The sequence below is a fragment of the Gardnerella swidsinskii genome (assembly GCF_023277705.1).
GTDB classification, from domain to species: domain Bacteria; phylum Actinomycetota; class Actinomycetes; order Actinomycetales; family Bifidobacteriaceae; genus Bifidobacterium; species Bifidobacterium swidsinskii.
Genome location: NZ_CP083176.1, coordinates 519,043 through 634,385 on the forward strand (window position 1 = coordinate 519,043; position 115,343 = coordinate 634,385).

At 44.0% G+C, this 115,343-nt stretch carries 58 protein-coding genes, 2 tRNA genes, 3 pseudogenes and 1 riboswitch (2 of these 64 only partly in view); of the genes and pseudogenes, 11 read left to right on the forward strand and 52 right to left on the reverse strand.

The genetic code is table 11. From position 1 onward, the window contains the following. The 8 genes and pseudogenes from ftsH to K9E37_RS02135 all read right to left on the reverse strand — a co-directional run. Positions 1 to 2,250, reverse strand: partial view of an ATP-dependent zinc metalloprotease FtsH gene (gene ftsH / locus K9E37_RS02100; RefSeq protein ID WP_004108568.1) — the 5' portion only. The gene continues 60 nt to the left of window position 1, outside the view; only the first 2,250 of its 2,310 coding nucleotides appear in the window; it begins with the start codon at positions 2,248 to 2,250; the stop codon falls past the left edge of the window. A gap of 61 nt (positions 2,251 to 2,311) precedes the next feature. Further along, positions 2,312 to 2,866 carry a hypoxanthine phosphoribosyltransferase gene (gene hpt, locus K9E37_RS02105; protein WP_101886119.1) on the reverse strand — a complete coding sequence of 185 codons (555 nt, stop codon included), beginning with the start codon at positions 2,864 to 2,866 and terminating at the stop codon, positions 2,312 to 2,314. Next, complete coding sequence (gene tilS / locus K9E37_RS02110) at positions 2,841 to 3,959, reverse strand: tRNA lysidine(34) synthetase TilS (protein ID WP_102703222.1); 1,119 nt, start codon at positions 3,957 to 3,959, stop codon at positions 2,841 to 2,843. The genes hpt and tilS overlap by 26 nt, the downstream gene beginning before the upstream one ends. Positions 3,960 to 4,005: 46 nt before the next feature. Next, positions 4,006 to 5,798, reverse strand: a pseudogene (locus K9E37_RS02115) (D-alanyl-D-alanine carboxypeptidase). Between the two features lie 74 nt (positions 5,799 to 5,872). Continuing rightward, positions 5,873 to 7,525 carry a hypothetical protein gene (locus K9E37_RS02120; protein WP_174182525.1) on the reverse strand — a complete coding sequence of 551 codons (1,653 nt, stop codon included), beginning with the start codon at positions 7,523 to 7,525 and terminating at the stop codon, positions 5,873 to 5,875. Positions 7,526 to 7,539: 14 nt separating this feature from the next. Continuing rightward, positions 7,540 to 8,445 carry an ABC transporter ATP-binding protein gene (locus K9E37_RS02125; protein ID WP_116994628.1) on the reverse strand — a complete coding sequence of 302 codons (906 nt, stop codon included), beginning with the start codon at positions 8,443 to 8,445 and terminating at the stop codon, positions 7,540 to 7,542. Positions 8,446 to 8,746: 301 nt separating this feature from the next. After that, positions 8,747 to 9,973: a glycosyltransferase family 2 protein gene (locus tag K9E37_RS02130; RefSeq protein ID WP_033888470.1), complete on the reverse strand. Its 1,227-nt coding sequence runs from the start codon at positions 9,971 to 9,973 to the stop codon at positions 8,747 to 8,749. After that, positions 9,970 to 11,550, reverse strand: coding sequence for an AI-2E family transporter (locus K9E37_RS02135; protein ID WP_102703225.1), 1,581 nt, complete (start codon positions 11,548 to 11,550; stop codon positions 9,970 to 9,972). Before K9E37_RS02135 ends, K9E37_RS02130 begins: the two co-directional genes overlap by 4 nt. Before the next feature lie 271 nt (positions 11,551 to 11,821). Here K9E37_RS02135 and glnA point away from each other — a divergent pair, with 271 nt between their 5' ends. Then, a complete protein-coding gene (gene glnA / locus K9E37_RS02140) occupies positions 11,822 to 13,258 on the forward strand; it encodes a type I glutamate--ammonia ligase (protein ID WP_004109385.1) in 1,437 nt (478 codons plus the stop codon). 500 nt (positions 13,259 to 13,758) lie between these two features. Here the strand turns inward: glnA and K9E37_RS02145 are convergent, their stop codons facing one another. The 16 genes from K9E37_RS02145 to K9E37_RS02220 all read right to left on the reverse strand — a co-directional run bounded on the left by K9E37_RS02145 (position 13,759) and on the right by K9E37_RS02220 (position 39,332). Continuing rightward, positions 13,759 to 14,400, reverse strand: coding sequence for an ABC transporter ATP-binding protein (locus K9E37_RS02145; protein ID WP_116994626.1), 642 nt, complete (start codon positions 14,398 to 14,400; stop codon positions 13,759 to 13,761). Between the two features lie 120 nt (positions 14,401 to 14,520). Beyond that, positions 14,521 to 15,840, reverse strand: coding sequence for an ABC transporter permease (locus tag K9E37_RS02150; protein WP_119504512.1), 1,320 nt, complete (start codon positions 15,838 to 15,840; stop codon positions 14,521 to 14,523). A 74-nt stretch (positions 15,841 to 15,914) separates the two neighbouring features. Then, positions 15,915 to 17,285, reverse strand: a complete 1,371-nt coding sequence (locus K9E37_RS02155; protein ID WP_248893480.1) for an ABC transporter permease — start codon at positions 17,283 to 17,285, stop codon at positions 15,915 to 15,917. 301 nt (positions 17,286 to 17,586) lie between these two features. Then, positions 17,587 to 17,784 carry a hypothetical protein gene (locus tag K9E37_RS02160; protein WP_248893482.1) on the reverse strand — a complete coding sequence of 66 codons (198 nt, stop codon included), beginning with the start codon at positions 17,782 to 17,784 and terminating at the stop codon, positions 17,587 to 17,589. Positions 17,785 to 17,895: 111 nt separating this feature from the next. Beyond that, a complete protein-coding gene (locus K9E37_RS02165) occupies positions 17,896 to 18,303 on the reverse strand; it encodes a zinc ribbon domain-containing protein (RefSeq protein WP_004109345.1) in 408 nt (135 codons plus the stop codon). 29 nt (positions 18,304 to 18,332) lie between these two features. Continuing rightward, on the reverse strand, positions 18,333 to 18,593 hold the full coding sequence (locus tag K9E37_RS02170; protein ID WP_004109342.1) for a zinc-ribbon domain-containing protein: 261 nt from the start codon (positions 18,591 to 18,593) through the stop codon (positions 18,333 to 18,335). Between the two features lie 183 nt (positions 18,594 to 18,776). After that, positions 18,777 to 19,754, reverse strand: a complete 978-nt coding sequence (locus K9E37_RS02175; RefSeq protein ID WP_004109339.1) for a zinc ribbon domain-containing protein — start codon at positions 19,752 to 19,754, stop codon at positions 18,777 to 18,779. A 130-nt stretch (positions 19,755 to 19,884) separates the two neighbouring features. After that, the gene (locus tag K9E37_RS02180; RefSeq protein WP_004107289.1) at positions 19,885 to 20,538 is read right to left on the reverse strand and encodes a peptide deformylase; all 654 of its coding nucleotides are present in this window, start codon (positions 20,536 to 20,538) and stop codon (positions 19,885 to 19,887) included. A 177-nt stretch (positions 20,539 to 20,715) separates the two neighbouring features. Beyond that, positions 20,716 to 22,128, reverse strand: coding sequence for a phosphoglucosamine mutase (gene glmM, locus K9E37_RS02185; protein ID WP_012914425.1), 1,413 nt, complete (start codon positions 22,126 to 22,128; stop codon positions 20,716 to 20,718). 341 nt (positions 22,129 to 22,469) lie between these two features. Then, positions 22,470 to 25,085 carry an aminopeptidase N gene (gene pepN / locus K9E37_RS02190; protein WP_004109333.1) on the reverse strand — a complete coding sequence of 872 codons (2,616 nt, stop codon included), beginning with the start codon at positions 25,083 to 25,085 and terminating at the stop codon, positions 22,470 to 22,472. Between the two features lie 96 nt (positions 25,086 to 25,181). Further along, on the reverse strand, positions 25,182 to 27,209 hold the full coding sequence (locus K9E37_RS02195) for a ribonuclease J (protein WP_248893484.1): 2,028 nt from the start codon (positions 27,207 to 27,209) through the stop codon (positions 25,182 to 25,184). A 154-nt stretch (positions 27,210 to 27,363) separates the two neighbouring features. After that, the gene (locus K9E37_RS02200) at positions 27,364 to 28,758 is read right to left on the reverse strand and encodes an MFS transporter (RefSeq protein ID WP_012914427.1); all 1,395 of its coding nucleotides are present in this window, start codon (positions 28,756 to 28,758) and stop codon (positions 27,364 to 27,366) included. A 61-nt stretch (positions 28,759 to 28,819) separates the two neighbouring features. Beyond that, on the reverse strand, positions 28,820 to 29,506 hold the full coding sequence (locus K9E37_RS02205) for a GNAT family N-acetyltransferase (protein WP_076003038.1): 687 nt from the start codon (positions 29,504 to 29,506) through the stop codon (positions 28,820 to 28,822). Between the two features lie 181 nt (positions 29,507 to 29,687). After that, positions 29,688 to 33,881, reverse strand: coding sequence for an ATP-dependent DNA helicase (locus K9E37_RS02210; RefSeq protein ID WP_248893486.1), 4,194 nt, complete (start codon positions 33,879 to 33,881; stop codon positions 29,688 to 29,690). A 2-nt stretch (positions 33,882 to 33,883) separates the two neighbouring features. Beyond that, entirely contained in the window at positions 33,884 to 38,491 is a 4,608-nt protein-coding gene (locus K9E37_RS02215) for a PD-(D/E)XK nuclease family protein (protein WP_248893488.1), read from the reverse strand. Between the two features lie 43 nt (positions 38,492 to 38,534). Continuing rightward, positions 38,535 to 39,332, reverse strand: coding sequence for a hypothetical protein (locus tag K9E37_RS02220; RefSeq protein ID WP_012914431.1), 798 nt, complete (start codon positions 39,330 to 39,332; stop codon positions 38,535 to 38,537). 296 nt (positions 39,333 to 39,628) lie between these two features. Further along, positions 39,629 to 39,738, forward strand: a riboswitch (TPP riboswitch). On the opposite strand from K9E37_RS02220, the gene thiM reads away from it, so the two are divergent. After that, a complete protein-coding gene (gene thiM / locus K9E37_RS02225) occupies positions 39,728 to 41,305 on the forward strand; it encodes a hydroxyethylthiazole kinase (RefSeq protein ID WP_102155653.1) in 1,578 nt (525 codons plus the stop codon). (Overlaps the previous riboswitch by 11 nt.) Positions 41,306 to 41,399: 94 nt before the next feature. On the opposite strand, the gene thiD is transcribed toward thiM, so the two are convergent. The 3 genes and pseudogenes from thiD to K9E37_RS02240 form a co-directional block, all read right to left on the reverse strand. Continuing rightward, a complete protein-coding gene (thiD, locus tag K9E37_RS02230) occupies positions 41,400 to 42,353 on the reverse strand; it encodes a bifunctional hydroxymethylpyrimidine kinase/phosphomethylpyrimidine kinase (protein WP_102703236.1) in 954 nt (317 codons plus the stop codon). 486 nt (positions 42,354 to 42,839) lie between these two features. After that, positions 42,840 to 52,451: pseudogene (locus K9E37_RS02235) on the reverse strand (hypothetical protein). A gap of 111 nt (positions 52,452 to 52,562) precedes the next feature. Beyond that, positions 52,563 to 53,696, reverse strand: coding sequence for a class C sortase (locus K9E37_RS02240; RefSeq protein WP_012914436.1), 1,134 nt, complete (start codon positions 53,694 to 53,696; stop codon positions 52,563 to 52,565). Here K9E37_RS02240 and K9E37_RS02245 point away from each other — a divergent pair. Then, positions 53,629 to 53,769 (forward strand): hypothetical protein, encoded by a 141-nt coding sequence (locus K9E37_RS02245; RefSeq protein ID WP_012914437.1) that lies wholly within the window; start codon positions 53,629 to 53,631, stop codon positions 53,767 to 53,769. The two genes, K9E37_RS02240 and K9E37_RS02245, sit on opposite strands and share 68 nt — an antisense overlap. 605 nt (positions 53,770 to 54,374) lie before the next feature. On the opposite strand, the gene K9E37_RS02250 is transcribed toward K9E37_RS02245, so the two are convergent. Next, positions 54,375 to 56,135 (reverse strand): SpaH/EbpB family LPXTG-anchored major pilin, encoded by a 1,761-nt coding sequence (locus K9E37_RS02250; RefSeq protein ID WP_248893490.1) that lies wholly within the window; start codon positions 56,133 to 56,135, stop codon positions 54,375 to 54,377. Between the two features lie 357 nt (positions 56,136 to 56,492). Here K9E37_RS02250 and K9E37_RS02255 point away from each other — a divergent pair, with 357 nt between their 5' ends. Continuing rightward, entirely contained in the window at positions 56,493 to 56,636 is a 144-nt protein-coding gene (locus K9E37_RS02255; RefSeq protein ID WP_248893492.1) for a hypothetical protein, read from the forward strand. 231 nt (positions 56,637 to 56,867) lie between these two features. Here K9E37_RS02255 and K9E37_RS02260 read toward each other — a convergent pair whose 3' ends face one another. The 5 genes from K9E37_RS02260 to rpoB form a co-directional block, all read right to left on the reverse strand. After that, positions 56,868 to 57,221, reverse strand: coding sequence for a helix-turn-helix domain-containing protein (locus K9E37_RS02260; protein WP_248893494.1), 354 nt, complete (start codon positions 57,219 to 57,221; stop codon positions 56,868 to 56,870). A gap of 158 nt (positions 57,222 to 57,379) precedes the next feature. Next, on the reverse strand, positions 57,380 to 57,736 hold the full coding sequence (locus K9E37_RS02265; protein ID WP_004109288.1) for a type II toxin-antitoxin system RelE/ParE family toxin: 357 nt from the start codon (positions 57,734 to 57,736) through the stop codon (positions 57,380 to 57,382). A gap of 232 nt (positions 57,737 to 57,968) precedes the next feature. Continuing rightward, entirely contained in the window at positions 57,969 to 59,003 is a 1,035-nt protein-coding gene (locus K9E37_RS02270; RefSeq protein WP_248893496.1) for an ORF6N domain-containing protein, read from the reverse strand. Between the two features lie 618 nt (positions 59,004 to 59,621). Continuing rightward, on the reverse strand, positions 59,622 to 63,641 hold the full coding sequence (locus K9E37_RS02275) for a DNA-directed RNA polymerase subunit beta' (RefSeq protein ID WP_248893498.1): 4,020 nt from the start codon (positions 63,639 to 63,641) through the stop codon (positions 59,622 to 59,624). Between the two features lie 70 nt (positions 63,642 to 63,711). Beyond that, complete coding sequence (rpoB, locus tag K9E37_RS02280; RefSeq protein ID WP_033888523.1) at positions 63,712 to 67,260, reverse strand: DNA-directed RNA polymerase subunit beta; 3,549 nt, start codon at positions 67,258 to 67,260, stop codon at positions 63,712 to 63,714. A 902-nt stretch (positions 67,261 to 68,162) separates the two neighbouring features. On the opposite strand from rpoB, the gene K9E37_RS02285 reads away from it, so the two are divergent. The 3 genes from K9E37_RS02285 to K9E37_RS02295 all read left to right on the forward strand — a co-directional run bounded on the left by K9E37_RS02285 (position 68,163) and on the right by K9E37_RS02295 (position 70,817). Beyond that, a complete protein-coding gene (locus K9E37_RS02285) occupies positions 68,163 to 68,864 on the forward strand; it encodes a tRNA (cytidine(34)-2'-O)-methyltransferase (RefSeq protein ID WP_004109264.1) in 702 nt (233 codons plus the stop codon). Between the two features lie 33 nt (positions 68,865 to 68,897). Further along, the gene (locus tag K9E37_RS02290) at positions 68,898 to 69,893 is read left to right on the forward strand and encodes an HhH-GPD family protein (RefSeq protein WP_248893500.1); all 996 of its coding nucleotides are present in this window, start codon (positions 68,898 to 68,900) and stop codon (positions 69,891 to 69,893) included. A 114-nt stretch (positions 69,894 to 70,007) separates the two neighbouring features. After that, the gene (locus K9E37_RS02295) at positions 70,008 to 70,817 is read left to right on the forward strand and encodes a peptide ABC transporter permease (protein WP_231130951.1); all 810 of its coding nucleotides are present in this window, start codon (positions 70,008 to 70,010) and stop codon (positions 70,815 to 70,817) included. 260 nt (positions 70,818 to 71,077) lie between these two features. On the opposite strand, the gene K9E37_RS02300 is transcribed toward K9E37_RS02295, so the two are convergent. The 4 genes from K9E37_RS02300 to K9E37_RS02315 form a co-directional block, all read right to left on the reverse strand. Beyond that, positions 71,078 to 72,442 carry a PFL family protein gene (locus K9E37_RS02300; RefSeq protein WP_248893502.1) on the reverse strand — a complete coding sequence of 455 codons (1,365 nt, stop codon included), beginning with the start codon at positions 72,440 to 72,442 and terminating at the stop codon, positions 71,078 to 71,080. A gap of 38 nt (positions 72,443 to 72,480) precedes the next feature. Then, the gene (locus tag K9E37_RS02305; RefSeq protein ID WP_102155642.1) at positions 72,481 to 72,819 is read right to left on the reverse strand and encodes an ACT domain-containing protein; all 339 of its coding nucleotides are present in this window, start codon (positions 72,817 to 72,819) and stop codon (positions 72,481 to 72,483) included. 131 nt (positions 72,820 to 72,950) lie between these two features. Beyond that, a complete protein-coding gene (locus tag K9E37_RS02310) occupies positions 72,951 to 73,964 on the reverse strand; it encodes a ribose-phosphate diphosphokinase (RefSeq protein WP_012914450.1) in 1,014 nt (337 codons plus the stop codon). A 117-nt stretch (positions 73,965 to 74,081) separates the two neighbouring features. Further along, entirely contained in the window at positions 74,082 to 75,158 is a 1,077-nt protein-coding gene (locus K9E37_RS02315) for a DMT family transporter (RefSeq protein ID WP_217430568.1), read from the reverse strand. 248 nt (positions 75,159 to 75,406) lie between these two features. On the opposite strand from K9E37_RS02315, the gene rfbB reads away from it, so the two are divergent. Beyond that, positions 75,407 to 76,498: a dTDP-glucose 4,6-dehydratase gene (gene rfbB / locus K9E37_RS02320; protein ID WP_248893504.1), complete on the forward strand. Its 1,092-nt coding sequence runs from the start codon at positions 75,407 to 75,409 to the stop codon at positions 76,496 to 76,498. A gap of 133 nt (positions 76,499 to 76,631) precedes the next feature. Here rfbB and K9E37_RS02325 read toward each other — a convergent pair. The 11 genes from K9E37_RS02325 to K9E37_RS02375 all read right to left on the reverse strand — a co-directional run bounded on the left by K9E37_RS02325 (position 76,632) and on the right by K9E37_RS02375 (position 91,007). Further along, positions 76,632 to 76,716: transfer RNA gene (locus tag K9E37_RS02325), tRNA-Ser, on the reverse strand. Between the two features lie 278 nt (positions 76,717 to 76,994). Next, positions 76,995 to 78,224, reverse strand: coding sequence for a UDP-galactopyranose mutase (gene glf / locus K9E37_RS02330; protein ID WP_248893506.1), 1,230 nt, complete (start codon positions 78,222 to 78,224; stop codon positions 76,995 to 76,997). 115 nt (positions 78,225 to 78,339) lie between these two features. Then, the gene (locus tag K9E37_RS02335) at positions 78,340 to 79,308 is read right to left on the reverse strand and encodes a glycosyltransferase family 2 protein (RefSeq protein WP_248893508.1); all 969 of its coding nucleotides are present in this window, start codon (positions 79,306 to 79,308) and stop codon (positions 78,340 to 78,342) included. Next, entirely contained in the window at positions 79,308 to 81,047 is a 1,740-nt protein-coding gene (locus K9E37_RS02340; protein ID WP_248893510.1) for a glycosyltransferase, read from the reverse strand. The genes K9E37_RS02335 and K9E37_RS02340 overlap by 1 nt, the downstream gene beginning before the upstream one ends. Positions 81,048 to 81,104: 57 nt before the next feature. Further along, entirely contained in the window at positions 81,105 to 82,361 is a 1,257-nt protein-coding gene (locus K9E37_RS02345) for an ABC transporter ATP-binding protein (protein ID WP_033888481.1), read from the reverse strand. Further along, on the reverse strand, positions 82,361 to 83,206 hold the full coding sequence (locus tag K9E37_RS02350; RefSeq protein ID WP_004109231.1) for an ABC transporter permease: 846 nt from the start codon (positions 83,204 to 83,206) through the stop codon (positions 82,361 to 82,363). The genes K9E37_RS02345 and K9E37_RS02350 overlap by 1 nt, the downstream gene beginning before the upstream one ends. A gap of 23 nt (positions 83,207 to 83,229) precedes the next feature. Then, positions 83,230 to 84,480, reverse strand: coding sequence for an acyltransferase family protein (locus K9E37_RS02355; RefSeq protein ID WP_004109228.1), 1,251 nt, complete (start codon positions 84,478 to 84,480; stop codon positions 83,230 to 83,232). Positions 84,481 to 84,562: 82 nt separating this feature from the next. Then, positions 84,563 to 86,866: a hypothetical protein gene (locus tag K9E37_RS02360; protein WP_248893512.1), complete on the reverse strand. Its 2,304-nt coding sequence runs from the start codon at positions 86,864 to 86,866 to the stop codon at positions 84,563 to 84,565. Positions 86,867 to 86,950: 84 nt separating this feature from the next. Next, positions 86,951 to 88,105 carry a LicD family protein gene (locus tag K9E37_RS02365; RefSeq protein WP_248893513.1) on the reverse strand — a complete coding sequence of 385 codons (1,155 nt, stop codon included), beginning with the start codon at positions 88,103 to 88,105 and terminating at the stop codon, positions 86,951 to 86,953. Between the two features lie 100 nt (positions 88,106 to 88,205). Further along, positions 88,206 to 89,144 carry a DMT family transporter gene (locus K9E37_RS02370; RefSeq protein WP_004109220.1) on the reverse strand — a complete coding sequence of 313 codons (939 nt, stop codon included), beginning with the start codon at positions 89,142 to 89,144 and terminating at the stop codon, positions 88,206 to 88,208. 3 nt (positions 89,145 to 89,147) lie between these two features. Then, positions 89,148 to 91,007: a phosphotransferase gene (locus K9E37_RS02375; protein WP_012914460.1), complete on the reverse strand. Its 1,860-nt coding sequence runs from the start codon at positions 91,005 to 91,007 to the stop codon at positions 89,148 to 89,150. A gap of 406 nt (positions 91,008 to 91,413) precedes the next feature. On the opposite strand from K9E37_RS02375, the gene K9E37_RS02380 reads away from it, so the two are divergent. Both K9E37_RS02380 and K9E37_RS02385 read left to right on the forward strand, forming a co-directional pair. Then, complete coding sequence (locus K9E37_RS02380; RefSeq protein ID WP_012914461.1) at positions 91,414 to 92,346, forward strand: glycosyltransferase family 2 protein; 933 nt, start codon at positions 91,414 to 91,416, stop codon at positions 92,344 to 92,346. A gap of 93 nt (positions 92,347 to 92,439) precedes the next feature. Continuing rightward, positions 92,440 to 94,536 carry a hypothetical protein gene (locus tag K9E37_RS02385; RefSeq protein ID WP_231130953.1) on the forward strand — a complete coding sequence of 699 codons (2,097 nt, stop codon included), beginning with the start codon at positions 92,440 to 92,442 and terminating at the stop codon, positions 94,534 to 94,536. Here the strand turns inward: K9E37_RS02385 and K9E37_RS02390 are convergent. The 3 genes from K9E37_RS02390 to K9E37_RS02400 form a co-directional block, all read right to left on the reverse strand. Continuing rightward, a complete protein-coding gene (locus K9E37_RS02390) occupies positions 94,522 to 96,510 on the reverse strand; it encodes a GH25 family lysozyme (protein ID WP_410311092.1) in 1,989 nt (662 codons plus the stop codon). The two genes, K9E37_RS02385 and K9E37_RS02390, sit on opposite strands and share 15 nt — an antisense overlap. A 168-nt stretch (positions 96,511 to 96,678) precedes the next feature. After that, positions 96,679 to 96,752 (reverse strand) — tRNA-Gly (locus K9E37_RS02395). Positions 96,753 to 96,872: 120 nt separating this feature from the next. After that, on the reverse strand, positions 96,873 to 97,355 hold the full coding sequence (locus K9E37_RS02400) for a holo-ACP synthase (protein ID WP_076003061.1): 483 nt from the start codon (positions 97,353 to 97,355) through the stop codon (positions 96,873 to 96,875). Positions 97,356 to 97,927: 572 nt separating this feature from the next. Here K9E37_RS02400 and K9E37_RS02405 point away from each other — a divergent pair. Then, a pseudogene (locus tag K9E37_RS02405) lies at positions 97,928 to 107,091 on the forward strand (Rib/alpha-like domain-containing protein). Between the two features lie 490 nt (positions 107,092 to 107,581). On the opposite strand, the gene K9E37_RS02410 reads toward K9E37_RS02405, so the two are convergent. Next, on the reverse strand, positions 107,582 to 115,343 hold the 3' portion of the coding sequence (locus K9E37_RS02410) for a type I polyketide synthase (RefSeq protein WP_248893518.1). Its footprint extends 1,805 nt past the window's final position; the window shows 7,762 of its 9,567 coding nt (coding positions 1,806-9,567); its start codon lies beyond the right edge, outside the window; its stop codon occupies positions 107,582 to 107,584.

Here is a 115,343-nt window from a genome sequence, read left to right on the forward strand (position 1 = left end):
AGTTCCAATAACAGTTCGAGGAGCAGGTGCAGTAGTCTGAATAGACGTATCAACAGACATCTGATCAGACTGCTGGTTTTGTGAAGTTGCGTTATTGGAAGATTCAGAAAGTTCAGAAGCTTCACTCTGCTCATTCTTACCTTCAACGTTGCGCTTTAAACTTTCTGGAATTTCAACAGGAGGAAGATCAGAATCTGGTCTTCTATCGTCCGAAAGCCAAAGAGTACGCTCAGGAGCCTTACGAATCTTACTGAAGATTTCCTTAAGTTCCTTCTCGTTAAGAGTTTCCTTAGCGAGCAACTGACGAACCAGCTCATCTAATACGTCACGATTATTGTTAATAATCTCCCACGCTTCAGTATGAGCAGTTTCGATAAGCTTATGAACTTCTTCATCGATTACTTCAGCAGTACGATTCGAGAACTTACGAGGTTGCAAAGAATCGAGTGAACCGGAAGAATCTTCGTCAGTATCCATCCACTTAACAGCTCCAAGCTTCGCTGAGAAACCATATTCAACAACCATCTTACGAGCAATAGCAGTAGCTTTCTCAATGTCGTTAGAAGCACCAGTTGTTGGATCATGGAACACAACTTCCTCTGCTGTGCGTCCGCCCATAGCATATGCCATTTGATCCAGCAATTCGTTGCGAGACTGCGAGTAACGGTCGCTTGTTGGCATCACAGCAGTGTAGCCAAGTGCGTGACCTCGCGGCAAAATCGTTACTTTAGTAACAGGATCCGTGTGGTGCAACGCAGCAGCAACAAGCGCATGACCACCCTCATGGTAAGCAGTGTTACGCAATTCATCCAAAGCCATACCCTTAGACTTACGTCGAGGTCCTGCTTGAACACGATCAATTGCCTCATCAATAGCGCGATTATCGATATATTGAGCACCAGAGCGAGCGCAAAGCAACGCAGCTTCGTTAAGCACGTTAGCTAAGTCTGCACCAGTAAAACCAGGAGTGCGCACAGCAACCATATGAAGATCAACATCCGGCACAAAAGGCTTACCCTTAGCGTGAACCTTCAAAATTGCCTCGCGACCTTCCAAATCAGGAGCCTCAACAGCCACCTGACGGTCAAAACGACCAGGACGAAGAAGTGCGGAATCAAGCACATCTGGACGGTTTGTTGCGGCAATAATAATCAAATTAGTGTCGTTGTCGAAGCCGTCCATCTCAACAAGCAGCTGATTAAGTGTCTGCTCGCGCTCATCATGACCGCCAGTCATGCCACTTCCGCGGCGACGACCAACAGCATCAATCTCATCGATAAAGATGATGGCAGGAGCATTCTTCTTAGCTTCGTCAAAAAGTTCACGAACACGAGACGCGCCCAAGCCTACGAACATTTCCACGAAGTCAGAGCCAGCCATTGCATAGAACGGCACACCAGCTTCGCCTGCAATAGCACGAGCCAACAAAGTCTTACCAGTTCCTGGAGGACCATAAAGCAGCACACCGCGCGGAATGCGAGCACCCAAAGCCTTGTAGCGCGAAGGATCCTTCAAGAAGTCTTTAATCTCTTCAACTTCTTCAACAGCAGCTTGTTCGCCAGCAACGTCAGCAAACTTAGTTTTAGGAGTCTGACCTTCAAGCAGCTTGCCACGGCCACGTCCGCCACCCATGCCAAGCATACTTCCACCGGCACCGCCTATTCTGCTAAACATGAACCAAATCATGCCAAGGAAGAACAATATCGGAGCAAGCGAAGTAATCAAATACGAAATAATGCTAGATGACTGTAAGCTAGCAGTCCAGCCGTTAGAAGGCTTCGCCTTTTCGACTTCTTGTACAATTGACCTACCTTGTGCATACGCGTAGTAGAATTGCACATCCTTGCCAAAGTCACGCTTTTGCTTACTTCGTTTATCGAACTTCTTAAACGGACTATCAAGCGTAAGCTTAACTAACTGTTTATTGTCAATAATTTCCACATAACTTGCTTTATGAGATCGCACTAACTCAATACCATCCTGAGTATCGATAGTTTGCGATCCGTTATGAACAAACATTTGGAATCCGACAACTGAAAGCAACACAAGAAGCACAATCCACGTCCATGGCGACTGCCAGAAGGAACGACGATTGTTATGGTTGTTCTCGTTATTTTTATTATTCTTGCCCTGTTGACCGTTGTTTCGCTGATTCCTAGGGTTGCGTGGATTTAAAAACGGATTATTCCCGTTATTTCCACGCCCAGGACCGCCCATTGGGCCTTGCGGTGTCATAGGAGAAGCGCCCATGTAATAAGGCTCCTTTCAAACTCCTCAATTTATATAAAAATTCTGAATAGAATCTATAAAATCAAGCACCATACACTGATGGCTTTAATACCGCAATACTATTGAGATTGCGGTAGCGTTCGTCGTAGTCCATTCCGAAACCAACGACAAATGCATCAGGAATTTCAAAGCCCGAGTAGTCGATTTGTACGTCTACTTCGCGACGTGCAGGCTTACTGAGCAATGCAAAAACTTTTACACTTGCAGCACCACGACCTTTTAGCTCATCTACAAGCCAAGCTAGCGTGCGACCGGAATCAACAATGTCTTCTACAATAAGCACATCTCGACCACGCACATCAGTACTTAAATCTTCGCGAACAGTGATTTGTCCGCTAGTTTGAGTGCCACTGCCGTAACTAGACAAGCTCATAAAGTCCATTGATGCGTTAATGCTTAATTCTTGCGAAAATACAGCAAGAGTATTTACAGCACCTTTGAGAACTGCAACAAGCAAAACATTACGGTTTTTGTAATCTTCACTTACTTGTTTAGCAACTTCACGAATACGCTTCATAAGGTCTTCGTGGCTAATTAATTCATAGTCGATGTCATCTCGTATATCTGCAATTTGCATGTTCACTATCTTTGCATAAGCGAATGACGATATTGCGCGAGAGCCGAGTCGCTTCGTAATAATTTGGCAGCGAAAAAGGCTTCTGACCATGCCATTTTGTACATAGTTCGTCCACTGCCGATATGTGACTTGACGAGAAACGCAGACCAAGCTCACTTAACGCACGCACTATAATCCGTCTACGAATTGATGGATGATATTGCGCTAACTTCTCAGCTTTTAACCTAACAGTTTTCGCATTTTTATCAAATTCCATCACTTGTGAACTAGCTTCGTCAACTTGAGAATTAATATAGTCAAGATCGTCTCTAGCTATTTCAGCTCCACGAGAAAGCAAAGTAACCATATTTGCATTAAAAAATCGCGAAATATAAGGCATTAACGTGTGTCTAACTCGAGATCTCAATGGATAATTTTCTGAAAGTTCCTCATTTTGCGAAATATCGTCACCATTTGTAGGATCATCCCACCATGAAATGCCTAAATCCTCGCAAATACCAGTAGTATCTTCTCTACTAAGCTTAATAAGAGGCCTCGCAAAAAGCACGTTTTGACGCAATGTCACTGCTTTCATGCCAGCAACTGCTTCTAAACCTGCAGAATCTTTTAGCCCCATCATTACAGTTTCTGCTTGATCATTTGCAGTATGAGCTAGAAGCACGGCTGCAGCTTGCTGCTTTTTAGCGACCTCAATAATTGCTTGATACCTAGCATTTCTAGCAGCAGATTCTTCGCCTTCTCCCGAATCTTCAACGTTCACAGATTGAATATACACGTACTTTTCATCTATTCCAGATTGCAAACAATGTTTAGCAGCAGTATTGGCAATTTCAGTTGAGTGTGGCTGCAAATGGTGATCTACTATTACGACACCGCAACGAATACCCCTACTTGCGCACACAATCACGCTCAATGCTGTAAGTGCAAGAGAATCTCTACCTCCAGAGCACGCAATAAGAACCAAAGGAGCATCAACATCTGTCGCGTGATTGCCATGTTCGGAAAAACGCGCGTCTTGTGCACATAATGAAAGTTCGTCAAAACAATGCTTGATTGCGCCAATTCCTGCGCGTATGCGAGAAGAATACACCATAGCTTCTAGTGTAGCGCGCCAATAACGCTAAATTGCAACTCATAAATCATAGTTTTGGCAATTCTGCCATAAACTTATTAATCGCTACGAACGCTCCCCAAATATCAGCTGGCTGGTTCGCAACAACAGCGAAAGTTAGCACTCCACCACTTTTCCTAGATACATTACCAACCATAGAAGTAACTTCACTTAAAGAACCAGTCTTTACGCGAAGCATGCCGGCAGAAGATTCATCCGCTAAACGCTTTTCTTTGCTGTTCCAACTAAACCAGGAAGAGACAATCCTTCAGCAGCTGCAGCACCTCCAGAATCGGCTTTAATATTAAGCACTTGTACTTGAGCTAGCGTTGTTGCGCGCAACCTTGATTTTGGAGACAAGCCTGAGCAATCAGACATGTGCAAACCACGTATATCGATATTGAGCTTGCGCAATCCCTCTTTTACTGCCTGAACTGCACCCTCCGGAGAGTTGGATTTGTGAGTTGCAAGCGCAGTCAAACGACCAAACTCTTCCGCCAATGTGTTGTCTGAAATACGAAGCGTATATGCCATTATTTCGTTTAATGGTGCAGAAGAAACTTGTGCAATTAAACGCGAATTAGATGATATTAACGATTGAGTTTCGCTTACTGGTATGACAAGATTTTCAGACTGTGCAGATTTATCTTCATTTTCAGAATCTTTATTGTTTTCAGAAGAATCATCTGCAGACGAGCCTGAACCGGAATTTTTTTCATCAGAAGCGGTTTTATTAGAATAATTACTTATAACTATTCCTTGTTTGCTTAATAATTTAGCAAAAACATGACCGACACTTAAAGCAGGATGAGGATCAGAAAGCGGAAAATCTGTCATAGCGTCAGCGTCAACACCTTGCACTGAAAGGTCACGCTGACGAGCATCATCTATAGCCAAAGATGACGTTTGAGCATAAAAGCGGCGTTCAACATCTGTTTCATAAATCAAATCAGGAGCACGTTTTGCGCCAAACAATGAGTCATCAACAGCTAAAGAAACTGTGTGAATATTTTCAAGCTTCAACGCGTTGGCTGTTCTTCTCGCTAATGTCGTTAAACCTGCTCTGCCATTGACATGGTGCCAATCGTTTTCTCCAACGCCAAGAAGCATGTCACCATTGCCGCGAAGCACAAGCTTTCTAGCATTCGTACTAGAAGCTCGTTCTGGTTCACCGCCTGTTTTAGGCAACAAAAATACTTGAGTATCAAGAGTTGAACCCATGTCAAGAGTGCGAGAAGCTACGCTAGCAGTTAAAGTTTTAAGCGTTGACGCTGGCTCTCTTAAAGCATTTGGCTCATGCGAAGCAACTACTCGCCCATTAGCATCCATAATTACTGCTGAAGTGCTGCTACTCATAGAAGCATCGGAAACCAACTCGTTAATAAGTTTTTGAGCTTGCGAATGATTTATTTCTTTACCATAAGTCACGCCTTTAGCTAGTGATTTAACTCGCAAAAGTGATTTAGGAGAAGAAACAGTTACAGCATAATGTTGTTTTCGCAACGTCAAAGGACCAGGAAGAATATCGTATACGTCAAGCAAAAAATAAGTAAAAATAATTGCTGCACTAACTATAACTGCTATAAATGCAATAAGCAATCGCCAACGAGAAGGATATTGGCTTCTTAAAACCATAGCAGCGTATTTACTTTTCTTCTGTGCGCTACTTGGTTTAATCTCACTGCTTGATTTAGATTCACTACTTAGTTTTTGTTCACTGCTTGGTTTAGGCTCGATACTTTTGTTGGGTTCGCCGCTTTGCGCTGGCGTGCTCGCATTAGGAATATTTAAGGCATCGTTTAAGCCTTTATTACTTTCCATGCGAGCACACCTTTAAATCGATTGCAAATACCGCGCTTAACTATACATTGCGCTTGCAACAAAGCGTGCGTAAGTTACGCAGTAATAGACGCGAATCTGCGCAAGTTTTCTACAATGCGAATCATGCGCTTATCCATTACTTTGCCACCAAGAATCACGCCAACAACCAGCACAATCAAGCCGTTTACTATGAACAGAATGCTTGCAATCCACAAAAGATTCGGGTTAAGAATCATAAACGCAATCGCAGCCGCAAACGAAGGAATCATGCAAACTACAGAAAGAAGCATAAAGCCTATAGCTGCAAAACTTCGCCCGCCAGCACTTCCTTGCGGCCTAGAAAATGGCTTTTCGATTGATGCCACAGGGTACATTGCAATGCACGAAGAAATTAAGCCAATGCCTATGGAAGCAAAAGCTATTCCAATTGGCGAAAGAATCTGGAACATAACTGCATTCACATTTTGCTTAACATTTGCTACAAAGAAAAGGAAAACGTAAACCCCTACTCCAATAATCGCAAAATAAACAGCGCAAATCACTGACCAAACTATTGCGTTCGCTAAGCGATCGTGCAAACCTTTTACTCCAATAATCACATGCATAGTAAAAGCTGTGCCATCGTAAGCAATATTGTTTCCAACAACCATGCCCATAAGCAAAGCAGCATACATCATCCATCCAGAAACACCTAAGTTATCTGTTAGAGAATCAAATCCTTTAGCCTTAAAACTACTTCCTCCTGCAACTACCAGCATAAAAAGCGGCGCAATAAGCAAAAATAGCTGACGCATATCTCTTCTCATAACGCTAATAATTCGCGCAATAATCGCACCAACTGTGTTGTCTGGAACTGCTGCAAACAAGCCGATTCCCTTAGTTTTAACAACTGTTTTTTGCTCACCACGAAGCAACTTCGGCTCTAATTTTGCGCAAAATACAGAGATTGCAAAGCAAGCAGCAATCGTTACAACGCAAATAAGGAAGCGAATAGCAAGAGCAAGCCAATTGCCATTAATAGCATCGAGCGGCAAAGCCATAGCTGCACTTAATGGTGTAAAAGCGGACGCAGCACAGAAACTTGTGCCTAGCGCAATTCCATTTGGCGAAGGGCTATGCGTATTCATTGATGAAACAAAAATCATGTACGCTATAAAAATGGCAAAGTAAAAAATGTTTCTTGAACGCTTGTTTATTAAAATAGTATCCAAAAGCTCAATAAGCATTTTGCTTAAAGACACGATTGTTGCAACGTAAAGCGGAGCTGCAATTACGCTGACTAAAACCGGCACAATTCCAAAGCTTCTGTACGCTAAAGACCACAAAGCAAGCGCGATTGTGCAGCTTACTGAAAGCGCTCCAAAAAGAGAGCCAAGAAGCATGCCAGCTTGCTGCTTTACGTAAGGAATGCCGTAAAGCGCAAAACTACGCGATTTTAGTGTTGTGTCGCTGCCAAACATAAACACGTTTATAAACAGCGTAAAAATTGACGCAATCGACGCAACCATTATTGGAGCCAATTGGAATTCCTGCCAATTTTTAGTATCTGCAAGCATTCCTGGATTAATGTACTTGCCAGTTTCCCAGCCAGCAAAACCAAGAGCGCATATAAGCGCAAGTCCAAAAACAATTGCTATAGCAAAGCCAATTTTTTGCCAAATTGACTTTCGCATAACAGAAAAAGTAAGCGCCCAGCGAAGGCGAACCATGGTAAAAATCATAGACATTACGGTTTTCCCTTTTAAGCGTTGAGATTGGTGGAAGATGCAGGAGCGTTATCAGATTTGCCGCCGTTAAGCCAGTCGATGCGCGCAGCTGCGTGACGTCCGCCAACAAGCTCCATAAAGCGATCTTCAAGATCTTTGCCCTGAGCCACCTCTTCAAGAGTGCCAGCAGCCGCAACATGACCTTCGTTAATAATCGCCACGTGCGAGCACATTTTTTCAACCAATTCCATAACGTGCGAAGAAATAATCACCGTGCCGCCAGTAGAAACATACTCGGCAAGAATATCCTTCAAATTTGCGCTAGAAACAGGATCCACTGCCTCAAAAGGCTCGTCCAACACAAGTACGCGAGGGCTGTGAATCATAGCTGTTGCAAGGCAAATCTTCTTAGTCATACCAGTTGAATAGTCCGAAACCATAGTGTTTGCAGCTTCTGTTAAGTCGAATGCAGAAAGCAAATCGTTCGCGCGACGAACAGCCTCAGCGCGGCTCATCTCGCGAAGCATGCCAGCGTAAGTTAAAAGCTGAAGGCCAGTAATCGTCTTAAAAATCTCGTCGGCCTGAGGCATTAAACCGATTGCGCGCTTAGCGCGATTTACGTCACTCCAAACATCGTTGCCAAAAATCGAAGCCGAGCCAGCATCTGGCATAAGCAAGCCCGTAAGCATTTTAATCGTAGTAGTTTTGCCAGCACCATTCGGGCCGACTAATCCATAGAAAGAGCCTGCTGGAATGCTCAACGAAAGATTATCTACAGCAACTTTCTTGCCAAAAGTCTTAACAAATCCGCTAATAGAAACCGCTGGAACATCTTCGTTAGTAGCGTCGTAAGTGTTTGCGCCAAAAACTGGAACGCTGCTAGCAAAAGTATTTCCGGACGGATACTCGGACGGATATTCAGACGGAATAGAATCTACCATAGAAACCTCGCAGTATACAGATAAACGCACGCATTGCACTACATTAATTGCGCAATCACACGCTTATATCAAGGCTTCTATTATCTCATACCCGCAATTTTTGCGCAATCGCAACGCCAGCAGCAGCCGCACACACCGCCCCAAACGCGAGACAACCATCCCACATTCGGAGCAAAAACCCACCAAAACCCTCCAAACACGAGAAACCTACCCCACATTTGGAGCAAAATGACACAGACAACACTCCAAACGCGAAACAAGTTACCCATACTTGGAGCAATGCACCATATTAAACGAGAGCTTAACGACCGGTATGCTGAATCGGCTTCCACTCGCTCTTTGAGAAAATAGCTTGGAACGCAATAGGCACGTACGAAAGCATAAAAATCGGGAAGCTAAGAGCGTACGCAAATAGTTCCTTATTCGTTGCACCAAGCTTATCGTGTTCAACTAAAATAGTGAGCGACACAAATATCATCATGCCTAAAACACTTGTAACAGTAGTTGTAATGAAGTTAATCATTGAATAGATTTGACTCATCCATGTTACAAATCCAAATGCAGCAAAAATAAACCCAAGTATTATTCTTGCAACAGCCAAAACCATAAATGGGAAAAGCATAAGCGTAAAATCAACCGACGAAAAATCTCTTTCGCGAATACCATGTCGAATAAGAGCTGCTCCATAGTAACGAAATACCTGCAAGAATCCCTTGCTCCAACGAAGACGCTGCCTCCAGCTCTGCCTAAACGACACAGGTTGTTCATCATACAACACTGCAGAACCGCAATATCCAACTTTGTCTCCGTGAAGAATAGCATCCATAGTAAATTCAAGATCCTCAGTAAGAAGATGGAATTTCCATCCGCTATTTCTGTGCATAATCTCACGCGAGAACATGAATCCAGTTCCACCAGCATGGCAACTCGAACCGAATAGCATTCGAGAGTTGTTAGTAAATCGCGATTCTCGAATAAACCAAAGTGCAGAGCCAGACGAAACCCAATTATCTGAAAGATTCACGGAATTACGATAGCTGGTTAAAATTTGATATCCTGCGTGGAAACCTTTATTCATTTCCTCAAAATAATGCGGATCAAGTTTATTGTCTGCATCGAAAACAAAGTACGCGTCATAAACTTTATCCGCACCAATTTTCATAATATGATCGAGAAGATAGCTGAGCGCATAACCTTTACCAATATGCTCTTTATCAAAACGTTCAATTACGTTGCATCCGCAATTGCGGCCAACTTGCGCAGTAGAATCAGTGCAATTATCTGCAACAAGCCAAATATCAATAAAATCTTGTCTATATGTTTGAGTTTGAATGCAATGAATAAGATTACCTATAACAGCTTCCTCATTGCGCGCAGAAATAAGCACAGCATAATGCTTATCCATTGGTGCTTCAGGAAAAACAATAGGCTTAGCGAATAAAGATGCAACAGCACAAACACCTTGATACACAACACCGCTTATGCCAATAAGTATTACTAGTACATCAAATATTGATAGAAGAATCATCGCTTCCATCCGCTCCGTGGATTATTTTTTACGTTACTTTTATTATTTTTTGTATTTTTTACTATTTTAGACTCGCCTACTTGCAATTTTGCTTTAGAAGAATCCTTATTTTCAGAATCTACTTTACGCTTTGCAATATCTTTATTTACGGCATCTAATATTTCGCGCGAAATTGGCATTGTTGCCAATACGTCAGTTTGATCAGAATCGTTAGAAGAAACTTTGCTACCATTCGCATCGTCAGAGTCTGACACATAAGCTTGCTTATACCAATATAGAATATCCTCGTTCAGAGAAATGCGAGAGCTTGTGCCTTTCATTACACGATGAACACTTTCACTCATTGGATTCATGAACTTACGGCCAATCGCTTCAACGCAACGAACAATAATAGAAGTATGATCAGGGTGAGGATCGTTCATAAGCGGAGAAGAAACTAAACTATATTGCTTCGTGCATACTCTAAAAATTGCTTGCAAACTTGCAGTCACAGGCAAAGCCAAAAATGCTCCAAGAGCACCAAATACAGCGCCCATTACAAGAACTGAAATAAAAGCTACTGCAGGATTCAGATCCATAGTCTTCTCGGAAATCTTCGGCGAAATAACCATGTTCTCAATTTGCTGATAAATCGTAATAAAAATTAATGTTGCAACAGCCGCACCAAAACCATTGGAACCCCATGCAACCAAGATAGGCAAAGCTCCACCCAAATAGCCACCAATTGTAGGCACAAACTGCGAAACAATTCCGCAGAATAAGGATAGCGGAAGCCAATACGGTATATTCATTACAATAAGAAAAATTGCGGTACCCACTGCGTTAATCGCTGCCAAAATAATTCGCGAAAATAAGAAGCTCGAAATCTGCTCTTGAACAACTGACCAAATAAATAGGAAACGACGCTGAGATTGCGGATTCATCCAACGGCACATGCTACGACGCATAGCCGGACCTGCTGCAGAAATGTAATACGTAACCATAATAATGGTAAGTAAATCAAGCAGAACAGTCATCAATCCCCATGTTGTGTTAAGTGCTTGGCCAGCAAAATCAACAACCCAAGATGTTTGCACATGCTTCAAAATTTCCATGCCAAGCTGCTCAATATTAGGCATTTTAAAACCGGTATAGTGAAGCACAAAATTTGCAAATTGATTGTATAAATCAGGCAAGCCCATAACCATTGAAACAACCTGCTGAGCAAATAAATTACCAAACAAAGCAAGTAGCAAGCTAATTACAACAAGCAAGCCCGTTAGCGTAAAGCCAGAAGCAACTCCTCGCCTCCAACCATGCTTAATTAACCGAACAACAAGCGGTTCCATTGCGAGCGCAATAAAAATAGAAATCACAACATCGAAAACAATGAATGAAATGCTATTCCAAGCGAACCATAGGAAGATAGACACAAAAGTAATAATTGCAACGTAAATAAGTGCACGACCTAGCCAATCTGGCGGCCTTCTGTCATCGCCTTTAGCTGGGAAAAGTGAAGCTAAATCTAGCTTATTTTCACTTTCCTTAATATGCTCATGCATCTTATATTCATGCATTTCTTGCTCTTGGTAATTCATAGGTACTATTGTAACTGCGCGAACTGATGAATGCGAATTAGCGGCATGTAATGGTAACTATTTTTGTAATACTTAATAGTTACGCTATTTATTACTATTTATTACAATTTTCTACTATTTCCTACTAAACGATTGCAATTATGCGCATCTACGCAACTACACGTAACATTATGTAACACAAACGTAACGAGATATTCGAGTCGCTGAAATCCAAAATGGCATTCATAGTCATAAACTCATTACTGGGTTTTTTAAGAAAGGAATGGTGACCATGACCACTTTGCAAACTAAAGAAGATGCCGCAGCCCTTATTGAAAAGGAAGGCATTGAGTACGTATCCGTACGATTTACTGATTTAATTGGCGTTCAGCAGCACTTTACTGTTCCTGCTGACGAGTTCTTACACAGCGCTTTCACTGATGGAATGGCGTTCGATGGTTCTTCAATGCAAGGCTTCCAGGCTATTAACGAATCAGATATGAAGCTTATTCCAGATGTTGACACTGCTTATATTGACCCATTCCGTAAGCATAAGACTCTGAATGTTGCTTTCTCTATTGTTGACCCTGTAACAGATGAGCCATATTCTAGGGATCCTCGTCAGGTCGCTATTAAAGCAGAATCCTATTTGAAATCAACTGGCATTGCTGACACTGCAAGCTTTGCCCCTGAAGCTGAGTTCTTCATCTTTGACAAGGTGCGTTTTGCTAACGACATGCAGCGCTCCTTCTATGAGGTTGATTCTAACGAAGCTCCTTGGAATTCTGGCATCGACACTGAAGATGACGGTAGCAACAATATTGGTTTTAAGAATCGCGTAAAGCACGGCTACTTCCCTGTGCCACCAGTAGATCACAATCAGGATTTGCGCGATGACATGGTTTACAACTTGCAAAAAGTTGGTTTGATTCTTGAGCGTTCTCACCACGAAGTCGGCGGCGCAGGTCAGCAGGAAATCAACTACCGTTACAATACGCTTGTTCATGCTGGCGATGATTTGATGAAATACAAGTATGTGGTTCATGAAACTGCTGCTTTAGCTGGTAAGGCTGCAACATTTATGCCAAAGCCAATTGCTGGAGATAACGGCACTGGCATGCACTGCCATCAGTCGCTTTGGAAAGATGGCAAGCCATTGTTCTATGCGGAAACTGGCTACGCTCAACTTTCTGATATTGCACGTTGGTACATTGGCGGCTTGATTAAGCACGCTTCTTCTGTGCTTGCATTTACGAATCCTTCGCTTAACTCTTACCATCGCTTGGTTCCAGGATACGAAGCTCCAGTCAACTTGGTTTACTCTGCTCGTAACCGTTCTGCAGCTATTCGTATCCCTCTTGCTGGTACAGAACCTGCTGCTAAGCGTATTGAGTTCCGTGCACCGGATCCTTCATGCAACCCATTCTTAGCATTCTCCGCTCAGCTTATGGCAGGTTTGGATGGTGTTATTAACCATATTGAGCCTCCTGCCCCTGTTGATAAAGATTTGTACGAGCTTCCTCCAGAGGAGCATGACGGCATTAAGCAAGTTCCTTCTTCGCTTGGTGAAGCTTTGCAATCTTTGGAAGAGGATCACGACTTCCTTATGCAAGGCGACGTATTTACTAGCGACTTGATTGAAACTTGGCTGAATTTGAAGCATGAGGAAATGGATATGGCTCGCTTGGCTCCAACTCCACTCGAGTATGAGCTTTACTTCCACATCTGATTTGTAGTTAAGTTATTCTAGCAATAAGCCGGCTCTACGATTTCGCAGAGTCGGCTTTTTGTTTTGCGCGACGACCTGCTTGAGCGCTTATTCCTCACGGCATAGCCGTTCGGCTGATTTGGCATGTGAAGCACACCGTGCTTCACAATTGAGCCAAATCACGCTTTGAAGGAGCTTGAAATCCTGTTGAGTTCAAGCTCCTTCAAAGCGCGCGCGAAAGCAACTCGGAGCGGAAACTCGCTCGCGTTGGAAGTCCAGTGGACTTCCAACGCGAGTTTCGTAAGCGAGCGCTTATAGCGCGAGCGCAATCTGCACGAGTGTCCCATAACGACAGTTTTCAGACACTAACGCAGTAAGCGCGCTGCACGAGTGTCCCAAAACAAGCGAAATCGGACACGCGCGCAGTAACTCAACTGCACTAGTGTCCCAAAATCACCAAACAGAGACACTCGCGCAGTAAGCGTACTGCACTAGTGTCCCAAAATCGCCTGTTTTGGCGCTCAAGCAGATTGTCGCGTTAGCTGTTTATTTTTCAGCACGTATTTTACATCAGCTTGAGAGGCGACCTTCGAATCATGAGTAACAACAATCACACATTTGCCATGCTCTCTAGCAGCATTTTTTAATATTGCAATAACTTCTTTAGTAGTAGCAGGGTCAAGACTTCCAGTAGGCTCATCAGCTAAAATTACCGGAGCAGAAGATACTAAAGCTCGTCCAATTGCAACACGCTGCTGTTGACCACCAGAAAGTTTAGTGACGTTACGATTTGCTTCTTCTTCAGTTAATCCAAGATCTATTAGCACTTGAACATCAGCATGTGAATTTACTAATCGCAAATTTTCTAATGGCGTCAAATAGTCAATAAGATTAAAATTCTGGAAAACAAGTGAAATATGTTTTTTGCGATGCTCAACATATCCTGTTTTTGCAATATTTTCACCATTAAAAAGCACTTCGCCACTATACGGAGTATCTAATCCAGCTAAAAGTGAGAGCATAGTAGACTTTCCGGCTCCAGAAGCTCCCATGATACTGTACATAGTGCCAGCTTCAAACTCAGCATTCACGTCATTTAGTACCGCAATATTTGCAGGTCCGTAAGTGTACTTCACATTTTTTAATTGCAATAAAGCCGACATAATAAGCTCCTTATTTTTACATAATTTAAATATGATTTATAAGATTTGTTTCATTTATACGATTGCGCTGTTTGTGATTGTGTTTTTAGTAGAAAATTCACATACGCAACTACATTTCTGCTAACTCATAGCACTTAGTATTTGCCGAGGCTTCTTTATTAATATTGGCAGCACTGCAACAATCAACGCAACTATTGAAATAAGCAAACCAATAACAAAAGCAGCAAGAGTTTGCAACAATGGCAATACTGGCATACCATCCGCAATAAATGACGAATCAGCACTATGCAAAATCGCAGAACCAATAACGCCAGAAAAAGCAGCACCGAAGCCTAGCGAAATGACGAATGACACAATGTTGAGTATCGTTATTTCAACAAGCAATTGACTAACTATTATTGCTCTAGATAATCCAATAGACATAAGTACGCCAATCTCGTGCATACGTCCTCTAACCCAGAACACTAATACAAGTCCAAGCACTAAAATACCGACAAAACTTAGTGCCACAAAAATCATTCGCACAAGTTGTTGCACAGAGTTAACCGAGCTTATTACATCAGACAATTGCGAAGCATTCTGCTCTACATCCGCCCACTTGCCAGCAATAGTTTTAGCCTGCCGTATTGCATTAGCTAATAAATCAGAACGCTCAACAACACAACGCAAAACACCTCGCTTAGAAGAACCAGCCAAAGACAACGCCGAACTTAAGTCAGTAAATATGCGATTTTCTGACGCATCCGAAGGAAGTGCTCCTTTAGTTTGCAATTTGCCGGCAAAGATGCCAACAACACGAACTTTTACATTAAACCCCTGCTTAAGAATTATAGTAGAACCAATATTAAGATTATTCTTCTTAGCAAAATCACGATGCACTATTGCTCTACCAGAAGAACGATTAGTAATATGCTCACCCTGCTCTAAACGGTATAATCCCTCTTGAAAACCCTGAGACAATCGAGAATCTGTTGTGCCAGTAATTCCAGCAGCATGAGCCAAAACATCATCGTCTAGTCTTGGACCCTGCGCAGGAAGCACAAGTTGCTTTCCAACAGGCGTAGCTAAAACATCGCGCTCTTCCACTACAGTTTTTACGCCCGAAATCGCAGCAAATTTACGAATTTGACTAGAGTCAATTCCTTCATTCGCGGCCAAATCTTGTGGAATTGGAGAATTAGACGTAGCAACAGAATTAGAATTTGTATTACTTTGCTCTGGAAGAGTTTCACCTCGAGTTTTTGCTCGTACAGTAAAACCTAAACCAATACTGGATTGAATACGATCCCTAACACCCTCAACAGAAGCACTGATACCAGCTTGTGAAACTAGCGCACTTAAAACAAGAGTCATAATCAGCACAATTATTGCGTTACGTCGAGGTTTGCGCAATATTGCAAGTTTCGCTCGAGCACATAAAGAAATTACTTCACCATTCATAATGTTACTCACTAACTTTTCAAATAACTTTCATACGACGAATTATGAAAACTATGCCGCCAAACAGCATAGTTTTACTTTTGCAATCCGAGGAGCTCACGAGGAGATTTGCATATAACTGGCAAATAAGACAACACAACTGCAATAACGATTACTGCACCAACAATTGTAGAAACTCCGACAAAACACTGAGCGTCTACTTGTACGCTAAGTGTTTCCAAAGTTTTTGTTGCCAAAGTTGATTCAAGATTTCCACCAGCTTGACCCATATTACTCAATTCACGAGCGGCTGATGATTGCACAGAGCCAAGAGCAACATTAGCCATCAACGGAGCTATAACTTTTGCAAAAAGGTAACCCACAATTAACGAAGGTATTGCAATAAGCACAATCTCAGCAAGATATTGACCAACTATAGATAATTTGCCAGTGCCAATTGCAACAAACACACCAATTTCATTACGTCGCTCATTCATCCACAGCAAAAGCACTAATGCCAAAGCAATAATAGCAAATGATACAACAGCAATTGTTGTAACAGTCATTATTGAGCGCACTCCCTTTGCTGCTTTCAACAAACCAGAAACGAACTGATCGTCACGAGTTAGTTGATAGTTTTGCAAATCAATAGGCAATTTGGCAGCTTGCGCCATAATATTATCCGCATCCTCACCGCGCTTTATTCTAAAACTTGCATCCTGATATATTTCTTTTCCAGGCTCATATTTGTATAATTCGCGAGTAGTTTGCAAATCCGTATACACGGTATTAGCTGTCAATTCCGCCCTAGTTGCGACTTGACGCTTATTTGCTCCGGCATAAATTCCAACAATACGAGTTTTTACTGTTGCTGTTGATTGTTGAATATTGTCAGCATCGTAAGGATTAGCGCGAAGCGTAAGAGTATCTCCTACATGTAATCCGTTAGCTTTAGCGAGATCTTCATGAATCAGTGATGCATGAACGTTATTAGCAATAAGATGCTTGCCTTTAGACATAGTTATTGCTTTTGTTTTAAAAGTATTTAAACCAGTAGAGTCATTCGTCCCTTCAATATTAACGGCATTTCCAAACTGCTGCTCGCGCTTTTGATCATAATCCTGAACGCCTGGAATTCTTGCCGCTTTAGCATTAACTAAATCCGCTGTTACATTTTGTCGAACAACGTAGGAAGCAATTCCATTTAATTTTGCAATTGCCTGTACATCTTTAGGTTTTACAGTTCCAGCTCCTCTAGGAGTTCCAGGGTTTATTTGAGGGTTATTTGCGAGCACAAAACTAGACTCTGCTTGCGCTTCAACTTTTTCTCCTTCTCTACCTGCAGCACTTGAAACTGCAGAAGTAGAAAATAACAATGTCGAAATAAGAAATACAATAATGAAAACTATCGCTGTTTTTATTCGTTTCCTCAGAATGTAGCGTATTGCACGAGAGATAAACGTCATCGACTACCTTTCTTCATTGAAAAATAACTTTATATAGTATGCGAACATACGATATGCCAGTATAGCATATACGCACTTATAATCGACATACGAAAAGCCGACCCTACGATTTTGCGGGGTCGGCTTTTTGTTACTAACACAGCATTCAGGCAGGTCGGAGTGCTGCACGAGTGTCCAAAGCGGCAACGAGTTTTATTTAATACTTATCCTTAGTAATATTGTTCTTGATATGTATTGTTCTCAAACTTAATATTTACGTCGTTGCCTTTGATTTTAAATGATCTGTTGATGTAGAATCTGCTTACAGAATTACCATCATGCCATTCGTCTTCGTTACTGCCTGACGACGGAACTCTACAGTTTCTTCAAATCCTTCTGTAGAGAAACTTCCACTTTCTGGATCAATGGATGTAAGTTTAGGATATCCGTTAACACTTCTCTTAACATCTGAATATGAATAGTCGTAGGATGTAAAGAATCCTAAGTTCTTCTTACGCAAGGAGGTACCAAAAACACAAATCTTTGCAGGGACTGCTGATCCATTTGATGCACTAATGCACTGCTTAATTTGCTTTTAACAGCACTGGTAATTTTCTTCTCTAGCTTCTTGCTAGCACGTTAACTTTGATTTTTTAATCCTGTTTGGAATATCTAAATACATAATGTTTACACGAGGATACAGCTTATATGACTTAAATATAAGCCACTCAGTTTTAGGATAAGAGACTTGAAGCGACATTTTATTCTCTTTCCCATTAATTCTGTAGGAGACTACACTGGAATCAAAGCTAATGTTGGTAATTACTGGATTTTCAATACGATTTTTAGTTTTGCTGCTAACTTCATTAGTCAAAAGGATGCGAGAACCTTCTTGAATATCGCTAGGAGACCAGTCAACAAGTTTGCTTGCTTCTGTAAAGTTTCCGCTTTCCAAAGCGTTCACGTATTGTTTAATTGTAGCTTCTGGAGAATAAACATAGTTTTGAATTGCATAATATGCAGCACCAAGAGCTACCATTAAAAACTCCAATTATGATAAGGATGATTTTATTCTTTTTTGCTCATCTTTACTGAAGCTATATTAGAGTTATTTGAAAAATTCGCGTTATTTACGTTATTTACGTTATTTGGCAAAACGGTGTTATTAGTTTGCGTCTGATACGTATTTACAGCAAACTGCTGCGCTTGAGATTCATACTGATTAAACTGCGCCATTGGCTGCTGTGCATTATCCTCTACTTTTGCGCCACAATTTGAGCACCACGTTGAGCCACTATCTATAGGGCTTCCACATTGAGTGCAATTCATATTAACTCCTAATATTTCACAAAAGTGCTTAGCATATTATTCATACGCTAAGCACTTTTGAAATAAAATTTTTCCAAGTTATTTTTATTTTTAAGTTATTTTGCTAAACTGACGCAAATTTTACGAAAAACACTCTATTAAAAAGCTTTTATAGAATTATTTAATTAGATTAGCAAAATTCTTTTAGTGCAATAAAGCTCCGTATATTGCGGAAGAAATAGCACTTGTTACGATTCCCATAGTGACGCAGAATACGATAATAAGAATTATCGCAGCCACCAACACGTAAATAACCCACAACCATTCGCGATCTATCTTACGCGTGCATTCAGCGTGAGATACAAAGGAGAATGGAAGAAGCATTGTCAAGAATCCTGCAAAGATTTGCAAGAACACAGACGGAGTCGAAAGAGTAAGAATGCCAAGCAATGCTGCGCAAATCTGAATTGTTACAATCGGAACCATCTTCTGAGCGAACTGAACATGCAACTGGCTGGCAGACATTGGGTCACCAAACATCTTTGCACCAATCAAAGCCACAACGAATGTCATGTAAACGCTAATCATTGCTGCGAAGAAAGCGGCAATGAATACAGAAATAGGCACGGAAACTCGTGGAGCAGAAATAGAACGCTCCGACATTGACGAAAGTAAGTTAGTGCCAACTTTAGTAAAAGAGTTGAAAATGTTGGCACCAGATTGAACCGTGAAATAAGTTTGGATTGCAGATACAAGAGCGCTAATTACAAACACAAGCACAGCGTACAAGCTAGATACATGGTACTGCTGAGAAGGCTTCTTAATTGCGCTAATAAGCCAATGGAAGAAGTCCACCATCTGTTCAGAATTAATCTGATTCATTGGCTGAGTATAGTGAGGAGCACCTTGCATTGCTGGAGCCTGCTGCATCATCGGTTGAGCCGGTTGAGTTGGGTGAGTCATTTGCGGATTCTGCTGAACAAACATTGGCTGAGCTGGCTGCTGGGACACAGGTTGCATTGGCTGCATTGGTTGAGCCATTGGCTGAGCCTGAGACACAGGTTGTACAGGCTGAGCTACTGGTTGAGCTACTGGTTGAGCGGCTTCAACATTATTACCGCAACCCTTACAGAACTTTGCGGAATCGTTGTTTGCTGTACCACATTGAGAACAAACCTTCATTTTTCTCTCCTTTATTCAATGTAGTAAATACACGCGTTTAAGCAGTAAATTACAAAAACACACATGAGTATTCTATAACTACTATTGAAATGCACAAAACGACACTGCAATAATTTTTAAAACTTTAAAATCATATTGCAAAACCGAGCGTGCGAGCAGCAGCTACAGGAACTGCTTCATCTGCCCAGTAATCCTCAAGGTTCTCATCAGTGGAAAGCGAACGCATTTCTGCACGATCAATATAAAGTTCACCACGAAGATGATCCGTTTCGTGCTGGAAAATACGCGCAGGCCAACCATGCAAACGCTCGGAATGTTGTTTGCCGTCCTCATCCTGCCAAGTAGCCTGAATATCAAGCCAACGCTGACGTACAGCCTGATAGCCGGAAACACTTAAGCAACCTTCATAAAAACTACGAGTTTGCGTACCAATAGGCTCATAATGAGGATTAATAATAGCTCTAAACGGAAGCTCTGCAATGTCACGAGGATCATCCTCATCGTCACGAACATGATCTTCAATAACAGCAATCGCAAGACCTAAACCAATCTGTGGAGCAGCCAAACCTACGCCTGGAGCCTCCAGCATTGTGCTGTGCATAAGAGAAATAAGTTTTGTGAGAGTAGCACGTGTAAGCTGGCCGTCATATGCCACAGTGCGCTGGCGAAGAACAGGCTCACCTGCTTGCACAATCGGCAAAATGCCGTCTTCTGTAGCGGAATCAAGCAAGCGCTCAACAGCGCGACTGAGCTTAGTATCAACACTTGCGTGATGCGTAAACATAGGACTCCTTTTCACCGTTTTAAGTAACGCGCACAGTAACGCGAAAACATACAAAATCTACATGCTGCGAGCAGAATTTGAAAGCCGCACTAAAGATATAAGTGTATCAAAATTATTTGCGCACTGCTAGAGCCGACTGAAATGTAAGCAAATAGCAGGCGCAAAAAATAAGTAAGCTTATAGCTTCAGATTATCGACCACAACTTGAGCAAGACGAGCACAAACCTCATCTGCCTGAGTTTGAGTTGCAGCCTCGCACATAACGCGCACAAGCGGCTCTGTGCCACTAGGACGCAAAAGCACGCGACCTGTATCTCTAAGAAGCTTCGATTCTTTCTCAACAGCTGCAAGCACAGCTGCGTTAGTTTTCGAAGCCATTTTATCTACATTTGGCACATTTACAAGAGCTTGCGGAAGCTGCGGGAAGTCTGCAGCCATTTGCGAAAGTTTCTTGCCTGAACGAACAACTTCACGGCACAAAGTCAAAGCAGTAAGCGTACCGTCACCGGTTGTTGCAAATTCGCGATTAATAACGTGACCAGACTGCTCGCCGCCGAGTGAATAATCATGCTTAAGCATTTCTTCAAGAACGTAGCGATCGCCGACGTTTGTTTGCACTGTTGAAATGCCCATATCTTTGAGCGCAAGCTTTAAGCCAAGATTGCTCATTACAGTTACAACGAGCGTATCGTGATTCAGCTTACCTTCAGCCTGCTTTGCGCGAGCAAGAATACCCATAATTTGATCGCCATTAACCATATTGCCGTTCTCGTCAACAGCTAAGCAGCGGTCGGCGTCACCGTCAAAAGCCACGCCTAAATCAGCCTTAGAAGCTTTAACCATGGCTTGCAGCTGCTCAGGATGAGTCGAGCCTGCGTGATCGTTAATATTGTAGCCGTCAGGAGAAGCGTTAATTACGATTACTTCCGCACCAGCGCGACGAAGAGCTTCAGGAGCAACAACAGAAGTAGCACCATTCGCGCAATCTGCTACAACACGCAAGCCTGCAAGAGGCTTTGGACGCGTAGTAGAACCATTGCTTAAAGGCGCAACAGCAGAAACTAAATGATCAATATACAAGTTAGTAGCTGTAGTAGTATCATGGCTGACTCGACCTACACCAGCACCAGTTGGACGCTCCCAATCTTGACCAAGCACAGTCTCAATCTCATCTTCCTTGCTATCTGGAAGCTTAAAACCTCCGCGCGCAAAGAATTTAATACCGTTATCTGGCATAGGATTATGCGACGCAGAAATAACAGCACCCATTTCAACGTTAAGCACGGAAGTGAGGAAAGCAACGCCAGGAGTTGGGATAATTCCAGCATCAATAACATCAAAACCGCCAGCACTCATGCCAGCAGCGAGAGCAGAAGCTAGAAAATCACCAGAAACACGCGTATCTCTGCCAATAAGCGCGCGACGGCGAGCGTGAGAGGAAGTCTCGCTTTCATTAGAGCTAGATGCAACCGGCGCGTGCTTATCCCCTAAAACGCGCACTGCAGCATCACCCAAATCTAACGCAAGTTGCGCTGTTAAATCTCGGTTCGCCAATCCACGCACACCGTCAGTACCAAACATTCTTGGCATAATAAAGCCTCTTTCGCAAAAATCACTTCATCCTGCGCGCAAGCAAACAACATCGCATACTAGCGCGTCACACACTGTTTGCCATCTTACTCGTAACATTACATAACGCGCTATAAAAAATTTCTCCGCACATGGTTGTGGTACAAAAGCCGGAAAAACTCCGGAAAATGTTCCACAAATTGGCCAACGCTCGCGCGGTTAACGCTCTCGCTGCTGAGCTTGCGTGGAAAGTCCACTGGACTTTCCACCTGAGCAAGCTCACGCTCCGAGTTGCTTTCGCGCGCACAATGCTGCGCGAAAGCAGGTCGTCGCGCAAAACTCGCGCCACATTAATTAAGGCACTAGCACAAGGAAGCGTTGTAATGCTGTACCTTAAGCGTGCGGCGAGAAGAATCAAGGCTGCCGAGCACCATGCGACGCAAAGCCTGATCTGCATCAGCATGAGCCTCAAGCCACTTTTCACCGTGCTTAACCAGCTCCTCAACCGGCGCATACACAGGATACAAGCCTTCGATCAAAGCTTCAGCCATGTGGAAGGTGCGGTTCTTCCAAATCCACTCAACTTCAGCAAAGTAGCGATCAACGTAAGGCTTAACCAAATCGCCTTTAGCAGTGCTTGCAAAGCCAGCAACCACAGCGCCCATTTGCATATTCGTCAAATCGAGATTACGCAAAGCCTGTTCAAAAGCCCAATCCTTAGCTTCTGCAGTTGAGCGAGCTGCACGAGCCTGGTAAGCGTATTCGCGATTCTCAGTCGTGTCGCGCTTTTGAAGTTCCGCGTCAATTCCAGCTTCGTCCAAAGCGTTCACACCTGCGAGCGCAATAAGAATGCTCCAGCGTAAGTCGTTGTCGATTCCCAAGCCTTCCAGATTCACAGAACCGTCGAGCAAACCGTTAGCTACACGCACAAACTCAGCATCTCCAACTTCACCGTAGCCAAGATAAGCCTTAACAAGTTGGAATTGCTCGTCGGAACCTGCAGAAGCTGCCAAAGCCAACTGCCACAATTCGTGAGCAACATGCTTTGCGACTTCTGCTTGACGCTCTGGAACCACGTAGTGGCTTGCAGTTACTTTCACTTGACCAAGAGCATAGCGGAAAGTAGTTGATTCACGCTCGGTTGCCAAGGCCTTAAGGCTCAGTTCCACAAAGCGTTCTGCTGGGAATTCTGCGTCGCGAGTCATATCCCACAACGTGAGCCAAATAAGCGAGCGAGTCAAAGAATCCTTGAAACGATACAAGTTTTCTGCAGCAAACTCAAGCGACTTTTCGTCAAAACGTAGCTTTGTGTAAGTCAAGTCGTCGTCGTTTACAAGGATAAGTGCTGGCATTTTTTCGCCGCACGCTTCAACAACTTCCGTCACTTCGCCGTCAACGTCAAGTTCGATTCGCTTTGTGCGCTTAATTTCGCCAGTTGCTTCGTCTACATTGTAGAATCCGACAGCCAAGCGATGCGCGCGCAGAACAGGATGCTCAACTGGTGCGCTCTGACGCAAACGCAAGGAAGCAATAGTGCCGTCACCTGCTTCTTCTACTTCGGTAGAAATCGTGTTAATTCCAGCTTTTTCAAGCCACTGAGCACTCCACGCCTTCAAATCGCGGCCGCTTGTAAGCTCAAGTTCTTGAAGCAAATCAGCCAAAGTAGCGTTGCTGTAAGCATGCTTGCTCAAGTAGTTGTGGATTCCTTCAAAGAACTTTTCGCGACCAACGTAAGCTACGAGCTGCTTCAAAACGGAGGCGCCCTTCGCATAAGTGATGCCGTCGAAGTTGACGGAAGTGTCGTTCAAATCGTTGATTGGAGCCACGATTGGGTGCGTTGTTGGAAGCTGATCTTGATTAAGCGCCCAGCTTTTTTCGCCGGAATTGAAAGTGCTCCAAGCGTCGTGCCATTCAGTTGCTTCAGCGGTGGCAAGAGTAGAAGTGAATTCTGCGAAGGATTCGTTAAGCCACAAGTCGTTCCACCACTTCATAGTTACGTAGTCGCCGAACCACATGTGCGCAAGCTCGTGCAAAACTGTTACAACGCGGCGCTCAGCATAAGCGTCCGTAACTTTGGATTCAAACACGTACTGGTCTCGAATGGTAACCATACCAATGTTTTCCATAGCTCCAGCGTTGTATTCTGGAACGTAAATCTGATCGTACTTTGCGTACGGATATGGCACTCCCCAAGTCTTAGCGTAGAAGGCAAAGCCCTTCTTCGTAATATCGAACAAGTAGTCAACGTCTTTTGCAAAAGCGTCTTTAAGTGCCTGACGGCAGTACATTGTCATTGGCACTACGCGACCGTCTTCATTGTTGTAAGTTGTGTGCCATTCGGCGTAAGAACCTGCGCAAATAGCAGTTAAGTAGGAGCTCATTTTTGGCGTTGGCTCAAATACCCAGCGCTTCATGCCTTCTACAGTGCCATTTTCCAAAGTGCCGTCTTCCGTCTTGCGGCCTTCAAGCACGGTTTCGCTGGCGGCTGGCATGTTGGAAGTAACAATCCAGCTTTCTGGAGCGTCCACGCTAAAGTCAAAAACAGCCTTTAAATCTGGCTGATCAAACACAGCATAAACGCGGCGAGCATCCGGAACTTCGAACTGCGTGTAAAGATAAACGTTTCCGTCGGAAGGATCGACGCTTCTGTGCAAGCCTTCGCCCGTGTTGGAATATTGGCAATTTGCTACAACTTCTACGGTATTATGCTCCAGCAAATTTGCAAGCTCAATTCGGCTGTCTGCAAAAACTTTAGAAACGTCAAGATCGGCACCGTTTAACACCACGGATTCTACGCTGTTTGCAATTAAATCGAGGAAGCTTGCGCTACCAGCTTTAGCATCGAACTCAATCTTTGTGCGCGACTTAAAATCGCGGCCGCCCTTTCCTAAATCAAGCGCAACATCGTAATGAATTGGCATTTGGATAGCGTCGAAACGCTCTTGAGCTTCTACGCGAGTCAGATTTGCTCCTGGCATATTTTGTACCTTCCTTATATTTTTCTTATTTTTGATTATATTTACGATTATTTTTAGCTATTTACAAATAATTGCGAATATTTTCTTTATTTTTGATTATTCTTGATTATTTTCCGAAATATCCGCAACTACCGGTACAAGCATTGGCTTCCTGCGCAAAGCGCGAGCAACCCAACTACCCAAAGTTCGTCGCATAATCTGCTGCAACTTATGAGTATCGTGCTCTCCGCGCATCATGGCATCTTGCAACTGTTCAACAATTTGATGACGAACCTTCTCAAAATCAGCCTCGTCTTCAGCAACAGCATTCAAGAAAATCTTTGGGCCAGAAACAACGTCAGCGTGCTCTGTATCAACTACAACAAAACTTGAAACGAAACCTTCTGTGCCCAAAATCCTGCGCTTTTCAAGCTCTTCATCTGTAAGCTCACCAACAGAATCACCATCAACATACACGTAACCGCATGGCACAGAACCAACAACTGCAGCATTGCCATGATACAAATCCACAACATCGCCGTCTTCAGCAAGCACAACGTTATTTGGATCAACGCCAGTTTTTACTGCAATCAATCCGTTTGCAACCAAGTGACGATGCTCACCATGAATTGGCATAGCGCACTTTGGCTTCACAATGTTGTACAAGTACAGCAACTCGCCTTCATTGCAATGACCAGACACGTGAATAGCAGCATTATCTTTGTTAATTACGCGCGCACCCAACTGCACAAGCTTATTAATAACTTTGTAAACCTCATGCTCGTTGCCTGGAATAAGCGAACTTGCAAGAATAACAGTGTCGAACTCATTAACAGTAATATCTCGGTGATTGCCATCTGCAATACGCCCGAGTGCAGCCATAGGCTCGCCTTGTGAACCAGTGCACATGTATACGAGCTTGTCATCCTGAATATCCTTCGCCTGTTTTAAGTCAACAACAGTATTTTCAGGAATATGCAAGTAGCCTAAATCCGCAGCAATTGACATATTGCGAACCATCGAGCGTCCGACGAACACAACTTTGCGCCCAAACTTATGCGCAGCGTCAACCACTTGTTGCACGCGATGAACGTGACTTGAGAAGCTAGCAACAATAATTTTGCGCGTAGCTTCAGCAAAAGCGCGATCCAAAGCCGGACCAATCGAAGTTTCAGGCTTTACAAATCCTGGAACTTCAGCATTAGTGGAATCAGCCATAAGCAAATCTATGCCTTGCTCACCTAAACGCCCGAACTCAACTAAATCAGTAATGCGATGGTCAAGAGGAAGCTGGTCAAGTTTAATATCACCAGTATCAATAAGCGTTCCGGCTGGAGTTTTTACGCACACAGCGAGCGCATCCGGAATAGAATGCGTAACAGTAATAAATTCAAGGTTAAACGGACCGACTTTCATCTTATCGCGACCTTCTACACGAATAAGCTCCGGATCAATATGATGCTCCTGGCACTTAGCTTCCACAAAAGCAAGAGTTAGTTTTGAACCAATTAACGGAATGTCGGGACGCATCTTAAGAAGGTAAGGCACGCCACCAATATGATCTTCGTGACCGTGCGTTAAAACCAATGCCTCAACTTTGTCTAAACGATCCTGAATGTAGTGAAAATCTGGGAGAATCAAATCAACGCCTGGCTGCTCTTCTTCTGGGAATAGCACACCGCAATCGATAAGCAAAATATGACCGTTATATTCAATTACGTTCATATTGCGGCCGATTTCACCCAAACCGCCAAGCGGTACGATTCGCATTGATCCTTTACGATACTTTGGCGGCGCAATAAGAGCACCTTCTCTTTGATCGTTAACTACAGGAGGAAGAACATTTCCTGTTCTACGAGTTGATGACTTTGCATTTTCTGTTTTAGTTTCTTTGTTGAATTTAGCTTTTTTAGTTGATTTAGTTTTAGCAGTTTTTACATCTTTAGTAGATACTGATTTAGTTGAAGTATCAGCAGACATTTTTTTATTCACTTTTTCCACCGACTGTCGAATTTGCTTAGACGACGCAGAAGATTCTTGGTTATTAAGAGAACGCATATTATCAGCGTCAGATTGCAACGCATCGCGTACTACTTCAGCAAGAATTTCCTCAGTACATTCATCATATTCTATTTTCATATTCATCTCACTACATCTTGCGATATTGCGCACTTCTTTCTAGTGTACCGTTAGGACTCAACTCAGCTTTTGTCACTGAAGCGGCAGAAACTTTACGCAGCTGTAAAATTTCGGTCGGATTAAAGCGAGAAAACGGCATAAACTTTACACACGTGCGCAGTTAATGTCGCTTTTTAAGCACCATTACAATAAACCAGCCAAGCGTGGCGATAGGTATAGCTGCCATTGTTGAGATCCATGGAACCATCATTCCGGCATGCGAATTCCACGAGTCGATTGCAGCTCCAGCAGCCATCGAACCTAAAGAACAGCCGACAGCAGACGCAGTTGGTAGCCATGAAAGACCTTCCGTAAGCGATTCTTCAGGAACAGTTGCTTTCACAATAAGATTTCCAGTAGCAAAAATTGGCGAAACGCATAAGCCAGAAAGCACTTCAAAAACGCTCATAAACATAAGTCTGTCAATATTAAGACTCATAAGCATAAATCCGACAGTTAGAACAGTCAAAAATACAATCAGATGTGACCAATCAGAACCGCGGAATTTATGCGATCCAAAAATAATCGCTCCCACAAGCGAACCGCATGCAAACAATGCCAACTGCATACCAATGAAATGATCAAGCCCCTGAGCTTTCATTGCAGCTGTTACAGACACGTCAAATGCACTAAAACTCATATTAAACACAACAAACATGAGCACAAGCGGGATAATGCCGCGGTAAAGCAGCACGTTTTTGCCGCGCTTTTTTGAGCGATGATTATGCAATTGCTTAAGACTAAATTTGTCTACAAATGAGCGTTTCGCTTCTTGCTTTTGAGATGCCACATAATCTTTGGAAATTTCATCTTCTTTTTGAGAAGCGATTAATACATCAACATCTTCAGCTGCAGCAGTTGGAACTTCCACTACTTTGAGCACAGCAGGTTGAGTATTTTTTAGAGAAAAGAACCAAGCTCCGCCCAATCCACTTGCAAATACTGGCACGAATAATTGCGAAACAGGGTGCACAGAAGTTGCTAACCACGCGGCTAAAATAGGTCCTAATATAAACACAATTTCATCGATACCAGATTCCAACGCATAAGCAACGTTTAATAAAGAATCGTCATCTTCTGCACGCAATGTATAAGCCCAACGAGTACGCACCAACGCGCCAAAAGCAAACTGAGTTACGCCCATCACAATTGCTAACACAAAAAGCAAAACAAGAGGAACCTTAAATAAAGCTGCACATGCAAAAGAAATCATAGCGATTACTTGTGCACTTAGCGCAATAACTCCAACTTTACGCTGACCAAAACGGTCAAAAAGCTTAGCATACACAGGAGTTACCGCAGCTTGTGCAAGCACATACGACGCAGACATTGCTCCAGCAATAGTCCAGTTGTTATACAAATGGTTTAATGCAAGAACAATTCCCAACGCAATCATAGACATTGGCAAACGCGCAATCGCGCCTGCTACACAAAACGCTTTAGCTCCATTAAATGAAAATAATCTAGAATATTGAGAAAATACCGATGCTTTCTTAGTTGCCGTTTGGGACGACATATATTTCTTTGCTCCTTTTTGTCAAGCAAGTCACGCAACGTTATACATTTGCATATTTTTATTAACGCATTTTAGAACGAGCATTTGCTTGCTTTGAACGAACTCTCGGCTCACCTGAGTAAATATACAAGTCATCCACCAAAGATTTCACGTTCTTAGCTTCATAAGGATAATCCGAGCGCATAAAAGAAGCATCTCTTCTAAGCCCGTGATAATCATAAAAGCTTACGTCACACGCTGAATCAGTATGCAAATAGTAACGATTTACTCCGTTATTTCTTAGCATATGCATTGTTCGCTTCCACAAGCCTCCACCAACACCATGCCCACGAGCATCTGGAGAAACAAGGAAAAGCTCCAATTCCGCTTGAGTTAAATTATTGATATGAGATTTCGCTTCAAGTTTAGTTTCCAACGCGCGCATGCCGTACGCTTCTTCTAAAGCGAGAGCATAGTTTTTGTCACAATTTTCTTTCATTGCGGCTTCTTGCTCGCGAAGCATTCTCCCTACTTCTGGAAATAAAACAGGTGCGTCAAAAACTCGCGCCAAAAGCAGACCCATAAACTTACCGTCTATTTCAGCAATAGTACCATGCGTTGAAGGTTCTAAGTAATGCAACACACATCTTCGAGAAAGACTTAACGAAGCATCTTTCCCAACTTTTTGCGCAATACCCCAAGTACGTTCATATTCTTTAACCATTGCATCAATATCACTGAGTTTTACAGAACGAAATTCAACAGTCATGATTCTTCCTTACTTCATACTCAAATCGATGTTGTGCGTATGCCCGCCCACACACACTGCACGAGGAATCTGCACGTTTTCGAAGTGATGCACGATGCGTTTCAATCGCGGCGCAAAATACGTTACAGCAAACAAAAATTGCAGCAAATAAATTGCGACAAAATGATTGCAATAGCAACATTTATGCGTCATCATCATCGAGGGAGATTAACGTGTCAGAGTGTAACTCGGCAAGGATCTCATCTTTCGTTTTTTGCTCGGCATGAATTTCCCGTTCACATTCATCCGATATGTTCACATAATAAAGGGTGGCATCGATAGCATCAAGCGGAACCTTAGTCATAAGAGACAAAAGCAGACGATACCAGTCAAGCTGGCCAAGTTTAAGCGCAATATCTTGCGGCTTGGTCGGTTTTCTACCAGTTTTCCAATCAACAATCGTGTACAATTTGCTTGGATCTTCTGGATTTAAACCACCTGCAAATATTGCGTCGATTTTGCCATTAATAATTTGATCGCCTAATTCTGGAACATGAGCTACAATCGGCTGCTCTGCTGCTATAGGACGGCGATGCGCCCATTTTGATGTTATTAAACGCTGCTTCCATATCAACAATTTGCGCTCCGAAGATTTTGCATTTTGCGAAATATTCTCGCAAGTTTCAGCAACGTTTTCAACAGCAGTCTCATCAACGTCATACTGAATAGAATTTTTATTCACGCAACCAGCTTTTACAAACTGTTCAGCCCAAGCATGAAAACGCGTTCCCAAATCAGAAGCAGGCGAAGAAACGCTAGGAATAGGGCGAATAATTGCCATCCATTCCTTCCGCAAACGCTTAGCATCCGCATCATTAAAATCTTCATTCGCGCGCGAATAATCATTACGAAACATAGCGCGTCTTTGCACAGCAGTCACATTGACATTTTCAACATTAGAAAGCTGCTCTGCTCTGTTTTTCAACTCTTGAATGTTGTGATACCAATCAATTTTCGGCATTAAATCTGCATCTTGTAGCAAAGCTTGAGCTTTGTAAAGCAAAGAATTATCTTTTGAAATACCAGAAATTTGATTACTCATTTTTGAATTTACAACGTCTTGCGCAGATTTTTGCAATACACTACGTATAGCTTCACTAGATGCACTCGGCCAAGATAATTGTTTCTCATTATCTTCAGTTGGAATAGTGCTTTCCTCGCTAAATAATTGCGCAAGTTGCGAAGCTGACTCCCCTACAACATAACCTACTTGATTTGAAGAATCTGAAACCTTAGCTGTGACCTGAACCGGAGATTCTTCAGATCCGCGCATTGAATCATACATTTCCTGCCAAAAAACAGAAGGTTTTTTAACTCTAGAAGTTGAAATATTTGAAGATTCATCTACAGAAGAAGCTGCACTATTGGCAAAATTTTCTTTATTCTCAACAACGCTCATAGCATTAGACTGGCTGCAAGTGAGCAATGCTGCGAATTTAGCACGCGTCAAAGCAACATACATAAGGTGACGCTCGTCAATATGCAAAGCGCGCCCACGCTCTTCGACTTGTGAAAGAGGCAATGTGCCAGTTTTCATCACAGCGTCATACACTTTGCTAGCTTCTGAAGGAATCGCTTCTACTGGAGCCTGCTCATGCTCATGGAATTTTTCTGCCAAATCAAACATTTCTCTAGCTCTTGATCCATAAACTTCTGCGTCGATATCGTCTACAGTTAACATATTTTTCAAAGATTTTTGAGGTTCCATGCTAGTTTCAAGATCAACATCGTGAGGGAATCTTGGCAATATGTTTGCATCCACTCTCATAGAAACAGGCACTTTTGAAGCAACTTCGAGCGTTGCGTATGCCCTTTCCCTGTACACGCCACTTTGTTGCGTTGCTATTACGCGCAAATTATCGCCTTGATTACTTGGGAACGCGCCTTCATTAAGCCCAACTATCGCTACAGCAGGCCATTCCAAACCTTTCGATTGGTGAATAGTCATCAATACGACATCCGCAGCCTCATCCACTGAAGAAGGTTGATCGTTAATTTTGTCTATATTGAAAATCCAAGACATAAACCCATGCAAAGTAGGAGTTGTAAAATCGCTCATTTCTTGCAAATACGCGTCTGCTAGTAGACAAATAGAATCGACAGTAGAGTGCATATCGTCAAGAAGCGTTGCATTAGAGGAAGTATCATTCATAAGCGCACGAGATAGCGCAACATCAATATCAACGTTAAGCGTTTCTACAGCAACGCGCATAATATCTTGCAAAGAGCCAGATTGAGCACGTTGTATTGCATGAATCATTTGCCCTATTCTTAACACTGCTACATAAGCTTTAGAGCTTAAATTATTTTTTAGCTCAGAAAGCAAATTATTGTCGTTTTTGTCGTTATTTTTTGCTTCTTCGCTTAGTTGAGTTTCGTATGCTTCAAGCAAAACATCCGCCACAAAAACTCCACCATGAATACTATTGGTTTGCGAAGCTTGAGATTGCTGTTCTCGAACAACTTGTGACCACTTAGAGCGAGGAGTTTCAGCGTCTACTAAACCTGCTTGCACTAAAGCACGAAAAACATATTCGATATTCTTTGATGTTGCAATATTAGCTATAGCAGCCAAATCATCAGTATTAAGCGCAAAACGAGGAGTTGCAAGCAATCTCATCAAAGCTTGAGTATTTGTGTGATCTGCAACAACAGAAAGAAGAGCTAAAACATCTCGAATTTCTGGTTTTTCAAGCAATGCAGAATACCCAACAGTAAGAGTGCGCAAACCTGCTTTTTGTAATGCTTCTTCATATAACGAAATATTATTTTTGCTACGGAAAAGAACTGCAACTCTAGCAGATGCAGAATTAGTATCGTCGTTTTCAGACAGCGCATTATGTTTTACATATTTTACAAAACGCACAACGGCTTCTACTTCTTGATATTGCGTAGGCATATTTAACACACTAAAAGTACCTTTTGGTGCATTATCTAAGTATTGCAAGTTTTTCACTTCTACTTCTGTAGCAAGTGAACTACTATGGCGAAGCGCAGGCACTCGCAAAGGTTTCGTAATAGAATTTGCAGCTTTTAAAATAAGCTGCGAATTGCGTCGCGTTCTTGTAAGAGAAAACTCACTTGACTGGTCGATATTTAGTGCTTGCTCAAGCTTTCTGAAAGCTCCGGAACTAGCTCCTCTAAACGAGTAAATAGCTTGGAAGGGATCACCTACTGCAGCAATATGCGTTTGTTGAGTAGTTAAAAAGTCTTGATTTTCGCTAGTTTTCGCAGCAACGCTAGCTTCTTCCACACCGTTAGTTTTTTTATGAAACAGCGTTGCAATCAGCATTGCTTGAGTTGTAGAAGTATCTTGATATTCATCAAGCAAAACTTGGCTGTATTGGCGGCGATACTGCTCTGCAATAGAAGGAAAATGCGTCACCAAACGGTATGCAGCAATAGTAAAATCGCTAAATTGCGCCATATTTGCGCGCTGCTTTGCTGCGTCAAAAGCCAAAACTAATTCAAGTAATACATTGCGCTTCTCAGCAGCTTCAAGCAAGTTATTACAAGATTCATAACACTTATTTTTTAATGTAATATTCAGGTATTCTACGTATTCTTTTCCGTAATTTTCGCACTTTTCGAAATATTTTTCATCTGAATCGTTTTTTCCGCGACGCAATTTAATAGAGCTAGGCTTTTTTGCAATTATTTCAGTAGTTTCAGCACAATTAATTGCTTTTTGCAAATGCTCAATCCAAGCGTTATTCCACTTCTGAATTTCTAAAACAGCTTTAGACGTACTATCTATAGACTCTCCCCTGCTATTTATGCCAATCATCGAGCATGAAATATCTGCTGCGAGCGCAAGCACGTCGTCAATAAGCGCATCAAAACTATACCAAGACAGCACTTCCGCATGATTAGTAACATAATCGTTTACTAGCGGTTTTATTAATTCGCGCGCACCTGCATCGCTTAAAGGTTGCGTATTTTGATCAAATCCAACAAGCAAACCATATTGGCGCACAATTGACTGGAAAAAAGCATCGTATGTCATTACTTCTGGCTTCAAAAAGCCACTTGAAGATGCGGAATTTCCGTTATTGATAAGCTTATTTATTTCGCTACTATGCTGACTTACAGCTTGAGCAACTCTTGCAAGCAGCTCAGAAGCTGCTTTATTAGTAAAAGTCAAACCCAAAATACTTTCAGGAGCAACTCCGCGCTCAATAAGGTCGATAACTCGACGAGTCATCGTATACGTTTTGCCGCTTCCAGCTCCTGCAACAATAATCATGTTCTTATTTGTTGGTGCTTGAATTGCTGCAGCTTGCTCCGCGCTATCGGTGTTCTTGCGAGTAAATTGCTTATTTGTTTTATCAATCATAACTACAACACCTCATATACAGTGTCTATACAACCTGCGCATGCTGGGCATACTTGTTTTCCGTTGCAATACTTTAAGTGTTCAGAAGTTGGGTGCGCAATAATCTTATGCGAACGAACTGCCGCAGCAGCATAGCAAACGCGCGAAATCATAGTAAGAGACCATTTTGCACTTTGGTTTAATGATGTAAACGACTGCCAAGCGCTTTCGCTTACATTTTCTGGACAATTCTTCGCAATATCGTCAAGATGCGGACAATCTAACAATCTTGCCATATTTTTGAATCCAACTCGTAACTCAAGCGGATTATTATTTAAAGCATTTTTTACGCAAAGCGGCGGCTGATACACGTTTTCAGCAACGTTATGATCTTGAGCAGGATAATCGTTCTTAGCAACGTGAAATAGAATACTTCGCGAAATAATCGGCGCATTCGACGCATCAATAAGAGGTTTCTCATCAGAAAAAAGTAAAGCAAGCTGGTAGCAAACTAGCTGCAAATCGTTAAAAACTCCGCTTGCTGTTAAAGGCTTTCCTGTTTTATAGTCCAGTAAGCGAATATGCTCGGAACCATCTGAATTAATGCGCTTTTCCATGCGATCAATTCGACCGTGAATATGTACTTGCATATCTTCACTTGCGCCATCCGGCCATCCTCCAACTAAAGCACCCATCAATTCGTAGCAATCATGCGTAGTAACGGTTTGCAAATTTGCATTCTTAAAAGTATTGTTCAATACGCGAGCAATATCATTAAATCCAAAATGCGCGCTTGTTTGCAATTCGCAATACGCTTGTTGCAATCTACCTATGCTACTTTCTAAAGATTTTTCGCTTTTTGTAAGAGATTCTAATATGCCGTTTTCTGACTTTTTTGAGTTAAGCGCATATGTTGATTGATCGTAAGAAGTGACAAAATATTGCGCAATTGCATGTAACGCACGTTTAATATTCTTCTCACGCGCAAGAGCCGAATAATGCTCCTTACTATCTCGAATATCTGCAAGTTCAGGCGCAATACTTAGGTAATACTTTTCCATAAGATTTGCGATTGCGTTACTGCGGCGCACAAGCGGAGAGTAGGGAGAATAGTCGGCTGAATTATTCGCGACTTCGGCTGAATTATTCGCTGTTTCAGTTTCATCAACTTCAGTTTCTGGCATATCGTAATGCTGATTTTCGCTTGCCCATCTTGCAGTTTCGTGAATGAGCGTGCCAAAATACGTTGCTGCACTGCCGGGTTGAGGACCTAAAAGCTGACGATTTAGCAATCCGCACACAGGGCATGCCCACAAACTATCTACAGCTGAAGGAGACAAGCTTACAACAGAACTAGCTTTTTTAGCAGAGCCAGCTTTTTCATTGTTTTTTTCATTGTCTTTATCAACAGAAGATTTTTTATCAACATAGTCATCGACATCGCTCATAAAATCCCACTCAAAAGGATCAGCGCAAAATACTCCATTTTCTTTAAGTAATTGCAACGTTTGAGCAGCGTCAATAATCGCATTTCTAGACTTACTATTCTCACTATTGGAACTATTTGCAATATCGGAACTACTTGCACTATCTGCACTATCTGCATTACCTACACTATTTCCAAACTCTTCTTTCATAGAAGAAGCACGCAAAATTTGCGAACGAGCAGCACACACTAGTCCACGAGCATCCATATCTAAACCGGCAAAAGGTGTAGTAAATTCCGTAAAAGGCGTGCGCGAATTTTCATTATTGTAGTATCTTTCAGGCAAATAATAATAAAGAAAGTCGCTTGGCACAGCACTATCGCTATATTGCGCGCTTATATACAAACGCTCTGTTGCGCGCGTAATAGCTAACAAAAAACTGCGCTGTTCCGAAGCAAAAACTGCAGATTTATCATTATTCGAAAGAAGTGACGCATTCACAGTCAATTTAGAAGCAGAAATCTTAGAATGCAAAATAATATTCGCTAAACTTTCTGCGCCAAACATAGTGCTACGAGAAGCAAGATTTGGCCACACACGTTGTTGCAAAGTAGGCATCCACACAAGATTCCAATGTTTTCCAACAGAACCAGCAGGAGTAGTAAGCGTTACAGCATCTGGAACAGGTGCTACTTTAGCAAGAGAATCAGCTTCAATTTCCATGCCACGAACTTGAGCTATAAAATCTGCAATACTTACAACATTTTCTTGTCTAAAAGTATCGTCAAACGTATTCATTGAAGAAATATCAGAAGAAACATATGAAGAAACATAATCAAAAAGACGCATTGCAGCATCCAAGCGATCGTTGGCTCGATAACCTTCCGAATTATGCTGTAAAGACATACGCTGCCAACGCTCAGCAACATGACAAATATTCCAAGCCTCACCAAGAGCGTATTGAGCATTACTCAAATCAGGATTATTGCGCATACGAGAAGCGAGAATTTGCACGTTTTTCCACAGTTTTACAAAAGCTGCAACGTGCGGATTTCGAGGAGCCATATTCTGCAATATTTGCAACACTGTAGAATCATCATCTATAGAACGTGCAACATCTGCTACACAAAGCAAATAGCACGCATCGAGAGATAATGGCATAAGATCATTTGAACTGCCATCAATACGACTATTATCAACCAAAATTTGAGATTCAACGTATGCCTTGCTTTGCGCATCATGAAGCGAATTTTGCAACAAATCCCAGTTATGAACAAGATTTCGCAAAGGAGCATTAGATTCAAAGTTCTTGTTCTTTTCACCATTTTGCTCAATTAAAACAGCCGAAAGAGAAGAAAGAGAACGCATAAGCAAATCTACAGAATATAACTTCGCAGGTATTTCAACGTCTAAATCACCGTAAAATCCAGAATCACTTTTAGTAATCGCGGAAAGCGGACTATCCATAATATTCTGAACTCGCAAACGCACCCACGAAGCCAAATTTTGCAAACTTCTACCATGTTTTACTTGCTCAACAATTCCAGAAAAACCGTGCTGCGCAAATTGAGCAAGTTCAATAAGCGCAAATAAACCTTGCACAAACGGCTCATCTTTTAATGGGCGAGTCACTGACGAGTATCGCACAGGAACCCCAGAAGCGCGAAGCTGCTCGCCAAAAAGACGAACAGTAGAATTGTCGTGCGCAATTAACGCCATATCGCTCCACTTGCGCTTATTATTTACGTGAGATTGCTTCATTTGCCAAATAACAGCATCTAATTCCTCGCGCTGTGAACGATATAACGCTGTAAAAACAGTGTCGTCTGAGTTGAGATGAGAATTTTGGAGGGTTTCTATAGGCTCAATCGGTAAGGAGCCTACAAATTTTGGCATTTTCCAAGGGCGATTTGGGAGCGCAACATCTGTTTTATATTGCGAAGTAAGCGAAAGAGAAACGCGTGAAGCGAGCAATTCACGCATCGAAGGTGCTTGGGTATAATTTGCAAAAGTTGGATCTGCAGAATAATTTTTAGAAGAATCGGCAGAATCGTCGGAAGAATTTTCGCAAGAATCAGCAAAACCCGTATATTCTAAAGTTTGCTCAGCAGTATTCAACTCATCCAAAGCTGCAGAAATTGCATAATCCGGGTACGCTCCTCTAAACGATTGCACAGATTCATCCGGATTCGCAAGCAAAACTAAACGCGTGCCAATCTTCGACAAAGTCTCAATAAAACTCAAACCAGCCAAAGTAATATCTTGATAATCATCGACTACAAGAAGAGCTGGAATTTCAGAAGAATTTACTAAACCATGCTCTCCTAATTCGCGCGCAGATTTTGCACCCTCAACCAACAGTTGCGAAGCGTCAAGTCGGAAAGAAGACTTATAAGTGTCGGCAATTATTTTTCGATATTCAGCACGCAAAGCAAACGCCAAACGCCATTGAGTTAATCTACGTTTAATAAGCACAGACGTTTGTAAAATATCACTATTATTGGCGTAAGATTGCTCGTCACTAAGAGCGCGAAGAACTGAATTTTCGCTTTCAAAATCGCTAATACCAAGCTCATCTAAACGAGCGAGCATATCGCGCAATTGATGCATAAAAGCGTTGTTAATATCGAATCTATCTGCCAAAAATTCTGGAGAAGAAGAAGTTGATTGAGCAACCGGAGTCGCGGAAGGCGCAGAAGGCACTGAAGCGGCGGAAACTGCGCAAGTTAATGGAACAACCCATTGAGACGTTTCAAAATAATCCTTAAAAAGCGCGCATATATTGCAATCACCATTATCTCCACGCATAACATGCTCAATGTGTGCGCGCAAAACTTTACGAAGCAAAGAATCCTGCTCAGCACCATTTAGCAGCTTAGGCGAAGGATTATTCTTTAACTTACAGCAAGCAGAAATGATAGTAAAAGCCAAAGAAGCCAAAGTGCCAACTGGACGAGACTGCTTACTTACACCAATTTGGCGAATAATAATATTGTCAATTTTTGAAGCAAGAACACGATTTTGCACAGCCATTGCAGTAACATTATGCGACCAACGCTTATAGCCGGAAATTGCTGCGCGCACAGCAAACTGCGTTTTACCAGTATTCGGCGCACCATACACAAGCAACGCATTAGTCACATTGCCAGAAGAATTGCGTAACGTACCGTCAAATAATGCTTGTAATGCAGTATCCTCACTCATACGTTTAATTCTAGCAATTAGGCAATAGTGGCGCGCAACAATACTATTCTTTTAATATTGCACGAGCGCGAGCATCCTTAAGCGCAAGAAATACACTGCCGACACCAATAAAAATAAGAGTAAACACAATTAACAAATACGCAACTCCAACGCCCAAAGTAGTGGCATTAAAAGTTTGCGGTGCGAAGCCGAACCAGCCAGCAGGAGCGCCATAATTGAGGAAATTATAAGGCGCGCGCATTGCATGAACACCCCAACGAACACCAGCAAACTCGCTAAGCATAGCAGCATAAGCAACATAAGCAAGAGGCGGAACAGTAGAAACATACAAATGTGCGCGAGTAGAGTGGAAACGATAATCAAAAAGCACAAAATCAGCGATTGCAAGAAGCGGCGCAACTGCGTGAACGCAAAGGCTGCTGCATCCGTTATTCATGTAAGCGCCAACGAAACCAAGCTTATTGGTAGGTGCTAAGAAACACAGGTACAAAGTGAATGTGACAGCAATTGAGATAGTCATCATGAATTTGAAAATGTACCAAGCGTTGGATTTTGAGTCGAACCATGCGCAAGATGCTGCGGAATCTTGCTGCGATGCTGAATCTACAGAATTACGAGCACGCATAAACGCAGCTGTATCAAGCAAAAGCGATCCAGCAAGAGCTACGCAAATCATCAGGTTAGAAAGATTCGTAAAATAAGTGAAGGTCATTAAGCCTTCCCACGAAGCAGCCATACCATAAACAGATGCGATGATTGCAATCGCACGTATTGCTGTGCGCGTCGCGTATTCGCGCGCTGTGAGCGGAGTCTTTTGTTCTAGCATGGAATCGTTTGCCATGTTATCTCGCTTTCGTAACTTCTATAATCTACTTATTGTTTACTTATATTTATGTTTACCATACTTATGGTTACACAGTTGCAAGCGAAAATATGTAGAAGAAGTTGCAAAAATGCGGCGCGATTTTTGTAGATTCCTGCAAGTGCTGCGAAACGTCGGGAATTTTCCAGCAAATGCTCCACGAAACTACCAACCAGAGACACGAACGCAGAACACAAACTGCACCAGTGTCCCAAAACAAGCAAAATCAGACACTCACGCAGAAGAAAGTAAGTCACGAACAAAAGATATAGTCGAAGGATGGTTCGGAGTGCGCATTTGCCGCAAAATCGCGGGCGGCGCTGAGATTACATCCGTAAAACCTGATCTAGATAGTGCTAGCGAAGGGAAACATTATGACAACATGCAACACTGAAAAAACAACTAACTGCAACGAAGCAAACGAATACTGCACAAGCTCAACAACGCAAGTCGACACATGCTTCTCTGTACGCGCACGCCGCCGCATGTTTCTTAACGACGTGCGTCAATGCATCGAACGCGTGCGCACACAGCAGCCACTCACCCATTGCATCACGAACGTAATCGTGCAAGACATTACAGCCAACGCACTACTCGCTGCAGGAGCGTCGCCGATTATGGTAACCGACCCAGAAGAAGCGCATGCACTTGCGCAAATTGCCACAGGCGTGCTCATAAACGTTGGCACATTCCATCAGCCAGAAACTTCCGAATACATGCGCGCAGCTGTTGAAGGATGCGAAAAAGCCGATACTCCGTGGGTGCTTGACCCGGTTGGAATCGGCGTTCCAGCACTTGCTCCACGCGCGCGCTTTATACACGAAATTATTAAGCACCACCCTATCGTAATTCGCGCAAACGCTTCCGAAATAATGGCACTTGCAGGCAAAGAAAGCAACGGCAAAGGTGTGGATTCTCACGATAACGTGAACGATGCTCTTCAAGCCGCGCGCGAATTAGCAAAAAAGTACGGCTCAGTAGTGGCAATTTCTGGCGAAAAAGACGCGATTTACGCTCACGGTTGCTTAGCTCGCGTAACCGGCGGACATAAAACTATGACTAAAGTAGTTGGAACCGGTTGCGCTTTGGGAGCGTTGGTTGCAGCATACGTTGGCGCAAACCCAGAACGTCCGCTCGCAGCAACTGTTGCAGCACACGTGCACGCAGCAGCGGCTGGAACTTGGGCAGCTCGTCAAACCACAGCTCCCGGCACTTTCCGCACACTGTGGATGGATGCGCTTTCAACTCTTAGCGTAAACGACATGTTTAGTTTGACAAATATTGAGTTTACGGTGGAGCCTGTTGATTGGACACTGTATTTGGTAACGGATCCGCGCATGGGAAATCGCCCGGAAGAAGAAGTTGCAGTAGAGTCAGTTGAAGGCGGAGTTACAGTTGTGCAATTGCGCGATAAGTATTCTGATGACGCTGAAATTTCAGCAAAGGCGAAGAAGTTGCGTCATGCGCTTATTGATTCTGAGCACGGCGATGTGCCTGTGTTCGTAGACGATCATGTTGATTGCGCAGCTCAGCTTGGTTTCAACTTGCACGTTGGGCAAAAGGATACGCCGTTTGTTGAGGCGCGAAAGGCAATGCCGGCAGAGTGGATGGTTGGGCTTTCTTGCGCTCGACCGGATTTGATGGAGAAAGCTTACCGCGAGTGCAAGGAAAACGATGTTCCGCTGCCGGATGTGATTGGCATTGGTGCAGCTTTTGAAACGCATACGAAAGCGCACGACGTGCCGCCGTTGGGAGTTGACGGAGTGAACGAAGTGGCGAAAGTTGCGCACTCTATGGGCGTAAAAACGTTGGCAATTGGCGGAATTCACGAGAACACAGTGTTCCCTATTCGAGGTCTTGAGCTTGACGGAGTTTGCACAGTGTCGGCGCTTATGTGCGCTGAGGATGCTGGGAAAGTTGCGCGCGAGCTTAAAAGCGTGATTACTGAGTAAATCGGACGCTCCGAGTTGCTTTCGCGCGCACTGTGCTGCGCCCAAGCATGTCGTCGCGCCAACGAGAGACAACGCTCGCACTATAAGCGCGCGCTCACGCAGTTTGCCGCAAGATTCGTACGGAGTGGTTTACAGGTCCATGACCGCGCTCGCCGCCGCGCCCAACATGTAATTCACTTCCAGCCGCAATCGCCTCTCGAAGCCACGCCGTTGACCATTCAAGTGCGCAAAGTACAGTATCGTGATCGCTCAAATTCTTTTCCTCGCGCAAAGCAAGCCCAATTTTCGTAGCAAGCGCAGAAGAAAGCGAGCAACCAGTTCCGTGAGTTGTGCTTGTTTCAACTCGTTCGCTTGGTACGTGCCGCGCGTCACCATCCGGGAAAACCGCAGTATTTCCAACGTCTTCGCCAGTTAAGTGCCCACCTTTTACGATTACAACAACACTGTTTTTTGCAGCCAACTTGCGCGCCTGGTTGCAAGCTTCCTCAAAGTTTTCCGCAACGCGCGATTCGCACAAAGCCGCCAATTCCGGCACGTTTGGCGTCACTACATCAACGCAGCTTATAAAGTTTCGCATCGCATTTTCAGCACTCGCCTCAAGCAAGCGCTTCCCGGAAGTTGATATCATCACCGGGTCTAGAACACTTACAGGAACCGGGTTATCGCACATCCAGTCTCGCATTGCTTCAATATATTCTGTGCATCCAAGCATGCCGATTTTTAGTGCGTCAACTGTAACGTCGTCGTACACGCATGAAAGTTGAGTGCGGAAAAAGCTTACTGGCGGCGTGAATACTTCGCGCACTTCGCACGTGTTTTGCGCAACCAAATTAGTTGGTATGCACATGCCATAACCGCCTGCCGCCATAATTGACTTGAGATCTGCCTGTATTCCGGCTCCACCTGTTGGGTCTGTGCCAGCTATGCTTAGCACGCGCGGAATGATTGGGTCTGATTGCTGCATAGGCGATTGCGAAAGCTGTATAGGCGATTGCGCGGACGATTGCGCATGCTGCAAGTCATGCTGTTTGCTTGATACTAGCGTCATACTTTTATTATATTGCGTCGCAGGCGAATATAGTTTCATGAGAAAGTATAGTTTATATTACATTTTGTTTAACGTGGCGCGAGTTTCGGGGGATCTCTCTCCTCGCACGTCCCGTCCTTCGTGCGCTCTGGCTGCTAAAAGAGTTTAGTGTGTTCGCCTATCTTTAAAGAATGTAGCTTCTCAGTCCTCTTTTAGTGCTCGTAGAGAAATCCCCCAAACTCTGCGTGCTTAATGTTTAATAACCGTGCCTTATCGCAGAGATTTTTCGATTTTTCTTCTTCACTCGGTGAATCAGCAGCCTGCGGCTCTGACGTTCACCTCGTTCAGTGCGAAAAATCTCAAATCTCTACCACACTAATATCCACGCGACTGAATAACGCGCAATTAAGATGTATATAACCTATTGCGTCGCAGGCAAATATGTTTCGCGGGTGAGTTTGGACTTACGCAAACGCTATAAGTCCAAACTCATACGCATTTTACGCGTCAGCGTCGAAGCCACTTGAACTTGAACTTTGACTTGAGTTTGAAGAACGGCTTGCCGCTTCGAAGCACTTCTGCAGAAGCGTCGCAATGCTTGCTGTCAGTGAGTGCGCCGAATCCGTGACCACTAAGAACCGACCCAAGCCATCCGCGCCTACCGAACGCGCCGGATGCCAAGAACAACGCCAACAGCACGCCAAATATGAAGCTGAACCATATTGCAGCTTGACCGCCGCTGTAAGGCAGAGCAACCGGACGAACCAAGTAACCAAAGCTGAAGTATCCGACTAAGTGGCCTCTGTTACCGTTATCACCAAAGCCGTCGCTTTCATTGCTGGACTTATCTTTTGCACGTCCGTACAAAGCGTACTCAACTCCGTCACCGTCAGTCTTTAACTTCTTGAACGCCGCAGTATCCACGGAGCCATCTTTGCCCATTATTGACTTACAGCTGTCAAAATCAGTTGCGCCGCCAGCCTTCTTGACTTTGCATGCAACCAGGCTAAAGTTGCTGAGATCACCGAAACTGTCGTAATCGTCGTGGACATCCGCAAACAGAGTCTTTCCACTCTCCTTGCTTTGAGACTTCGAAACTTTTCCGTCCTTGTATTCTACAGGATTACCCTTAACCGTGAGCTTAGCGTAGTCCTTCTCCTCCATCGTTACAACGTAAGGATTATTAGCATCCGCGTGACCACTGAGAAGCGATCCTGCAGTTGCAGCAAAAGTTGGCTTAACGTTATCAACAGGCACCAGGTACACAGGCATTACGAATTCGTAGTTGGCATCGTTATTCCAGCCGCCTTCTTTGCCTCGCGTTTTATGAGTATCTCCAACCCAGCTATCGCCATATGTCATAATAACCGACAAACCATTATCTGGATTCTTAAGAACCTTATGACCAATTAAGTCAGATCCAATACTGCCAGACCTACCCCATGCGCCAATATTAGCGAAGTCGGTAAGCGAAAGACCAGTATTACTACTTTCAGACGTTACGCCAGAGCTATTAGGAATAGAATATCCACCGCCGGTACCACCCTTTGAAATCATATCTATGACGTTTACATACCAAGTTTCTTCAGTAGTACCACCATTGTCGTTATCAGCGCCGTTAGCAGCAGAAGCAGCACCAGACCTATGGTCTTCAGACGGATTATACGTATAGAAGTGCGTATTCCAATCAAAGCTGAAGCCGTTTCGACCTTTCTCACCATCAACCTTATCGCTACCTCTTACTTCTGGCAGCAAGGATGGCTGACAATCAGCAAACGCCCATTGACTTCCATCAACATAGTTTCCACACTCGTTTGCTGGGTGCAAAGTACTGTTACGCTTAAGCTTCAACGCATATTGCAAATCATTAAGCGTAAAGTTGCGCTTAGTTGAAGCATTATACAGATACAGAAGAGACTTCTTATCTTTCGAAAGAACGAATCCTGGATCATACGAACGCCCAGCTACGCGCAGAGCCTTACTATTATCTTTAGTTTCTTCGAAGCTGGTAGGCGCATCAGCTAAGTAGTCTGCAGCACCCTTACTATCGCCACCATGCTCACTATCTACGTTTTCAGGCGCGCGCAATCGCACAAATCGCGTAATCTTATTTTCTCGCGGATTTGGCACAAGCACGCGACTTCTCCAGCCTCGAGTCATAACAGCTACGTCTTGTATATTCCCTACTTGGCGGCCACTATAGGTAGGCGGATTCAAAGGCTTATGCTCATCGTCCATAGCACTATAGTCATACTTCCTAAAAGTCACCATAGTTTTACCAGGCTCAAGCCTTGGATCCTCATTCGTAACGATTTCGCTATCGTTTTGAAGCCAAATTCCCTTCTTTGGTTCGCCCGCAAAGTTGTTTTCACTGTGCAAATCCATTCGTATTGCGCGCTCCTCGTGACCGCTTAGCAGCATTGGGTGTATTTGCACTATTTGACGCTTCATAGTAACACCGAAGTACACACAGTCGGACGGCTTCTTCAAACCAGACCAGTTGTCTGCGCTCCAGTAATCCGGACGGCATACTTCGCTAGGCTTTTCTTTTGCGTAAGCCATTGGCAGCACGTCAAGAGTATCTTCTGAACTAGCGTCGTCTTTGTAAGAGTTTTTACCTTTTGCAGTGCGACCTTTTGCAGCACGCGTATTTCCGCTGTTTCTGCTATTTCCGCCGCTTCGATTACTTCCACCGCTTCTTGCAGTCTTATTTCCGTCTCTATTAAGCGAATCATCGGAAAGATCTTCAGGGCTTCTAACACCAGGCATATACGTCCATGGACCAACTTCAAGACGACTGCGTGCTCGAACCACGCTTCCTGGAGCTAAGAAACTACTAGGGAATGTTATAACAGCATTACCATCATTATCGTGATTAAGCGTTACTTCATTCGGCTTGAAAGTACCAGCGCATACACTCCACGATCCATTCCAGCATACGGAAATTGTTTTACCAATGCTGGTTTCCAAGTTAGTCTCATTTGAGTTTGCAGCAGAACCAAAAAGACCATTACTAGTAACAGGTTTCTCAAGCTCTGAAGCAGGGTGATAGTAAACTACCATTCTTTTAGCTCCATAGCCTGATTTAACGACAACTTTATAATCGCGGTTTTGTGAAGAACCATCTTTGCTGAGCCAGTCATCATACTTTGCAAATTCATTGCTTTTACCATCGTACGCAACAACAGATGGTTTCACCATGTCTGTCCACGTAGCCTTAAAGCATCCAACAACAGTTTTTGCACTTTGCTTTCCAGCACTATCCGTAGTTTCAGCATACATTGTAAATACAGTTTGCTTATTTACACTTGGATTTTCTAAATCTGTGCTTCTGTATTTTTCAACAAACCTTCTAAGCAAATGTTTATTTGTAACGCCGTTACTAACAAACTTCACCATCGGACTAGAAGTTTTACCACTAGAATCCTGAATATTATTCGCTTGAATATACACATTCAGATTATTAACCAGCACTTTACTGTTTATACTATTCGGGCACAAAGTGACGTATTGCTTATTAAATATACCGCCATGTTTCCACTCTCTTGTGCATTTGCCAGATTCGTAAGCATTGAAATCATCGTCTAGTTTTAATGCTGCAGGTAAATTAATCGTGGCATTATCAGCCTCATACCAAGCTTTATTACCTACATAAATTTTCTTATCAAGAGTAATAACATCATCATCAACTGTATTGCAGTTATTCACATCGCCGTTAAGCATGCATCTTCCGTGAATATCCCACGGCTTACCGTCCCACTCCTGATAACTCTTCGCACTAATCGTCGGCTTCTCATTATCAACCGGCATAAACCACACGTTTATCACGTTCGTTGTGTTATCTGGCGTCTTACCAGGCTCACGAAGCAGAAGATCGTTCGTAACCTGACCATTATTCACATAAAGTTGCGCATGCATAAACGGCCTGTTATTTGCGTATCCCTCAGGCTTCGAAGTACCCTCACCGTACGCGTCATAGTCGTTCATAGTGTCAACATCAATATTCTTAGTTATAATGTCGCCAATATTTTCGCCGTCTGCTTGACCGTTCAAATCTTCACCGCCAGGCATCAGGAAGTCCTTGTGAATAGCATATTCACTAACATACTTATCTTCGCCAGCATGCTGACTACCCTTATTTTCAATAAGCTTATCTGTAATATGTACTTCACTTCCGTTTTTCATATTTACAGAAGCATTGTAAGAGAATGAAGAAGAATCCATAATAAATTCTTTAGGCGTGTACTTCACTAAATTAAGCTTATTTCGCCACTGACACTTACCTTCTTGCGCAACACCGTTATGAGCAGCAATAGACGCAGCGCATGTATTGTCACGCACAGCGTAACCTAATCCACCAGCAACAGCCATAGGGTACGAACCATTCCATGCATCAAATTGCTTATTATCCGCCGCACTCATAGGAGTTAGCGAAGGCTGCGGCTTACTTTCTTCTTCTTGCTTATTGATATTCGGCGTACCTTTTACAAGCTTTAGCACATCCTGAAGGTTTAACGCCTTACCATTGCCGCCCTTACGGTATGAGTTTATGTTCCACTTGTACACAAAGTATTGCGTGCCAAACTTCTGATTTCCATGCAAGCCGTTTTGCAGCCCGTCAAATCCAGGATCGTTTCGCCCGTCAACACTCTTCTTGCTGTTATCTACTAATCCCCACGTATAGTCCTTACGCATATCAACGAAGCGCGTCACCTTATGCTCAATCGGGTTAAGCGTAGTCTCGTCATCAGCTTCCAACTTTTGGAAAGAAAGAGTCTTTATAGCGTACAGCATTTCGCTAAGTTTATGTTTCTCATCTAGCTTGCCAATACCAGTAACGCCATCTAAGCACAGCTTCCACTGCCAATCCGTCTTCGACTCGCATGAATATTGAGGCTTATCGTCACCATAAGCATACTTTGCTTGAGTAGTTTTCGGCTTAAAGCCACTGTCGTACTGGTCGTAAGTATCGTACTTCTTTTGCCCTTTAACGCCAATTTCTTCCTTGCGGTAACCGAAAATTCGCTCGTTACGCTTATCGTGTCTCATCCAAGAAAGCATTGCCACGATTTCGTTATTATTAAGCTCAAACGGGTTCACTTGCACTAAGCCGTTTGGCCACGCAATATCGAGCGGAAGCGGGTCAGATTCTTCGTAATCCTGAAGATTGCCTGGCTCCATAAGCTTCCAAAGTTTATCTTGACGCCAATCTGGATTATTTTCCGGCACAGAGTAAGTGTCTACGTAAATTCTCGAACCAATTTCTGCAAAGTATTCCGGAATCGTAATATTTCCAGTTACAGGATCAAAAGTAATTTCGCACCTGTCGCCGCCGTTAGCAGTGCAACCCTTGATATGATCTCCAAGCTTTGCTGTAAGAATGCGCTTACTAAATTCTTTACGCCAATCATCGTTACTTTTCGCAGTTTTTTTAGCAGAACGATCTTCTCCTTCAGCATCTCGATCCTGACCCTTAGATTCTTCTGACTTAGCATCTTCAGAATCCTTGACGTTCTTAGAGTCCTTGCTATCGTTACTGACTTTATTATCTTCGCTTGCGCTACCGTTTTCTGCAGTATTATCAGCATCACTCTGCTTGTTACCATTACTTACTTCAGATTTCTGAGTATTCGCATTCTTAGAAGAATCACCTTCGTTTAGCACAGCAAATCTTACTTTACTGCGCTTTCCAGGAGCATTGCGCTTTTTAGAATTCTTCTTAGAACTATTCTTAGCTGTCTTATTCTTAGAATTCTTCTTAGTATCCTTCTTGGTTGCTTTTGAAATCTTCAAAGAAGCAGGCTTGTTGCTAGTTTGAGGCTTATTAGCTTGCTCATCCCTGCTCATCCTGCTGATTTTGGGTAGAGTTCTCCCTTGGTTTGGCATTATCAGTTTTTCGCTATCAGCTTTAGCTTTATTGTCAACTTTCGCCTTACCGTCAGCCGACTTGCCGTCAGCCGACTTGCCGTCAGCTGCCTTGTCATCAACTGCATCTCTGTCCTCTAAAGCAGCTCTATCCTCAGCAGCTCTAGACCCATCCGGGCTTGCAGCATCATTATTGTGATTAAAAGTATTAACCTGATGCCAAAGATCAGTCTTCTTATTACCGTCTCGTTGAATAACAATGCCGTAGCAACTGCCATCATTTGGACACAGCTTATCGTAGTTATGATCCTTCCTAGGCTTTTCCTTAGCGCGCGCCCAAATTCTAACCATAATCGAGCGCACGCGCTTATCTTCATCCCAAGGATTCACTCGCCCAACATAATGCCCATTCGGCTTCTTATCCCACCAAACGTTTGGCAAACCATAGCCAGGAGATACAATAATCAGCTTAATTTTCTTTATTACGGAATTACCTGCAGCATCCCAACCATGGAATATCAAATCATGCACACCGTGATTTCTATTCTGATCGCCCACTAATACTGTAGGAGAACCATCATCTTTAGAATTTTTGCTGTTAGTAACCCAGCCAACTTGATCCGTCTTACTATCAGATTCACCATTTTTATGAATGAATTGATTGTAGCTTATTGTAGTAAAATCGCCGCAACCGCGAGTATCGCAATCATTCTTTTTGTCACGCGGAGTGGTAATCATATCGAAATCATTGCGCACAACAACTTTTTTACTATCAAAGAATCTCTTATTTTTATCGTTAGTAAAGTAGTCGGTAGCTTCCTGCGGCTTTACGCCAAGCAAAATCCTCTTATCGTCATGACCTTTAACCCAGAACTTAATTTTGCTATTAACAGGAATCTTCAAACCATCAGCTGGAGCATCAACAGGATTTCCATTATTCACGCTCACTTTTACATCCAACGTTGGCTTCTCGTAATCAACATACGGGAATACAACAGGTATAACAGTAGTCGAATTATCCCAGAACGTAATCTTTACGTACTTTACAAACACATAATTTGGCAAAACTTTAGGTTCCTTGCCATCTTGCAGCTGAGCACTATACTTGTTGCGCATCCAAGTTCTGTAAATACGCTTGATTTTAGCCAAGACTTTGTCTTGCAAGTCTTTCCTTACAGGATCTCCAGGCTTCAACTCCTTACCGTCATCGCCCGTCTTAGGAGCATCTTTTACAAACCAAACATTACGCTTAGTAGCATTTTGCGCTTTAGGCCAGCATTCAGGCATGCTGTCTTCACGATCCTCACCCATAGCTGCACGATCGTTGTTTGCAGCGGAATTATCGTCACTATCTATGGATCTAAATGAAATAGAAGACCTAGACTGACCGTTAATTTTATCCTTGTATTCGTCAAGAATCTTAGAATGACCGCAAGGATTTACAACGCTAACAATAGGCACTTTAGCAGCAACGCTTAAATCAGCATCCTGAAGAGTGTTCGAGCGAGACTCATCACCCCACTTATTCGTCCACTCAGCTTTATAAACAGCAAGATTCTTAAGCGGAGTATTAGAATCTCCATCCGGATTATTAGTCAAATAGTTAGCGTCAAGCGGATAATCGTTTGTCTTAGAGCCCTTCTTCTGCTTTATGGAACCATACCTATGCCTTGAACCATACTCATCTTTATTAACAGGCGGGAACAAGTTAGGATCAAAAGCCATTACCTGCCTATACAAATCAGAACGCTTGCCAACAAAATTCACAAACCCAGCATTATTATCACGATTATCAATAATAAGAGGATTAGGAAGCGGCTGATCGTAAGAATAATACTTAGGAGTCTTGTTATTTTCGTCATATTCCTCAGTTTGCAAAGGCTTAAACACGTCTGCTTGCGTAATAACCCTATACCACAAATCCTGAGTTTCACTCATATGATACGTTCTATCGTTATATCTAAGCTCAAGCTTATGCCTACCAGGCTCTGAATCCTTCGTATTATGGTCGTTCATACCAGGATTACGGAACCACTGATTACCTCGAGCATAGCCGTTATTCGGGGAATAATAATCAGGCAATAAGCGTATATCTTGGTTCTCGTTCATAAGATATGAAGTTCCCAAAGGCTGATTTACTATTCCAAGCAACACACTAGAGAATGAAATATGCCTGTGCTCAAGATAATTACCACTGTCACTGTTGTACGGACCCAAACCAGTACCCTTAAGGAAGTGGTATCTAGGAGCCTGAATATCCATAATTCGCGGCGCACCATACCACTGCTGATGCATTACAGTGTACATGTAGAAGTTAGCGTCACGACCAAAATTAGTCATGGAATATTTACTGGCTTTAGTAACACCAAACGGGTCAGTAGCACCATAAAAACCTTGGCTCTTTCTCTTACCATAGTAAGATCCTGCAGCGTAGAAGAATGAAAAGTTTTCGCAACCCGTGCCATCACCCACGTTATTAGAAGAGCAATATGAGTTGTTTTTAGTCGTAGAAGTTGTAGTAGTGAAGTGAATCTTATACGTATAAGCAATCTCGCCAGACTTAATATTGTTCACAAAACTAAATACGCGCTGCGTGTCATCTTTTATAGATCTATAAAGATTTTGCACGAGAGCAACATAAGCAGGACTATAGCCTCTGTTATAGCTTCCTTCAACTTTAGGAACAACTTTAAGATCGCCTTCATCCAAAGCACCATAGCTACTGGATCTAATGCAGTCCAAACCTTGACCATCACGGCACCAACCAATAGCGTCAGAACTACCCAAATCCTCAGTTGTTACAGCATCCGGAAGGATCCTAGAATAATTGCCATTCTTACTGTCGTCAGTGCCGCGCATCTTATTCCAAGCTGCGACTAAGTCATCTCCAGAATCAAAATCGTTACCGTCAGTTTTAATGCTGCATAAACCGTTAGGATTATCCCACGAGAATGAGCAGGTTTCGCGAGGAGGATTATTATTGCCTTGATTCTTCTTATACAAAGCAGTAGCTTCCCTGCCACTGTAAAGAACACGCTGAATATACTGCCTTCCGCCTTCGCTACCCTTGTCTAGAATCTGACCTTTTGGAATCGTAAAGTAATCAAGAGCAGCACCAGCGCCTTGAGTACGGCCGCCAGCGTTAAAAATAATATCCCACACGAAGCCACCACCGGAAAGCTTAGGGGTGCGCTTTACAAACACGAAATCTGCAGTATCATCTATAGGCAAGTTAATTCTGTCGACGCCGGAACCCTTATGGTTAAAGGCCATGTTGCGTAAACGGCCCATAATAAAAGTGCCCTTAGGATACGGAGTAAAGTAAGTTGCGCCGTAATGATCCGTGCCAGAAGGATCTTCAGGTACAGAACCGTTTTCGTAGTGGCCGCGAGGTCTCGTTGCTGCACTAGCAAATTGGTCGCTAGATTCCAAGTTGTATCCAAGGCTATTAACATCCAAATCGTGACCGTTCGTAGCGCGCAAACCAGCACCATCGCCGTCAGTAGTAATGCATGCGCCTAAAGCGTAATCCTTGTTACATCCAGGGCGATACACTTCGTAAGATTCACGAGCTGAGTAATTCTTAGCGTCGCGGTTTTGCGCTTTTGCTCTTTCTTCTTCTGCAGCGCGCTCAAAAAGTGACTTTGGTTGAGATCCGAACGGAGAACCAAATGGAGAATCAAATTGAGAGTCAAACGGAGAAGCAAACGGCACGCCTGCGCCAGAGCCTGCAGAAGGATTAAAAGATTGAGAGAGTAGATTCCCTGAATCTACAGATCCTTGTGAATTGTCGAAACTCTGTAACGCAGAAGATTGAGATGATGCAGATAAGCCTGAATTAGAGTCTGGATTATTAGAATTAGAGTTAGAATCAGACTTTGGATCAGACTTTGTGGAATTATTTGCGGAATTATTAGCACTATCCAAAGCAACTGCGGTTTCAGCAGTAATGCAAATAGGTAGCAACATTGCTACCGAAAGAGAACAAACAAGAACAGTTTTAAGAGCAGAGGCAAAAGAGCTACTGAACGCACGATATGCAAAAACAGACTCGCGTTTAGATGAGCGTTTATTCACGCAATTAGCTATACGATTATCCAAACGATTAGACACACGACTAGCTAAACGCTCAGCCGCGCTCTTAGCCACACGGCACATATTCTGAGTCGTACGTTTAGCTACACGAGTTGCGCATTGAGTCAATTGACCTATACGAACAAGAACGTTTAGCATAATCGTCCAAATACTCTTCATTGTTTCCACCTGTTTTGCATTGTTTTAAACTGCTTTGCGTCGCCCCCACGGCACCACAAGTTTGTTATTAAGTTTTTCTATTAAGTTTTGTTATTGCCTATAAGCAATCGCTCATAAACCAAGGATGCTTATAAGCCAGTCGAAAGTCTTTTCGCCGTGACCACTCCGCTTGCGTTTCTTGCGCAAACTAGACTTTTTGACTTTCGTCCGTTTTTTCGGACGATTTTTAATCGCCTTAGCTTCCTCGAGCACAAGATCCGCACTGCTTACCGTGCTAGTCGATGAGCTTTCTGCACTTATGTCGTCACTAGTAGCAGCAGACGCATCCGCAGCAGCATCGCTCTTTTCAGTTTTCTTTTTCTTCTTTACAGGCAAACCAGCCCACCAAATGTAGCCGCCAACAATACACAAGCTTCCAAAGCAAGCAACAATCCACCACGGGAATCGCGGCACATCAGGCTTTTTACCTCGAAGTGCTTTGTCTGCCGCAGGCGTTGGCACCACGCGTTCACCAGTAACCAAAATGCGCTGCGTGTTAATGCCAAGCGGCGTACAAGTAATCAGCGTCATCAAATCCTTACCAGGAACGGCTGCAATCTTCTTCGTCTCATCAGGGTTTACAACGATCTTGTCAACAACCTTGTAGGTAAGAATCTCGTCGAAAACCTCAATCGTAAAAGTATCACCTTTTCCAACTTCATCCAGCCTGGTGAACATTTCCGCACTTGCCAAACCGCGATGCCCAGTAATCACAGAGCGCGTCCCCTTGCCGCCAACCGGAAGCGAAGTTCCACGCAAATGACCAAGACCCTTAAGCAACGTGGCATCCTCTGTGCCGTGATACACAGGCAAATCAAGATCAATTTTTTTGATTCGCAAACGAGCCATCAACCCGTCGTCGTTCACTTTCAACTGATCCCAATAATCCTGACTAGCATCCGACGTTTCGCCATGCGAAGTTGGAATATTCGTATTCGCTTCGTAAATAGCACCCGACGAAAGCTTACTGTTATACTCACGAGCGCGGCGGAGCTGCTCATGCGGAGCAGGAACCGCGTGTGTAATAAGCTTCGCATACTCTGCAGCAACTTCCGACATGTGGTATTGGCTTAGCCACATGGCGGCGTGCGGATAAATAAGCGACGCAAACGATGCAAGCAACAGCAAAGCAGGGACTATGCAGGACTTAGAGAAGTGCCAGTTTTTGGCGTTGTTGCGCGAGTTTGAGTGGTTTTCTTTTCTCACGATTTTGTTTTCGACATTCTTGAGTTTTGGCTATGAATTTTGGCTGGCGTTTGGCTGGCGGATTTCTTTGTAGGGTTGCGAGTGGTGGGGTTGCTTGTCTCGCAGCGCTCCGCTCTTATACCTTATTTGGACTTAGCGGTTGCGTAGTTAAGTTTAGTTTTTTACTTACTTTTTCTGCAGAAATAGTATTCGTCAACGAGATTATTACTATCGTTCCGCTTTTATATTGCTCGACCAAGCAACACCCACCCCTCACTGCTAATAAAGCCGCTAGTGTTTTTTGGTGTGGTAGGTGCGTCTGGTGTGGCGTGTGCAGCAGCAATGACGCTAGTGTTCTTTAAGCAATAAATACTCAGCGTCTGCAGAGCATTAATGTTAAAGTTCGCTAATCAATAAATAATCGACATTTGCAAAGCATTGGCGCTACAGAAGCAACTTCAGCAGAGCAAAACTACAAAGCTACAAAACCACTTTTCGCAGAAGCATTGGCGCAAAGCTTCGGAAACATTTGCCGGAGAATTTCTTGCGTTTGCGCTCCGACCTGACTGCACAGCTAATCTGCTCAAACCGGTTGCATAGCTTGTTTCGAAACCAAACTATGCAACCGGCAGAGCAGATCAGCTGAACAATCATCCAAGCCACTCAGCCAACTAAGTCACTCAGCCAGCCGATTGAGTTTTACTCCTGTTCCTGCTCCTTGCGACGCTTCATCACAATGTAGAAGAGCGTGCCAGCAATGCCAACAATGCCGCAAACCGTCAAAATCACCAAGCCGCGAGCACCAGTCATAGGCAAGTTGCCAAGAATCTTGTCGAGAGAAGTAGACTTCTTGTTGTTAATCTTCAATGTGTTAGCTGAATTGTCAGCACCAGCAGTGAGATTCACACAATGAAGCTTGTTATCAAGTTCAAATCCATCTGGAGCCTTAGTTTCAACTGCGCAATAAACGTGCGAAACATTAGCACCATTACCAACGAAGAAGGAGTCAGAAGCTTTACCTTTATCATCAGTTGCAGTCATTGTACGAACATGTCCGCCGGTCTTTACTAAATCACTTCCAGCAGCGTCAACTGTCTTACCTTTAAGGTCATCTACAGTTTTACCTGGAGCAGCTTCATAGACATTAAAGATTGCACCCTGCAAAGGTTTACCATTGTCCTTATTGTCGTTATCACTCAATCCAACCTTATCAATGGTGAGCTTAGCGAAATTAGTGGTATCTCCACCTTCGTGAGGATGATTTGGGTCTTCATCACATGGTTTTTGCTTAGTTGGAATACAGCCTGGAGTTTTACCTCCCTCGCCGGTTGCAACTCCATCCACATCAGTGTTTATGTAGTTCTTAATATTTCCAGGAGCAATAACTGTTGTTACAACTGTTGCTGTAAGTTTACCGCCAACTTTGGCAGAAGCCTTAGTTAAACCAGTTGTAGTTAGCTTAACGCGAATCCACTTGACGTTCTTGAGGTTCTCAGATCTAGCTAAGTTTACCTTATCTGGATTATTACCAATTGAAGAATATCCTTCAACTTCATAATCCGTCGTCTCTAAAGTATCAGAGGCGTTGCCATCTTTATCAGTAACCTTCACATTCTTAACACTGCTATAGTTCAAGAAGTCTGTGTTAATCGGGTCAGTGAAGGAAACATTTGTATAGGTTTTGCCACCATCTTTAATAGCGGTGAGCGGGATGGAAATATCCCAACCCATAGTCGTCGTAGTGCCATCAATGAATGGCTTGTTTGGAGCAGTCTGAGCTTTCTTCTCTACCTTGCTGGTGCTAACGTCGTTTTTTGGATAAATCTTTAAATTGTAAATCCAAGTATGAGTCTGCGTATCTGGAAGAGGAACCGTTACAAGGAATGGGTTAACTTGCTTAGTAACCTTAATAGGTTTCCCATCTTTCTTAGGCGCACTATTAGCCAAGTCTTCTTCTACCAAGTACAAGCCGTACGTAGCACCAAGATTGAATGTTGTAGAACCATCTGTACCAGTCTCTTGTTCTACAACGTCAGCTTTTGCTTCAGAAGCCTTCAATCCTGCATCTTGCAAAGCCTTAGCAGCAGTCTTATTCTCAACATTTAAATCTTTGATAGCTGTCCAACCAGTTGTCTTGGACAAATCAATCTTGTTGCCATTAGTACCAACAATTGGAGTAATCTTGAACTTCACGCCTGAAATTGGTTTTTGTGCATCTGGAATTTTCTGCTCTTTACCATTATTCCTAACAGAACCCTCAGGACCTTCATACTTGTAAATGGTAATAGAGGTAGCCTGACCAGATTTAATATTCGCGGTATTTTCACCTTGAGTAGGAGTATTAGAAGCCAACTCACCACCAGCCCACGCTATGGATCCAGCGATGCAGCAGGTACCGAGCGTGCAGGAGGCAGCTACGAGTGCCACCGCGCGTTTTAACTTTGAAGCCTGTAGACGCATATTTCCTCTCTTCAATAAGTAAACTAATCGTCTTACATCTTTATTTAGGCTCAACAGCAGGTTACAAGCTAAACAAAAGGTTATGACATACTGACAATTATGTCGTTATGACATACTGACAATTGCATTGACGACAGCATCAGTGCAAACACACAGATGCGAACGCAGAAATACAACTGCAAACTTTCATCATTTAGCTATTCTTCGCAAATTGTGCGATAACGCTCAACCGTGAGTACATATAATATTAATCGATATTTAGACGAAAAATGAGATGTAGTATAACACAGTCAAATGTTTATGTTTCTGAGCATCTACCCCCGGTACAAAAATCGTTGAAAAACAACGGATTTGGGGGTGACAAATAACCAGCTCTTTTTGTTTTTTGCGTTTTTTATTTTTTCTCAAAACCCAAACCATCGGCGTGTCGCATTGAGCTTGCTTGAAGCTGCATTGCGTGCTTCAAGCAAGCTCAATGCGGTAGCGCTTGCTGAGGGTTGAAAGCACGGTGTGCTTTCAACGCAAGCGAGGTCTACCTTCGTCTCGATTGACGAAGGCAGGACAGGTTCGTGTGGCTGTGCTTTAGAAATTATGTTGTGCTTTACGCACAACCGCGCGCACGATTGTGCTTTCTTTATATTCCTAACGAAAAGTCAACCTGTCGGAATTTCCAACAAGTTCGTTTGGAAAGTACAAGGCAAGTTGAGCGCTAAATCGCAGCGCTAAAACACGTCAACGCGCATTCGGCACAAACTCAATCCTGCAAGTCGCATTCAAAGCATTTGCAATACGATTCAAAAGCGCAATAGTCGGATTCCTCGAACCATTTTCCAACCTGCTAATATCCGACTGACTTATACCCGTCTTCTCCGACAGCTCAGCCTGAGTCAAACCAGCCCTTTTTCTCGCCATCACAAGCGACATAGTCAAGTCTCTTTCCGGCTGAAGCGCATCATACTCTTTCTTGAACTCGGGATCCTTCATAAGCTCGTCCGTGAGTTCATGCAAATCATTCATTCGCGTTTCCTGCACTGCGCGCGCTTCCTGCACTGCGCGCATTCGCCGCAACTCTTGCTTTCTCTGCATTACTCGCGTTCCCCGCACTACGTGCGTTTCTTGCACTGCGCGCGTTCGCAGCAACTCTTGCTTTCTCTGCATTACTCGCGTTCCTCGCACTACGCACGTTCCCTGCAACTCTTGCTTTTCCTGCACTACGCACGTTCCCTGCAACTCTTGCTTTTCCATCACAAGCCCATCTTTCTATTAAAATATTCAGCCCTTCTCTGCATAGCGACCAATATTTCACTACGCGGAGTTTTCTGCTGCTTTTTAACGAATCCGTTGGTGGCAACAATGATCTTATCCGCATCAAAAAAGTATAAAATACGCACTATGTTGCTACCTAAAATAGTGCGAAGCTCAAAAATATGGTTGCCAACATGCTTACTAAGCGGTTCCCTCGCATCGTTTCCCAACATCTCCAAGCGATGCAAATCAGAAACCACCTTCGCGCGCAACTTGACATCTAAACTTTTAATAAACTCGCGTACTGGCTTATCACCATCCTTATCACTGTAAAAAATCACATCAAACAATTCCACAACCCCCTGCTTATGTTATATATAGCATAATCGCTTGTATACATCTTGTCAAAACAAGCAACCAGAGACCATAACGCAGAAACAGTACTGCGCCAGTGTCCGAAGGTAGGCAAAATCAGACACTAACGCAGAACACACGCGCTCTCTAATTTGCAGTAATTAAAAAGACGATAGATTTTCGCTTCTACCGCCTTTTAAAGTTCATACAACTTCCTACTTTGCTCTTTGTGTATTAAATTTTCAAATTCTTATTGTTTAACATTCCAGCAAACATTGTATGATACATATCCTTAGATGATTCTTCTATTTGAGTAATACTTGATATTTTATTTCCCGCATCCTTCGATGATGCTCCACAAAAATAAAAGACCTCATTTTCTGCCCCAAAATCTAGTGCAATATATCTATCGTGGTATTTTTTATTGGATACCTTCAGATTCAGGTCTATATTAGGATAATCTTTTCTAAAATCATCTAAAATATTTTTTGTAAGCATATCTTTATTTCTTACATTATCGCTAAAAACTATGATTTGTATGTTATCTCTTGCAGCCCTTAAAAGTTCCAAAGTTTTAAGCCCTATATAGTTATCTATAACATAAATGCTTTTCTTTGCTGACTTATATATTTTTGTATAGGCAACATCTGCTTCTATCTTATCTCCATTCAGCAAAAGAAAATGCTTGTAGGTGTTACTATCTATAAAATTATCCATTACCTTTTTCAAATCTTCTTTTGTTGCCAAAGTGCTAATTTTATCGTTTATATTTGCTATTTCTTTTGAATGCTGCATTATATCATTTGTATTTTGGCTTGTTTGCAATAACAGTTGCGTCATTTCTTTTGAACTAAGAAAGTCTCTATTTTCAACAATGAAGTCTTTCATCTGCTTGAACATTCGTATTAAAGCCTTGCTCTGTTTAACTGCCAGTTCTCCCCTTAATACAGTCATAAGCATATAGATGCCCTGTTCTGTGAAAACATATGGCTTGTATTTAATGTTACTGCCTCTGCCTTGCGCTTTGTTCAAGGTCGCAAAATGCGACCTTGAAAGTTCAGATACTTCCTCATCGGTTAATTGGAACATAAAATCGTCATCAAATTTTTCAATATTCCTTTTAACCTGTTCGTTAAATCTTTTTGTAGAATATCCATAAATCTCAGCTAAATCCGAATCAAGCATAACTTTTTGATTTCTTATATAGTAAATCTTACTTTTAAGTGTAGTTTCATCTATTATCACAATCTCTTTCTTCTCTTCTGCCATAATGCCCCAACATTATCTAAATATCTTTCCCAATACGCCACGTACTGCGTAACTTTTACTGCGTAACTTTTTTAAATCAACTGCGCCAGCAACAAATAAACAACATCGTGCGTAGATTTATTAGTTTTTGAGCTGAATTAATAGGTAGGATGCATCTATGCTCTATTTCAGCGTCTCTTATCATACGTATCATTTCGTTGTTAGTTTTAGGCATACTACTGAAGTTATTTGAGAATACGATGAATAGACAATAAATTTATAACATTGTGGTTAAAAGGTGTTGTAGTACGATTCATGTGTTACTCATGCAGTAAGCCGACTGCACCAGTGTCCGAAAGTAGGCAAAATCAGACACGCACGCAGTTAATGCTCGCGCAGATTGCGCGCTCGCTTGCGAAACTCGCGTTGAAAGCACACTGTGCTTTCAACTTAAGCGAGTTTCCGCTCCGAATTGCTTTCGCGCGCTACGCTCTATGCGCGAAAGCAGGTCGTCACGCTGCCCAGTAACGAAAAAACGGCATTATACGTTATTAACGCAGAAAGCATACTGTGCCAGTAACAAAAAGGAGCTTCAAGCCCGAAAGCTTGAAGCCCCATTTTTATATTAGATTAGCGCAATCACTCAGCTTCGTCGCCATAATCGCTCTGACCACCCTGATCGTCAAGGAAGTCATCTGGATTAAAGTCGTCGCCGAGCTTCATATCGCCAAAATCAATGTTGGAGAAGTCAACATCACCCATATCGCTCTCACCGAAGTTCGAAGGCGTGCTATCCGCACCGCCCAAACCGAAGTTTGGATAAATAGAGTCGCGAACTTGAGGATCCGGCTCCACGTTAGCGTTGCGGTAACGCGCCAAACCGGTACCAGCTGGGATGAGCTTACCGATAATCACATTCTCCTTCAAGCCCTTAAGGTCATCTTCCTTCTGGCTTAAGGCGGCCTCAGTAAGCACGCGCGTAGTCTCCTGGAACGATGCTGCAGAAAGCCAAGAATCCGTAGCCAAAGAAGCCTTGGTAATACCCATAAGCTCTGGTCGACCAGCAGCAGGCTTGCCACCGTTCTTAACGGCAGCCAAGTTTGCCTCACGGAACTTTGCCTGATCCACAAGCTCACCTGGAAGAAGATCCGTATCGCCAGAATCGATCACCGTAATACGGCGAAGCATCTGGTGCACAATAACTTCAATGTGCTTGTCGTGAATATCAACGCCCTGAGAACGGTAAACGTTGTGAACTTCTTCCACAATATTCACCTGAGCTGCGCGCGGACCAAGGATTCGCAAAATCTTCTTAGGATCCACAGAACCCTCAATCAGCTGCGTACCAACGTCAACATGCTCGCCATCCTTTACCAGCATTGGCGCACGACGCGTCACAGGGTAAACGATTGGCTCAACCGTAGTGTCGTCTGGAGTCAAAGTCACCTGACGACCATGGTCAGTATCCTCAACCTTCACAACGCCTGGGAACTCAGCGATTGGAGCCTCACCCTTAGGAGTACGAGCCTCGAAAAGCTCCGTAACACGAGGAAGACCCTGAGTAATATCAGAAGCCGAAGCGACGCCACCAGAGTGGAAGGAACGAAGCGTAAGCTGCGTACCAGGCTCACCAATGGACTGTGCTGCAACAATACCAACAGCCTCGCCAACATCCACGAGTCGGCTCGTAGCCAAGGACCATCCGTAGCACTTTGCGCAAACGCCGCGCTTAGATTCGCAAGTAAGCACAGAACGCGCCTTAACTTCCTCAACGCCGTGCGCAACCAAATCGCGCAAAACGTCCATAGAAAGCGCATCTCCGCACTTTGCCAAAACTGTAGTGCCGTCAGCAGGATCGAGCACGTCTGCAGCAAGCAAGCGCGAGTATGGACCGCCATCAGCAGCCTTAACAAGCGTCAAATTGCCGTTTTCGTCGCGATCAGCAATCTTCATCATAAGACCGCGCTTAGTGCCACAATCTTCTTCGCGAACGATTACTTCCTGCGAAACGTCCACAAGACGACGAGTCAAGTAGCCAGATTCTGCCGTACGAAGTGCGGTATCTGCCAGGCCCTTACGAGCGCCGTGCTGGGAGATGAAGTACTCCAACACAGACAAGCCGTCGCGGTAGTTTGACTTAACAGGTCGAGGAATAATCTCGCCCTTAGGGTTTGCCACGAGGCCTCGCATACCAGCAATCTGGCGAATCTGCATCCAGTTACCACGTGCGCCTGACTGAACCATGATGTTCACGTTGTTGTCGTCGTGGAAGTTTTCGCGCATTGCGTCTGCAACCTTGTCGGTGCATTCAGTCCACAAGTTAATCAACTCTTGACGACGTTCTTCGTCGGTAAGAAGACCCATATCGTACTGGGAGTTGATTTTTGCAGCCTGATCCTCGTAATCTTGCGCGATTTGTTCGCGATTTGGAGGAAGCACAATGTCGGAGAATGCCATCGTTACGCCAGACCAAGGAGCGCGAGTAAAGCCGAGATCCTTCAAAGCGTCGAGTGTTGCTGCAACTTGAGCTGTAGAATAGCGGGTTGCAATTTCGTCGACGATCTTAGAAAGTACGCCCTTTGGCACCTGCTCGTTTACGAACGGATAGTCGACTGGCAAAGTTCCGTTGAACAAAATGCGTCCGCAAGAAGTTGCAAACAGTACAGTTCCGTCCTTAAAACGCTCTTCGCGCACAACGTCCGGGCTGCCTGGCTCAGGGTCGACAACCTTAAGCTCAGCAGGCTCCCAATTCTTTGGCAATACGAAGTCTGCAGGAACTCGAATCAGCACCTTAGCTTGCATGTCAATCTCATGCTTGTCGAGAGCCATTTCAGCTTCAGCAAGCGAGGAGAAAATACGACCCTGACCCTTTGCTCCGTCAATTACGGTAGACAAGTAGTAAAGACCCAGAATCATATCCTGAGAAGGCATTGTAACGGTGTGACCGTCTGCTGGCTTCAAGATATTGTCGGAAGCCATCATCAAAGTGCGTGCTTCGGCTTGAGCTTCTGCAGAAAGCGGAAGATGCACTGCCATCTGGTCACCATCGAAGTCTGCGTTGAATGCTGCGCAGGCAAGTGGTGGCAGGTGGATTGCTTTACCTTCAACCAAAATTGGCTCAAATGCTTGAATACCCAAGCGGTGAAGTGTAGGTGCGCGGTTAAGAAGCACAGGATGCTCGGAAATAACTTCCTCCAAGACGCCCCAAACTTCGGAGTCGCCGCGGTCAACCAAACGCTTTGCGCTCTTCATATTCTGAGCAAAGCCCTGATCTACCAAACGCTTAATAACGAACGGCTTAAACAGCTCCAATGCCATTGGCTTTGGCAAACCGCACTGATGCATGCGAAGACTTGGACCAACGACGATTACGGAACGGCCGGAGTAATCAACACGCTTACCGAGCAAGTTCTGACGGAATCGACCTTGCTTACCCTTAAGCATGTCGGAAAGCGACTTTAATGGTCGGTTGGATGCGCCGGTTACTGGGCGTCCGCGGCGACCGTTGTCGAAGAGCGAATCGACTGCTTCCTGAAGCATGCGCTTTTCGTTATTAAGCATGATTTCAGGAGCGCCGAGCTCAATAAGTCGCTTCAAACGGTTGTTACGGTTGATTACGCGACGGTACAAATCGTTCAAATCGGAAGTTGCAAAACGACCACCATCGAGCTGAACCATTGGTCGCAAATCTGGTGGGATTACTGGAATTACGTCCAAAACCATAGCTTCTGGCTTGTTTCCAGTAGTCAAGAATGCGTTTACAACCTTCAGTCGCTTCAAAGCGCGAGCCTTGCGCTGACCGGTTCCGTTGTCGATTTCTGCGCGAAGCTCCTCTGCGGCAGACTTCAAATCGAAGTCCTGCAAACGCTTCTTAATAGCTTCAGCACCCATGCAGCCTTCGAAGTAGTCACCGTAGCGATCTTCCATCTCGCGCCACAAGTCAACGTCGCCTTCCATGTCTCCGGCACGCAAGCCCTTGAAGCGGTCGAACACGGCATTCAAACGCTGAATCTGCTCGTCGTAACGGGTGCGAATAGCAGACATTTCGCGTTCTGCACTAGCGCGCAGCTTAGATTTTGCAGCACCTTTGCTTTCGCCAGATTCTTCCAGCTCGTGCAAGTCTTCTTCAACTTTCTTTGCGCGCGCTTCAATTTCGTTATCGCGGCGCTTGCGAAGGTTGCCGATTTCGGTATCGAATTCGTCTTGCAAATCTGGAAGATCTTGATGACGCTGTTCTTCGTCGACTTTCGTAACCATGTAGGCTGCGAAGTAGATTACTTTTTCAAGATCCTTAGGTGCAATGTCGAGCAAGTAGCCCAAACGGCTTGGCACACCCTTGAAGAACCAAATGTGCGTTACCGGAGCTGCAAGCTCAATATGACCCATGCGTTCGCGGCGAACGCGGCTGCGGGTAACTTCCACGCCGCATCGCTCGCACACGATTCCCTTAAAGCGCACGCGCTTATACTTACCACACGCGCACTCCCAATCGCGAGTTGGACCGAAGATCTGCTCACCGAACAGACCGTCCTTCTCTGGCTTTAGGGTACGGTAATTAATGGTTTCTGGCTTCTTTACTTCGCCGTGGCTCCAGCTACGGATATCTTCGGCGGTGGCCAGTCCAATCCTCAGTTTGTCAAATGCGTTGACGTCCAGCACTCTTATCGTCCTGTCTCATGAAATTGTTTTCTAATGTTTCTTAATTTCTTAAAGTGTGTTCGTTACCGAATCACTGGTATTCAGGTTCAACAGCAATCTGATCTTCCTTGGCGGACGAATCTGGTCGAGCGCCAATATTGAAGCCAAGATCGTCGGAAGATGAAACTGGGTCGTCCTCTTCATCCTTCATGTCGATTGCAACGCCTTCAGCGTTCAACACTTCAACATTAAGGGAAAGCGACTGCATTTCCTTAAGCAACACCTTGAAGGATTCAGGAATGCCAGCTGGTGGCAGGTTATCGCCCTTGACGATAGCACCATACACGCGCACGCGACCGTCGACGTCATCAGACTTCGTAGTCATCATTTCGTGCAATGTGTAAGCAGCACCATAAGCCTCGAGCGCCCACACTTCCATTTCGCCGAAGCGCTGACCGCCGAACTGAGCCTTACCACCCAACGGCTGCTGGGTAATCATGGAGTAAGGACCAGTGGAACGTGCGTGAATCTTATCATCAACCAAGTGATGCAGCTTCAAAATGTACATGTAGCCCACAGAAATTGGCTTCGGGAATGGCTCACCAGTACGACCGTCGAATAAGGTTGCCTTACCGTCGGAGCCAACAAGCTTGTCACCATCGCGATTTGCGAGTGTTGTAGAAAGCAAGCCCTTCAAAGTTTCTGGGCGCACGCCGTCGAATACTGGTGTTGCAACTGGAGTGCATGGATCGCCATGCTCAGCACCTTGCGGCACGTACTTCTTCCAAGCTGCTTCCAAATCTGGATCCAAGTTAATATCCCAGCCAGCGTGAGCAATCCAGCCCAAGTGAAGCTCGAGCACCTGACCCAAGTTCATTCGAGAAGGCACGCCCAACGGGTTAAGCATGATGTCAACTGGAGTACCATCAGCCAAGAATGGCATATCTTCTTCTGGCAAAATGCGGGAAATAACACCCTTGTTGCCGTGACGACCGGAAAGCTTATCGCCTTGCGTAATCTTACGATGCTGAGCAATGTAAACGCGAATCATTTGGTTCACGCCGTTTGGAAGCTCGTCACCGTCATCTTCAGCGTCTTCACGAGTGATTTCCTTAACTGCAATCACAGTACCAGTCTCACCGTGTGGCACGCGCAAAGAAGTATCGCGCACTTCGCGGCTCTTTTCGCCGAAGATTGCGCGGAGCAAACGCTCTTCTGGAGTAAGCTCGGTTTCGCCCTTAGGAGTTACCTTACCAACCAAAATATCGCCAGCTTCGACTTCAGCGCCAATGCGAATAATGCCGCGCTCGTCAAGATTTGCAATCGCATCTTCACCAACGTTTGGCAAATCGCGAGTAATCTCTTCGGAACCAAGCTTGGTTTCACGAGCGTCGATTTCGTACTCTTCAATATGAATAGAAGAAAGCGTATCATCTTGCACAAGACGCTGGGAAATAATCACAGCATCCTCGTAGTTGTAACCGTTCCAAGGCATGAATGCAACGAGCAAATTCTTACCCAATGCAAGTTCGCCCTTTTCGGTTGCAGGACCGTCTGCCAAAACAGTACCAGCTTCAACACGCTCGCCATCTTTAATAAGCGGCACTTGGTTGTAGCAAGTAGTCTGGTTAGAACGCTGGAACTTTGAAAGCTTGTAGCTGGACTGAGTTCCATCGTCGTTCATAACGCGAATAATATCTGCAGAAACGTAAGTTACTACGCCCGGCTTTTCAGCTAAGATTACGTCGCCAGAATCAACTGCTGCACGCCATTCAGAGCCGGTACCAACAAGTGGTCGCTCCGACTTAATAAGCGGCACAGCCTGACGCTGCATGTTCGTACCCATCAATGCGCGGTGACCTTCATCGTGCTCCAAGAATGGAATCAAGGAAGCACCAAGGGAAACCATCTGACGTGGGGAAACATCCATGTAATCTACAGTGCTTACAGGCACATCGACTGCTTCTTCTTCGTCCACGCGAGCAAGTGCTTGAGTGCCAACGAAGTTGCCGTTTTCGTCGAGTTCCTGGTTTGCTTGAGCAATAACGTGCTCGGCTTCGCGGTCTGCAGTCATGTATTCAACTTCGTTAGTTACGTGACCATTCACAACCTTGCGGTATGGGGTTTCGATGAAGCCGAATGGGTTGATGCGTCCGAAGGTTGCCAAAGAACCGATAAGACCGATGTTTGGACCTTCTGGGGATTCGATTGGGCACATACGTCCGAAGTGGGATGGGTGCACGTCTCGAACTTCCATAGAAGCGCGATCGCGAGAAAGACCACCAGGACCAAGTGCGGAAAGACGACGCTTGTTCGTAACTCCTGCCAAAGGATTGTTTTGATCCATAAACTGGCTGAGCTGGGAAGTTCCGAAGAATTCCTTAATAGTTGCGTTTACTGGACGAATGTTAATCAAGGACTGAGGAGTAATTGCCTCTGCATCCTGAGTTGTCATACGTTCGCGCACAACGCGCTCCATGCGGCTTAAGCCGGTACGAAGCTGATTCTGCACAAGCTCGCCAACCTGACGAATACGACGGTTGCCGAAATGATCGATATCGTCAACGTCAACGCGCAACTGCACGTCTTGACCGTCGCGCTTACCTGGGAAGGTCTTTTCGCCGGAATGCAACGTTACCAAGTACTTAATAGTTGCGATAATATCTTCGCGGTTCAAGCTACGATCGCTGTAATCTGCTTCAATACCGAGCTTGCGGTTGATCTTATAGCGACCAACGCGAGCCAAATCGTAACGCTTTGTGTTGAAGTAGAAGGAATCGAGAAGGTTGCGACCAGCTTCTGGAGTTGCAGTATCTGCAGGGCGAATCTTACGGTACAAATCGGTAAGTGCATCGTCTTGCGTTTCGATAGGCTCTTTTGCGAGCGCATCCAAAACAAGTGGGTATCCTTGGAAAGCATCGGCAATTTCGTCTTTCGTCATGCCAATAGCCATAAGGAATACGATTGCAGACTGCTTACGCTTGCGGTCAACGCGAACGCCTAAAACGTCACGCTTGTCGATCTCAAATTCCAGCCATGCACCACGGCTTGGAATAATCTTCGCACCGAAAACATCCTTGTCGGAAGTGCGATCCTGCGTGCGATCAAAATACACGCCTGGAGAGCGCACAAGCTGCGAAACAATTACTCGCTCGGTGCCGCCAATAATAAAAGTACCGTGTGGAGTTTGAAGTGGAAAATCACCCATGAAAACAGTTTGGCTCTTAATTTCACCAGTTTCGCCGTTTTCAAACTCAGCATTCACATAAAGTGGAGCAGAATAGGTGTAATCCTTTTCCTTGCACTCGAGCACAGTGTGGCGTGGCTCTTCAAAGTATGGATCAGAGAATGTGAGACTCATTGTCTCAGCAAAGTTCTCAATTGGGGAAATCTCCTGGAAGACTTCGTCGAGACCAGAAACATGAGGCACGGTGTGAGTTCCGTTTGCTTCATCTTCTGCAACGCGCTTCTTCCAGCGTTCAGAACCGATCAACCAATCAAAGCTGTCGGTTTGCACGCCGAGGAGGTATGGCACATCAATAGGCTCACAAATGGAGCCAAAATTCACACGATCTGACGCTTTATGCAACTTAATATCATGTTCGTCAGCACGTGCGATGACTTTCGTGGTGCTCGTCATAGCTTGTTCAGCAGCCAATGGACGTTCCTTTATCACTCGCTAGTTAACTATTTAATCTTTGAAAAACTAAAGAAAATCGCGGCAAACGAAACTGCCAAATAAGCAAGTTGCGATGCGCGGGCGCCTTCTTCGGTTCCATGAGCATGCCCGCTATATGACACACCTTACACAGAACCTCTACTTTACCAAAAACTAAAGACTTCCTTATTAATAAAAAAGTCCGCTCTAGCGCTTGCAATTTCTGGGATGCTTAATATTCTCTACTTCAGTGGAACGAATATTCGTGTGGTGAGATTTGAGATTTTTCGCACTGAGCGCGGCGAACGTCAGAGCCGCAGGCTGCTGATTCACCAAGCGAAGAAGAAAAATCGAAAAATCTCTGCGATAAGGCACGGTTATTAACGATTAAACACGCAGAGTTTGGGGGATTTCTCTACGAGCACTAAAAGAGGACTGCGCATTGACTTGCCGGAGCGCTTAAAGCGTAGCGCGCGGAGGCACTTCAATGCGGAAACTCGCTAAAGTTGGAAGTCCAGTGGACTTCCAACGCGAGTTTCGCAAGCGAGCGTAATAAAACGCGAGCTTATCGTTAAAAAAGTTTAAGAATAAAGCGCCCGAAAGAACGCTCACGCGCAAAGCGCGCTCGCTACTGAGCTTGCGTTGAAAGCACACCGTGCTTTCAACTTGAGCAAGCTCACGCTCCGAGTTGCTTTCGCGAGCACAATGCTGCGCTCAAGCATGTCGTCGCGCTAGTAACACCCACCACTCACAGCCACTTCAGAAACACACCAGCCAAACACCAGCTAAAACTCGCGCCACATTAAACTATACAAGTTGCGAGTAAACTAAATACGTTACGATTACGAAGTTACGTAAAGATACTTAAAAAGCTAAGGAATAGCATGAATAACAGCGAGAATACGCAAGAAGCAGCAGCCAAAACCAAAAAGCAAACCGAAGCACAAACCGAAGCACACAAAGCAGCAGCAAGCCGCGTAGAGCAAATGTACGAGTACGGCTACCGCAAATCAAATTATGGCCCAGACGAGCTTGTAACCGACGCTCACGGAAATCCAATTAGCGTTATGGACGCAATGCTCAGCGCCGACGACGCAGCGCGCGCAGAAACGCACACTCCTCACCTTTGCTTCTACTCCCCTCGTATTCCAGGAAATACAGGTTCCGCAATTCGACTTTGCGCTGTAACTGGCACTATTTTGCACTTGGTTGAGCCGCTTGGTTTTAATTTGCACGATACTAAATTACGTCGCGCAGGCTTGGATTATCACGATATGGCTCACGTTGTTTTGCACCCAAATTTTGAGAATTTAGTTGAGTCAATGCCAAATTCGCGAATTATTGCGTTTACTGCGAATGCTACGAAACTTTACACTGAAATTGAATATAAGCCGAACGATATTCTGCTTTTTGGACCAGAACCAGGAGATATTCCTGATCCAATGGATGTTATGGCAGGCCCGCACGTGGCAGAGCAGGTGCGTCTTCCTATGCGCCCGTCACTTCGTAGTTTGAATCTTACAAATTGCGCTTCTATTGCAGTGTATGAAGCGTGGAGACAACTCGGTTTTACAGGCGGAAAGTAATCACAAAAGTATACGACGTTTACATAATTAAGCATGCAACAAGATTCACAATCTCTCCCCGAAGAACATCTCACCGAAGAAACTTCTCAGCCATTGCGCGAATTGGCAACACTTACGCGCGATAATGTTGCACTTTTTTGGCATAGTTGTGCACGCGATTTGCCTTGGAGGTTTGGGCACACTACCCCTTGGGGTGTGCTTGTGTGTGAAGTAATGAGCCAGCAAACGCAAATGAGCCGTGTTGTACCCTATTGGCTCACTTGGATGCAAACTTGGCCAGATGCACAATCACTAGCTCACGCTACGAGTGCTGAAATTATTACAGCTTGGGGTCGCCTCGGCTACCCTCGACGCGCGTTACGTTTACAATCTTGTGCTCAAGTTGTAGCAACAAGATATCGCAATAAGCTGCCATGCACCTATGAAGAACTTATTGCCTTGCCAGGTGTAGGCGATTACACAGCAAGTGCAATACTCAGCTTTGCTTATGGCAAGCACATTGCGGTGATTGATACAAATATTCGCCGCGTACTTATGCGCGCTTTTACTGGAACTGAATCGCATGATGGCAGCACAACGCAATCTGACCGCGAGCTTGCTGCCGCAGTATTGCCAGAAGATAATCATGTTACTGCTACCACTGCTAACGCTACTAACACCACCAACACTACCTGCACTTCATCCGTTTGGAATCAGGCAATTATGGAAATTGGTGCTACCATTTGCACAGCACGATCTCCGCAATGCACTGCATGTCCTTTGCAAACATGGTGCTGTTTCAAAGCTGCTGGATTTCCAGGTCTTGGCCGCCATACCCGCCCCCAGCAGCATTTTGCCGGCACTAATCGGCAAGTGCGCGGTATTATTTTGCAGGCATTGCGTGAGGCACATAAAAAACAGCAGGTATTGCAACGTTGCGAGATCAACAATTTATGGTCGAATCAAACACAACTTAGCGAATGCATTGCTTCGCTCAATCATGACAGTCTTATCACTATATTGCCAGATGGCACTTTAGCACTACCTTAAGTAACTAACTCATTACGCTGCTTTTGTAACTCTTTAATTAACAGCTTAATTACTTTGTATGTGAGCCTACCTTGTGTAGTGAGTACAGTTCATCTCATCGACTTATGTATTACAATGGTAAATATGTCAATGCCAACTACGTCACCACGTGAGCCGCATCGCAATGCGAGCGCAACATCGGTTCGCAACCCGATGCGCAAACCCGTGCGTAAGACCGTACGTAACATGAGCGCAGCAAAACGAAGAATGTATCGTCGTCGCAGAATTGTTGTCGGTATTGCTTTGTTGCTTTTGATTATGTTGGCAATATTTTGTGTTATTAGCTTGAGCAAGGGTATTGCCGCTATTAGTAAAGCGATTGCTGGTCATGAAGTTACCATTGTTCGTCATTCAGTGCCAGACCCCCGTCCTGTTGGATTAACACCTCATTGCACTGATAAAGATATTCGTCTTGAGCTTTCTACTAAGTCACAAACTGTTCCTATGGGCGGTAGTGTTGAATTGACAGAACGATTTGTGTACGAAGGAAACTCTTCTTGCCTTATTGACGCATCGGATATGAATGCCGTTTTAACTATTAATAGTAGTGAAGAAGTTACGCAAGGTAAGCAAGAAACTAAAGATAATAAAAAGAAAGATAATAAAGACAACAAAGACTTTAAAGATGCAAGTAAGAGCGTTGACTACTTATCACATGCAGTATGGCGATCTGATAGTTGTGACACTGCATTAAAACCGCTGCTTATGGCGAAGGGTGATCATTTCGAAAAGAAAATCACTTGGAATACCAATACTACCGTCGGAAAAGGCTGTGTTGCAGATGACGATTTACCGAAGGTGGATCGCGGCACATACGTTGCGCGGCTTGAGCATAAGCGCGTGCCAGGGCTTCACAGCGAGCCAGTGATCATTAATGTGCAGTAGGATTTATGCGTGCGACGACCTGCCGAAGCGCTGCGCTCGTTTTTGTGGACTTATGTGGGGTGTAAGTCCCCAATTGCGCGCATGTTCTCCGGCATTTGCGCTGACGACTGCACCAGTAACGAAAAAAACGGTGACGCTCGCGCGGGTAACGCGCTCGCTACGAAACTCGCGTTGGAAGTCCCCCGGACTTCCAACTTAAGCGAGTTTCCGCTTTGACCGAGCTTGAAATCCTGTGATTTCAAGCTCGGTCAAAGCGCACGCTAATTCTTGAAGCTGTGTACTGGAGCAGGAATACGTCCACCGCGAGTTACGAAAGCTTCGCAGCTTGTTTGGTTTACTGGCATAATCGGCGCATATCCCATTAATCCGCCGAAGTTCGCCATTTCGCCTACACCTTTTCCAATTACTGGAATAATTCGCACAGCGGTAGTTTTTTGATTAATCATACCAATTGCAGATTCATCCGCGATCATGCCAGAAATCGTTGCAGCGGAAATGTTTCCAGGAATTGCAATCATGTCAAGACCGACTGAGCAAACGCATGTCATTGCTTCAAGCTTTTCAATAGTCAAGCAGCCAGACTTTGCAGCAGCAATCATATTTGCATCTTCCGAAACGGGTATAAACGCTCCAGAAAGACCGCCAACATAGCTACTTGCCATAATGCCGCCCTTCTTAACTTGATCGTTCAGCATAGCGAGCGCTGCAGTTGTGCCGGGAGCACCAACCTGATCCAAACCGATTTTCTCAAGCACTTCGCCAACAGAATCGCCAACTGCAGGAGTTGGAGCAAGCGACAAGTCTATAATTCCAAACGGCACACCAAGCCTACGAGAAGCCTCTTGCGCAACCAACTGACCTACACGAGTAATCTTAAACGCAGTGCGCTTAATAGTTTCGCATAGAAAAGCAAAGTCTTTTCCTCTAGCAGCATCGAGTGCACTCGAAACAACGCCAGGACCAGACACGCCAACATTGATCACAGCATCGCCTTCAGTTACGCCATGGAAGCCGCCTGCCATGAACGGATTGTCGTCCGGAGCATTACAAAAAGCCACGAATTTAACGCAACCGTAAGAATCGTTTTCAGCTGTAGCTTCAGCAATCTTTTTAATCGTACGTCCGAGCAGCTCTACGCAATCCATGTCTATACCGGTTCGTGTTGAGCCAACATTCACAGACGAGCACACAATTTCCGTCTCACTTAAAGCTTGCGGAAGCGACTCAATAAGCATGCAGTCTGCTGCAGTCATCGACTTTGCTGGAAGCGCAGAATACCCACCAATTAAATCAACTCCAACAGTGTGTGCTGCTCTGTCTAATGCGTGCGCAATTTGCACAAAATCTTCAGGCTTTTTACAAGATGACGCTCCAACAAGCGAAATCGGAGTTACAGTAATTCGCTTGTTTACAATTGGAATTCCGTAGTCGCGCGAAATATCGTTGCCAGTTTTTACTAAATCTTTCGCAAGACGTGTGATTTTTGCTTCAACTTTACAACAAACGTCCTGCACGTTTTCGCAAGCGCAATCTAGTAGGTTGATTCCCATGGTGATTGTGCGAACGTCGAGCTGTTCTTGCTCAATCATCGAATTAGTTTCGCTTACTTCCATCAGGTTGAGCATTATGTACTTCCTTACGTTTACTTAGATTGCTGCGGATTTTAGATTCTGTGCATTGCAGTGAAAATATTGCTACGCTGGCAGCGAATACGCACGCCAATTTCGTCTCCTAGCGTTTCTAATCCTGCAGCAAAATTGCCAAATTCGCAATCAACAGTAGACACGTCAACAATCATCATCATGTTGAAGAATCCGTCGACAATTGTTTGAGAAATATTCAAAATATTTACATTATGCTCGGCAGCATGTGAAGTAACTTTTGCAATAATACCAACGGTATCGCAGCCGACAACGGTAATAATCGCCCTGAAAGCATCAGATTGCAACGCTTCTTGCGATTCATTATTCTCTGCAACTGCTGTTGTGTTATTGGCGACCATATTTGCCTCCTGCCGTTTTGAACCCGCATGTTAATGCATAAAGTTTATGCATTAACGCAAATTATGCGGTTATTTGTTTCAATTTTACACATCATACGTTTTTATGCGCTTTATGCGCTTTTATACATTTTTTATGCGTAAATATTATGCTGCTTCATATCTTCCGGAAGTGCGTTGCGAAGCGACACAAGCGATCCAGAGCGGAACACGGAACGAATGCCAGCAGCAAGAAGCGGCGCAATCGAAAGAACCGTCATATTATCAAGACGCTTCTCTTCAGGCACAGGAACTGTATCCGTCACAATAATCTCGCGAACTCCAGCAGCTTTCAAACGCTCAACAGCAGGTCCAGAAAGCAAAGCATGCGTTGCAACCAAAGTAACAGATTTTGCTCCAGCCTCACGCAAAGTACGTACAGCTTCGCAAATAGTGCCAGCAGTATCGATCATATCGTCTACAACAATGCAATCGCGTCCTTTAATCTCACCAATGATGCCGTGAGCTTCAGCATGGTTAGGGCGCGTAATATCGCGCGTTTTATGAATAAAAGCAAGAGGTAAATCTCCGAGTTTTGCAGCCCATTGCTCAGAGACTTTGATGCGACCAGCATCAGGAGACACAATAGTTGCATTATCGAGCTTCATAGAGTTTCGCACATAATCAATAAGCACAGGCATCGCAGTCAAATGGTCAACAGGCCCGTCAAAGAAACCCTGCTCCTGAGTTGCGTGCATGTCAACAGTCAAAATGCGCGTGGCACCAGCAGCGCGGAATAAGTCAAACATGAGTCGAGCAGTAATAGGCTCACGTCCCTGATGCTTCTTATCTTGGCGAGAATATCCAAAGAACGGTGCAACCACGTTAATACTGCGAGCAGATGCGCGTCGCAAAGAATCGACCATAAGCAGCTGTTCCATAATCCAATTGTTAATAGGATTCGTGTGTGCCTGAAGCACAAACACATCCGAACCACGAACAGGCTGAGTAAAGCGCACATACATTTCGCCATTCGCAAAATCGTAGGCAGTAGTCTCAAGCACATCAATACCAAGATACTGTGCAGTCTCATTAGCAAGTTCTGGGTATGCGCGACCCGTAACTAACATCATCTGCTTTTTTGGATTGCCTTCAAGAATTGTTGACATAATTGCCTTCCCGTTTGCAAACTGGTGTTGCGCGACATAGTCGCTTTCTATTTTAGCAGCTTGTGCGCCTCGTACGACACAACAAGCGTTTTATTTTAGCGCGTTACTTTAAAATCATTAAGAACTACGCTTGCAAAGCAAAATCATCATTACGAAAATAAGCCCGAATCCCACAAAATCTGCCCATGAAAAAACAGCTCCAGTAAACATAACAGCAGTAATTGCAGCAGTAACAGGCTCGCTAGCTCCAAGCAAAGTGCCACGAACAGAACCTACTCGCATAATGCCCTCTAAGAACAGCCAATATGCTCCAAAAGTTCCAGCAATAACAGTAAAAGCAAAAAGCAGCATAGCGCGCAAATCTAATGCAGGCATCGTTTCCCACGGTCGCACAAACGGGAGCATAATACAACCAGAAATAATAAACGTAATGCCATTAACAGTCAGATTTCCCCATTTTGCAATCAATTTCACAGGCATAATAGCAAGCGCCGCTGTAGACGCAGCATCTGCAAGCCCCCAAAGCAAACCCATAACAGGCAAAGACAGTGAAGAAAGATTACCACCTGTAGCCATTAAAGCAGTTCCTGCAAAAGCTAGCACAACTCCAATAGTTTCGCGCATAGTTGGCACGCGGCGAGTGTGGAAACACGCATAAACCAAAACAAACAGTAAGTTAAGGCTTTGAAGCACAGTAGCAGTGCCAGAATTAGTCCAATCAATAGTACATAAATACGAAACTTGCGTAAGAAGAACGCACACAATTCCCGTAATAGCCATTGAAATCCAAGTACGACCAGTTTTCACAGCACCACTTAACTGCTTAGGAGTGCAAGCTGCAGCAGTAATGACAAATAACATGCCAGCAGCAATTTGACGAACGCAAGCGATTTGCAAAGGAGATACGTGATACGTCGACATGAGGATTTTCGAAACTGTTGCGTTTGCACCCCAAAATGCGCCACCTAAAAGAGTTAAAAATATTCCTACAAGAATAGCGTTTGTAGAATGATTTAACGCTGGATTAGGTTTATTTGGAGTACCTTCGATTGCTTTTGTTGCAGATTTTGATGTGTCAAAAGTCTTTGAACCTGTTGATTGCAATTTTGAAGATTGTTGCTTTTTTGTTGAAGAGGAATCAATATTTGATGAATCCAAATCATGCGCACTGCTACGCCAAGAAAACTTAACCATTATTAGATTCACCTCGCATCCCCAAAACAAGCAAACATGCAGTAATTATTGCACATCTACTCAACTAATTTGCTGGTAAACAACACTTTAGAAAAACATACTCTACTTGCACACACGAAAGAAATGTATAGTATTAAAAAATTACAATTCAAAACGCGCGCATTAAACAATAAAATCAACGAAATAAACCAAAATAACAACGTGACTTAAGCCATAAACCAACGCACTAGTCATATGAAGGCGGAAACATGCACAACTACGCATCAAACAGTAATATTTTTCAACCACACCACATTTTAGTTACTGGCGGCGCAGGTTTTATTGGATCTAATTTTGTGCATTACATAGCTAAATATCATGTAACGATTGCTGTTACGGTACTTGATTTGCTTACTTACGCTGGGAATATGGCAAATCTTTACGACTTACCTCAAGATTTTGCAAACAACCGATACGCTTTTATTCGCGGAGATATTCGAGACGAAAATATAGTTGATCAGCTATTAGATCCGCATAATCCAATTAAAACGGCAGAAGGAACAACACTTCCTGCTATCGACGCAATCGTAAATTTTGCTGCAGAATCACACAACGATAATGCAATCGAGTTTTCTGACCCGTTTATAAGCACAAATATTTTAGGAACGCATACACTCATTAAATTTGCACACAAATATAATATTCGCTTCCATCAAGTAAGCACCGATGAAGTTTACGGAGATTTTCCTATTGACAGCGTGCTTAAATTCGACGAGTCAAGTCCATATTGTCCATCTAGTCCATATTCTGCAAGCAAAGCTGCAAGCGATCTCTTGGTAAAAGCATGGTGTAGAACTTACGGTTTGCGCGCAACTATTTCGAATAGCAGCAATAATTACGGGCCACGACAGCATATTGAAAAGTTTATTCCTCGCCAAATTACAAACATTATGTGCAATATGCCAGCAAAATTGTACGGCGTGGGAGATTCGATACGCGATTGGATCCACGTTGAAGATAATTGCGACGCAATATGGCATGTTCTAACGCGTGGAACAATCGGTGAAACATATAATATTGGCGCTAACTGTGAAATTAACAACATAAATATTTTGCGGATTTTGATGCAACTCATGGGCGTGCCAGAATCAAATATAACGTATGTAAATCCCAGAATAGGCGAGGATAGGCGTTACGCACTAGATACTACGAAAATTCGAACACAATTAAAATGGGAGCCTAAACACGATAATTTGAAGCAAGAATTGCAAGAAACAATATCATGGTACGACTCTCACGCCGATTTATGGAAGCCTATTAAAGCGCAAGTCGAGCAGCATTACGCTGAATTAGGGCACTGAATTTGGGTGACGAAATTGCGCTCGACGACCTGCCTGAGTGATTAGAGTGTAACATGCGCGACGTCGGGTAAGCGGCAATCGGGTTTTCGGCATGAAAAAAGGGCTTCTAGCGATTGGCTAGAAACCCTAGGAGCGGAGAATACGAGATTCGAACTCGTGAGGCTGTTACACCAACACGCTTTCCAAGCGTGCGCCATAGACCACTAGGCGAATTCTCCAAACTGCTAACTTAGCAATCAAACTGCTTGCCAAGCAAACAACTTAAATAGAATACCACGAATCGCGGATATTGCAAACTCGCGCGCGCCGACAACCTTTTTGGGGACACTCGCGCAGATTGCGTTCTGCATTAGGGTCGAATTTTGCTTGTTTTGGGACACTCGCGCAGTCAGCAAACTGCATCCGTGTCCCTGATTGCCGTTTTAGCGCGCGCTCAGGTTACATGCTTTCAGGTTACGCGCGCGGCGGCTAATCGCAAGAACGCCCACCAAACCACCTAAGCCAGCAACGGCACCACTTGAGATTCGTAAGCGCGCAAAGCCATGTCGATTACGTTGTGCATATCGTAATAGCTGTAAGTTCCCAAGCGACCGCCGAAAACTGTGCGAGACTCAGCCGCAGCAAGCTCCGCATAGCGCGCGTACAAGGCTTTATCTGCATCAGTATTCACAGGATAGTAAGGCTCATCGTCGCGAGTTGCAGCGCGAGAATACTCCTGCCACACTACAGTTTCCCCAGCTTTCACGCTTTTTCCAGGCACAAAATCAGCCTCGCCACTAGCCTCTCCGCCAACTTCTTCACGCTCTGGATTAAAGTTCTTAAACTCAATCGCGCGCGTAAATGGCACATCAGCATCCGAATAGTTCATAACTGGGCAGCCAAAATGGTCGCTCTCCTCGTAACGCACTTCCTTAAAGTCTACAGTGCGCCACTTCAACTCGCCGAGCGCATAGTCAAAATACCTATCAACCGGACCGGTATAAACAACCGGCACTCCAGCCTCCGCCAACGCGCGCTTATTAAACGGCTGCGACTCGTCGAAAAAGTCTACACCAAGCGAAACGTGAATACGCGGATCGTCAATCATGCGCTGCATCCAAGCTGTATAGCCGTCCGTTGGCAAGCCTTCCCAAGTGTCTTTAAAATAGCGATTATTGTAGTTAAATCGCACAGGCAAGCGTTTAATAATTCCAGCAGGAAGCTCGGAAGGATCCGTCTGCCACTGCTTTGCCGTGTAGTTTTTAATAAACGCTTCATAAAGCGGACGCCCAATTAAGCTAATGCCCTTATCGTTCAAATTTTGCGGATCTTTGCCAGCAAACTCCCCCGCCTGGCTTGCAATCAAAGCCTTCGCTTCTTCTGGAGTGTAGTGCGCATGGAAGAACTGGTTAATCGTACCCAAGTTGATTGGCAACGGGTAAACTTCGCCGTCATGAGTTGCATACACGCGATGCACGTAGTTAGTAAACGACGTAAAACGGTTCACATAATCCCACACGCGTTTATTGCTTGTGTGAAAAAGATGCGCACCGTACTTGTGAATTTCGATTCCCGTGCGCTCGTCAAAATACGAGTAAGCATTGCCGCCAATATGATTTCGAACGTCAATAATTTCAACGCGAGCGCCCGTATGCTCCACTGCTTGCTGAGCTACAGTTAAGCCGAACAATCCTGCTCCAACAACTACTAAATCTGGGTAAGTTGCTGATTTTGCTTTTTCGTACATTTTATTCCTTTATAAGATACGTCTATTTTGAAATTATGCTTTATATATTCCCGTTATTAAGCTATTCCAGTTATTAACATATTCCAGTCATTAACCTAGCATTTCGCTTGTTGCGCTACTTATTTTTAGGAAAATCAACTTTTGGATTAAATCTAATCGCTTTTAGCATTTGACCAATCATTTTGCGGCGCAACTTTCTCTCAACATGCCCTCTTCGCATTTGACGAACTACATTTGCGCAGAAAAGCAAGTATTTTGCCTTACCTTCGTGATGCAAACGGTAAGATGCTTGATTACGCACGCCGTATGCGAATTTCCAAGCATTCTTTTTGTCAATCATTGTAAAGTTCACACCCTTGTTTGCTCCCATATCATGCATAATTACACTATCGAGAACCTGCACGCCCGGGCATACACGCGTAATACGAAGCGTATATTCAGCATCATCAAACCAAATAAAGTATTCTTTAAATGGCAATCCGTACTTTTCTATAACCCAACGAGGAATAAGCACCGACACAAACGAACAGCTTGTAACCATAACGAGATTGTTAAATCCTTTAGCAATAAGCCTTCCCCAATCCCACGTTGGTACTGGATTGTTCATTTCGCATATTGATCCATCAACAAACTTAACCATTGAGCAAGCATACGGAACATCCGCACCAAGCTCACCTACGGCAGCATTAAATCCATCTAGAAGCTTTTCCAAAGCTTGTGGCTGAGGGTAGCCATCGTCGTCAAAAATCCACACGAAATCTGCGCCAAGCTCGTACCCTTTACGCATACCAGCACTAAAGCCACCTGCACCGCCAACGTTTTCTGGCAAATTTACAACAGTAAGATTTACTCGATTCCCCAAATGACCATTCGCAAAATCGCGAGTGTACTCTTCCAAATATTTATCTGTGCCATCAGTTGAAGCATTGTTAACAATGATTAGTTGATTTGGAAGTCGCGTTTGAGATTCTAACGAAGCCAATACGGTTTTTAGTTTCTCTAACCTGTTAAAAGTTACTACAACAGCCGCAACATTAACGCTATCTTTTGATTTATTAGCATTCACTACTTGAGCATTTGACATTACTTGCTCCATTCTTCAAATAACTTAGTAAATAACGTTTCTGCAGATTCGAGTTTTGCAAAATTGCGCAATTTTTCAACTTCTTCTTTTAACAATAATGAACGATATGAATCATTCTCCATAATCTTAAACAATTCCTTTACAGACGCTTTAACAAAACTAGAAGTCATTCTTGGCAATAACGCACTTTTTGCTATAACAGTTTTTTGCGATCCAACATCCGATGAAATTACTGGAACTCCATTAGAAAGCGCTTCAATAGTTGTAAGCGTAATACCCTCGTTTACAGAGCTAATAAGTAGCACGTCCGCATCATCATACGTTTTTTGAGCTGGAATTTTCATAGATCTGCGCTCAATAACGTTTTCAAGACCATACCTAGATATAAGTTCTGAAACAAATGTGTCTAATTCTCCATCTCCATGCAAAATAAAGTGGAATTTCCCTGGATATTTTTTGTTTAAAGCTTTTGCAACAAGAACAAACGCTTCTGGACGTTTTTGTCTTGCAATCCTTCCAACAAAAGCAACATTCAGAACATTTTTATTTTTTCTCGGCGATACGCAATCGTTTCCAATTCCAGCAGTAAGACCAATAAGTGGAGCATCAACAATCTTGGAAGATTCAATACCATGCACATTATGTAACCAATTTTCAAGTTGTGGAGAAATAACATGGTGCAAATCAATCCACTTATCGTGTGTTACAGCTTCATGCGGATATCCTCCACAATTTATGTATTCAACAATATGCAGCGAATCAATAATATGTGTTTCTGGGAAGAATTGTTTAACCCACCAAATATGGTCGTAAAGCCATTGGCAATGGTGTATTGCTATTGCTTTAATGTCAAATTGCTCAAACAAAGATCTTAAAAGTGGAACATCCGCCCAATATTCTCTAATTGGTGGAGTAAGTGGTAACACAAGAGCATCATCACAGAAATCTTTCGTGATCCACGGCTGGTGACCGTCTCTATCTGTGATAACAATTGGCACAAAACCAGCTTTTTTGGCAAGTTTTATTGTTTCTACAGCCCATCTTTCTGCACCACCAGCTTGCAGCCAATGCAAACCTATAATAATAGCTTTTTTAGCTCCTTCAACTCTTTTAGCAGGAGAAACACAGTCCAATCTAGCATCTTTTATATTTGATAAATCCCAATTTTCTTGTTTTGCAATTTCTCTTTGGTGAGCATTTGCAACATAATAAAACTTCTTTTTATTCCAAGGACAATACGCTTCAACAAGTTTCTTCGAATCACACTCGCGTTTTTTGCGCATTACTTCCCTAACAACATCAAACATAGAAGGTGCGTGTAATTCACACTCTTTGTAAATGTGCTGCTTTAACGTATCAGAAGCCCAGTGAGACATCACATCATCGTCGGTTGCATCATCTGGTGTCAGCAACAAATACCTAACGCCATTATCATTAAATAGCTTGCCTTCATTCCAAAATTCTTTTGTGTATTCGCTATTAGTTTTAACAGTTGATTGTGCACTAAAAGTTGCGATTGGTTTCAATCCTTCGTTTTTTGTACAAGCACCGTCAAAAACTGAAAAATCAGCCAATCGCGGATACTGCCATTTTTGACCCATGTAAACTTGATATTGCAAAGTTCTAGATGGAGCTGTTAGGGAATGATAATTTATAGCACCCACAATAAGCCTGCGTTGACGCTCGCTTAAAGAGTCTATATAAGCTTTTGCATTAACATCTAGATTAAAGAAATTCATTACTAAAACACCCTTATTTTTAGCCTTTAACACATATAAAACCAGCAATAAATAAAGCTAGCATTTATAATGCTTTAAGCAAGTAAAAGTCATTGCATTGTCATTTAAGAGCGCATACTCACGGTTTCGACTATCTCTTACAGCAAACATGCATGAATTACTGTCGTTAGTAAACGCAACCATATCTGTTAATTCAGGATCAGTTTTGCTTCTAGTACGAAGAGAGGCAACCAGCTTAAATTCGCCATTATTTAAAATTTTAAGAGGCACTTCAAATTCAACTTTTTGTCTTCCTGTTCCTTCTAGCTCAATTTTATCTGCTCCAGAATCATACGTGATTCCTCCACGTTTTATATCGTGCATTGCTACAGCTATAAAATATTTTCCAGGCTCATTGAATTCATATTCAATAGCAAAACGGAATTTTTCTTTACAACTAAGCAACTGCTTACTCAAAGGAACAATGCGCATAAATGGCACTCGCTCATTCAAACCAACAGCATAACCATCTTCACTTTCTCCGCCATTTTGGCTAGAAAGATTTTCTAGGGTGTAACGATTTGCAACATCGTCTTTATCTCCGTTAACAATCACTTCGCCATTCTTAATAAGAATAGCTTTATTGCAATAACGCTTTACTGCGTTCATATCGTGCGTAACGAGAATAACTGTTTTACTTACGTCTTTTTTAACCTTTGCAAAATATTCATCGCATTTTCTTTGAAAAGCTTCATCTCCAACTGCAAGAACTTCATCAAGTACTAGAATATCTCCCTGAGCTTGAATTGCAACTGAAAATGCAAGACGCACTTGCATACCAGAAGAGTAGTTTTTAAGTTTTTGATCCATAAACTCTTCAAGTTCTGCAAAATGCACTATATCGTCATACATGTTTTCAATTTGCGAGCGCGTAAAACCTAATAGTGCTCCATTTAAAAACACGTTTTCGCGACCGGTTAGTTCTGGGTTGAAGCCTACGCCAAGCTCAATGAATGGCACGAGTTTTCCGTTGACGTGTATGCGTCCGGAGTCTGGTACGTAGATTCCAGAGATGAGTTTGAGTAGGGTTGATTTGCCGCTTCCGTTGCGTCCTACGATGCCGAAGAAGTCGCCTTTGCGTACTTCAAAGTTGATATCACGCAGAACGTGCTGTTCTTTGTAGCCTTTGATACCACGCGTCCAATTAATAAACGCCTGTTTCAAACCGCTTGCTTGCTCAGTTGGTAGCTTAAAGTATTTGCCTACGTGTTCTACTGAAAGTACGACTGGTTGCAACTCTTCTTTTTCAGTATTTGTCAACTCAATCTCGCTCATTACATCACCTCAGCAAACTTACGATTGCACTTGCGGAACACTGCGACGCCGAGCACACACAAGATTACGGTTAATACTACCGGAACCATCATCAGCAAAGGAGACCCTACTAAATTCCACACAGTAGGCTGAGTAAGAGGTGCTACAAGATTGTGGCGCAAATCTTGAATACATTGTGCAATAGGGTTAAGTAACTGCACTTTTGCAATAACCGTTCCCCATCTTCCTAAAGAATTATTACCAATCACCATGCTTAGAGGGTAAATGATTGGCATTGCGTAAAACAGTACTTGTTGCGCCACGTCCCACAAGTGCGCAATGTCGCGAAAATACACGTACATAGTTGCTAGCAGCAGCGTTACGCCTAATGCTAATGCGTACAACTGTATACAATTCAAAGGAACTAATAGCACCCACCACGTAAATTGCACGCCTGAGCAGATGGCGAAAATGATTACTACCACAAGATTTATTGCAAAACTGATTAACGCGCCAACAGTTGCCGAAACCACCACAATATAGTTAGGAAAATGGATTTTACGCAGCAAATCTCCACGGTCTACCACCGCACGTAAACCAATCGAAGTAGCCTCGCCAAAGAACTGCCATGCGCTAATGCCAAGCAAAAGCACAACTGGATAGGTGGGCGTGCCATCCGACATTCGCAAAAACTTTGCAAACACTGCATACATTACGCAAAACAGCATAAGCGGTCGTAAAACCGACCACGCAACTCCCAAGAAAGACCCTTGGTAGCGCAATTTGAAATCAGTTTTCACCAGCTCTTTAAGAACCACCCACGAATAGTGGTATCTTGCGCGCAACTTATCTACAATGTTTTTCACAAGATATATAGTTTACCAGTTACTTACTCCATTTTGGATTGCGAATCCGTTTTGTGCACAGAACATACGCAATTGGCAACATGCTCCAAAGTTAGCGCAATTCGGTTGGAAATTGGTTTGATAACGAGATCTATTACAACTGCAACAACTGAAAGTGCTGCGTACGTACAAATTAAAGTAATTGCGTAAAGTAGCACTATGAGTGCGCTTGAGGAAGTTGTAGGAAGCATCCACGCCACGAACGTCCACAACGCTATGAAAATAAACATGTGCTCGTGAAGAAGGTACACTCCGAAAGTTGCTTTGGAAACGCGCAAAATTACGGTTCTTGCTAGTCCTTTAATTCGCAGCATATTTATTCGGTGTACGAGAATGAAAATACACATTGCAATAATCATTGGCAGTATTCCAATGCCGCTGTGGACCTGCTGATCCCACGTAAGAACTCGCACAAACTTATTCCCGGACGAAGCAACATAGTCGAAAGCGAGCATAAGAACAGTAGATATTGCTACGCACGCACAAAGTCGCTTCGTAGTAAGTTTTTTTATTCCGCTACCGTACTGCGCAATAAAAGCTCCGGCTAAATATCCAAAAATTGCGTAAATAATATCGTTCCAAGTATAATTTTTGCCAAAATATAGCGGAATAAGTGAGATTGACGCAAGAAGTACCAGCAGCATAGCATGATTGCGCTGAGTCATGTGACTTATAAGAATGTTGATAAAAGGCATGAACATGAGCATGATTAAGTACGCGCTCATGAACCAATAGCTTCGGTAAGTAAATGGCGTCACATTCCACAACAGCGTGTAGACAAGTTCTTTTCCGTGAAGTAAGTTGCTCAAATTTTCCGGAAGTAAGCCAAAGCAGTCTGCTACGAAGGTTACTGCCAGCACGATAATGCAGTAGAAGAACATTTGCGCCCACGCTGCAAAAACGCGTCGGTAGCGGAAGGTTTTGCGACATAAAAAGTAGCCGGAAATAATAAAGAAGGTTGAGACACCAACTTGACCGTATTGTACGACTAAGAATTTAAGTGCTGAACGCAAGCCTGGAGCCGGCAAAAGTTCCATATTGAAACTGTGCTCGCGAATGTTCAAATGTATGATCATGTGGCAGGCCACAATCATAAGCATTGCAATAATTCGCAAGACTTCAACTTGCAGGTCTTTTTGTGTGCCATTTTGCAGGTCTTTGGTCGATTGTAATACCGCTTGAGCTTGTGCAGAAGACGCTACTTTTTGCGCTGATTGTTTCTGTTCTACTACCATATTTTCTTCTTCAAAATTTTTTTATTCAAATTATCTGAATTGTAATTTACTAATAGTAACCAAATTGCAACTGATTCGTCTGTTACGTAAGTGGCGAGAACCAGGATTCGATACTTCTGTATATACTCGGCCTAGTGCCTTGAAGGTCTGAGTATCGTCCGTTGGCAAGGAGGTTTAAGGAACACAAGCCCACGCTGGAAATCACCAGAATAATCAAAACTTTGTGCATTAACTTAAAGTTGGCTTTAGAAGGCGGCTCCTCGCCTGTTTCGTTGACGCAACCAGAAGGAACGTCAACCGTGTGCACGCAAGACGAGACTTTGTCTACAAGACTTGCAATCACCATAATTGCACACAACGCTAGCAGCCAGCCGAAATCACTAAAGTACCTGCTGGAAATTCCTACTACTTCCGCATCTAATACCATAAGCAGTATCGACAATGTTAAGCCGAGCGTAAAGAATCCAGCAAGCTGCTTTTTGCGTAATTGTTGCTTTACTACCGGGTACAGTACTACGGCTGCGCATACAGGAGAGTAAGCGAGTAGGCCGCCAAAGAATGGCTCCATAATGATTTGCCCGTGGAACATTGACGGCAGCACGGATTGTTCCATAAACGGAAAAACTGGCGTAATAGTAATAGGCTGGAACAGGTACATCCATACTCCCCATGGGATTCGCGCCCAAGAGTAGGAGCGGTGAACCATGTCAAAACCGGTGAGATTGTAGGTTGCACCAAAATCGAGTGGAGAACCGAAACGCGCGTAGTTGTACCAGCAGGCGGCTAAGCCTATAAGAATCATTGGTGCGATTACGCATATAGTATTGATTACGCTGCTTCGTTTGAAGGCAAAAAATAGACGGTACTTTACGATTTCTTCCTTAAAAAGTACGAAAGCAAACAGTGACGCCAGAATAAATTGCGGTCTACACCATAGGTTTAGTGCAATACATACTGCTCCCAGAATGAGTAGCGACTTCCGTAAGTACGGGGTTTCAGAAAGAGTATCTTGAGTAGTTCGCGCTTGTAGCCACAATCCCAGTCCTAAGCAGGTGAAACACAATGATGACAGCATAGGAAGCGAGTAGATTTGCGGCAGATACGCCTGAATTAGCACTCCGCTGGACATGAGCATAACGAGATGCGACAGCACAAGGAAGCCGAAGGATCGCTTTGGGAAGAAGCGTCGAAGTAATTGCACCATAAGATAGATAGAAGCAATTGCGAAAGCGACAGCAAAGAAGGCGACGGCGTAATCTGTGCGCAAATCGTGGCCGGTAAGTACTTTGAACGGCACAAAAAGTAACAGTGCAGGAAGTGCGCCGAAGTAAGTAAAGTAGTGGCTTCCGTGGAACGCATAATCCCAGTAAGTTGGTTGACCAGTTTTTATCGACATGGCGTAGCGCGCGCCTGCATCGTAAGGGTTGCTCATATTCGGCAGCCAGTCAGGAACCGGCAGATCCAAGTACAGGTGACCTTTGAGCAGACTGTTCGCGAGGTGATTGTACTGGTTGGCGTCACATATAAAGCCGCCGTTATTACACACACCAGCTGTAAACATGTGTTGAGTACCAGTAACTTTCGTTACTCCAATAAGTATTGCGCACTGCACTAGCATTAACGCAACAAGCCACAACTGCTGCTTGCGCACACGCAAATCAAGTGCTTCTTTATAAATGCGCGAACGCGGAGCCAACGCGTATATCGCGTAAGCAATCAGCAACAACATCACGACACGAATAAGTGAAATATGTAACGGTCTACGCTGGTTCAACGCAAGATTAGCAATTGTAAAAGAATCGCCTTTCTGAAGCTTCGTACTCAAACGCAAGCCCGCAACTTTATCAACCGCATGCACGCGCACATACTTCGTATCGTTCACATTCGACGTAACTGGCTGAGACGCAACTTGAATATAGGAAGTACTATTGCCGCCATCCAACACATACACAGCAATATCGAGTGTGCGAGTGTGAGGCGAGCGCGTATCGACGTAAATGTTATTTATTTGAGAAGGCTGAGCGTAATGCAATTGTATGTATTGATCGTTTTTGCCGGTAACTGTGTACACGTCGCCGTGACGCGTCAAACCTGCACCGGTTGAAACTCTCTGAACAGGAGTTGGCTTGAATCCTGACGATTCGATTGCCGGAAAGTTGAACCATACAAGTTCCAGCAGAAGCACAATAATAAGCGGCATAATTAGCGATATGCGTCGTAAAACAGAACGCGTAGCGCGAGCACAATCGCGACTGCACTGTATCGCACTGCTTATTGCACCACTTATTGTGCTACTTACTGCATTACCCGCCATCGTTACGTTTCTTTCTGCCGCCACATCATTTACAGCAGTCGCATTACCGTTACTATTGCTCGTATCGCCCATATGCACACCTGTTAATTCCTTCGTACTATTGCCATTCTTAACGTTACTGTTTTGTAGAGTTACCGTTTTGTAGCGTTACATAACTCACTCAAGTCTGCCACAATCGATCGCATACGGATTTGAACGAATATCCTGCTCGATTACATCGTCAGTATGGCTGCTATGCAACGATTCACAGTCGACATGACGGAAGTGCGTAATAATATCCGACGGCAGCTGATAAATATCACCATACACGCGTTCCAAAATATCTTCCGATAACTGCGGTATAGCAACAGAAAAATCTTCAAAAGTTGCCATTTTTACTGGAAACATTTCGGCACATCGTGCAATATACAAATTCTCAGCATCAACATTATCCAAACCGTACACCACGTTGCGCGCGCAAGACTTACTCACCACAAGCCCCTGGTTTACAGCCTTCTTTTGGAAACTCTGAAAAATCTGTTCAATCTCCGCAGTATATTCGCCGCCCTGCTCAACATAACCGCGGTCAAGCCATGTGTTGAAAAAAGTCTGCGAACGCAACTCTTGCTGCAAATCCTTACGCAAAGACACAAAACTCTGCTGCTGTTCAGGCGTCAAATCAGGCGCGTAATCGTAGAAGAAAATATCCAAAAAACAAGGATTACTATTATTCGCGTAACGGAACCGCAACTGACGGCAGCACACGTACGGATCGTACACGAGCACCGCACGGTAGCGCGCGCACAACGCGGCATCCTCGCGCAACATCGTTAGCAGCTTATCAATATCCTCTCGCATCATACCCAAGTCAACATCGTCATCCCAAGGTATAAACCCACGATGACGCACGCAACCGAGCAGCGTACCAAAATCAGCCCAATACTGAAGATTATGCTGCTGCGCAATCTGCGCAAACTCGCTCAGCAGCGACGCGCAACCACGTTGTATAACGCGCATAGAACCTGTAGCTTTCGGCAAACTAAGGAAGAAACGCTTATGTGCATCCACGCTACTTTCGCCATCTTTCCTATAGTTTGACCAAGCCATAATCGAAGACTGCTCACGATTCGTCAAAATCTCCGCACGCAACGACTTCTCAACGTTATACTGCCCAACCTCAAGATGAGCGCAGCGAGCGTCGACACATTCTTGCAATCGAGAAATTTGCGTTTGAATAGCACTCAGCTGCTCGCGCACTTCCACAATAGAGCGTTTTGACGAAGGGAGTCTGCCTATTATCCAACTCACTATGCGACGTAACTGCGAAACCATAAGTTCATTACTCCCTCATTATTTAAAAACATACTTGCTATAGCGTACTGCTATAAACTGTTGCCACAATGCAATACAGGTTTATCATACTCCGTTGCGATTATTTTTCGGAAGCCACCACTACCGTCCCCGCAATTATCACCACGCAACAAACCCACGCAATAAGCGGCGGAATCGTTTGAGAAAGTAACGCTGCTGCAATCATGCTCCACACCGCGTACGTAATATTTCCAGCCATAGCGCGCGTCGCACCAACCTGAGCAATACCGCGGTAGTAGCACAAGTAGGAAGCAGCACCAAGTAACGCTATAAATATAGCTAACGCAATAAAGCCGGCTGATTGCATAATCTTTACGCTAAAAACCGGCAGTATCGTACACAACGGCACAATGAGTAAGGCGTACGACAGTGCGGAAACAGTTTCGCGCACGTGCAGCATTACTTCGTCGTCCACGCTTTGCTTTCTGGTAGCCCACGCGCAAGCAACGGCTTCACTTCCCCAACCAATAACACTGAAAATAGCCGCAATCAAACCTAAGACTATGCTGCCCGGAGAGAAGACAGTTGCAGTTGAAGATTCCGCGCAAGAACAGTAGCCAAGCACTCCTACCGCAATAAGCGTTACAGCAAAAGCACAATATTTCAACGCACTTAAGCGTTCGCACAACACAATAGAAGAAAGTACTATGCCAAAAGCCGGGTACAGTGCGGAAATCGCAGCAGCGTAACCGGCACCAATATTGCTTGCCGCAATAGCGTAACCGGTCATACCAATTGGGCCTCCAAGAAGCGAACTCAACACAATAGGCACAATCAATTTCGTACGTTTGCAAAGAGCAACAGTTTCGCGCAACTTTGAACGACAAGCCATATAAATCCACAATATTACAGCACACACAACATCGTGAACGCAAGCGCCCACAACGCCCACATACCATACTGCAGAAGGTGTTAAACCATGAACAGATAACGCAACCAATACCGCAAGCAAAGCAGTATCAAGTCCCCAAAACAGTCCGCTTATTAAGGAATATTTCATAAATCACACCTTTGCCACAGAGCCTGCAGACCCGTCACAACCAGCAGATTCAGAGGATTCAGCGGATACGGCACCATATTCGCTCGAAGCGCGGTCAACATAACGTTTCGCATAACGGTAATACAAATAACGACAGTCACCTACAGGCTCCCCCTCAGCCTCTTTTACCAACGACCACAAATACCAACACCACCCCGCAAAACCAACGTACGCCATGCAATGACGACGCTCAGCACAAGTAGGATTGCGCTCAAAATACTCCGCTAGAACCGCGTCAAATTCCTGCTCATTAAGCGCGTCAGACACGCACAACGTACCCAAATCCTGCGCATAATCCGACATCCCCGCATACTCCCAATCAATCAGATGGTAGCGTCCAGCAACATCCACAAGCACATTCGCACCCAATATATCGTTGTGCGCCAAGCAAATTTTTTGACAAGCATCTTTACTCACGCACTCATGCAAATAATCAACCTTATGAAGCAAAGCGTCAGCACCCTCAGGCAACGCAACACGGCGAGCGCGCAAATCGCGCAAATAACGCTGAGATTCCTCATAAAAATCGAAGCATCTACTCACCGTAGCACCACTGTTGTGAAGCTTACGAATCAGACGCATACCTTCGCGCAAATCGCAAGAATCATGAAAATCAGCAATACGACAGTCTTTCAAAAAATGCGAAATTTTCCAGCCGCACTTCGGATCATCTGCAACCAACGTACCGTCCAAACCAAGGTGCTGCGCCGCACGCAAAGCCTCATCCTCAGCCTGGCGATTCACCAACACATCCGTGCCAACCCCCGGATGACGGTACACATACTCGTTAGAACCAACCATAAAATGGCAAGAAAGATTCGTCAAACCATTTTTCAACGGGTAAACGTCGCGAATATCCGACTTTTTGCAACCAAGCACCTTAACGATGCGGTCAAAAACTTCACTGTCAACATTTTCCAAAAACAGCGGATCAAACTCGCGAAGCTCATCTAACGAATCGAACTCGTGAATAATCGGCGCATCGTAGCGGCGCATGCGCATATCAAGCTCGTCTAAATGCTCAATCAAAATGTCTTCCCACAACTTGCCAGCAGTCTGCGGCAAATCATATTCCGCACGCAAAATTCGCACAAACTTAGCCGAAAATTCGCTGTCAAAATACACGTGACCAATCATGTACCACGCATCACTGCCACCAATAGTTACCGAAGTAATGCGATCGTGCGCACCTACACTCATACACCACTCTTTAGTGCGGCCCCGCTGATATTGCGCAGAATAGTAAGCCTTCCACACGTATGGTTCAAAAGGATTTTCGTCGAAATAATTGTCAGAAGAACAAATATACGTGTTACTTAAAAGGTGAGCAACAGCCATGATTGAACTGTTGTTGTTACGCTCACGATATTCCTTATTTGGCACGATTTTTACGCAAAAATCGCCTTTAGTAAACTTGTCTTCCAAATAGAAGAAACGTTCCTGCTTGTAGCCAACCACCACGCTAATATCTTTAATTCCTGCCGCTTGTAATTGACGAATTTGTCGTTCAATAAGCACTTCGCCGCGCACAGTGAGTAAACCTTTTGGCAATTCGTAAGAAATCGGGGAAAAGCGGGAGGAAAGGCCAGCTGCCATGATCACCGCATTGTGGACGCGATGCGGTTCGAGTGCGGTAAGACCTTTTGATGTAACTTCACCATTAACAACAAACCCATGCTGAATAGCATCGCGTAACGCACTATTTACTGTGCCTAATGAAAGCTTCGTATGCTCAGCTATAGTACGTTGATTACTTCCTGGCAAACGTTGCAATGCTGATATTACAGCAAATTCGTTATGAGTTAATACTGAATATGCTTCCATAACAGTGTCTCCATGCACTAGTCGAGGTGCATAATGATGACTCTATACATTTTGTTGCATTAGTATAGTATGCACAAAGGTGTTCAAAAAATAATTATTATTAGTTTATTTTGAACATTTGACACTGTTTGCAGCATACACTTTTATACGTATTGCATGCCACCATAACTATTCTTAATACTCACATTCATTACATAACTTGAAAAAATTACATAACACTTGCCACGCAGTATAGCAGACTATATGCGCAAGTACTACGCACAGTACTGCACACTGCCACATAAACGCAAATAGATTGTTGCACTACAATCCACAACAATAGGTAAGATAACAGTGATATGCACATAGTATAAGAACATTACTGCTCATTCCATGCGCACCATTCGCCATTATGAAGGGACATATTATGACTTCTGTCGCAGTGCTGCTGCCGTGCTATAACGAGGCAATCACCATTGAAAAAGTTGTTAAAGACTTTAAGGCGGCACTTCCAGAAGCAACGATATACGTGTACGACAACAACTCAACGGACAATACTGCAAAAATAGCCAAAGAAGCAGGTGCTGTAGTTCGCAAAGAACCTAGACAAGGCAAAGGCAATGTGATTCGTGCAATGTTCCAAGACATAGACGCAGATGTTTACGTAATGGCAGACGGCGACGACACATATCCCGCTGAAGCGGCACCAAACATGGTCGCCAAAGTTATTGAAGGCTACGACATGGTTATTGGCGACCGTCTAAGTTCTACGTATTTCCAAGAGAATAAGCGACCATTCCACAATTTTGGAAATCGTTTAGTTAGAGGCGCAATCAACACGCTTTTCCACGCAAAAGTAACTGATATTATGACAGGCTATCGCGCTTTTTCTTTTTCATTCGTAAAGACTTATCCTGTACTTTCGCGCGGATTCGAAGTTGAAACAGAAATGACTATTCATTCACTCAACAACAATATAAAACTGTACGAAATGCCAATTCAGTATCGTGACCGCCCAGAAGGATCAGTTAGCAAGCTAGACACAGTTGGAGACGGTATTCGAGTGCTTTCAACCATTTTTCACATGATTCGCGAATACAAACCAATGCCTTTCTTTGGAACACTTGGCGTAATAATAACACTGTGCGGAGTAGGAGCATGCATGCTTCCATTCATAGAATTTTGGCGCACACACCTAGTAACACGCTTCCCTACTCTAATTGGTGCTGTAATGCTAATTATTACAGGATTACTATTCTTTATTTCCGGAATTATTCTTGAGATTTTAGCCAAAAATGAGCGCAAACGTTTTATAGAACAAGTAAACCTTTTTGATTACATAAAAAGAAATAGAAAGTAGCAACCTGTGCGAGCCGTCATAAAAAACAATCTTAAACTAAAAACTTATTTGCCATATATAGTGTGCTTTGTTATAAGCGGACTAATAACACTAATGTTTTTTAGTAACTTATTTCAAGCATCCGAATTAGGATTTAAAACACAAAGCATAAATTTAAGCACAGTAAAAGAAGTAAAAGCTGAACAAGCAGAAGACTCTACAAACGCAAGCCGTGATGAAATATATGCAAAATACAAAAATGACGGCGTACATATATCTAAAAATGGCGCAGATGTAGAATTCACAAACTTAAACACGTACAGCAAAACATTAGAGATTTCGCTACAACAAACAAAACCAGTTTATTACGTAACTGGAAGCGTAGAATTAGAAGACTTTGGTGTAGCTCCTGGATACGCTTTAGCTAGCCAATTTAAAATAACAACAGGAAAATTTAATACGACTAAAGTACGTTTAGAAAGTCACGGAAAACTAAACAAAATAAAATTACACTTTAATGAAACGCCAAACGGAATCGTTGTTAAAAATATAACAATTAATCCAAAATACAAGTTGCACATAAACTATGGAAAATGGGCTATATTATTCGTTTTTGGATCCGCGATTATAACTATACGTAAGAAAAAATGGCACAAAATAGCCTATATTCAAGGAGATCGAGCTCAAACCATAATTTTTTGGGCTTTGTGCGCAATAGTAACCGGATTCTCACTGTATATTTGGCTCCGATTAAACACTTATAATCGAATACGCGTTCCACTCTCCTACGATAAATACGATTTTATAGACGGAAACCCATATACAGAGCAGTTAAAAGCCTGGAAACAAGGATCGCTATCTTTGCTACAAGACCCACCAAATGGCTTATTGCATTCAACAAACCCATTTAGCATTGGCAAAAGAATGCAATTAGTGCGCGAGGGAACTCCTGCAATATGGGATGTTGTGCTGCATAATGGCAAATATTATTGCTACTTTGGAATAGTACCGTTTATTTTAACTTATTTGCCGTTTAACGCTTTGTTCCCAGCTTGGATGCCGAGCGCAATAATGGTCACAACATTATTTGCAGCAATTACAATACCAGCATTATTTGCATTGTGGAAAGAAATAATAACATTCTTTGAAATACGAATAAACTACTGCTCAATGCTGCTTATAGGAGCAGCCTTACCATTTGGATGCCTTGTTTTTTATCTGCAAGCATCTGCATCGATTTACTACATTCCTATGGTAAGCGCTATATTTTTCGGAACATTATTTGTTTACGCATCACTGAAAGCCGTAAGGCTTAAGACTAAATTTACTCAGTATGCATTATTTGCTTTAGCTGGATTAAGCTTAGCTTTGCAATGCGGTTGTAGACCAAATTCTTGCATTTCCACAGTTGCGTTTATAGCTCCACTATTTATTGCTTTACTGCTTAACAACTCCAGAAGCGTAGTAAATAAAGTATCTGCAGCTTTAAGCTTCCTAACTCCTGCAATAGCTGGGTTTGCCGGAATCTTAGTATATAACTACTTGCGTTTTGGTTCATTCTTTAACTTTGGTAACGAAGAACAATTAACAAATTTTGACTTGCGATTTAATCGTATAGCATTTGACCCTCTAAAAATCAAAGACTTGTTAATAAACTTCTTTATAAAGCCACCAAGCATAGATACGGAATTCCCGTATATTACAATAACCAGCTCAAACATTTCGGATTATGGAAATAGTTTCTTTAATCACATGACATTTGGTCTGCTATCAATACCACTTATTTGGGGCATTTTCTTAATAAGACGCAAGTACATGCAAAAAATCGAATACATAATGTGCTTAAGCGGAATAACATTCTCGATTATGTTAATCTACGTAAACTACTGCTTAGGCGGCAGCCTTTACCGTTATTATTGCGATTCAATAATAATTCTTATGATTATTGCATCTATTGGTTTTGCTAGAAGAAATTGCTCAGCTAATCAAGATGCGCAGTTGCAATTAGATAAAGAAAATGCATGCAACAATATCGAATTGAATAGGAACCAAATGTCTACTCAAACTCTAATCGTTGCATGCACTACATTAACGATAGTATTAGGATTCTTGCTTGTATTTGCAAATCACACAGAAGCTGCGAATGAAATACAATACACAAATCCAGATGCTTTTATTGCATGGAGCCAAATGCTATCAGTGGGCTTCTAACACAACATTCTGGCACTTTTGATGCCATAAGCCATTGCCATCATTGTGTTCATCTTCAATAGGCGCGCCGACCTTCTTAAAGTCACCGCGCGCATAATAATCCTTGCGAAGATTGAACATGATAACGAACTTCTTGTCTGTGCCATGCGTCCAAACATCACCATTCTGGCAACGCTGACGCCACCAGCCAGCACCCAAATTCTCCTCATCAGCAACAGGAGCACCAAGCCAACCAGCACCACGATGCCTATAGTAAGAATCACGAAGAGCAAACATGATAACAAACTTCTTATCCCTACCATGCGTCCAAACATCACCATTCTGGCAACGCTGACGCCACCAGCCGCCGCCCATGTTTTCCTCTTCGGCAACAGGAGCGCCAAGCCAAGCAGCACCACGATGTCCTTGGTAAGAGTCGCGTAACTCAAACTGAATCACGTACTTAATGTCTCTGCCATGCGTCCAAACATCACCATTCTGGCAACGCTGACGCCACCAGCCGCCGCCCATGTTTTCCTCGTCGGAAATAGGCGAGCCAAGTCGCGAATAGCTTCCGTGCTTATAGTAGGAGTCGCGCAATTCGTACTGGATTACGTACTTCTTATCTCGGCCTTGCGTAAACACATCGCCGTGCTTGCAGTGCTGACGCCACCAGCCAGCACCCAAATTCTCCTCATCAGCAACAGGAGCACCAAGACGACCATAACCACCATGCTTGTAGTAGGAGTCACGCAATTCGTACTGGATTACGTACTTCTTATCTCGACCCTGCGTAAACACATCGCCGTGCTTGCAGTGCTGACGCCACCAGCCAGCACCCAAATTCTCCTCATCAGCAACAGGAGCACCAAGACGACCATAACCGCCATGAGCATAATATGAATCGCGAAGCTCGTACTGGAGCACAAACTTCTTGTCTCCATTAGTCCATACTTCACGACGACCAAAACTCTTTACAGTCCAGCTACCATAGTTGCGCGTTTCTCCAGAAGGCTTAGACGAATTAGGCTTAGTAATAGTGCTACCAAACTCAGAAACACCATTGATTTCGCCGCCATCAGCCATGCCGAATGCGTTCAAATCGACGCGACCATCAATTCCGTCAACGCTGCCGTCGGAAGTGTACTGCCATCCGCGCAATGCTGTAGAAATAGGGAAGCCTACGCGAGAACCGTAGCTAGCAACCCAGCTTGTACGCTCGTGAATATACTGAGAATTTAATGGTCCTCTCAAATAATTTGCATAAGAGTAAACGCCGAGCTTATGGTAGCCTGCAGAAACTAACTGATTCCACCAGGAAGCAACAATATCCTGGTAAACGTATGGTGATGTTGGTGGTTTATGACCACTCCAGCTCCACTTTTCCAAATCGTAATAAACAGGATACGTTAAATCTTGAGGACTTACTCCAGCACCCTGCAAAAGATTTACAATGTCGGCACCTTCAGCAGCACCATCTTCAGCTTTTTCAGCATAGGAATACATGTAAATGCCGAATGGAATACCAAGACGCTTGCATTCGCTAATATTGCGCAAAGCTTGCTTGTCATATCCATTATCCCAGCCATAGCTAATACGAATAATCGCACCATCTACTCCAGAAGCTTTTACAGCATCCCAATCAATTTCTTTTTGATGCTCAGAAACATCAATAACCGCCTTAGCGTTATTAACGAACACATCATCATTTCCATCAATAAAAGCCGTAGTGCCATCAGCATCACTCCAATGCGCACCATACTCATTATCAATAAACGAGCTTTGATACACAGTGCCAGAATGTGATTGAATAATAGGCTTAACAACACTTTTGGTATGCACATTGGTATGCACATTAGCACGCACATTTGCATGCACATGTTCAATCGATGAAGATTTTTGCGGCGCAACGGCATTCATAGTGAAAGCAGTAGCAGCCGACACTAATCCAGCTAATACACGTACGATAATCTGTCCCACGAGTCCTCCAGACATGTTTTTTACGTGTCTCTCCGCTATTACCATAGCAATAGCACCCTAATAGCAAGCATAAATTCAATGAAAATGTGAAAACAATATGCAAAACATGTGATTTTCACAAAAAACTGAAATAAATAAACCATTAAAAAGAAAATTGCAAAACGTAAAGCAAAAATAAAAAAATGGAGCGGACGACGGGAATCGGACCCGCGTAATCAGTTTGGAAGACTGAGACTCTACCATTGAGCTACGTCCGCAATTACGCACCATATTTGCACGAAATATTCACGCACAAATATCGACTCGTTCAAGTATACAGATGCTTGTGACATCGACACAAGTGCACAAAACATATTTTTCTTATAATGTAGCTTTTCTTATAAGACTTCAAGCATTACAACAGCTGATGCAAAAGCTGAATTATCGTCTAATAATCCGTCATGACTAAGCGAAATATGCCAACGAATATTATCTATGTGCTCACTACTATCTACACACTCGCTGGACGCACTGAAAAACGATTTTACAAGTTGCGAATGCACATCTGAGCTGAGAATAATGCGTGGGCAACCATGGGAATCGTTAAGAATCTCAATACTCGCCCACGGCATGTTATCCAGAGTATATGGATAAGGGTTATTTATTGTGCATAACGCCTCGGACCACGCTTTAATCACAGCTTCTTTGCCAGCCCAGCGTGCTGCAATATGTAAAGCTCTCTCATCATTCTTCACTTGCGCACGAAGATCACATTGTCGAAGCTCTCGCACAGAAAACAGCGCACGCCAACCATTGCCATCCTGCATCTGCTCAGCAAACTGCGCAACGTTTACCAAGTCGTGCCCTATTCCTGCAATCATACGCACCTACTTTTAACACACATACCTACTTTTTTATGTTCTACGCAAAAATACTATATAAAATCTTGTATAAAATATATTTAAATCAACAATCACTTACGCGCTTTTACTGCAGTAGCAAACGCCGAAAAAGTCACCGGCAAATGTTTTCCAAAACTACAAAACAGCAACAAACACCAGAAAATTACGCACGCGACAAATTGCTTAAGCATGTGCACAAGAAACGCTACAAGCGTGATTAATTCATATACGAATAAATTACTATAAAACGATAAACTTTTAGATAATTTTAAATAATCCGTCGTTATGACAATATTTTATACATAGAGCACCCCCCCCCCCGGCAGGAAATTTTACAGTTATGGAATACTTAACAATAAAAAAATTACGACAAAATAGCAAAAATACGATATAATATTATGCAGCATGTGTATAAGCGTACTTATTGTCTATCGTTGCTTTATGCAAACACAGAATTAGTGTTTGAAGAAGAACTAGACACACGTTTATATACGACGCACATTAGGGAACGCTAAATTAAGAAGCACAAGAATAAAGGATTACGGATTATTATGGCAAATAACAACCGCAAAAAGCATGCACGCGAGCAAGTTGAGAGCTCGTTTAAAAACGTTGATTCATCTTCTGCGTATGCAACCATGCGCAAGGTGTCATTGAGCACACTTGCCACAGTTCTCACTGCAGCAACCTGCTTGGGTGGTCAGCCAATCCTCGCATCCTCTAATATTCTTCTTCCTCCAACTACTGCGGCATTTGCGGAAGAAGTGCGTAAGAACGACCCTACTCCTTGGCTGCATACACCAAACATTCTTGAGTATCAGCGCTACCGTTACTTAAACAGTAGAGGCGAATTTGGCTACGTTGGAGACGACAAAGTTGGCGACTGGGATAGAATCATCAACAAAACCGACATGTATGCACACGTTCAAGGCGAAGGCAATAACAAGTACTTGGTTTTCGACGTGTTCTTTAACAATGACGGCAAATCCATGGTTTCCGCATCAACAAAGCATCAATACGTGTGGCAAATTCCTTATGCAATTGCCGATTTAAGCAACGGCGGCTACAAGGGTGACACTATGCGCAATCTTAGTTTTGACTTCTACAAGCGCAATAACAAATCACCTCAAACACCTGCAAATCTTTCACACGATATTGGCTTGTTTGAACACGATGCAAGCAAATCTTTCAATCAAGACTTCTTGAAAGATAGTCAGGATCACAATAACTCAACATATCATTACTCTATAGGCGTACGCCCTGGCGGATCTGGTGCTCAAGATATAAAAGACAACTTCCATGTTAACCCAGATGCTTTGGATTCCGCTATCAAAAAGGCTCTCCCACCAAACCAAAGACCTTATAACAGCTACAACTATGGTATTGGTATAACAACAACTCACGTTGATTACGCTGTACGAATGCATTGCGAGTTAAAGCTTCGACCAGGTGTAACCGATGAAGAAATCAAAAATGCCTTTACTTGGGCAAATAGCAGCTCTTATGGAAGAACTACTCATTCTGCATACACGTTTATTTCTGGTCGCACAAAAGACGAAAATGTGCCACCTACAAAAAGCGATAAAATCCCTCCAAAGCTGTATTTAAACGGCAAGGAGATTGACGACTCCAACAACAGCATAACCGTATATCAGGGAGATATTCCTACAATCACTTTCGGCACATCAGATGACAGCGGAAAGGTTAATAGCTTCTCAGTTAAGGGTCTTCCTAACGGTAATGGAGATGTCACTGAAAACAGTAACGACATGGAAGCAACTGAAGCTAAGCACCACAACCATGTTGTTAATAGAGTTAAGTTTGAATATAAGAACGGCAACACGCCAGCAAATACTGACTACACGGTTACTGTCTCTGCAACCGACGCTTCTGGAAACAAAGTAGAAAAGAAAGTTACAGTACATCTTAAAAATCTGAACCAGAAGTACAAGGCTCCAACCACTACACCGATTACTGTTGATTGGGGACATAAGGCAACTAATGAAGAATTAAAGAAACATGTTTCTAATATTGAAGGCGGTGGACAACTAGATTTCAATACTTTCCCAGAGACTAAACTACCAGATATAGCTTTTAATGGGAAAGACACTGCTACAATATCCACATCAGCAAAAGTAATATATTCAGACAATTCGTACCATATTGTTACGATTCCTGTAATTGTCAGAAAGCCGCTCGCATTGCAACACAAAAGCGAGCTGAAAGATCACGAAGTTAAAGTAAATGTTGGCGACACTCTTACTAAAGCAGGAAACAAGGTTGACGCTAAGGAATATCTTGGTATAACCGATAAGAAGGTTAAAGATAACATCAAGAGTGCAGAGTGGGTTAATGGCGAGCCTTCCACAGCTGTTGCAGGAAAAAGAGAGTACACTGCTAAAGTCACGTTTAATGACGGCAGCACAGCGGAAGAAAAGGTTACTTTCACAGTTCGCCCTAAGAAACCTACAATTGAAACTGATTTGACTGGTGTTGCAGGCGTAAAGGGCAAAGAAGTTAAAGTTAATGCAGGCCCTGGCACAGCTGGAAGCACTGTAACGCTTAAGGATAACGGTAAGAATACGATCGGCACGGGAACCGTTGGAGCTGATGGCAAAGTTACAATTAAGGTTGATGGCGTCATTCCTGAAGGAAATGTAACTGCCGTAACGTCTACAAATCCTGCAGACCCAACTAAGGAGCAGTCGGTTCAGTCGCCAGTAAGCGACCCTAAGAATGCTACTAAAGACGACAAAGCACCAACATTAACACTGATAAAGATAATGTTGAAGTCGAAGTTGGCAAAGATTTGAAGATTCAGCTTACTGCAAAAGATGATGTAAAGATTGAGTCTATTGACACAGCAACAGCAACTACAGCATTTTCTGGAACTGATTTCAGCAAAATTATTGCCAACATGTCGCGTGCAAAAACTGCTTACACGAAGGATACTGCCACAGAAAAAGAGCTTACTTATACATTCTCCGGCTTTAAGCCTGAAGAAGTTGGCACATACAATCTTACGTTCTCCGCAACTGATGCTGCTGGTAACAAAGTAGAAAAAACTGTAAAGGTAACAGTTAAGAAGAAAGAAGACATTAAGTCAAAGAATATTACTGTTGACTTACATCACCAGCTAGACGACAAAGATGCAAAGAAAGCTATTGCCAATAGTCGCAAGCTTCCAAAAGGGACTACGTTTACTTGGGCAAAGGATGGTAAGCCAGACACTTCCACTGTTGGCAAGGAAAAGGATGGAACAGTTATTGTAACTATTCCTACTAACGATCCAAAGCATCCACGCGTTGAAACTGTTGCCGTTAAGGTAACTGTTAAGGATAACGAAAGTCCTAAAGTTGCGATTCAGCAAAAGGGCGAAGGTGGCACATATAACACCATTAATGGTGAATATCCTGATGGGCCAAAACACGCACAAGTATTCACTATCACTACATACCGCGGCGATAAGAACGATATTAAGATTACTGCAACCGACAACAGCGGAAACGTTACAACTCTTACTTTAACGCCTAAAACTCCAGGCGAGACAGAAAAAACTCCTACTGGAACTGGCACAGATAAAGATCCTAAGACTTTGATGCTTGATGGCACTACTCCACTCAACACTGAGCCTGGCGAGTATAAGCGTACTATCACGGCGGTGGATCCTTCGGGCAACACTACAAACGTGTCTGTGAAGTTTGTTGTTAAGACGCAGGCAGATAAGTATAGCAAAGTCACAGGCACGCCTGTTACGTACAACATGAGTAGCGGAACAACGCATCCAGATCCTAAGAGCGGCATTAATGCAACTGATCTAAAGAATCTACCTAGCGACGCTACCTACTCTTGGGCTAATGAACCAGATTGGAATAAGCCTGGCGAGCAGAACGCTACAGTCCGCATAACATTTAAGGACGGATCAACTAAAGACGTTACTACAACCGTTACCGTTAAGGACAATATCGCGCCTGTTATTGAGAAACCTGCTACAAATCAGGTGAAACATGACGATAAACAAATGTACTACCAATTTAAAGTACATAAAGATAAGCCTTTTGATATTGAAATTAAGTCTTACGATAACAGCGGCAAGATCAGTAGCGCAACAATATCAACATTCCCAGGCCACGACGGAAAAATCACTATTGACAATCAAAACGGGAATTCTGCAGAAAAGCCTGCGACTATTCATATTAAAGGCACTGGAAAGCGAGATGCGAAGATAACCAATTCGTCAGACAATAAGTGGTCTCGCGATCTTGTTGTTACAGACGAAGCTGGCAACGAGTCTAAGCTTAAGGTTCAGATTTCCGTATACACGGATGCTGAAGAGCATAATGCTGCTCCTAATGCTACACCAAAGAATCCTGACCAAAACGCAATTACCAACGCAATTACTATTACCAAGAAGGATGACCCGAAGAAGACCCCAATTGATAAGAAAGATTTGACTTTCACAGTTGGAAATATTCCTCAAGATGATGGTGTTCACACTGTTCCTGTAACAATTACATACCCGGATCATTCAACTACAATAGTTAATGTTCCTGTGTTGATTCATAAGGATGCTAAGGATTATGATCCAAAGGGTCAAACAGTTGAAGTTCCATGGAACACTAAGCCAGAAGAATTGACTAAGAAAATTAAGTCGTTTGGCAGTGGCAATGGCTTGAAGTGGAACGGCAACTCTCCAAAGCAAGATCCAACAGTAGAAATCGTCAACACGAAAGACGTTCCAAGCACCGATAAGCCTGGCGAGAGACAAGTACAAGTTAAAGTTACGTATAAGGATGGCTCTAGTGACGTTGCAACAGTAACTGTTAAAGTGCTGAAGCCACAAAGCGAAACTTATAAGCCAGAAGGTCAAACAATTAACATTGACTACAATAAGACGCCGAATAAAACCATTGAAAACAGCATAAAGAATAATGGTATTAAGCTAAAGAAGAATGGCACTGACACAACTTTGCCTACTGGCGCAAAAGTGACCATTGACAACGCAAACACTGTTCCAAATGGCACTCAATCTGGCGATTTTACTGTTCCTGTAACAATCACCTATGGCGATGGTTCAACGGATCACGCAACGGTAACCGTTAAGGTTGGCGAGCCTCAGAATAAGAAGTATGAACCAAATAAGCCTGATGGAATCAGCGTTGGTTATAATGGCAAGGCTCCTTCTGATGAAGAAATCAAAGGTAAAGTCAAGTTTGACGATAACAACAAACCTCCAACAGACGGTACAACAATTGCTATTGATAAAGGTCAAACCTCTATCGACACTAAGACTCCTGGAACCGTAAACGTTAAGGTTACCGTTAAGTATCCTGACGGTTCTGAGGATCACGTGGAAGTTCCTGTAACAGTTGGCAATCCAGATAACGAGACCTACAAGCCAAGCGCAGAAGCTATCAGCAAGAAGCGTAATGAGAAAGCTCCTGATGCTGATGAAATCAAGAAGGCTGTAAAGACTTCTACAGTTAAGGACAAGACTGCTCCAAAGGAAACAAAAGTAGAGCTTGTAAATCCAAACAATCCTCTGCCAACTACAGACAAGACTGGCACAACTAACGTACCTGTTAAGGTCACATATCCAGATGGTTCCAGCACTGTTGTGCAAGTACCTGTAGTAGTTACAGATACCGATGCCACTGCAAACACTCCTGCAGTTGACCCTGTGGAAGAGCCGTATGGCACTGGTAAAGAAAAGACCAAGGAAGCTGTTAAGAAGGCTGTAACTGTTCCTGATTTTAAGCCAAAGAAGGAAGGCGATAAGCCAACAGTCGCCATTACAAGCGACGATAAGGATATTCCAGACGGCAATACCCCTGGCACCTATCATGTTAAGGTTAAAGTCACATACCCAGATAACACAACTGATGAAGTTACTGTTGATGTGACTATTAAGAACAAGCAGTCGGATACTTTCGAGCCAAAAGCAAAGCCTGTTGTTAAGCCGTTTGGCAAGCAGGTTACATCTGATGATGTAACAGGCAATGTAACTGTTCCTAATTGGCCAGAAGCAGACAAGAGTAAGCTAAAGATTGAGTTGAACAATCCTGACACAAAGCTTCCAGATGGTAAGACTCCTGGAAACTCTACTGTTAAGGTTAAAGTCACCTACCCAGATGGCACAACTGACACTGTTGACGTGCCAGTAACTATTAGCAATAAGCAGTCTGAACTTTACCCACCTAAGGCAGATAATCTTGAAAAAGATAATGGTCAAAAGCCTTCGGACGACGAAATTATCGGCAAAGTAAGTGTTCCTACCTGGCCAACGAACGAAACAAATAAGCCAACTTACTCTATTGCTGAGGGAGATAAGTCTAAGATCCCTAATGGAGATAAGGCTGGCAAGTTTGAAGTGCCTGTAACAGTTACGTATCCGGATGGATCAACAACTGTTATTAACGTACCTGTAACTATCAAGGCTCCAACTGCTACAGCTAAAGTTGTGACTGTGCCAAAGGGCGTGGAGCCTAAGCCAGAGGACAGCATTGTCAATAAGGATAAGTTCCCTAATGGCACTAAGTTCGAGTGGGATAACAACGGAAAACCAGACACATCTAAGGAAGGTAACAGCGTAAAAGGCAAAGTAAAGATTACTATTCCTGGATCTGATACTCCTCAAGAAGTGTCAGTAGAGGTTAACGTTGTTGACCCAAGTGCATCTGAAGTCAACGTGCCGCAGGGCAAGGATTTGCCAGAAGCTAAGGATGTTATTAAGGATTCTAGCGATAAGAGTAAGTTCCCTGAGGGCACTAAGTTCGAGTGGAAACCTGAAGATAAACCAGATACTAACAATCCTGGCGCAAAGAATGGCAAGATTATTGTTACCCTCCCAGGTCAATCCCCTGTAGAAGTGCCTGTAACAGTGAACGTTTTGCCAAAGCCAGAAGCGAATGTTGTGAACGTTCCACTAAATGGCACACTGCCAGAAGCTAAGGATGTTATTAAGGATTCTACCGATAAGAATAAGTTCCCTAATGGCACTACGTTCGAGTGGGAAGACAGTGACAAACCAACTACAGATACCGTTGGAGAAAAGACAGGCGGTAAAGTAAAAGTCACCATTCCAGGCGTAAATGGCAAGTCTGGTTATACGATTGATGTTCCTGTAACAGTGAACGTAAACCCTGTGCCTATCGCGAAGGAAACCACCGTCCCACAGAACAGCAATCCTGATCCTAAGAACAGCATTGATAACAACAACAAACTCCCTAAGGGAACCACATTCGAGTGGAAGAAAGATGCTGCTCCAAAGACCGACAAGCCAGGCACTGCTAGTGGAACAGTGATTGTCAAGATTCCAGGGCAAGCACCTCAAGAAGTGCCAGTAACAATTACTGTGACACCAGCACCTGTTGCAAACGACGTAACTGTGTTGCAAAAGAAGAATGGTGACACAACTGACACTACCCCTAAGCCAGAGGATGTTATTAAGAATCATAAGGATCTACCTAAGGATGCTAGTATTTCTTGGAAGAAGAAGCCTGATACCTCAAAGACTGGCAACCAACCAGGCGTTGTGACCGTTAAGGTGCCAGGCGAGCCAGATATTGACATTCCAGTCAACGTGCTCGTTGTGCCAAATCCAGTTGGCAAGAAGGTAAGCGTGCCACAAAATGGCAATTTGCCGGATCCAAAAGACATGATTGCCAATAATGGTGAGTTACCTACCGGAACCACATTCAAGTGGTCAACCGACATAAACGGTACACCATCAACCTCTAACACTGGTGAGCAAACTGGCACTGTTGTTGTAAATATTCCAGGTATCGCACCTGTGAATGTACCAGTAACAGTAAACGTTGTGGCACAAAACAAGCCATTTATTAATGGTAGCAAAGCAGAAAACACACCAGATAAGTCTGATAAGACAACTATTACTGGTAAGGGAACTCCTGGAGCCACTATCAAGGTTCAAAACAGTAATGGCACCGCATTGAAGGATGGCGATAAAGAAATAACTGTCACTGTAGATGAAGATGGCAGCTTTACCGTTGATGTTCCTCATCAGACCCCTGGCACAACACTCAAGCTTGTTCCAAGCAAGGGTGGAGTTGATGGTGACGCAACTACTGTAATCGTCACAGCTAAGCCACAAAAGCCAACGATTACGGTACCAACCGACAACCAGAAGAACGACGGAAACGTAACTGTAACTCCGCCAACTGATGACACAACGGTTGTGAAAATTGAAATCAATGCTAAGCCAAATTCAATCAATGGTCCAGAACAGCCAGTTCGCACAATTATTGCTAAGAAGGATAACAATGGTAAGTGGAAGATTGACGGAGACGCTCCAGAAGGCGTAACCGTTAATCCAGATACTGGCGTTGTTACTATTCCAACAAAGAATTTGGAAGACGGCAGCACTATTACTGCAGTATCTAAGAACAAGACGGACAAACCATCTGATCCCGCTACTGCTGTAACTGGCTTTAAGACTCCACAGATTAGTGAGCAAACGCTAAAAGACAATCCAGATGATTCTACTAAACAAATCATCACTGGAAAGACTCTTCCGGGCGCAACAGTAACTGTTACCGATAACAATGGCAATCAAATCGGAACTGGTACCGCAGATAAAGATGGCAACTTCACTATTACTATCGACAAGCAAAAGCCTGGTGCCATCGTCACCCTCACACCAACCAACGGTAAGGGTGATGGTGCAAAGACAGGCGATAGCGTAAATATTACTGTCAACGGAAATATAACTAAGCCAAAGATTGACACTCCAGCCGAGGGTGGTGCTAGCGTGACGCCTGATCTCACGGATACGCGCGTGAACAAGGTTGTAGTTACTTACACTCCAGAAGGCAGTGAAACAACCGCAACGATTACTGTTGTTGCTGAAGGCGACAAGCATGAGTGGAAGATTGACGGAGACGCTCCAGAAGGCGTAACCGTTAATCCGCAAACTGGCGTTGTTACGATTCCAGCAAACAAGATTAAGCACGGTAGCACTATTACTGCGCAATCAGAAGACAGTAGCGATAAGACTGGCAAGAGCAAGTCAGAAGTGGTAACTGCTAAAGTTGGCGAAAAGGAGAAGCCTGCACCAGAACCAACGCCAACGCCTGCGGGTGAGCCGACTATACTCACGCCACAAGATGGTGTTGAGCAAGGTTCCGCAACTGTTACCCCACCAGCAGACGCTGATACTCTCGAAATCACGTATACTCCAGAAGGCGATACAACGACTCCTGTAACAATTACCGTGAAGAAAGATAAGAATGGTAACTGGACTATTGACGGTAACACTCCAACCGGCGTGACTGTTGATCCTAAGACTGGTAAAGTCACCATCCCTGCAACCCAAATCAAGGATGGTAGTACGATTACCGCGCAAGCCAAGAAGAATGGTCAACCATCCAACACGGCAAACGGTAAAGTCGGAAACAACCCAACCAAGAAACCAGAACCAACACCTGCACCGACCCCTGCTCCAACCCCAGAACATGAATCTGGTTCTCATGATTCTGATGAACACACTGGCAACAGTGAAAACAACAGGAATAAGAGCAATAACACTCAGTTACAAGCTCCTAAGTCTCCTGCACGTCACTCCTCCGGCCAGGTTGCGCAATCAAAGTTAACCAACACAGGCTCTGCAATTGCTGCAGCAGGTGCTGTTGCTGCACTCGCAGCCGCAATAGGTGCTGCACTCGCAGTCATTATTCGCAGGAAGAAGCGCGACTAAACGTTGGTGTTGCAACAAATATTAAAATTGAATAAATAATATACATATGCTCCGTGATAAAAGGGTTCGCGAAATTTACGACAACCCTTCAACCACGGAGCATTGTTATATCTGTAGTAAATCTGTAGAGCTATAGGCCATAGAGGTATAGGTGCGATACATAGATGCCATTAAATGATCTGGGTACTGGTAGCGAGATAGCACACCACTGCGATAATGACAGCGTACTTGACATTAAGTAATATCAGGCGACATACGCAATGCTACACGTACTAAATATGGCATACTGAACTACAGAGCTACTTACGTGATTGTTAACGCAACTCCAATCGCCTTACATTTTTCCTGCAAATGTGGTCAAATAAAGCCAGAGCGAAAACAAATGCCGGGAATATTCACAGCAAATGTTTCCGCTCTGGTTTCGCACTTATTTCAATGCGTCAATACATCCGCAATTAAGCATCGATACATTAGCAGCTAAAGCAGCGACTCAGCAGTAGTATCCGTTCGCATTAAGGCGAGCTTCAGGATTAAGTAACATCGCCTTTTCTGCTTCGTGACCATCGTAGCGAGTGCCATCCGGAAGGCGCGTGCCATCCTTCAGCAAGTGACGATTCTCAACAGGCTCGAACAGTACAGATCGACCCATCATGCCTTCCTCAAATCGCCTCTGACCCGCAGCCAAACGCGCATTCGCCTTGGTACGCCAATTCTTAAGCACATTAACACCTGCGCTAGCAGCTACAGCAGCCTCAAAAGCACCAGGATGAACCAATGCCACAAATCCGCTAACATGACCGAAGCCGAGCGAAGTTGCGAGAGCAGCCTTCACTGCACAAGAACCTGCACCATCGCCAATGCGCATCGACTCACGCAACCAAACCATGTGGTCGTCGCGCGCAAGCTTAGGATCCACGCAGTCAAGTGATGCGTTTCCAGGGATTACGCCACTTCTAAACAGTTGAGTCAAACCGTTGATTTGGAAGATGCACGCGCCGCCCTTTGCATGTCCAGTCAGCGTCTTTTGGCTGATTACGAACAGCGGATTTCCGTCCGTGCGTCCGATTGCGTGCGCAAGAGTATTGTGCAGCTCAGATTCGTTCGGATCGTTTGCATTCGTAGACGTATCATGCTTAGAAACCACAGCAATATCGTCCGGAGTAACGCCGAGAGCTGCCAAATCACGCACGAGCTTAGACTTAGCTCCACCCATGCCCGCAGCCAAAGCACCCAAGCCCGGAGCAGGAATAGAAGTGTGAATGCCATCAGCGTAGGAGTGAATGAAACCAACCACACCAGCAACAGGCAAGCCAAGCTTCAAAGCAATATCGCCGCGCGTAACCAAAATCGTACCGCCGCCTTGTGCTTCAAGGAAGCCTCCACGTCTGCGATCGTTTGCGCGAGAGAAGAATCGTGGATTGATGCCCTTCGCATACATTTCTTCGCTATTGGCAGTTGCGTTCATATTGCCGAAGCCAACTACGGATTCCACGCCGATATCGTCAATTGCGCCAGTTACTACGAAATCAGCTTTGCCGAGAGCAATCTTGTCGACGCCTTCTTCGAGCGAAACCGCCGCAGTTGCGCATGCCGACACCGGCTGAACCATATTTCCGTAGCCGCCGATATAGGTTTGCATTACGTGAGCTGCAACAACGTTTGGAAGCGCCTCTTGCAATACGTCCGTAGGAATTTCGTGGTTAAGGAAGCGATCCAAATACAGTTTTCGCATTGAACTCATGCCGCCGAAACCGGTTCCTTGCGTGGAAGCAACCATTGACGGATGCACAGATTGCAAAATCTCCGAAGGCGTGAAACCAGCAGAAATATAAGCGTCTACAGTTGTGACAATATTCCACAGCGCAATCGTGTCAACACTTCCAACCATTGAAGCTGGAATACCCCACTTCAGCGGATCGAAGCCCTTAGGGAATTGTCCACCGACGGTTCTGGTCATTGCAGCCCTACGCGGCACGCGAATCATAGAACCTGCCTTGCGCGTAACAGTCCATTCGCCAGATTCTGCATCGCGAGCAATCTCAGTATGCGATTCGTCAAGTGCCACGTATTCGCGCGCAATTGTTTCTGTTGGAACGCTGAAACTCACGTCGTGATCGAGGAAGATTTCTGCTTCTTCTTCGTTTGCTCCATCCTTGTAATCGCCGCCCATACCGGTTTCGAATGGTCGAATACCGGAACGTGCTACTACTTCATCGCGATATTTCTCTGCAATATCTTCTTCTGGAACAAGCGTGCCGTCCGCATCATACCAGCCTGGCTTTGGCGAATCCTGCCAAGTAAGCAAGCCCATATTCCAAGCCAATTCCAGTACTGCTCCTGCAGAAAGCTCCACGGAACCGTCTTCGCGAATTCCAAGTTCTGCTTCGAAACGAGTACGTCCGGAACCCCATGGTCCAAGCTCGCCAACGGAGACGATCACAATTTCGTCTTCTGGACGCGCTGTTACGTTCTTCCAATCAGCCAAGTTGACTCGCGGCTGAGTTGGCACGTAAGGAGTTGGAAGTGCTTTGTTGGTTGATTTAGCAGAAGATTCTGCAGCTTCTTCTACAGCTTCCACCGCTTCTTCCGCAACTTCAGCACGCTTCTGATCTTCCAACGCTTCTGCACGAAGCGCGTTCAAATCAAGAGGCTCCTTGCCTAATCCGCCCGTAAAATCAACATCCAAAGGCGCAATTGCTGCCTGCTCTCGCGCTTCCTTCGTGCACAAATCGAGCAAACGATCTGCCATTTCTTGCGTAGAGTAGGTAGTTAATCCGTGACGCTCAACTACAGCCACAAGCGGATCATTTCCGCCCATTAAGCCGGTTCCACGCACCCATCCAATCTTAGGATGCGCGAAAGTCACGCGATCCGACCACACGCTTTCCGCATGCGCACGGTTCACAATCGCGTCGAAAGCACTCTTGACTTCGCCGTAAGCACCGTCGCCGCCGAACATACCGCGGTTTGGAGAGCCAGGTAACACAACGTGCATACGATGTTGTACATCTGTATCTGCTCCAATCTGCGCAAATCCAGCGATTGCACGCTCCACTCCCCACAGCATTAAGCGCGATTGCGATTCAAAAAGCGAACCAGAATCAGACAAAGTACCGTGAACTGGAGGAGCTGCAAACGGGAAGAACATGCTCGGCTCATAAGCAGGCTTCAAAATAGTAGTAGTTGCGCCACTTACTTTCTTTGAAACCGTGCCAACCCACTTTACAAGCGCATCGACATCGCGATAACTAGACAAGTTTGCTGGCACAAGCCACAACTTTGCGCCCATTTGAGCGTTTTCGCGATACGCTTTCTTCGCCCAAGACTTAACGCTCGGCTTGAAACTGTGCGAAGTTGCAATAACCGTAGCTCCACCCTTAAGCAAACCCGTTACTACGCGAGCAGCAATCGAGTTAGGAGCAACGCCTGTAACTACTGCAACTTCTCCTGCAAAACGAGTTGCTTGAGCAGTATCGGCGTTGTTTTGTGCAAGTTTAGTGCGAGAATCGCGAGCAATACCATTAAATATTGTTGCAAGATTGTTTAATTCGCGAGATTTAGAAAGACTTGCAAACCACTCAGCTTCCGAAGCTACTGCTTCCCCGGCACCGAGGAAACTACCAAAATCATTTAAGATTTCAGAAACTTCATTTACCTGAATATCAACATTCTTTCCGGCATACTTGTAGTACAAGCGAGCAACGTCTTCGCGAGCCGAAGCCCAGCGGTCGTCGAAAAGAATCGCTTTTCGCTCATCAAATCGAGGAGCCACTTGCTTTGGCCAATCCGCACCTAATTCTGCTTCAACAGCAGCTACAACAGCAGCATTTTCGTCACTTTCAGTTTCTGCTTTAGGAGCTTCAACACCAAGCTTTGCTAGCACAAACTTAGCAGTTGCAGCAAGTACGCCGTCTGCGCCAACAACTTGCTGCGCAAAAGCGTCAAGAGCTGCAGAATCAACAACAGCACCACCGGCTGCGCCAGCAGCACCAGGCTGAGAAACGCTAACGCCGTGAGCTTGTGCAACTTGCTGAATTGCTGCGTCGATTAAAGCGTCAGCTGCAGCAGTATTCTTTGCAGGATCAGTTGAAAGTTGCGCAAGATTTTCACCGCGCACGCTAGCACCTTCACGCGTTTGCAAAACCAAAGCCGCAAGCACGTGCGCACGCCAGCCTTCGCCAAGCTGCCAGACTTCCGAAATACGCTTGTCAATTTGCGCTGGTTTCACACCGGCTGCACCGAAAAGTGCACGCAAACGTTCGCGCACAATATCGGAAAGCACTGCACCAAAAGCCTTGTAGCGTGGAGCAACCGAATCAACTAACTTTTTAAGCGCACTCATTGGAGCTTCTGCAGCACCGTCCACGCTAGCCACGCCAAGCTCGGAACTAATATCCATAAGAAGCTGATTTCTGCGCGAAGATACGCCGTTTGTAAGCGTATCAGTTGTGTCAGTGTCGCCGATTTGGTCAAGACGGATTTTTGCACTATACGCAATCAGCATTGAGATTGCGTCGGATGCTTTGAACGGCAAGTCTGCTACAGGTCCGCTTGCTGCTGCGTTAGCAACTTGAGCAGAAGGAGCAGCCGCAGGAGCAGCAGAGACAACATTTGCGGCAGGAGCTGCAGGAGCAGCAGCTGCATCAGCAGTGCTACTTACTTCTTGACTATCTTCCTCAGTAAACACTTCAGGCACAAGCGAATCCGTGTCAGTCATATAAACGCGACCTTCGTCACGACCAACGTTGTAAACAGTCACTTTTTCGCCACTAAACTCCGGCAAAGCAAGAGTTTTAGCGCCAAGATTTGCCAAAGTTGGCGCGTTTCCTAAACCAACTTCAACGTACTCTTCAACGCCAAGACCGCCGCGAGCGCGATCGGCAAACATAAGAGCCTGCGTTTCAATCCAACGAACTGGAGAAGCGAACTGCCATGAAAGAAGCTCCGTAAGAAGCAATCTACCGAGCTTCTGCTCATCCTCTGCATAAGATTTCCACGTAGTTTCATCTTCCAAAGCTGCTTCAATGCGCTCAGATGGCACAACATCCAAAATCTTTTGTGCAAATTCTCGCGTAAGCTCAAACGGGCAAGCCACGAGGTTTGGAATGTAACGGTCTACAAGCACAGAGTAATCAATATGCTTCGGCAGCAGCGAATCGAGCTTGTCGCGGAATTCCGGCACACCCTTTCGAAGAATTCGAGAGTGGAACGGCACGTCAATTCCTGGAACAAACATGAATGGAGGCTTACCACCATACTCCTTAGCGCGCTTAGAAGCGTCTGCAGCCAATGCCTTCAAGCCTTTAATAGTTCCAGCAATTGCGTACTGCTGACCTGCCAAGTTGTAGTTTACAATTTGCAAGAATTCGCCAGTAGCCTTGGAAATGCCATTAACGTAAGCGTTCACACCTTCGTCTGACACTCCAAACTGGTTTGGTCGAAGCGCACCCATGCGGTAGTTCGAGCGACCTTGCGCATCGCGTTCAATCAAGTGATGCATTGTAGATCCGCGGTGGAACACCAATTCAAGCACAGTTTCGAGTGGAATAATTTGCGCGAAGGAGCTCAAAGCATTGTATTCTCCAAGCGAGTGTCCTGCAAAGTAAGCAGGCCAAATATCGCATCCTGCTTCACGCAAACGCGCGGTTTGCGCAAAGGCAACTGTTGCGAGCGCAACTTGCGTAAATTGTGTTAAATTAAGCAATCCTTCAGGATGGTGATAAGTTACGCCGTGAGCAGTAAGCTCCTTTGGATTATCGCGCACGACTGCGAGGATTGAGAATCCAAGCTTTTCGCGAGTAAGCTTGTCTGCTCGCTCCCAAGTATCGCGCACAGCAGGCGACTTTGCGCGCTCATCCAGCGACATTCCTTGTTTTTGGATACCCTGACCTGGGTATACGAATGCTGCACGTGGAGCGCGAGTAAGCGCGCTTGCTTTAGACACGATTTGCCCATCAACTCTGCACGTAACTTCCAAAGCAAGTCCGCCGCGACGAACTTTTCCAACGCGCTCAACTGTGATTTCTACTTCGTCATCAAGTTGAACCATGCCGTACATGTTGTATGACCAGCCAATGAGCTCGTAGCGAGCACCTTTTTCATCAACTGCTTGAGCCACATGTTGAGCTGTTGCAGAAAGCCACATACCGTGTACCAAAGGAGCAGAAAGACCGGAAATTGCAGCACCTCGCTTAGAAGTGTGAATTGGGTTGAAATCTCCAGAAGTACGCGCAAAAGCGGTCATATCGTGAGGAGCGCGAACTACTACTCTGCGCAAAGCTCTGCGAGGCGTGTCTTCAATTTCGTATCCGTGCAATCCTGCAGCTTCGCCATATTGCGCAGCTGGAGCAGGAAGCGCATTGCTGAAGCTTCGTCCACGAATAGCAAAACGCTCAGTTTCGTGAGCAAGTCGCGTGCCGTCAGCTGCAGTATGCACTACGTGAATAGTTACCACGCGTCCAGAAGCGGATTCTGCATACGGCTCAGCCCAGCCTAGTAAATTAATTCGCTTGTCGACATACTTTTTAAAGGCTTCAGCATCGACGTCAAGCTCTACTAAATGATCTAGGTGAACAGCGTTAAGCAGACCCTCAATAATCGGGTAGCCATCAACCATTACGGAACCCAAAGCTGAGTAAATAGTTGGCCAAGCAGGACCTACTAACGCGTCTGGCACAATGCGAGAAGCAAGCAATCCATCTGGAAGTCTTCCAGCAGTAGCAGACTCGTGGTCAATTCCAAGATTTCTTGAGAAAGTATAGGAAGAATGAACCAATCCAAACGGGAAATCTCTATAACCTTCTGCAAGCAAATCTTCCGGCAATTTTGCCAAACTGCCATCTTCTTTTACTGTTTCAACCTTAGGCATAGCATCAAGCACATCGCCAGTAATCGCAGTATTTCCAATACCTGCGGTTGCTGCAAGCATTTCGTACACGTGCTTTGGCAAACGTTCGCGGTCAACTACTGGTATGCTTCCAGCTTGACTTGCATCAACAGTTAGCGGAATTACAATATCTCGTACCGCGTGCTTGCGTTTTGGCGAGTTTGCAGCGTTTTTTGTAGAGTGTTTTGCTTCCTGATTTTCTTGATTATCCCAGAATGTATCTAGCTTAATATCTAAATCAAGCGAAATTACGTCATTATTACTAGAAGTTACTGTAATTACGTAATTTTCGTCTCCTAAAGACGTTCCGTAAGCAGGGTTTGCAGTTACATGACCAACCCAAGAAATATTCGGGCATGCGCGCACGTAAGCTTCAACGTTTTTAGCATCAGCAATCTGACTAAAAGCAGATTTTGAAGACTTGCTTGCAGCATTTTCCTTATTTTCTGCTTCTACTCCAGTTTCCGAGCCAAATTCTGCACGATTGAGCATAGCTGCTTCAAAACGTCCCAGAATATCGGCAATCGGCTCATCCATAGTCGTAATTCCAGCCACGGAAATCGGTCCTGGAATTACGCGCACAGCGTCTGCTGAGTAACGCGAATCTTCCGACTGCCAAAGCTGATCTTGACCCCACCAACGCAACAAATCGTTGTCAATAACTGGCACGAATGGCATTGGCTTAGGATATTCGCGCACCAAAGTTGGGAACCAAGCGGCATCCATTGGCACAACGTTCATCTCGCGAGCTTGAGGCAACGCGTCAATCAGCGTATATAAAGCAGCTTGAGGGTGCTTAGAAACTTCTTCGATAGAAGGCAGAATAGAAGTAAATTCGCCTGAATCTTGATTAATTAAACGCGCTTCAATACGCTGCAACAAATGCATGTAGCGATCTACGTAAGTCGGATCCACCCAAGGGTATGCCAAATCTAGGAAACGTTGAGCAAATTGTGCGTAAGTCATGCTTTCTACGTCACCAAAATATGGTTTTGCAGTAGAGTTAAGTGCTTCGATTACTTCATCGCGACGCACTTCAAGCTCTTCAGGATGTTTCATCATATGAACGAGCAATCGACCGCAGCGAGCAGAAGCGTTTTCTAACTCGTAAATATCTGCGTGCAAATGGCTTAAACCACTCGTCACACCGCCAATCACTTTGCCAGAAGGCACCCAACGCTCACCCAAAGGTGCGAACGGATCCTCATCAAAACCTTCAATGCTAGAAGATTTCGGCATCGCAATACCCGGAGTTTCCACAAGCATACGCTTTACTTCAGGACTTGTATGTGCTTCCTTAGCTGTCATTGCAGCTGTGCCAATCATTACAGCATCAACTGGCATATTTGGCAAACCGTATTCATTC

Coding starts and splice junctions, on each gene's coding strand:
- hpt (WP_101886119.1), bottom strand. CDS start 2,866: ATGCAAATTGCAGATATACGAGATGACATCGACTATGAATTAATTAGC.
- tilS (WP_102703222.1), bottom strand. CDS start 3,959: ATGGTGTATTCTTCTCGCATACGCGCAGGAATTGGCGCAATCAAGCAT.
- K9E37_RS02120 (WP_174182525.1), bottom strand. CDS start 7,525: ATGTCTATGATTTTTACCATGGTTCGCCTTCGCTGGGCGCTTACTTTT.
- K9E37_RS02125 (WP_116994628.1), bottom strand. CDS start 8,445: ATGGTAGATTCTATTCCGTCTGAATATCCGTCCGAGTATCCGTCCGGA.
- K9E37_RS02130 (WP_033888470.1), bottom strand. CDS start 9,973: ATGATTCTTCTATCAATATTTGATGTACTAGTAATACTTATTGGCATA.
- K9E37_RS02135 (WP_102703225.1), bottom strand. CDS start 11,550: ATGAATTACCAAGAGCAAGAAATGCATGAATATAAGATGCATGAGCAT.
- glnA (WP_004109385.1), top strand. CDS start 11,822: ATGACCACTTTGCAAACTAAAGAAGATGCCGCAGCCCTTATTGAAAAG.
- K9E37_RS02145 (WP_116994626.1), bottom strand. CDS start 14,400: ATGTCGGCTTTATTGCAATTAAAAAATGTGAAGTACACTTACGGACCT.
- K9E37_RS02150 (WP_119504512.1), bottom strand. CDS start 15,840: ATGAATGGTGAAGTAATTTCTTTATGTGCTCGAGCGAAACTTGCAATA.
- K9E37_RS02155 (WP_248893480.1), bottom strand. CDS start 17,285: ATGACGTTTATCTCTCGTGCAATACGCTACATTCTGAGGAAACGAATA.
- K9E37_RS02165 (WP_004109345.1), bottom strand. CDS start 18,303: ATGGTAGCTCTTGGTGCTGCATATTATGCAATTCAAAACTATGTTTAT.
- K9E37_RS02170 (WP_004109342.1), bottom strand. CDS start 18,593: ATGAATTGCACTCAATGTGGAAGCCCTATAGATAGTGGCTCAACGTGG.
- K9E37_RS02175 (WP_004109339.1), bottom strand. CDS start 19,754: ATGAAGGTTTGTTCTCAATGTGGTACAGCAAACAACGATTCCGCAAAG.
- K9E37_RS02180 (WP_004107289.1), bottom strand. CDS start 20,538: ATGTTTACGCATCACGCAAGTGTTGATACTAAGCTCAGTCGCGCTGTT.
- glmM (WP_012914425.1), bottom strand. CDS start 22,128: ATGCCAAGAATGTTTGGTACTGACGGTGTGCGTGGATTGGCGAACCGA.
- pepN (WP_004109333.1), bottom strand. CDS start 25,085: ATGCCAGGAGCAAATCTGACTCGCGTAGAAGCTCAAGAGCGTTTCGAC.
- K9E37_RS02195 (WP_248893484.1), bottom strand. CDS start 27,209: ATGAATATGAAAATAGAATATGATGAATGTACTGAGGAAATTCTTGCT.
- K9E37_RS02200 (WP_012914427.1), bottom strand. CDS start 28,758: ATGTCGTCCCAAACGGCAACTAAGAAAGCATCGGTATTTTCTCAATAT.
- K9E37_RS02205 (WP_076003038.1), bottom strand. CDS start 29,506: ATGACTGTTGAATTTCGTTCTGTAAAACTCAGTGATATTGATGCAATG.
- K9E37_RS02210 (WP_248893486.1), bottom strand. CDS start 33,881: ATGATTGATAAAACAAATAAGCAATTTACTCGCAAGAACACCGATAGC.
- K9E37_RS02215 (WP_248893488.1), bottom strand. CDS start 38,491: ATGAGTGAGGATACTGCATTACAAGCATTATTTGACGGTACGTTACGC.
- K9E37_RS02220 (WP_012914431.1), bottom strand. CDS start 39,332: ATGGCAAACGATTCCATGCTAGAACAAAAGACTCCGCTCACAGCGCGC.
- thiM (WP_102155653.1), top strand. CDS start 39,728: ATGACAACATGCAACACTGAAAAAACAACTAACTGCAACGAAGCAAAC.
- thiD (WP_102703236.1), bottom strand. CDS start 42,353: ATGACGCTAGTATCAAGCAAACAGCATGACTTGCAGCATGCGCAATCG.
- K9E37_RS02245 (WP_012914437.1), top strand. CDS start 53,629: ATGCAGGACTTAGAGAAGTGCCAGTTTTTGGCGTTGTTGCGCGAGTTT.
- K9E37_RS02250 (WP_248893490.1), bottom strand. CDS start 56,135: ATGCGTCTACAGGCTTCAAAGTTAAAACGCGCGGTGGCACTCGTAGCT.
- K9E37_RS02260 (WP_248893494.1), bottom strand. CDS start 57,221: ATGCAGAGAAAGCAAGAGTTGCGGCGAATGCGCGCAGTGCAGGAAGCG.
- K9E37_RS02270 (WP_248893496.1), bottom strand. CDS start 59,003: ATGGCAGAAGAGAAGAAAGAGATTGTGATAATAGATGAAACTACACTT.
- rpoB (WP_033888523.1), bottom strand. CDS start 67,260: ATGACGAGCACCACGAAAGTCATCGCACGTGCTGACGAACATGATATT.
- K9E37_RS02285 (WP_004109264.1), top strand. CDS start 68,163: ATGAATAACAGCGAGAATACGCAAGAAGCAGCAGCCAAAACCAAAAAG.
- K9E37_RS02290 (WP_248893500.1), top strand. CDS start 68,898: ATGCAACAAGATTCACAATCTCTCCCCGAAGAACATCTCACCGAAGAA.
- K9E37_RS02295 (WP_231130951.1), top strand. CDS start 70,008: ATGGTAAATATGTCAATGCCAACTACGTCACCACGTGAGCCGCATCGC.
- K9E37_RS02300 (WP_248893502.1), bottom strand. CDS start 72,442: ATGCTCAACCTGATGGAAGTAAGCGAAACTAATTCGATGATTGAGCAA.
- K9E37_RS02305 (WP_102155642.1), bottom strand. CDS start 72,819: ATGGTCGCCAATAACACAACAGCAGTTGCAGAGAATAATGAATCGCAA.
- K9E37_RS02310 (WP_012914450.1), bottom strand. CDS start 73,964: ATGTCAACAATTCTTGAAGGCAATCCAAAAAAGCAGATGATGTTAGTT.
- K9E37_RS02315 (WP_217430568.1), bottom strand. CDS start 75,158: ATGGTTAAGTTTTCTTGGCGTAGCAGTGCGCATGATTTGGATTCATCA.
- rfbB (WP_248893504.1), top strand. CDS start 75,407: ATGCACAACTACGCATCAAACAGTAATATTTTTCAACCACACCACATT.
- glf (WP_248893506.1), bottom strand. CDS start 78,224: ATGTACGAAAAAGCAAAATCAGCAACTTACCCAGATTTAGTAGTTGTT.
- K9E37_RS02335 (WP_248893508.1), bottom strand. CDS start 79,308: ATGTCAAATGCTCAAGTAGTGAATGCTAATAAATCAAAAGATAGCGTT.
- K9E37_RS02340 (WP_248893510.1), bottom strand. CDS start 81,047: ATGAATTTCTTTAATCTAGATGTTAATGCAAAAGCTTATATAGACTCT.
- K9E37_RS02345 (WP_033888481.1), bottom strand. CDS start 82,361: ATGAGCGAGATTGAGTTGACAAATACTGAAAAAGAAGAGTTGCAACCA.
- K9E37_RS02355 (WP_004109228.1), bottom strand. CDS start 84,480: ATGGTAGTAGAACAGAAACAATCAGCGCAAAAAGTAGCGTCTTCTGCA.
- K9E37_RS02360 (WP_248893512.1), bottom strand. CDS start 86,866: ATGGGCGATACGAGCAATAGTAACGGTAATGCGACTGCTGTAAATGAT.
- K9E37_RS02365 (WP_248893513.1), bottom strand. CDS start 88,105: ATGGTTTCGCAGTTACGTCGCATAGTGAGTTGGATAATAGGCAGACTC.
- K9E37_RS02370 (WP_004109220.1), bottom strand. CDS start 89,144: ATGAAATATTCCTTAATAAGCGGACTGTTTTGGGGACTTGATACTGCT.
- K9E37_RS02375 (WP_012914460.1), bottom strand. CDS start 91,007: ATGGAAGCATATTCAGTATTAACTCATAACGAATTTGCTGTAATATCA.
- K9E37_RS02380 (WP_012914461.1), top strand. CDS start 91,414: ATGACTTCTGTCGCAGTGCTGCTGCCGTGCTATAACGAGGCAATCACC.
- K9E37_RS02385 (WP_231130953.1), top strand. CDS start 92,440: ATGTTTTTTAGTAACTTATTTCAAGCATCCGAATTAGGATTTAAAACA.
- K9E37_RS02390 (WP_410311092.1), bottom strand. CDS start 96,510: ATGTCTGGAGGACTCGTGGGACAGATTATCGTACGTGTATTAGCTGGA.
- K9E37_RS02400 (WP_076003061.1), bottom strand. CDS start 97,355: ATGATTGCAGGAATAGGGCACGACTTGGTAAACGTTGCGCAGTTTGCT.